The organism is Roseobacter fucihabitans (assembly GCF_014337925.2).
GTDB lineage: Bacteria > Pseudomonadota > Alphaproteobacteria > Rhodobacterales > Rhodobacteraceae > Roseobacter > Roseobacter fucihabitans.
On the sequence record NZ_CP143423.1, the window covers coordinates 3,128,116 to 3,242,132 of the forward strand.

The window sequence follows — 114,017 nt, forward strand, 5'->3', positions numbered from 1 at the left end:
TCTGCATCCCCGTCCCCTTCTATCACTGCTTCGGCATGGTCATGGGCACCCTGGGCTGCGTCACCAAAGGGGCCACCATCGTGGTGCCCGGCGAGGGTTTTGATCCCCGCGACACCCTCAAAGCCGTCTCAGAGGAGGCCTGCACCGCGCTCTTCGGCGTGCCCACGATGTTCGTCAACGAACTGGCCCTGCCAGATTTCCCCGATTACGACCTCTCCACCCTGCGCACCGGGGTCATGGCCGGTGCGCCTTGCCCGATCGAGGTCATGAAACAGGTGCAATCCAAAATGCACATGCGCGATGTCACCATCTGCTATGGCATGACCGAAACCTCGCCCGTGTCCTTCCAAAGCAATATGGATGATCCACTGGAGCAACGCGTCGCCTCGGTCGGGCGCATCCATCCCCATGTCGAAGTACGCATCGTTGACGCGGACGGAAACACCTTGCCCATCGGCGCTCAGGGCGAATTACACACGCGCGGCTACTCTGTGATGAAAGGTTACTGGGATGAACCCGAACAAACCGCCGCCTGCATCGATGCGCGGGGGTGGATGCACACCGGCGATCTTGGCACTTTGGACGCCAATGGGTATTGCGCCATCACCGGACGCCTCAAGGATATGATCCTGCGCGGCGGTGAAAACATCTATCCGCGCGAAATAGAGGAGTTTCTCTACACCCACCCCGATATCGCACAGGCGCAGGTCTTCGGTATTCCCGATGCGGCCCTGGGTGAAATCGTCTGTGCGTGGATCGTGCCCCGTGACCGCGCGACCCCAACGCCCGAAACAATCCGACAATTTTGCAAAGACAACATCGCGCATTTCAAAGTACCCGCACATATCGTCTTCAAAACCAACCTGCCCATGACCGTCACGGGCAAGCCGCAGAAATTCATCATGCGCGAACAGATGATCGCTGAACTCGCGTCCGCACCAACACCGGCTCAATCCTGAAAGGATTGAGCCGGGACATGTCGTGTGGCGTAGCCACCCATTTGGATCAGACGGCGCCGCTATACTCACCGCGCGCGGGATACTCGTTGGCAATCGCGAAATCCAACGCGCCGACCAGTTCCGAGAAATGCGGCCGCACAAATGGCATCGTCTGCACCGACCCATAATACAGCGTCTGTTGCGGTGTCACCATGAACAATCCCGGCTCTGAAAACAGCGCGGGCTCCTCGATACCGATGGATGTCTTGCCGCGCGACGTGGAAACATAAAGCCCCCATGCGCGCGCCTTGCTCAGGCTCAGATCATAGCCAAAGCGTAAGGATTTCGCCGCGATCTTATCGGCCATCGCCTGCGTGCGCTCTTGACCATCCGAACTGATCGCAATCGTTTTAACGCCGCGCGGCGCAAAATCCGCAGTGCGCTTTTCCAGTTCCGCCAGATAGGTCGCGCAAAGCGGGCAGTGCAATCCCCGGTAAAAGCAGACGACCGTGCCTTTTTCCGAACCGTGCTTCGACAAATCGAAAGTCCCGCCACCCAACAGTGGCAACTGAAGGTCCGGTGTTTTTTCGCGCGGCATTAGCATGATTGAATCCCTTTCATGGCTCCACCGCGCTCGTCGCATGAAAAAACCAACGAGACCAGAGCCGCCGCTTCACGTATCCTTGTGATTTCTTTATACCCCCTGGGGCTGCCAGCGGATTATGCTTTCGCGCCGGGCTTGGTTGTTCAATACCCTACGCAGGTTCCTACACTCACCTGGTGCGGCGCATAGGCAGGCGCGCCCCGTCCTCATCAAACACGCCATCCGACCAAAACGTCCAAGGAACGAAATAATAGATATCACGACTGACCCCTGCGATCCGCCCCCTGGTTCTCTCTGGCATTCGACGCTCTTACAAAGCACCAAGGCATCATGCTCCTTCGTGTTGATCAGAGCGCGCTGTTCCCGTCGGACAGATCGCCGAGACGCCGTCTGAAACGCGCCCATCAACAGGCGCGCTCGGCTTTGCACCTTTTCGTTTGTGCCATCGTTGCGCCTTGATGCTGGAACGCGATGGCTCGTTTGGATCACCCCTGGCCCGATGATCGACGCCCGCCTGCGCTTTACCAAACCTGCATTATTCTTGCACAGGCCCTGACCTGCTGCGCGACCGCCCTTTGGACGCGGGTGCATCAGCGAGATATTTCACTTCTGCACAAACTGGAGAGTTCCTCTCTCAACCCAAGGGCCGCAACGCCCCCCTAAACCGAAGCCATGCCAAAGATCTCGGCACGCGGCGACAGATCGATTTCCATCATACTAGGCTTTCACGCCTGTGCTCTCGCGCGTTGGTTCAAAGCCAACTCGAAACCTCCAAAGCCGTGAGAGAGCCCCTTGCCCCGCGCCGTGTCACAAGGCTATAGCGGGGTCATCCAATCACCCCAACCAAGGCGTTTCCCATGTCCTTTGACCGTACCCTTAAAATCGCCCCCTCTATCCTCGCGGCGGATTTCGCCAATTTCGGCTCGGAATGCGAAGCTATCGAAGCACAGGGTGCCGATTGGGTCCACGTCGATGTGATGGATGGGCATTTCGTACCCAACATCACCTTCGGCCCCGCGACCTGTGCCGCGATCCGCCCGCATATCAAGGGCGTGATGGACGTGCATCTGATGATCTCCCCCGTCGATCCCTATATCGATGCCTTCGCACAGGCCGGTGCCGATGTGATCACCGCCCATATCGAGGCGGGTCCGCACATCCACCGGACCCTTCAAGCGATCCGTGGTGCGGGTGCCAAGGCAGGTCTGGCGCTTAATCCCGTCACCCCGGCCAATACGGTGGAACACCTACTCGACATGGTCGATCTAATCTGCGTGATGACCGTAAATCCCGGTTTTGGCGGCCAGAAATTCATCCACTCCCAGATCGACAAGGTGCGCCAACTGCGCGCGATGATTGGCGATCGCCCCGTACATATCGAGATTGACGGCGGCGTTGATCCTTCCACGGCACCCTTGGTCGCAAATGCCGGCGCGGATGTTCTGGTCGCCGGTTCCGCCGTGTTCAAGGGCGGCTCGGTATCCGACCCCGCACCTTACGGCGCAAACATCCGCGCCATCCGCGACGCTGCAAATGGTACCTACGTCTGAGGGCTCACAGACCGATAGGGTGCGCGTGTAAGGTGGGCTTCAGGCCACCTTGGCCCCAGCGCAGATTTTCACGAAACCCGTTTGAACACACCAGACGCCTTGGCGATCAAAACACCTGCTTCACCCCGCACCTCCGCCTCCGCATGGACGATCTTGCGCCCCCCACCTGAAACATGGCCGGTGGCCACGACCTTTCCGGCGGTCACGGCGGCGACGAATTGCGTGTTCAACGTCACCGTCACCACGCGCGACAACACCTCCCCACCAAAGCTGAAAGAGGCGGCAAAACCCGCGGCGGAACCCAGCATCATCGCTAGTATCCCCCCATGCAGCGTGCCGTTACGGTTCAGATGTTGCGACGCGATCTCAAGGCTCACCTCAGCCCGCCCCGATACCGGGTCCAGATCGACCTATAGCCGATCAACCAAGGCCTGGTACGCACGAAGTGGGTTAAGACCGGCAAGGTTTCAGAGTTTGGTTTGAGCTGTTGGCAACGAGTATTGTTTCGCAAATATATTCCGATATTGATTTGAATTGGAATATGCATGCAACAGATTTGGTCGGATTAGGAGTTGCGGGCGCACTGGATCGTAAGTGATGCGGAGCTTGGTCTATTGAAGGGCATGTCTGAGCCGCGACGTCTGACGCTTTGCTATTACCTCAAGTATTTTCAACTCCACGCGCAGTTTCCCAGATCGTTGGATTTTGTCTCTCCACAGGTTCTTAAGTTTTTGGCGTCGCAGATTGGTAGCGCCGATGGTGATGGGCTTCCCGTCGTTCCGAAGAGAACAGATTGTTTTTATCGACGCCAGATTATCGCGTTTGTTGGTATCAGGCACTTTGACAAGAAGGCCCGCGCGGTTTTCCTGGATTGGTTGGTCGAGCCCGTTTTGCCGAGCGCCCCAAATGAAGCGACATCGGACGCAGCCATTACAGAATGGTTCTTGTCCATGCGAATGATCCGCCCCAAGGCCAAAGCCCTGCGATCCTGGCAAAGGCAGAGCGCCGGTTTGAGCGCATTCTGTTTGCCAGGATCGCAGGGCGGCTTCCCGATGACCATCGGGCGCGCCTTGATGCCTGCTCGAGACGGCGGCTGGCCTTTCTCCCTTTGCCGGAGTGTCGCGCAGTTCCGGTGCAGCCAGCGTCGAAAATCTGCTCAGAACGGTTTCACGCCTGGAAACCGTTTGTGCAGTCGGCTTGGATCAGACGATCCTGGCGGATGTGCATCCTGATATTATTGAACGGTTTTGGTTGCGGGCGGGCACAGAGGATGCGTGGGACATCCGGATGAGACGCGATATGCTTTGCTATGCTGTTTTCTTATTCCCCGCGCAGCAGAGTTGAGCGACGCACGCGGTGATCTTCTGATCAGCATCACCCACAAGATATCTGCCCGTGCGGAAACCAAGGTCATCAAGGAGCTTGTGACCGAGTTTCGCAAGGTCGAGGGCAAGACGACGCATCTGTTCAAGATGGCGCTCGCGGCAGAAGCTGAACCGACCGGTCGAGTGTGCGATGTGATTTTCCCTGTGGTCAGTCAGACGACGATAAGTGGTCTGGCCAATGAATATCGTACCGAGAACCCGTCATTTTCATACCGCGTGCATCGTAAGATACGCCGATCTTACGCGCAGCATTACCGGCGCATTCTTCCGGTGATCCTCAAGACGCTCACCTTTCGGTCAAACAATCAGAGCTGGCGCCCGCTTCTGGATGCCCTTGAAGTTTTGATCACAGACACAAGCAGGAAACCGCAATACTTTTCTCTCGATGAGGTGCCGCTGGACGGTGTTGTCAGACCCAAGGGGCGAGATATTGTCATTGAACCCGGACCCGGCGGGCAACCCCGCCTCAACCGCCTCGACTATGAGATTTATGTCCTTCAAAGCCTGGGGGAGCGTCTGCGCACCAAGGCAGTATGGATTGAAGGCGCGACCAGGTGCTGCAATCCGGATCAGGATTTGCCACAGGATTTTGACGATAGAAAAGAGCAGTATTTCCAGGATATTGGACAGCCATTGGAAGCGGATCTTTTCGTCGAACGCCTCAAGGGTGATCTCATCACCGCCCTGGACGTTTTCGACCGCGATCTGCCCTCCAACAAAGACGTGGTGCTGAAATCGCGGAGCGGCAAAACCCGGATATCGCTCAAACCACCGGAGGCTCAGGATGATCTGGCCATGCTGGATGCACTGAAGGAGGAATTGACCCGCCGATGGCCCATGACCCGCCTGTTGGATGTGCTCGGGGAAGTCGATCTGCGCATCGGCCTCACCAAATCCTTCCCCACGGCAGGCGCGCGACAAACCCTGTCCGGTGATGAGGTATCCCGCAGGCTTCTACTGGCGCTCCATGGGATCGGTACCACTATCGGGCTAAAGGCTGTCGCGGCCGGACCGTATAATGTGACCTACAAAGAGCTGCTCTATATTCGGCAACGGTTCATACACAAAAATGCATTGCGCGCCGCAACCCGTGCCATTGCCGATGCCACGAACCGCATTCGCGCCACAGACATCCGGGGCGATGGCAGCAGCAGTTATGCGTCAGATTCTACCCAATTTGCATCCTGGGATCAGAACCTGATGACCGAGTTGCATCAGCGTTATGGCGGGCGGGGTGTCATGATCTACTGGCACGTCGATGCGAAGGCGACCTGCATCCATTCGCAGCTGAAACAGGTATCTTCCTCAGAAGTGGCGTCGATGATCGAGGGCGTTTTACATCACGGTACCGATTTGGAGATTGATCGCCAGTTTGTTGACACCCACAGCCAGAGCGTTGTCGGCTTTGCCTTTTGTTATTTGCCGGGGTTTGAGCTCATGCCCCGGTTTAAAGGAATAGCACGTCAAAAGCTGGTGCGGGCTCTTCCAAAACCCGAACGCACCCATCCAAATCCTGATCCGCTGTTTGCACCCAAGCCGATCAATTGGGACCTGATCACTCGGCACTATGATGCAATGATCAAACTGGCGGCGGCCCTGAAACAACGCACCGCGGAACAAGAGGCCATTCTACGCCGTTTCATCCGCGGCCAACCGGCCAAAGTCACCCGGTGTTTGCGGCTCTTTTGGAACTCGGCAAAGCAGCCAGGACGATCTTCCTGTGCCAATACCTCAGTGACAAAGGTTTGCGCCGCGAGATCAATTCTGGCCTAAACGTGATTGAACGCTGGAACGGGGTGAACGACTTCATCTTCTACGGCAACGGTAATGAGCTGGTGTCCAACCGGCGCGACGACCAGGAGATCCCGGTTCTGTCATGGCATCTATTGCAGGCCAGCATGGTCTATGTGAACACACTCATGATCCAGGATGTCCTCGCGGATCAGGTGTGGCGCACGAAAATGACCGCCCGCGATATGGCGGCACTGAACCCGCTGCCATACAGCCATATCAACCCATACGGTGTCTTTGACCTCGATATGACCACGCGCCTGCCCCTGAACGATATACTGGTGGCGGCATGACCTGTTCCAAAACTCATAATAAACGGAACGATATTTTGTGCGTTCAAAACCAGCGCCTTACAGAATCCGCAATTCCGTTCCGTATCAGCGCATCAAAACAGGCGCAAAACCATGCTGATCGGCTATGCGCGCGTTTCCATGACAGGACAGAACCTTGAAGCACAAATAGAGCCCCTTCAGGCCAAGGGCTGTGACAAGATATTCCAGGAGAAACTGACTGGGTTTGATCGCCGCCGCCCGCAACTGGAAAAAATGCTGAGCGCCCTTCACCCAAATGATATGCTCATCGTCACCAGCCTTGACCGGTTGGCGCGATCTACGCATGATCTCTTTGTGATAAACCGAAAAGTGGAAGTCGCAGAGGCAACGTTCCGATCACTCCGAGAGCCCTGGGCGGACACTACAAGTTCGATGGGAAAGTTCTGACTTACTGTTTTTGAAGGACTTTCCGAGCTGGAACGAAATCACATCAATGAACGGACAAATGACGGAAGCGCCTCCGCACAAAAACGCGGTGTGAAATTTGGCAGAAAGTTCAAACTCGCAATGCATCAACAAGACCAGGTCAGAACCATGCTTCACAAAGGGCAACCACTCCACGCCATCGCCCGCCACTCGTTTGGGCGACGACAATCGACAGGATAAAACGGGTAACGCAGCTCAGCTGAAAATCTTGCCGTTTTTACCCCCCTTCTTGCGTACTGGGCCAAGCCCTTGCGCGCCACTCACGGCAACCTCAGGCGGAGAGGGCAATGAACCGCTCCAGATGATGATCACAATCGCCAAACCTGTGATCGGCCATCACAATGCACTTGGCCAGATGCGCTAATTCGTATTCCTGCGTCATGGCGATGCCTCCGTGCATCTGGATCGTCTCTTCCGCAACCAGCCGCCCCACACGCCCCATCATATTTTTTGCCGCCGCCACATAACGCTCACGCGTAACCCTGTCGCTCGCAACATGCCCCGCCGCATTGATCACAGCAGAGCGCGCCTGCTCTACCTCGATCAACATATCCGACATCCGATGCGCCAAAGCCTAAAAACTGCCAATCGGGCAACCGAACTGTTTGCGCGTCATCAAATACTCCTGCGTCAGCGCCACCGCCGTCTCCATCGTCCCCAGCGTCTGCGCGCATTGCGCCACGCTTGCTGCCGCGACCCGTGCCTCAATAGCCTCAAACATCTGCCCCGCCCGACCAAGACGCGCGCTTTCCCGTAGGCGCACATCCTCCAAGAGGACCTCACCCGCACGGCCGCCCGCCACCAGCCCATAGCCCTGAACGATCACGCCCGCTGTCTCGCGCGGCACGACAAACAACGAAATCCCCACCTGATCATACACCGCACCGCTCTCGCGCGCCGACACGATCAACATATCCGCAGCTTCGGCATTGACCACCACGGCCTTGCGCCCACTCAACACAATCTGGCCGCTCTGCGCTTTGGCCGTCGTTTCCACCCGGTTGAGGTCATAGCGGCTTGCCGGCTCACCATGGGCAAAGGCCAGATGCATCCGCCCCGCGATCACATCCGCGATCATTGCCTTCTGCGCCGCATCCCCCACATCCGCGATCAACCCACCGGCCAGCACGCCTGTATCCAGAAATGGCTCAACGACGCCCACGCGGCCCAATTCTTCGAACACCACGGCCAGATCGAACCCACCGCCGCCAAAGCCACCGATGCTGTCGTCAAACAACGCACCGATCACGCCCAAATCCGCCAGCTCCTGCCAAATCTGCGGCGACATCCCCGCATCGCCGGCCAAAATCTCATTGCGCACGCCTGTGCCGTATCGTTCTCGCAGAAACCGGCGCAAGCTGTCCTGCAACATCTGCCGCTCCTGGGTCAAATCAAAGTTCATTTCGCCCCTCTCAACCTCGCCTTGGCGATGATTTCGCGCTGGATTTCATTGGATCCGCCAAAGATCGACAGCTTGCGGTTGTTGAAATACTGCTTTGCCACCGGCCCCGCCTGCAGCGGATCGGGCGGCGCATCATTGGAGCCTTCAACCGCCTCGGAGGCAAAGGGCATGGCGTAAATCCCCGCCGCACGGCGCGCCAGATCGTTGATTTCCTGCCGGATCACCGTGCCTTTGGCCTTGAGCATGGAGCTTTCCACGCCCGATGCCTGCCCCGCCGCCGCCTTTGAGATCATCCGCAAATTAGTGGTGGACATCGCCATCAAATCAATCTCCACCTGCGCCAGCCGCGCGGCGAAATGGGGGTTCTCGATCAACAGCCTACCGCCCGCCATCTCGGCGCGCGCGATGCGTTTGACCGCCGTCAGCCCGGACTGCGAAAACCCGATACCCGCAATATTCGTGCGCTCATGTGTCAGTAGATATTTGGCATAAGTCCAGCCCTTGTTCTCCTCCCCCACAAGGTTTTCCACCGGCACGCGCACATCGCTGAACCACACCTCATTGACCTCCGCACTACCATCCAGCAGCACGATGGGGCGTACTTCGATGCCGGGCGTTTCCATGTCGATGAGCAGGAACGAAATCCCCTCCTGTGGCTTGGCTGCTTTGTCCGTGCGCACCAGGCAGAATATCATGTTGGCGTGCTGGCCCAGCGTCGTCCATGTCTTCTGCCCGTTGACCACGTAATGATCCCCGTCGCGTATGGCTGCACAGCGCAGTGAGGCCAGATCGGACCCCGCCCCCGGCTCGGAATAGCCCTGACACCACCAGTCTTCCCCACTCAGAATGCGCGGCAACCAGTGATCCTGCTGCGTCTTGGAACCGAACTTCTGCAACACCGGGCCCAGCATAGACAACCCGAACGGCACGATGCGCGGCGCATGAGCCAGCGCGCATTCCTCTTCGAAAATATGGCGCTTCACCGCGTCCCATGCGGCCCCGCCAAAGGCCACCGGCCAGTTCGGCGCGAGCCAACCCCTGGCGTTCAGAATGCCATGCCAACGCTCATGATCCGCTTTGCCCAACACCGCCCCCCGGCGCACTTTCTCGGATAAATCAACGGGCAAGGAACGCGCCAAAAACGCGCGCACCTGCGCGCGAAAGGCCAGTTCCGCTTCGCTATATCTCAGATCCACATCCGCCCCTCTTTCCTATCCGCTCATCCGGCCTTGTTCAGGTCATCGAAATTGCGCCCCTCACTCACCAATTGCTGCAACAGCGGTGCGGGCTCCCAGAAAAACACATCTTCCTGCGCGAACCTTTCGACATCCGCCAGAAGCGCGGGCAACCCCAACAGATCGGCCCATTTCAGCGGCCCGCCCCAGAAACGCGGAAACCCGTAGCCAAAGAGCAGCACCATATCCACATCCAGCGGACGGCGTGCAATGCCCTCGCCCACGACCCGCGCCGCCTCATTCGCCATCGCCGCCATATAGCGGCGGGTAATTTCCGCATCTGTAAAGTCGCGCGGTGTGATGCCCCGCGCGGCCCGTTCCGCCTCGATCAAACTCATGACGTCAGGGTTCGGCGTGCCGACCCGCTGGCCTTGTTCATAGGTGTAAAACCCCGCACCCGTCTTCTGCCCGAAATGCCCCGCTTCACAAAGCCGATCCGCATATTTCCCAACCCGCGCGCGCGAATCAAGGTGGGGCGCGCGCCGCTTGCGCATGGCCCAGGCGATGTCGAGCCCGGCCAGATCGGCCATCGCAAATGGCCCCATGGCGAAACCGAAATCCGCCAGCGCCGCGTCGATCTGAAACGGGCTGGCACCGTCAAGCACCATATGATCGGCGGCGCTGCGGTAGGTATTGAGGATCCGGTTGCCGATGAACCCGTCGCAAACGCCCGCGCGCACCGCGACCTTCCCCAGCCGCTTGCCCAGCGCAAACCCGGTTGCCACCACATCGGGCGTGGTCTGATCCGTCACCACCACTTCGAGCAGCTTCATCACATGGGCAGGAGAAAAGAAATGCAGCCCGATCACATCACCGGCGCGCGACGTGCCGGCGGCGATCTCATTCACATCCAGATAGGAGGTATTGGTGGCCAGCACGGCACCGGGCTTGCAGACCTTATCCAATTGCTTAAACACGGTTTTCTTGGTCGCCATCTCCTCGAAAACCGCCTCGATCACCAGATCGGCGTCTTTCAACGCGGCGTAATCCGTGGCCAGAACCAGCGCATGATCCAGCATCGCATCCTGCTGTTCCTGGCTGATCTTTCCGCGCTTCAAGGCCCCCGCAAGGTTCGCGCTGATCCGACCCCTGGCGGCCTCCGCCACCGCTGTGTCGCGCTCAATCAGACACACGCGCAGGCCCGACAACAGCGCGGCCGTAGCGATACCGGCGCCCATTGTGCCGCCCCCGATGACCCCGACTCCGGTGAGGGCGCGCGGGGCGATGCCCTCAAGGCCGGGCAAATTGCTGACCGCGCGCTCGGCGAAAAATGCGTGGATCATGCCCTGGCGTTGGTCGGTTTCCATCAACTCGCGAAACATCGCCCGCTCCGCCTTGAGCCCCGCGTCAAAGGGCATCTCGACGCTGGCCTGCACCGCCCGTACCGCCTGTGCGGGGGAGATCTGACCGCGCCCCTTGCGCAAAACCGCTGCATAACGCGCATCCCAGTCCACCGGCGCGGGCGCGGGCATCTCGCTGACTGGGCGCCGCGCGGCCTCCTCATACAGCAACGCCTTGGCATAGGCCAGACCAATGGCTTCCGGATCACCGGCCTCAATCTGGTCGATCACCCCCATCGCCAACGCTTCGGGGGCCATCACGTGTCGCCCCGTGGTGATCATATCGAGGGCCGCCTCCACCCCGGCGACGCGGGGCAAACGCTGCGTGCCCCCCGCACCTGGTATCAGGCCCAGATGTACCTCCGGCAGGCCAAGGCGCGCATCCGGCTGCGCAATCCGGTAATGCGCCGATAGTGCAACCTCCAGCCCCCCGCCCAGGCTCACCCCATGCATTGAGGCCACAACCAGAAGCGGCGAGGCCTCGATCCGGTTGCAGACATCCGGCAAATGCGGCTCCAAGGGCGTCTTGCCGAACTCCTTGATATCCGCACCCGCGATGAACGCCCGCCCCGCGCCCACCAGCAGAACCGCGCGCACGCCTGTGTCCGCTTCGGCGCGGTCCATCCCCGCCATCAGCCCCCCGCGCACCGCATGGCTCAGCGCGTTTACCGGCGGGTTTTCCAGACGCAGAACAGCCACATTCCCGTGGCGCGCATAGGCAATCTTATCATTCATCTTTGTTCTCCCTCACCGATCGTGGCACCATACGGCCATGATACCACGCCACGCGCAAGGGTCACCGCCCGCTCAGCGTTGATAGATAAAACAGCGCCCCGGCACCGCAGCCTCCGGCAAATCAATCTCCTTCAGGTCATCAAAATACATCCGGTCGCTGGAAACCATCAACCCGTCGGGTGCCAGCAAAGGTGCGATCATGGGCGAAACCCGCCGCGCAAACGCATCGTTTTTGGCCGCATCATGCCCGCCCAGATCCGCATGGATCAACCGCGCAACCGCCCCGAACCGCTCCAACGCTGCGGGCAAAGTTTCGAACACATCGCCCAGCAAGACGCGATCCTCGGGCGGGGTGCTGTCCGGGTGCGAGGCCACGGCGCGCTCAAACACATAGATATCGCGCGGCGGCAGGATTTGGCACATATGGTGATAGGTGCGCCCGTTCCCGAGCCCCAATTCGAACACCGGCCCCGAAAGCTTCGCCGTGAGCGTGGCCGCGTGGTCGAGACAGGCGCGTTGGGACACCATACGGTCGATGAAGAGGTCGAGACGGCTCATGCTGGTTCCTTTTGCAAAATACTGATCCTCCCCCATGCCTGTTTTGTTCAAAAAAGTGTAGCGGAAAGCCACTCACTCATCTGTGCGCTGGACGTTGGGCGCGAAATCAAGTTGACTGATCCTGCCGGGGAGCGGCCATTTGGATCGAATGAGCAAGGAAGAGACAGTAAACGTGGGGACCCCGCTGCTTGAGGTAGAGGATCTGAGCATTGGCTTTGGCGCGGGCGATGCGGTCGTGCAGCGTGTGTGCTTTAAAGTCATGCCCGGAGAGACCCTCGCGCTGGTCGGCGAAAGCGGCTCGGGGAAGACGATCACCTGCCGCTCCGTGCTGCGCATCCTGCCCGCCGCCGCGCAGATCCGCAGCGGCAGCATTAATTTCAACGGCAAGGGCGGGGTAATGAACCTGCTCGCGCTCAAGGAACGCGCCATGCGCGACATCCGGGGCGATCAGATCTCCATGATCTTTCAGGAACCGATGCATTCGCTCTCGCCCCTGCACCGACTCGGCGATCAGGTCAGCGAAGTGCTCTATCTGCACAGCGACATGAGCGCATCCGAGGCCAAAAAGACCGTTCTGGACACGTTTGATCGCGTCGGCTTTCCAGATCCCGAACGGGTCTGGCGCTCCTACCCTTTCGAGATGTCGGGCGGCATGCGCCAGCGCGCGATGATCGCCATGGCCATGGTTGCCAAACCCGACCTTCTGATCGCGGATGAACCCACGACGGCGCTGGATGTGACCACGCAGGCACAGGTGCTCGGCCTGATCAAGGATTTGCAAAAAGACATCGGCATGGCGGTGATCCTTGTCACCCATGACCTTGGCGTGGTGGCAAATATGGCCGAAACCGTGGTGGTTATGAACAAGGGTCGTGTGATGGAAAGCGGCCCGGCCCCGGCGGTTCTGGGCGCGCCTGCGCATGGCTATACGCAAAAACTCTTTGCCGCCGCCCCGATGATCCCGCAGGTCGCAGCCCCCGCGCGTCCCGCCACGCAGGACGATCCCATCCTCGAGATGCGCGGTGTTTGCAAGACCTATACCATGCGCGCGGGCGGCTGGAGCAAACCCGTCGCCATCACGGCATGTCACGAAATCAACCTGTCGCTGGGGCGCGGCAAAACGCTGGCCGTGGTCGGCGAGAGCGGCTCGGGCAAGACGACCTGTGCGCGGCTCGCCTTGGGCGCGGAACTGCCCGATGAGGGCGGCGAGGTCCTGTTTCGCGCCACACCCGACGCACCCGCCGTGCAGATCAACGCGATGTCGCGCACCGAGCGCGTCTCCTTTCAGCGCCAGGCCCAGATGGTGTTCCAGGACCCCTACTCCTCGCTCTCCCCGCGCATGCGCGTGCAGCAAGCCCTGACGGAACCGATGGAAATCCACAACCTCGGCACCAAATCGGACCGCTATGACAAGGCGGCGGAAATGCTGCGTTGGGTTGGGCTGGAGCCCTCCATGCTCAGCCGCTATCCGCATGCCTTTTCGGGGGGCCAGCGCCAGCGCCTGTCGATCGCGCGCGCCCTGACCCTGGACCCGGTCTTGCTGGTCTGTGACGAGCCGACTTCGGCGCTGGATGTATCGGTGCAGGAACAGATCCTCACCCTGCTCGAAGACATACGTGACCGTATGGGTCTGAGTTACCTGTTCATCAGCCACGACCTCGCCGTTGTCGCACGTATTGCCGATGAGGTCGCCGTCATGCGCCAGGGCGTGGTGGTTGAACAGGCCGCACCTGACACGCTGTTTTATAACCCCCGCCATCCCTACACTCAGGCGTTGATTGCCGCGCAACCCGAACCGGATGTGAACCGACCCATCGATCTGGCCCTTGTCGCCAAGGGGGCCGGTGCCCCGTCAAGCTGGCCCGAGGCGTTCCGTTTTGATGGTCAGCAAGCCCCCGCCCTGCGCGAGTTGGACCCCGGACATAAGGTACGCTGTCATGCTTAAACCCCTTGCCCTCCTTCTCTTGATGTTGGCCCTTCCCCTCAGCGCGCAGGCACAAATACAGGTGGCGCGCAGTGAAGCCCCCGTCGCGCAGCCCAAGAGCACCGCGCCTAAAATGCAGACCGCCACATCTGAACTCCTGGCTGCGCCGCCTCAGGAAAGCAGCTTTTGGCAAAAGGAAGTCGCCAATGGCAACCTGCCCCCCGTCACCGCGCGCATGCCCCGCGAGCCGCTGGTGGTTGACCTGCCCGCCAAGGGGCGCAGCTTCGGCGAGCAGGGCGGCACGCTGCGCACCCTCGTGTCGCGCTCCAAGGACGTGCGCCAGATGGTGGTTTACGGCTATGCCCGCCTTGTGGGCTATGATCAGGATTACAACCTTTATGCGGATATCCTGCGCGACATAGAAGTGGTGGAGGGGCGTAAATTCACCCTGCATCTGCGCAAGGGGCACCGTTGGTCGGATGGGCATCCCTTTACCTCGGCCGATTTCGAATACTGGTGGAAACATGTCGCCCAGAACATCGAAATCAGCCCCGCAGGCCCGCCCCAGCATATGATCATGGACGGTGTGCTGGCCGAAATGACCTTCCCGGATGCGCATACCGTGGTCATCGAATGGCCGACCCCGCACCCGCAATTCCTGCAACTGCTGGCGCAGGCCAGCCCGTTTTTCATCTACCGTCCGGCGCATTACCTCAAGCAGTTCCACGCTGAATTTACCGATGCCAAAACGTTGAAACGCGCGGTCAAAAAGGCGCGATTGCGCTCCTGGGCTCCGCTGCATAACGACCGCGACAACATGTATAAGTTCGATAATCCCGAACTGCCGACATTGCAGCCGTGGATGAATGCGACCGGCACGAAATCCAGCCGCCACCTGTTTGTGCGCAACCCCTATTATCACCGCATGGACGCGCGCGGCGTGCAATTGCCCTATATCGACATTGTGGAAATGACCATCGTGGGCGGCGGTCTGATCGCGGCCAAGGCAAATGCGGGCGAGGTCGATTTGCAAGCGCGGGGCCTCGATTTTCCCGATATTTCGATCCTCAAGAAGGGCGAAACCGATGGCGCGGGCTATCGCACGCTGCTCTGGGCCAATGGCGCGGCCAATCAGATCACGATTTATCCCAACCTCAATTTCGCCGATCCGGTCTGGCGCGATGTGATCCGCGATGTGCGCTTCCGCCGCGCGCTCTCGCTTGGCATCGACCGGCGCATGATCAACCGCGCACTTTACTTTGGGCTGGCCAAGGAAGGCGGTATGACCGCGCTCGCCCAGAGCCCGTTTTTTGACCCGGCGAACCTCTTTTCATGGTCGATCTATTATCCGGCCAAGGCCAATGCGCTGTTGAATGAAATGGGGCTGGTGGAACGCACCGCCGATGGCATCCGCAAATTGCCCGACGGGCGGCCCATGGAATTCGTGATCGAAACCGCCGGTGAACGCCAGGAGGTCGAAAACGCGCTGGCCATCATCACCGATACCTGGCGCGAGATCGGGATCAAACTGATCATGCGTCCGCTGGACCGCGACATCCTGCGCAACCGCGTCTATTCGGGCCTGTCGATGTCCGCGGTCTGGTTTGGCTGGGACAACGGTCTGCCCCAACCCTATACGCCTCCGGAATACCTCGCACCGACGCATCAGGAGTTCTTTGCCTGGCCCAAATGGGGGCAATATTACCAGACCGGCGGCGAGGTCGGCGAAGCGCCTGACATGCCCGCCGCCAAGCGTCTGATGCAATTGAGCTGGGATTGGGACCACACCACCGACATCGAGAAACGCGCCGCGATCTGGCGCGAGATGCTGGCCATCCACGCGGATGAACAATTCGGCATCGGCATCCTGGCGGAGGCCCCGCAACCCGTCGTGGTATCGGACCGCCTGCGCAATGTGCCCGAGGTGGCTAAATGGGCCTGGGATCCGGGCGCGCATTTCGGCATCCACCGGATCGACGAATTCTATTACGATGACCCGTTCCAGCAGTTGACCAAATCCCAATGATGTTTCTGCGCTACGCTATTTTTCGGTTCATCACCATGCTGCTCACGCTCTGGGCGGTGTCGCTGTTGATCTTCATCATCATCAACCTGCCTCCCGGTGATTACCTCTCCAACCAGATCGCCGAATTGCGCGCCACCGGACAGGCCGAAGGTGTGGCCAAGGCGGAATTCCTGCGTACCGAATATGCGCTCGACCGCCCCATCTGGGAACAATATCTGATCTGGGTCGGCATGGCGCCGGGTCCGCAAGGCTGGTACGGCCTCATTCAGGGCAATTTCGGCTGGTCCTTCGAATTTGACCGCCCCGTGTCCGAGGTTGTGGGCGATGCGCTCTGGCTCACCGTTCTGGTCAATCTGGCGGCTGTGCTCTTTGTCTATCTGGTCGCCCTGCCGCTGGGGGTGATCGCGGCGGCGAAATCCGAAACATGGGTGGATTACACGGCGGCATTTGTCGGGTATCTGGGTCTGGCCACACCGAACTTCCTGCTGGCGTTGATGCTTTTCTACTATGGAAACAAATACTTCGACCTGCCCATCGGCGGATTGATGGACCCTGTCTATGAGGGCGAGCCGATGTCTTTTGACAAGGTCAAATCCATCCTCATCCACTTGATCGTACCCACCTTCGTGATCGGCACCTCCGGCGCGGCCGCGATGATGCAACGCCTGCGCGCCAATATGCTGGACGAACTCTCCAAACCCTACGTGGAAACCGCCAAGGCCAAAGGGCTGGCACCGGCGAAACTTCTCGCCAAATACCCGCTGCGCATGGCCTTCAACCCCTTCGTCGCGGACATCGGCAACCTGCTGCCCGCGATGGTCTCGGGCTCGGTGCTGGTCTCTGTCGTGCTGGGCCTGCAAACCATCGGGCCTTCTCTGCTCACAGCCCTGAAATCACAGGATCAATTCCTTGCGGGCTTCGTTTTGATGTTCGTGGCGCTGCTGACCCTGATCGGGACGATGATCTCTGATCTGTTGCTGGTTTTGCTGGATCCACGCATCCGTTATGGGGCGCGCGGCTCATGAGCAAACTCCCCGATGGTCGCTATGTGGACGATGCCCCCTATTATGACAATATCGACCTCTCAGCACTGGAACGTTCGGACATGGATGCGCCCAACTGGGTGCTGGTCTGGCGCAAATTCAAACGCCACAGGCTGGGGCTGATATCGGGGCTTTTCCTGCTCTTCAGCTACCTGATGCTCCCCGTTGCAGGCTTTATCGCGCCCTATACGCCCAATGAACGCAGCGCTGATTACCTCTATGCGCCGCCGCAATCCATCAACCTCTGGCATGACGGCACATTCATCGGACCATTTGTGTATCCCACCACGGCCACCGCCGATCTTGTCAACTATCGCTGGACCTACGAGACCGATACGACGCGCCCGATGCCGCTGCAATTCTTCTGTGACGGCGATCAATATAGGCTCTTCGGCCTGATCCGCTCCAACACGCATCTGTTCTGCGCACCCGAAGGGGCCACCGTGTTCCTCTGGGGCTCGGACCGCCTGGGGCGCGACGTGTTCAGCCGCATCCTTTACGGCGCGCAACTGTCGCTCACGGTCGGGCTGATCGGGATCACCGTGTCCTTTGTGCTGGGTATCTTCTTTGGCTCCATCGCGGGCTATTTCGGCGGCAAGACCGACTGGATCATCAACCGCGTGATCGAGGTGCTGCGCTCGCTGCCCGAACTGCCGCTCTGGCTGGCGCTCTCCGCTGCCGTACCGTCAAACTGGAGTCCGGTGTCGGTATTCTTCGTGATTTCGATCATTCTGGGCATCCTGGACTGGCCCGGCCTCGCGCGGGCCGTGCGCTCCAAATTCCTGTCCCTGCGCGAAGAAGAATACGTGCGCGCGGCTGAAATGATGGGGGCCAAACCGGGCCGCGTGATCCGACGGCATTTGTTACCGAATTTCATGTCGCACCTGATTGCCTCTGCCACCCTGTCGATCCCGGCGATGATCCTGGGCGAAACCGCGCTCAGCTTCCTCGGCCTCGGTCTGCGCGCCCCCGCCGTCAGTTGGGGCGTGATGCTGAATGACGCCCAGAACCTGGCGAGTATCGAAATATACCCCTGGACGGCGATCCCGATGTTGCCGATCATCTTTGTGGTGCTGGCCTTCAACTTCCTCGGCGACGGGCTGCGTGCCTCGCTTGACCCCTACAAGAGCTAAGCCCCGAATGGCTCAGAAGAAGATGGACTCCTCGACTTGATCAATCAGCGACTGCGCCTTGGTTTCGCAATCCTGCGGGCTGTCGATAATACAGGTTCTGGCATAGCCACGATAGATAACGCTGGTCTGAGTATAGGTCCCGGCTTGCCCTTCAACGGTGCGCTCGCGGATTTCGTAAACCTGTCCGGCATTGAAACCCTTCTCCAACACTGCAGTCCTGCGCGTCTCATCCGTGACCGTCGCGCAAGCCGCGAGCAGAGCGGTGATCGCCAGTGCATTCAATGTCCAAAGTCTCACGATGCCGCTTTCCCTTACTACAGTCTTAAACCTAAACTACCAGGCCGCGCGGGCCAATCCCTTTCGCGGGCTAGGGACAAGGCGACCCCGCCCCATTTTAGACGAACGGCTGATTTTGACAGTTCCCGTGGTGTCACCAATCAGTCTTCGGTGGGGGCGATAAATTGGGGAGTCTCCCGAACATACGACCAACCTTGTTTTGCCACCACCTTGGCGTGGGTTGGTTGCCCGAAACCAAACGCATTTCTTGCAAGAAGCTCCACCATTGCGCTGGTAGCGCGACAAAGTCGCTATGAAGCAATGTTGTCTCATCGCCCTCAGACCTTACGAGCATCAATCCTGGCGGAACGTCCTCATCTCCTTCGTCCCACCTCAATTCTAGTAAACCGTCCGTCCATCGGTCTACCTTGTGCGCGCCATGTTTGGTTGTGTTTGCAACATCTACACACAGCCCATGCATCGGTATTTTTTGCGATAACCTTTTTAAAAATTCTTTTTCATCTGACTTGCGATCTTCGGTCCGTTCATTCTTTTTCCATGCCTGCATGGCCCACTTTTCTAGCGACCATGCGGAAATACACGCATTGAGCGCGGAATAAACCAGCGGTTGGCTTTCATCAGGATATGATCGTTGAAAATCCGAGAAAATATCAATGTCCCAATACATCTTCTCCCATGCTTGATTAACGTCACCAATTTGAATCGTGTGACGGGTTGGGGGTTGCTGAGATTGCCTACGACACCCATAGCCACCTTCTTAATCTTAGACTTCACGCTATTTAGCAGATTATTAGTTACCATACAAAAACCGTCAATGAAGGTTCACAACGAACGACCTCTCACTATTGACCATCATTCACCAACTATTAACCTCTTGCTCCCGCTCGCTCTGTTTCTGCCCTGCCCCCCCCCCAAACTTCCCTCAGTTTGATGTAGAGTTTGTTCAGCCTTTGAAGGAGCAGACAAATGCGACAGAGTTGTTTTACCGAGGCCCGGATTATCGGGATGATCAAAGAACAGGAAGCTGGGATGCCGACAGCAGAGGTGTGTCGCAGACATGGTCTGAGCCCTGCGTCGTTCTGCAAATTCAAAGCAAAATACGGCGGCATGCGTTGCACGGCAGGGTATCGCGCAGCGATGTCCCGAGGGTGAACGTTTCTGACACCCACCGCCTCAAATCGCTGGAGGACAAGAGCGCCAAGCTGAAGCGTCTTCTGGCGGACACGATGCTCAACAACGTCATGTTGAAAGATTTGCTGGGAAAGAACTGACGGTGAGCCATTGATGCGCCATTGGTTCGAGCACGATGGCGAACGCATGTGCGACGGGCTGCGGCACGCAAGGCGATGGGAGATCATGATATCTCGCAACGTCGGGCGTGCAGGCTTGTCCCTCTCACACATGCAAGCATGTGTTGCCCGCCAACGGGTGTCGGCCCCAAGACCATCCGGCGCGACAAACCGCCCACTGCCCGGCAGTCGATACGCAGTATCGATGAGAGGGGCCGGATCGGCGTGCTGTTGGAACGCAAAGGCATGATTATGATACTGTCACCCGGCAGTGCATGTTTACATGCATGAGAGGGCACAAGAAGCTGTATCGTCTCTACACCGAGGAAAAGCTGGGCGTCAGGCGGCGCCGAGGCCGCAAACGAGCGCGAGGATCAGGAATACCGATGCCTGTTGCGTTACGTCCTGGTGAACGCTGATCGCTGGACTTTGTGTCTGACACGTTTGGTGCGTCCATTGCCCGGCAATGCATGTTTACATGCATGAGAGGGGCGCAAGTTCCGTATGTTAGCCATGAACAACGACTGCTGCCGCGAGAACCTGTGCCTCCTCCCGGCAGGTTTGGCTTTGCCAAATCGCCTGCCGGGCAACGGATGGCTGATACCAGTATCACTGGTGCGAGGGTGGCACGCGAGCTTGATGCGCTTGTGCGCGTCTATGGAAAGCCCGCCTGTATCGTCAGTGATAACGGCACGGAATTTACCAGTCGTGCGATCCTGAAACGGGCCGGTGATAACGACGTGGATTGGCATTACATCGACCCGGGCAAGCCGACGCAGAATGCCTTCATCGAAAGCTTCAATGGGAGCCTGCGAGACGAACTGCTGAATGAGGAGATCTTCGACACCTTGGATGATGCCCGTCGAAAGCTGGCCCTCTGGCGATACGATTATAATAACGTCAGACCGCATTCATCGCTGGAGAACCAAACGCCGGCAGAAGCGCGCCGGGCGCTTGAGCAATTTGAGGGCTCCGCGCACGACGCGCTTGCCCAAACCGACGACGACGAGTACGACCGCAAACTCTCGTTATGAATGAGGGAGCCTCGGGGGAAAGGTCATTAACCCCGCCAGGGACCCGCATTTACACACCGCGCGTGGTACAGCTTTTGTACGGGGGTCACAGCACGGTCTGGCCTTATGACACAGGAGTTAAAGGCGCTGTTCTACCAAAGGGCGGATCACAGCGCTCGACACCTGCACCTGGTATTGCGGCCACGTCTCACTAACGGTCGTCCCCACCCGCCGCTTCGCCATCCGGCAGATCGTCCTCGATGGAGGCCTGCGCCGCCGCCGTGACCGCCTTCTTGTCGTCCTCAGACAGATCGTCGACCTTGCCGTCCTTCAATCGCACCGTGACCTCCTTATGCGCAAAATGGATGCCTTCACGCTCGAAAAGGATGCGTATTTCCTCATAGACGCGCTTGCGCACGAGCCATTGATCGCCCGGTTTGGTCATGAACTTCACCCGGATGATCATCGCCGAATCCTGCATCTCGATCACGCCCTGCGACTTCAGCGGCTGAATGAAGTTCTCCCCGATCACCGGATCATCCAGCAGCGCCACGCCGAGGTTCTTGATCAGCTTGCGCACCTTTTCCACATCGGTGTCATAGGTCACCCGGAGGGGCAGTTTCATGATCACCCAGTCGCGCGAATAATTGGTCATGACCTGTATTTCACCAAACGGAATAGTGTGCAGCGCGCCCAGGTGGTGGCGCAGCTGAAAGGAGCGCACGGAGATTTTCTCCACGGTGCCCTTTACCCCGCCGATGTCGAGGTATTCGCCCTTGCGAAACGCATCATCAAAGAGGAAGAACCCGCCTGAAAATATGTCCCGCACCAGCGCCTGAGAGCCAAACCCCACGGCCACACCCACCACACCTGCACCGGCAAAAAGAGGGCCGACATTAACCCCGATTTCCAGCAGCACAATCAGCGTGATCGTGACCAAAACCACAATCAGGATGAAGTTGCGAAACAGCGGCAGAAGGGTCGCCAGACGGCTCGCACCCGTTCCACCGCCGTCGCCACCCACGTCCTCTTCGATCATGTCGCCCTGTTCTTCAGCGATCTTGTTATCAATCCAGATCCGGAACGTGTGATAGACGATATAGCCAAGGAAACAGATCACCATGATGTCGAGAAGTTGGGTCGTCACGCCCTCGACCATCTGCGTCGAATTTTCATCCCAAATGTAGAAAAACGCATATGTCCCCGCCACAAAGGCAAGGATCGCAGCCACCCGACGCGCCAGCGCCTCGAAGGTATTGAGCGCATGACGCGGGCGCAGGGCCGCTATTTCCTGCGGCGTGATCTCCTCCTGTGTCATCGCCTCATCCGGGACCTGTCCCAGGTTCAGATCACGCAGGGCGCGGGCGCGCTGAAAGCTGCGTTCAATGGTGAAATTGATGACGCCATAAACCACGATGATCGACATCACGATGCTATAGGCGCCGGCGATGAGCGGGATCGAGGAAGGGTGCCCCAACACCAAATCATAGGTCAATTCCATCCAGGCAAAGATCACATAACCAATCACCAGAGGGGCCCAGATCATGGTCACAAACTTCAATGCCCAACTGACCTCGCCCGCTGGCTTTCCATTGCGCATCGCACTGGAAATCGCGGCTCGGTTCACCAGCACCATGACGATATTGAGCAGCACAACGATCGCGGACATCAGCGAATAAAGAAAAGCATACACATCGTAGTTCAACCCTAATTCGCCGATCCAGACACCAAACAGAATGGCGCAGATATCGACCGTCCCGAGGGTCCAGAGCCATGTGTGCAACCGCGTGGCGTCGCGCGTGGACATCACCGGAATGCGGTATTGTTCAAGGTAGGGTGAGAGCACCATGCGCCACAGGTTCGCCACCAATCGACACGCGAAATAGGCGGTATTGATGACGCTGACCGTGAATTGCATGCCCTTGTCTTCCAAGGGACCGAAGATCAGCGCGCCCAGGATGTAAGCGACGAGCATGGATATGAGAATCCCGATCAGCCCCATAAAGAAGCGGAGCACCAGAAAGGGCATCTTTTCGCCGTATCCCACCGGGTTTTGCCGGATCCGGGAGACGACGAAATTCTTCGCGATGCGTTTGCCATAGATCTGCGTTTCAAACACCATGCCAACGGCGAAAAGCAAAAGCGATATGATCAGGGCATAGGCGAAGGCCCAGATCGTGCCATCCGGGCTTGTGGCGCGCAGGATATAGATCACTTCGTTGAAAGCATTGGGTAAATCTAGCATCCTTTCGATCAGGACCGTCCGAAAGCGCACCACCGAATCCTGCGCCTTCATCAGGCTGGAGCCTTCCATGCTTTCAGCGGGGGGTTGCGGCGGGGCAGGCTCGCTCAGCACCGTCCCCTGGCTGTCGATGACGATCACCCCGACACCGTTTTCGGCAGCCTGCTGCATGATTTCGGGGATCCGGTCGGTCTCCTGCGCACTCTCGGGCGCGGCGGGTGCAAAAAGCGACCCAATCGATTGCGCGCCCGCAGGGGATTGAAATCCCATGTAAAACAGCGTCGAAAAGCAGATGATAAAAACTGATAAAAAGGCGCGCATTGGATAAATTCCGCTCGGCTGGCAATTGGGATTTGACGGTAGGGGAGCGTTTGCGCCATTGCAATGACACATCCTTACAAGGTTTTGGGAGAACAGGTGTTTTGCACATGGTTCACAATTGTGCCAAACAGGCAGTGAAAACGGGGCAGCGGCTCCTTTCAAAGATCCAAGGACTGGCCGATGTGCCCAATGATTTTACTTAGCGCAGCGGCCGATATGCATCAGACATCTCTCTTTGTGACGAACAGCCCTTGCCGCAGGAAACCGCGCGGGGTGTTTCAATGAACGTGTTTCGCGACACATATGACACACGCGAACCAAGCGTCACGCGGGACCCCAAGCGCGCTTTGCGGGTGATGCTTTACAGCCATGATACCTTTGGACTTGGGCACTTGCGCCGCTCGCGCGCGCTTGCATCGGCGCTGACGGCAGCGGATCCCAATGCCTCGGCGATCATCCTGACGGGCTCGCCCGTCGCCGGTCGCTTCACTTTTCCCGAGCGGGTCGATCACATGCGCCTGCCCGGTGTCACGAAATTGCCGGATGGCTCCTACGTCAGCCAGACGCTGGGTCTGGACATCGACAAGACCACCAACCTGCGCTCCGGCCTGATCCAGACGGCGGTTGAGCAATACGAGCCCGATCTGTTGATTGTGGATAAAGAGCCCACCGGGTTTCGCGGAGAATTGCTGCCGACGCTGGAATGGCTCGAAAAGCGTGGCACGACGCGCTGTGTGCTGGGTCTGCGGGATGTGCTCGATGAACCTGCGGTGCTGGCCGCCGAATGGGATCGCAAGGGCGCGATCCAGGCGACAGAGCGGTTTTATGACCAGATCTGGGTCTATGGTCCGCGCACGGTCTATGACCCGACGCAGGGGTTGCGCCTGTCGGATGCGACGCGGGCGCGCATCTATTGGACGGGCTATCTGCGCCGCGAAGTGACGGATGCCGCCGAAGTCCCCGATACGCCTTATGTGCTGATCACGCCAGGGGGCGGCGGGGATGGGCAAGCCATGGTCGATCTGGCCATTGAGGCCTATGAAACCGACCCGACGCTCAAGCCCAATGCGGTTCTGGTCTATGGGCCCTTCCTGTCGGGCGAAGTGCGCGAGGCCTTTGATGCGCGTGTGGCGCGGCTGGATGGTCGCGTGACAGCCCTGGGGTTTGATTCCAAGATCGAGGCGCTTTTTGCCGGGGCCGAAGGTGTTGTGTGCATGGGCGGATACAATACCTTTTGCGAGGTGCTGTCCTTTGACAAACGCGCGGTCATCGTGCCGCGCACCGTACCGCGCATGGAACAATGGATCCGCGCCGCGCGCGCCGAAGAGCTTGGCCTTGTGCGTATGCTGGATGAGACCCGCGACGGGCTCACGGCACAGACAATGATCGACTTCATTCGCAATCTGCCCTCACAGAAGAAGCCCTCCCATGCCGGGGCCAATGGCTTGCTGGATGGATTGGACGTTGTTGTCGCGCGCGCAACAAGCCTTATGGCGGACAGATGAGCGCAGACACGGCGCGTCTGGCGGTGATCGTCAAGGGCTGGCCGCGTCTTTCGGAGACCTTCATCGCACAGGAGCTGGTCGCGCTCGAAGAGGCCGGCGTCGAATTCGAAATCTGGTCCCTGCGCCACCCGACGGACACGAAAACCCATCCGCTGCATGCGCGGTTGCGCGCGCCGGTGCATTACCTGCCGGAATATCTGAAGGATGAACCCCTGCGTGTTCTGCGCGGGTTTTTGCATGCGCTGATGCGTCCGGGGTTCGCCGATACCTGGCGTATCCTGCGCGCCGATTATGCCCGCGACCGCACCCCCAACCGGTTGCGCCGGTTCGGACAGGCCTGCGTGCTGGCGCGCGAATTACCGCCCCAAACCAGAGGGCTCTACGCGCATTTTCTGCACACGCCCGCCTCCGTGGCGCGATACGGTGCGATCCTGCGCGCCCTGCCCTGGTCCTTCTCCGCCCATGCCAAGGACATCTGGACCTCACCGGAGTGGGAGTTGCGCGAAAAACTCTCAGCCAATAGTTTCGGCGCGGATTTCGGCGCGACCTGCACCCGGTTTGGCGCGGCGCATCTGCGCACGCTGGCCGATCGGGAGGACCGCATTGATCTGGTCTATCACGGCCTTGATCTGACGCGGTTTCCGCCACCCCCCGCGCGCGCAAGGCGCCAACCCGATGATCCGATCGCCCTGATGTCGGTCGGCCGGCTTGTCGAAAAGAAGGGGTTTGATCGGTTGATCGAAGCCTTTGCATTGTTGCCAGATACGCTTGACTGGCATTGGACGCATATCGGTGGTGGTGCCATGCGCGACGCATTGCAGGCGCTGGCGCAGCACCATGGCGTGGCACACCGCATCACCTGGCGCGGCGCAAGCGACCAGCCCGAAGTCATCGAGGCCATGCGCAAGGCCGACCTCTTCGTGCTGCCCAGCCGGGTGGCCTCGGATGGGGACCGTGATGGCTTGCCCAATGTCCTGATGGAGGCCGCCAGCCAGAAGCTCGCCATTCTGTCCACACCCGTTTCCGCCATTCCCGAATTCATCGACACCGGTGTACACGGCGTTCTGAGCGATGATGCCCCCGCCAGTATTGCGCGCGAAATAGAGACCATTGCGCGCAACCCTGATGTGGCGCGCAAAATGGCGGATGCGGCCTATACCAGGCTGGTGATGCAATTCCAGATGCCGCCGGGTATTGCCCTGCTCAAAGAGCGCCTGACGCGGATGCTGCGAGGTGCGCCATGACACGCGTCGCCTTTTATGCGCCGATGAAACCGCCAACACATCCGGTGCCATCCGGGGATCGCGCGATGGGGCGCGCGATCCTGCAAGCCCTTGAACATGGGAATATGGACGCGGAACTGGTCTCGACCCTGCAAACCGTGGACAAGCAAGGCTGTCGCGATATCCAAACCCGCCTCCTGGCGCAGGCAGAGCGTGAAGCGACACGGCTGATCACCCTCGGGCAGCACTCCAATTGGCAAGTTTGGATCACCTATCACAGCTATTATAAGGCACCCGATCTGGTGGGTCCCGTGGTCGCCGCCGCGTTGAAGCTGCCCTATTTCCAGATCGAAGCGACCCGTGCGCGCAAGCGCCTCACCGGGCCCTGGGCCGCGTTTGCTCAGGCCGCAGAAGCCGCCAGTGACGCGGCGGATGTGATATTCCATCTGACCCAAAGAGACGCGCTGGCCCTGCGCGCCTATCAGGCACCGCATCAGAAAATCATCCATCTGCCGCCATTTTTACCGCGCGTGAACCTGCCGCCGCAGAGCCTTTGCGAAGGTGCAATGCTAAGCGTTGGGATGCTGCGCCATGGCGATAAAATCGCCTCCTATGAGCTTATTGCCGATACATTGAAACGGCTCAAAACGCCGGACTGGCGGCTCGTGATTGCGGGGGACGGGCCCGCCCTCAACGCCGTGGCCTCGATCATGGGGCCCTTTGGAGCACGCGTCGAAATGCGCGGCTCGCTGGATGCAGAGGCACTGGAAAAGGAATACTCAAACGCCAGCCTGCTGTTCTGGCCCGGTGTCAACGAAGCCTTCGGCGTGACCTATCTGGAGGCGCAGGCCGCCGGGCTGCCAGTCGTTGCGCAAGATCGCCCCGGCGTCATCGATGTGCTGGCACCGGGACAATATCCGCGCCCGGAACAGGGTCCCGAGGCGCTTGCACAGGAATTGGATGCTCTATTGCGCCATCCCGACGAACGCGCGGGGCGCGGGCGCGCGGCGCGCGATCATATCGCGGCCCATCACCTGATATCCGGGGCCAGCACGATCCTGTGCACTGCAATTAGCGAGGTGCTGGCGTGATACGGCTTGCGCTGCTGCGCCATGGTCATACGGCCTGGAACCGGCAAGGCCGCATTCAGGGGCGCAGCGACATCCCCCTTGATGAGGACGCCAAAGCGCATCTGGCAAGGCTTGCTCTGCCGCCGGAGTGGCAAGACTGCGACCTCTGGTCGAGCCCCTTGCAGCGCGCCGTTGAAACCGCGCAGATCATCACAGGCCACCCCCCGAAAACCGACCTCGCCTTGGGCGAGATGAACTGGGGCGATTGGGAAGGTCAGGAAGGCATCAAGCTGCGCGCCGATCCGCAGTCGGGATATCGCGACATCGAGGATTGGGGCTGGAATTACCGCCCCCCCAAGGGCGAGAGCCCCGCCGATCTCAGCGCAAGGCTGCGCCCTTGGGTAGAGACCCTGCGCCGGGATGCGTTCGCCGTCTGTCATATCGGCATCATGCGGGTGCTGATGGCGCAGGCCACAGGATGGGATTTCACCGGACCGCCCCCGTTTCAGATCAAGCGCAACCGCCTCTTTGTGATCACGATCCGGGACGGTAAATGGTCCGCAAATGACGCGCCGATCCGCCTGCCCGAGCGCGCATCATGAAGGTCATGATCGTGGTCACGCATCTGCTAGGCACGGGGCATTTGTCACGCGCTCTGACCCTTGCGCGTGCCTTTGACGCGGGCGGGCATGCCTGCACCGTGGTCTCCGGGGGCATGCCCGCGGCGCATCTTGACGTTACGGGCGTGACGTTTCGCCAATTGCCGCCCCTGCGCTCGGATGGGGTGAATTTCCGCCGGCTCCTTGACGAGAGCGGCGTGGATGCCAGGCCCCAGCTGTTGAAATCGCGGGCGCAGAGGCTGGAACAGCTGCTGCGCGAGATATCCCCTGACGTGCTGATCACCGAGCTTTTCCCTTTCGGGCGACGGGTTTTGAGCGCGGAATTCACCCATCTGCTCTCCTGCGCGCGCCAACTGCCAGCGCCTCCGCTGATCTGCGCCTCGGTGCGCGATATTCTCGCCCCGCCCTCCAAACCCGCCAAGGCACAAGCCGCGCAAGCCTTGATCACCACCTACTATGACGCGGTGCTGGTGCATTCGGATCCGGACATCACGCCGCTCGATATCAGTTGGCCCGTCTCAAATGCGCTGGCCCCCTATCTGCAATACACCGGCTTCGTGGCCCCGCCCGCCCCGCAAGCGATCCGTGAAAAACCACGCGGCATCCTGGTCAGTGCTGGCGGGGGTGACGTCGGGGCGGCGGTTTTCAAAGCGGCCCTTGACGCCGCGCACCTTGATCACACGCGACAGTGGCACATGTTGGTTGGGGGTGGCTCCGCGCAGGAACGAATCGCTGAAATGACGAGACAAGCGTGCGAAAACACGCGTATTGAAGCGGCCCGACCCGATTTTCGGGGCCTGCTGCAACGCGCCGAAGCATCCGTTTCCATGGCCGGATACAACACAGCACTCGATATCCTGCAAACCGGTACACCGGCAGTCTTGATCCCCTTCGATGCCGGGGGCGAGGTTGAACAGACGTTGCGCGCCACCGCCCTGAGCAAGCTGGCGGGCATATCTCTTCTGCCAAATGCGGATTTGACCGGGGCCGCGTTGCTGTCGCATCTGGACAGGTTGCGCAATGCACCGCCCAGAAAGCCCCAAACACAGGCCATGGACGGTGCGCGCAATTCGGTCAGGATCACGCAAGCAATGTATCATGCGCGTTGATTGGTCGCCGCTGCGCCGCGAACTTGCCCTCTGGCGGGGACAAGGTTTGACGCTGCCCCTGTGGTGGCGCGATGATGACGCGGTTGCGAGGACACCGTCCTTGGATCAGCTTGCCCGAATGGCGCGGAAATGTGACTTGCCCGTGCACCTCGCCGTGATCCCGGCACGATTAGAGCCCTCTTTGATCGATTATATCTCTGTAGGATCGCCTTTTCTGCCGGTCGTACACGGCTGGGCGCATCACAACACCGCGCCAGCCGGGCTCAAAAAGGCAGAATTCGGCCATGAACGTGAAGGTGCGGCGCAGGAGCTGGCGCAGGCATTGATGACCCTGCATACGGCTTTCGCCACCACCCTGGTCCGCGCGTTTGTAGCCCCCTGGAACCGTTTGCACGCTTCTTACATGCCGACCCTTGCGGCGTTGGGTTATGAGGTCGTTTCGACCTTTTCACCGCGCAATGCGCCCTATGCTGCCCCTGGGTTGCGCATCGTCAATACGCATATCGACCCGATCGACTGGCGCGGCACACGTGGCTTGCGCGACCCCGAACAGATCATCGCGGCGACCCTGCGCCATCTTGTGGACCGCCGTGAAGGGCGTATCGACAACGACGAGCCTTTTGGCTATTTGACCCATCACCTTGTGCATACGCCCGACATCTGGACGTTTTCAGAAGCGTTTGTCGGCGAACTTCTGGCGGGTGGCGCGCAACCCTCCCCCTTGATCACACCTCCAGAGGAGAAAATATGAGCCGTTTGGACTCCATGCGACGTCGGCTTTCGGCCCAGATCGACGGGCTGAACTGGGCGGCACGGCTGACGGACGCGATGCCCGGCGATGTGCTTGAACTGGGACTTGGCAATGGGCGCACCTATGATCATCTGCGCGAACAATTGCCGGATCGCCGCATTTGGGTGATCGACAGGGTCTTGCAACCTCATCCGTCCTGCGTGCCGCCCGCCGAAAATTTCCTGCTCGGTGAGGCCGATGCGATGTTGGCGGAACTGGCCTTGCGCCACGTAAAAGTGGCGCTCGCCCACTATGATTTTGGCTTTGGTGTCAAAGAGTTGGATGTCGAGGAAGGCGCGCGTCTGTCGCCTTTGATTGCGCCGTTGATGCATCCGGGCGGTCTGGTTGTCAGCCAACAACCCTTGATTGGCTTCACCAGGATCGATGGGCCGGATACGATCGACCCCGAGCGCTATTTGTTTTACCGCGCAACCGGATGATGCAGGTCGAGAGAAGCGCATGACATCCCTGTCCTACCGGTTTCAGATCACGAGGCACCGGAGTGAATGGCCGGATTTTCCGCGTCTATGGCCTTGGGACGCAGAGATTTTCAACCTCTCTTTTTATTCGGGCCTGTACGGATGTTCTGGACTGAACCGAAGATCAACAGAATGGGTATTTTCAAACGCCCGTCGCAAAGATTGGGATCGTTGCAACCCAAAAAGCTGAACATGCCGATATTGCCGACTCCGATGGTATTTGGCTTGGCGGCGTGCTGTGGATTGGTTTCATCCGCCATCACTGCCAGCATATCACCGATCTGGATTTGGTCGGATTGGACGTGATTGGCCAAATCATTCAAGCGATAGAGATGTTTCTTGAGGGTCTGAAAGTCGCGTTCGATGAACCGGCAAAGCCAATTTTCTGTTGTCGTCGTGGGAAGCCCTCGAAACTACCTTGATGAAACCCACATGAGTGATGCGGAGGAGGCAGAACTCTCCAGCCCCTTTGGCAAGCCATGCTCAGCGTCGTTGCGCTAGAGCCTGTGGACAATCACCATGACGCAATGCGCGCGGCGGCTGGACTTGACGCCTTCTTTAGGGCGGTGCGCCGATCTCATTTATTATCGCCTTTATGACGCGTCACGACCGAAAGGACATCGGATTTATCGAGGGGATTTAAATACTTGCCCTTTCAAACTCCATGATCATTCGCAACCCGGATGATGCGTGCACAAAACACTGACCACACACATAAATGAATGCGGGCCGATGAAGTTCTGGATTTAATGCAGCAGCCCTTTCCGGAGCGTGTGGGCGCAACCTCAGCAGCCGCTTTCTTCAGGTATTGAAAAGGAAATGCAGGACATCGCCATCCTTGACGATGTATGACTTTCCTTCGGCACGCATTTTCCCGGCCTCCTTTGCGCCGGCTTCACCCCCCAGAGATACAAAATCATGGAATGAAATCGTCTCCGCCCGGATGAAACCTTTCTCAAAATCGCCGTGAATGACGCCCGCCGCCTTGGGCGCGGTGGTGCCCCCCGGAACCGTCCAGGCGCGCGCTTCCTTAGGGCCGACAGTGAAATAGGTCTCAAGGTGCAAAAGCTCATAGCCCGCACGGATCAGCCGATCAAGTCCCGCCTCGGCAAGGCCCATCTCTTCCAGAAACATCACCGCCTCATCGCGCTCCAGCTGGCTGATTTCCTCTTCGATCTGGGCAGAGATAATCACATGAGAATTGCCCTGAGCGGCCGCCATCTCGGCCACCTTAGCGGAATGGGCATTGCCCTCGGCCGCCTCTGCCTCGCCGACGTTGCAGACAAACAGCACGGGTTTGCTGGTCAGAAGTTGCAGTAGCTTCCACGCCTTGAGGTCATCTTCATCGACATCCACGACACGTGCGGGCTTGCCGTCCTCCAGGACGGCTTTGGCGGCTTCCATCAGGCGCTGCTGTTGCACTGCTTCCTTGTCGCCCCCACGCACCTTGCGCACGTTATTCTGCAAACGTTTTTCGAGGCTTTCGAGGTCGGCCAACATCAGCTCGGTTTCAATCGTCTCGGCGTCGGACACCGGATCCACGCGTCCCTCGACATGGGTCACATCGCCGTCTTCAAAACACCTCAGCACATGCGCGATCGCATCGACTTCGCGAATATTCGCCAGAAACTGATTGCCAAGCCCCTCGCCTTTGGAGGCCCCTTTTACCAGCCCCGCAATATCGACAAAGGTCATACGCGTCGGGATGATCTGTTTGGATTGCGCAATACCGGCCAATTGATCCAGCCGCGCATCCGGGACCGCGACCTCTCCTACGTTCGGCTCGATCGTACAAAACGGGAAATTTGCGGCCTGTGCAGCCGCCGTCCGCGTCAGCGCGTTGAAGAGGGTGGATTTGCCTACGTTTGGCAGACCCACGATACCCATTTTGAAACCCATATCCACGTCCTTTTAGCTGGCGCATGTCCTATGGTGTCTGGGCGATCAAGACAAGTCCCCGCGCTCCTGTCCTGCGCAAAGGTCCTAAAAGCGTTCCCGCCTGTCCTCGCGGGCATGGAAAATCAAAAACCACGCCAGCAGGATAAACATCGGGTGCGTCAGCCCGCCCGAAAACACCAAAGCCGGAATCCAGATCAGAAAAACCAGAACGGCAATGATCGGTCGTCCCGTCAAAAGGATAGAGAGGGGCGGTAAAAGAATGGCGAGCAAATAATTCATACCCCGATTTTAGAGGCCCTGTCAGAAATCGAAAGGGGAAAAGAAAAAATCTGTCCCCCTTCAAGAAGCTGCTATCAACACCGCGAAATGGTGCCTTTTGGTCCATTGATTTCCGCGCGGGTTTTAGGCATTGCGGGACCAACATAAGAAAGGCGCGTGCCATGACCCGTATTGATGCTAAATTTGCAGAACTCTCAAAGGCCGGAAAGAAGGCATTTGTATCCTATGTGATGGCCGGTGATCCGGATTTCGACACCTCTCTCGAAATCGTGCGGGGCCTTCCCGGTGCGGGTGTCGATATCATCGAACTGGGCCTGCCTTTTACCGATCCGATGGCGGATGGCCCGACGATCCAACTGGCCGGTCAACGCGCCCTTGAAACAGGTATGACCTTGCAACGCACCCTCGATCTGGCGCGCGCTTTCCGCGAGGGTGACCAGACAACACCAATTGTGTTGATGGGGTATTACAATCCGATCTACAGCCGCGGCGTCGATGACTTTCTGCGCGCCGCAAAAGAGGCGGGCATTGACGGGTTGATCGTTGTGGATCTGCCCCCGGAAGAGGACAGTGAATTATGCCTGCCCGCACAGGCGGCAGGGTTGAATTTTATTCGCCTCGCCACCCCGACGACGGATGACAAGCGCCTGCCACGCGTGCTGCAAAACACATCCGGGTTCGTCTATTACGTCTCGATTACCGGCATTACCGGCGCGGCCGAAGCGGATGCGGTCGATGTTGCCCCGGAAGTTGCGCGGATCAAGAAACAGGGCGGATTGCCTGTGGTCGTTGGTTTTGGCGTGAACACGCCGGAAAAATCGCGCGCCATCGCAAGCGTTGCAGATGGTGTTGTCGTTGGCTCCGCAATTGTCGGAAAAATCGCAGCAGGCGACAGTGTCGCCGATGTTCTGGCCTTCGTGAAAACCCTTTCCGATGGTGCCCATTCGGTCTGAAAACCGTCGCAGGTCGCGGGTTTCTATCGGCGATTCCCTGTGGTTCGTTGTGCGCCTGCGTTATCTACGATCTGGGAAAGATCGACGTTGCGCCCCTATGCAACCCGTTTTGATGCATCATGACAGCGGTCGTAACCGACACCCGCATCAACTTACCCAATTGATCTTTCCCGGCCGGATTGGTAATGAAAACTGACCAATACCGGGGGTGCCATGCCAATTATTACCACAATCCAGGATCTCAAGGATCTGCACCGCCGCCGCACACCCCGGATGTTTTATGATTACGCCGAATCGGGAAGCTGGACCGAACAGACCTTCCGCGAAAACACGACTGATTTTGAAAAGATCAGACTACGCCAGCGGGTGGCGGTTGATATGACCGGGCGCTCCACCGCCAGCCAGATGATCGGGCAGGATGTGTCCATGCCGGTCGCGCTGGCCCCTGTCGGCTCCACCGGGATGCAGCATGCGGATGGTGAAATTCTGGCTGCGAAGGCCGCAGAAAAATTTGGTGTGCCGTTTACGCTCTCGACCATGTCGATCTGTTCGATCGAGGATGTGGCGGAAAACACCACCAAACCCTTCTGGTTTCAGCTTTATGCCATGCGCGACAAGACCTTCATCAAGAACATTATCCAACGGGCGAAGGACGCGAAATGTTCGGCGCTTGTGGTCACGCTGGATCTGCAAATCCTCGGACAACGCCACAAGGACATCAAAAACGGGCTCAGCATTCCGATCCGGCCCACCCTGCCCAACCTGATTGATCTGGCAACCAAATGGCGCTGGATCGCGGGGATGGCCAAGACCAAACGACACGCATTCGGCAATATCGTCGGCCATATCGATGGGATCAGCGATCTGTCCTCGCTGTCTGTCTGGGCCGCGGAGAGCTTTGATCCGCAGCTGAATTGGGAAGAGGTCAAGGAGATCAAGAAGATGTGGGGCGGCCCGCTGATCCTGAAGGGGATATTGGATGCAGAAGACGCCAAAATGGCGCTGCAAGTGGGCGCGGATGCAATTATCGTGTCCAACCACGGCGGGCGTCAATTGGACGGCGCGCTCTCTTCCATTCGTGCGTTGCCCGCGATCATGGACGCGGTCGGTGACAAAATCGAAGTGCATCTCGACAGCGGTATCCGTTCGGGTCAGGATGTGCTCAAGGCGCTCGCGATGGGGGCAAAAGGCACCTACATCGGGCGCGCGTTTGTGCATGGGTTGGGTGCGATGGGCGAGGCCGGTGTGACCAAGGCGCTGGAGGTCATCCACAAGGAGCTGGACGTGACCATGGCGCTATGCGGTGAGACACAGGTGCGCGATCTGGGGCGTCATGATCTGCTGATACCAGAGGATTTCGAAGGCCGCTGGCAGGCCTGATCAAAGACCTTTCAGGCCGATTGTGCGCGTTGCCGCACGCCCCGTGCGAGCAGCGGAACAATGGTCACGCAAGCGATGATCATGATGCCTGCAACGACGAAAAACGCCGCGCGCAGGCCAAAAACTTCGGAGGTAAATCCCATCAAAGGGGGCCCGAGGAAAAACGCGCCATACCCCAGCACGGAAGCCCGGCTGATCGCGGCCAGCCGCGCCTTGGGCGGCACAATCCGACCCACCAGGGCAAGGGTCAGCGGGGCGAGGACGGAAATGCCAAGGCCCCCGAAACCGAAACCGATATAGGCCACCCAAAGCGTTGGTGCCGCGCCCGCCACCGCCAGTCCAAAGGCCGACAGCAGGCAGGCCGACACCATCATCACCGTATCGGAAAGGCGATGCGCAATCCAATGCCCGGCCAGACGCCCGATGCCCATGGTCAGACCCAGAATAGCCGGTCCCAGCGCACCCTCAGCCGCCCCACCCCCGAGGGTGCGTTCCAGATGCAGCGCCGACCAGCCCTCAGCCGAGGCCTCCGACAGAAAAGCCACCATCACCAGCAAACCGGCCAGCCACACCAGCCCATGCGGCATGTTGACCCCCGACGGCACATCGGTTTCCAATTCGGGCGGCGTGCGGGCGTCCAGTGACATCCAGGCCAGCACCGCAATGACGCAAGCCAGCACGGTAAAGACCTGCAGTGGCGTCCAGCCTGCCTCGCGCAGCGCCCCTGTTGCGAGCGCGGCGCCTGCGTAGATAAAGGAGTAGAGCGCGTGGTTCAGGTTCATCAGGGCGCGGCCCGAGCTCGCCTCGATCTCCGAAACACGCACGTTGATCAACACATCCACGACGCCCGAACCGATCGCTGCCAGCAACATCCCGAACGTAAAGGCGACAACCGCCGATGCCGCACCCGCCAGCAGCATGCCCACCCCCACCAGACAGGCAAAAACAGGAAGCGCCCACCGCCCGGCCAGCCGGTCCGCCAACGGGGCAAGCCACATCGCCGCAATCGCGCCCATAGATGAGAACAGGATCGCCGTCCCGAGCACCGCATCGGATGCGCCGATCCCGGCCTTGATCGCGGGCATCTGCGCAAAACAAGTGGCCCAGGCACAGCCGATCACCAGAAAGCCCGCCAGTGGTTTGCGCGAGAGTTTTATGTCGTTTATCAGACCCATCCCGGATGCGTGCCACGGGGCCGCGCCCCCCGCAAGACAGGCTGCGCGAAAAACACCTTTCCACGGCGCATAAACCGGTCTATATGCGCGACTTCACGCGGGGCTACAGCCTTGGAGGAGCCCCGCCCTAAACATATTGGAGATTAAAGATGGCTGGAGAAGTTCCAGATCTTGAAGCCCAGGAACGGACGGGGACAGGCAAGGGCGCCGCTCGTCAGGCACGCCGCGATGGCATGGTTCCTGGGATTGTATTTGGGGGCGACGTCGATCCGCTGCCGATCAACATTCCGTTCAACGTGCTGATCAAGAAGCTGCGCGAAGGTCGGTTCAAATCGACCCTGTTCAACATGAAGGTAGAGGGCCACGACGATGTGCGCGTGATCTGCCGCGATGTTCAGCGCCACGTTGTCAAGGATTTGCCGACGCATATCGATTTCATGCGCCTGAAACGCACCACACAGATCAACCTGTTTATCGCGGTTGAGGTCGAGGGCGAGGAGGTCGCACCCGGATTGAAAAAGGGTGGTGTTCTGACCCTGATCCGTCCGGAGGTCGAATTGATCGTGACCGCGGGCGATATTCCCGATCACATCACCATCGATATTTCCGAGATGGAAATTGGCGACAATATCACCATTTCGTCGGTCAACCTGCCCGAGGGCGCGAAACCGACAATCGACCGTGATTTTGTGATCGCGCAACTCTCAGCACCTGCGGGCTTGTTGTCGTCAGATGACGAAGACGGCGATGGTGAGAGCGAAGACGCGCCAGAAGCGGATGCGGAAGCGACCGAAGAATAAGGCGCTGTTTTAAGACAAGCGTTGCAATACGGGGCCCCTTGCGGCCCCGTATTTCGTTTGGGGTGCGGCTTTGCTATGCTGCGCCGCAACATCAAGGAGCATTGCGATGAAATTGATCGTTGGGTTGGGAAATCCGGGGCCCAAATATGCCGGGCATCGGCATAATATCGGCTTCATGGCGCTGGACCGCATGGCGCAGGATCACGGTTTTGGGCCGTGGAAAGGCAAGCATCAGGGCAGCATCAGCGAAGGGCGGTTCGGGTCGGATCGCGCCGTGTTGCTGAAGCCCGAAACCTTCATGAATAATTCCGGCCAATCCGTGCAGGCCGCGATGCGGTTTTACAAGCTGGACCCCTCGGATGTGGTAGTGTTGCACGACGAAATTGATCTCGCACCCGGCAAGGTCAAACATAAGATCGGCGGGGGGCATGCCGGTCACAACGGGTTGCGCTCCATTCATGCGCATATTGGTCCGGAATACGGGCGCGTGCGGCTTGGTGTTGGCCATCCCGGTCATAAGGACCGTGTGCCTTCCTATGTGCTGCATGATTTCGCCAAAGCCGATGAGGCATGGCTCGATGACGTGCTGCGCGGGGTGAGTGACGGAGCCCCCTGGCTGGCGGTCGGGGATGGCGCAAAGTTCATGAATGCCGTCGGGATGCGCGTCTCACCACCGCGCTCCGGCACGGGGCAAAAATCCCGAAACACTGCGGTATCAAACACACCCCCTGCGAAAGCCGCGCCTGAGGCACCCGAAAAGTCACCCCTGCAAAAGCTGATGGACCGCTTCCGGTGAGCCTTGCAGAAGCCTTTGCCCAACAAGCCGCCAGTTGTGAAAAACTGGGCTCGCCCTTCATGGGGCAATTGTTGCGGCTGCTGGCGGTTCACTGGCCGATGGGCACGCGGCTTGATGCAAGGCTGGCGCAGTTTGACGGTGATATCGGTCCGGCCGGTGCCTCCTTGCCGCTGCGCATCGCAGGCGGGCTGCATGCGCTTGTCCTCTCAAACCGCGCCGCGCGGTTGCAAGCCGTGTATCCGCCACAAAAGGTTTCCGATGCCACCCTCTTGCAAGCTGTGCTCGAGGCGCTCGCGGCCTCTGAAGACTTCATGCTGGACTGGGTAGAGAGCCCTCCCCAAACCAATGAGGTCCGCCGCTCCGCAGCACTCCTGAGCGGGGCCTGCGTCGCGGCTGAGCATTTCGATCTGCCTTTTATCCTCTCCGAATTGGGGGCCAGCGGCGGTCTCAATCTCATGTGGGATGACTATGCCGTGGCGCTACCAGCTCTGACGCTTGGCGCGCAGGACCCTGTTTTGACGCTTGCCCCGGAGTGGACGGGCGCGCCGCCGCCGCGCAAAATGCCCGTGGTTGCGGGCCGTGCGGGTGTGGATCTCAACCCGCTGGATCCGTCCGACCCTGATGATGTGTTGCGGCTAACAGCATACCTTTGGCCCGACCAACCGCATCGTCTGGCGCTGACCCATGCGGCGGCGCGCAATATGACCGCACCAATAGCACGCGGGGACGCCATCGACTGGTTGGCGACACGGCTTGCCACGGCACCGGAAGGGCATGTGCATTTGATCCAACACACGGTCGCCTGGCAGTATTTCCCGCCCGATGCCCAAAACCGGGGCACCGCTCTGATTGAAGCCGCCGGGCGTAAGGCCACCGCCGCCAAACCGCTTGCCTGGCTTGCCATGGAGAGCGATGGTGATCGCTCCGGTGCCATCGGTGCCGCACTGACGTTGCGCTTATGGCCGGGTGATATCGCTTATGATCTGGCGCGGGTCGATTTTCATGGCCGTTGGGTAAAATGGACCGGCGCGCGGGGGCGGAGTTAAGCAAAGATGCGCATCGCTTTGAAATGGATCCTGCGGGGCTTTGGCGCTTTGGTGCTCGCATTGCTCGTGCTGGGCATCTGGAAGCGCGAGGAACTGACGCGGGTGCTGGCCGTCAACAGCCTGTTTTTGCCCGACCGGATTGTCGCCAATTTCAGCCATATGGACCGCGCTTTTCTGAATACACCTATCCCGACGGGCGAGACCCCCGCATCGCTTCTGCCACCGGGCGCGCGCATGATGCCGCCCGCCGGATTCGATCGCTTCGTTGCCGCGCGCAACATCACTTCGATTGTGGTGCTGAAAGACGGTGCGCTGGTCTTTGAGGGCTATTACCAAGGCACCACAGCAGAGGATTTGCGCATCAGCTGGTCCATCGCCAAAAGCTACCTCTCCGCGCTGATGGGGATTATTCTGGAACGCGGTGACATCGCAAGCCTGGATGATCCGGTCATCGATTATGTCCCGCTTCTGCGGAGTGGTGCCTATGACGGCGTCACGATCCGCCACGTGTTGAACATGACCACCGGCGTGACATTCGACGAGGACTACCTCGACAAAAGTTCCGACATCAACCGCATGGGCCGCGTGCTGGCGCTTGGCGGCAAGATGGATGCTTTTGCAGCCGGGCTGACGGAAACCTTCACCGACCCCGGCACCGATTGGCAATATGTGTCGATTGATATGCATGTTCTGGGCATGGTCATTCGCGGGGCCACGGGGCGCTCGATCATCGATCTGATGGGCGAGGAAATTATCGCACCGCTTGGGGTCGAGCGCGCGCCCTATTACCTGACCGATGGCACGGGCGTTGCCTTTGTGTTGGGTGGGCTGAACGCGACTACGCGCGATTATGCGCGTTTCGGGCAGATGTTCCTGCAACATGGCGCATGGAATGGGCAACAGATCGTGCCGCGCGACTGGGTGATCGCCTCCACCACGCCATCCGCCCCAACGGGTGCCGATCAATATGGCTATGGCTATCAATGGTGGATGCCCCGCGATGCGCGCCCGCGCGAATACATGGGACGTGGCATTTACGGACAATACCTCTACATCAATGAGGTGCAGGGGGTCGTGATCGCCCTGACGGCAGTGGATGGGGAGTTTCGAGACGCAGAGGTCCAGCGTCAGAACATCGCGCTATTTCGCGAAATGACCGACGGTTTGCAGGGAGATGCGAATGGAGAAAGATGACAGCATCAACGTATTGGGCGGCGCACTTGCGATCTGCGGCACCGATCCGGTCACCGGATTTTTCCGCGACGGCCATTGCAACACCTGTGCCGCCGATCAGGGTAGCCATACGGTCTGTGCAGTGATGACGGCGGAGTTCCTCGCCTATTCGAAATACGTCGGCAATGATCTGAGCACGCCGCGACCGGAATTTGGTTTCGCAGGCCTGAAACCGGGGAATCCGTGGTGCCTTTGTGCGGGGCGGTTCCTGCAAGCCCATGATGAGGGCTGCGCGCCCAAGGTGAACCTTGCCGCGACGCATAAACGCGCGCTGGAAATCGTGCCGTTGGAAGTATTGAAAGAGCATCGCCACGTTGATTGAGATCCCTGGCGCAATTGCGGACAAACCGCAGCGGACATCTTGCACCGGCGCGCGCCATTTCGGGTGACCCACCTTTGATGCGATCACTTTCACCGTGACCCCGAAAGCAATGACCTCAATATGATCGCCTACATCGTCCTGTTTGGGTCTGCCTTTGCCGCAGCAACCATTTTGCCGATGCAATCCGAAGCCGTTCTGGTCGCGCTTTTGCTGTCCGGTGCGCATTCAGCCTCCGGCCTGGTCATTATTGCGACCGTCGGCAATGTGCTGGGCAGCGTTGTAAACTGGTATCTTGGACGATATCTGCTCCATTTCAGGCATAGGAATTGGTTTCCAGCCTCTGAAGCACGGCTCGAGCAAGCTCAAAACTGGTATCGCCGCTATGGGCGATGGTCCCTGTTGGGCAGTTGGGTGCCTGTGATCGGTGACCCGCTCACATTGGTTGCGGGCGTGATGCGCGAACCATTGCCAACGTTCCTGCTCTTCGTCACGATCGCCAAAGGCACGCGTTACCTTGTGCTGGCCGCGCTGACGCTGGCCTGGCTCTGAGGCGCGCAACAGCTTAGAGCGCGCCTATCTGCACATCACAACCGGGCCGCCTCAGGCAAACGCGCCCATCTCGAACCCCAGCGCCTTGGCGACGGTAAAAATGTCCTTGTCGCCGCGCCCGCACATGTTCATGCAGATGATGTGATCCTTTGGCAGCTCGGACGCGATCTTCATGACATGGGCCAACGCATGGCTGGGCTCCAGCGCCGGGATGATGCCTTCGAGTTCGCAGCAAAGCTGAAACGCCTCAAGCGCCTCAACATCCGTGATCGACACGTATTTTGCGCGCCCAATTTCATGCAGCCAAGCGTGTTCGGGACCGATGCCCGGATAATCAAGCCCTGCGGAGATTGAGAACCCTTCGAGGATTTGTCCATCGTCGTCCTGTAACAGATAGGTCCGGTTGCCGTGCAGCACACCGGGACGCCCGCCGGTCAGCGAGGCGCAATGCTCCATCTTGGCATTCACGCCCTTGCCGCCAGCCTCGACGCCGATGATCCCGACTTCCTTGTCGTCCAGGAACGGGTAAAACAGGCCCATCGCGTTCGAACCGCCCCCAATCGCCGCAATCAGCGTATCGGGAAAACGCCCCTCGGCGGCGGTCATCTGCTCGCGCACTTCCTTGCCGATGATGGCCTGAAAATCACGCACCATCGCCGGATAGGGGTGTGGGCCGGCCACCGTTCCGATGCAATAAAACGTGTCACGCACATTGGTGACCCAGTCGCGCAGCGCATCGTTCATCGCGTCCTTGAGCGTGCCACGTCCGGAGGTCACAGGCACCACCTCGGCCCCCAGAAGCCGCATGCGGAACACATTCGGGGCCTGACGTTCGACGTCATGCGCGCCCATGTAAACGATACATTTCAAACCGAATTTCGCACAGACCGTCGCCGTGGCCACGCCGTGCTGGCCCGCGCCGGTTTCCGCGATGATCCGCGTCTTGCCCATGCGGCGCGCCAGAATGATCTGGCCCAGCACATTGTTGATCTTATGCGCGCCGGTGTGGTTCAACTCGTCGCGCTTCATATAGACCTTGGCGCCACCGAGGTGATCGGTCAGGCGTTCGGCGAAATAGAGCGGGCTGGGGCGGCCAACGTAATGGGTCCACAGGTCGTTCATTTCCGCCCAGAAACTCTCATCCGTCTTGGCGTTTTCATATTGCTCTTCCAGCTCAAGAATGAGCGGCATCAGCGTCTCGGAGACAAAGCGTCCGCCGAAATCACCAAAACGGCCATTCTCATCCGGGCCGGTCATGAAGGAATTGAAAAGATCGTTCACGGCAGAGTCTCCCATATCAGACCGTTGAGCGTTTAAAGCCAAAATGGGAGGGCGTAAAGCCAAGGCCTTCGTAGAAGCGCGCGGTATCGGTGCGACTTTTGTGCATCGTGAGCTGGATCAGGCTGCATCCGCCGGTCCGGGCGCGCGCAACCGCGTCCTCGATCATCAATTGGCCGATCCCCTGCCCGCGCAGCTCACTTGCAACGCGCACAGATTCGATTTGGGCCCGCCGCGACGCCCGCAAACTGAGACCCGTGATCAATGTCAGCTGGTAGGTCGCAACGACGCGGGTGTCGGAAACACCAACAATCAGTTGGTTGCCATTTTCCTGCATCATCACATCATAGGCCGCAAAATACGGCACCATATTATCGCCCTCGCGCGCGGCCCCCAGCGCATCGTCTTGCAGCAAAGCAACGATCGCAGGCACCTCGCACCGCTCCGCGGGGCGAAAGACAACGCTCACGCTGTGGCCCCGCTCACAAAGGCCTCGATGAGAGCGGGGTCCTTCACGCCCGGCGCGCTTTCCACGCCCGAGGACACATCGACCTGCTTTGCACCGGTCATTTTGATCGCTTCAGCCACATTATCCGGCGTCAGCCCCCCGGCCAGCATCCAGGGGATCGGCCAGCGTCGCCCCGCGATCAGCCGCCAGTCAAAGGCCAACCCATTGCCACCGGGCAAATCGGCGTCTTTGGGCGGTTTGGCATCGACCAGGATCTGATCGGCGGTTTTGAAATAACTCTCCAACACGGGCAGGTCCGAGGCATCCGCAACCCCCACGGCCTTCATCACCGGCAAGCCATAGCGCGCCTTGATCAGCGCCACGCGTTCGGGCGTTTCCGACCCGTGCAGTTGCAGCATATCCAGCGGTACCTGTTGTGTGAGCGCATCCAGAAACCCGTCATCCGCATTGACCACCAAAGCCACCTTGGCCAGCCCAACAGGCGCTCTCAATGCCAGGTTGCGCGCGAGTTCCAGCGATACATTACGCGGGGATTTGGCAAAGAACACAAAACCACAATAGGCCGCGCCCGTGCCCGCAACCACACCAACGTCCCGCGTGCTGCGCAGACCGCATATCTTTACGGAGATCTCATTTTTCATGCCGGAGTTTGATCACGGTCCTTGCGGCGGCACAAGAAGGCGCGCCTAGCTGGCTTCATCCAGAAGGGCCAAGACCTCGTCTTTGCCCTGGTGTTTCTCGCCTTTGAGCTTTGCAATCTCGCGCTCCATGCGGCGCATTTCACGCGCTTGACGGGCTGCTTCGGCACGCTGGTTGTGCTCGCGCACCCATTCCCAGACAAAACCCACAAAGAGGCCGACGATAATGCTGCCAAAGATCACAATGAACAGCGGCAGATCAATACCGGGGTTCATATGAAACCAGCCTGCCACCTCAGAGGGGATCAATTGCAGCGACGTCATCTGGCGGTTCGCAACCGCCACAGAAATCAGCGCCACCGCAAAAGTAGCAATACAAGCGTATCGGATATAGCGCATCAGGATTTCCCGTTCAAACGATCACGCAACAGCTTGCCGGTCTTGAAAAATGGCACGTGTTTTTCATCAACATGCACCGTTTCGCCTGTGCGCGGGTTACGACCCACACGCGAGTCTCGCTTTTTCACCGAAAAGGCACCAAAACCGCGCAATTCAACGCGATCCCCGCGCGACATCGCACCGGTCACTTCCTCGAAGATCGTATTCACGATACGCTCAACGTCCCGCTGATAAAGATGTGGATTTTCGTCTGCAATCTTCTGGATCAGCTCGGAACGGATCATGGCAACACCCTCGTTGATTTTGAGACGCTTCGAATACGTCCATTGCGTGAACTATAGAAACAATGATGGCTTTGGGAAAGTAAACCATGGCCCGGCTTTGACAATTTTTTCAATAGAAGACCCTGTATTTGTGCAGTTTTTCCAACAGGCCCTACATTTGGAGAGAAATTGAGCGAGACCGGTAGCGTTTCTGCGTCGCAGCAGTGGCGAATGATTCGCATCAGATTATGACCCCGGCACGGCCCGCAACCGACCCGATGTGCGATCACATTGATCCCCACGCCTTGTTGCGAAAGCCCAAGAGCGCGCGGCGCCGTGACCGCGCCACAGCCCCGTGCGCGACATAAGAGACTTCATGCCAACCATGGCCCTTTGTGCACAACAATCAGACAGCACGTCCAAAATGGAGGCACAAAGCCTCGATACGCAATCACTCGCATTGCGTGCAAAACGGAGTTCTGTTCTATCTGAGATCAGCTCACCCGCCAGACTTAGGTCAAAAAAACGGGCAAAGAGAGTTGGACGAAAACAGGGGACGTCAGGGATGAAACGGAACAATGTGATACGCGATGTCTGCGTGGTCGGCTCGGGACCGGCGGGGCTTCAGGCTGGCTATTATTTCCAGAAGAAGGGTATGGATTTCACCATCCTTGAACGCGGCGCGCAGGTTTGCAGCTTCTTTCGCACCTTTCCGCGACACCGCCAGTTCATCTCGATCAACAAGGTGCATACCGGGCTGTCCAATCCCGAAACGCGGCTGCGCTATGACTGGAATTCGCTGCTGAATGACGAGGGGCTTTTGTTCAAGGACTGGAGCCGGAAATATTTCCCCTCCGCCGAGGATTTCGTCGATTACGCCGAGGCCTTCGCCGCGCAGATGAAAGATCACATCCGATGTAACAGCGATGTGGTCGAGGTCTCCAAAACCGATGGGGTTTTCAACCTGCGCTGCGCCGATGGCAGGACGCATCATGCGCGCAATGTGATCGTCGCCACAGGCGTATCCCAGCCCTGGGATCCGGGCATTGAGGGGTTTGATCAGGTTGATAACTACTTCGATTTCGATCCCACGCCGGAACAATTTGAAAACGAACGCGTCCTGATATTGGGCAAGGGCAATTCCGCCTTTGAAACCGCCGATTCACTGGTGGAACATGCCGCCGCCATCCATGTCATGAGCCCCAATCCCGTGCGCTTTGCCTGGCAGACCCATTTTGTCGGTCACCTGCGCGCCGTGAACAATAATTTCCTCGATACCTATCAGTTGAAGTCGCAAAATGCGGTGATCGACGCCAAGGCGGTGAAGATCGAACGCAAGGACGGTGTCTATACGGTCACGGCCGAAATGCGCGCGGCGGAGGGTCACGAGATCGTCCTGACCTATGACCGGGTGATCGCCTGCACCGGTTTTCGGTTCGACGCCGACATCTTTGCCGATGATATCCGGCCCGAATTGCGTCATTTCGCCAAATTCCCGGCGATGACCGCCGAGTGGGAAAGCGAAAACGTGCCGGGGCTGTTTTTTGCCGGAACGATTATGCAGTCTCGCGATTATCGCAAGACGATGTCCGGATTCGTGCACGGGTTCCGCCATAACGTGAAATGCCTGGCGGAGTTCATCGCCGGGCGCGTGCAAGGGAGCGATTATCCCAGCACGCAGACGCCGCTTGACCCCGAGAGCCTGACGCGCGCGATTATTGAGCGGATCAGCACCTGTTCGGGGGTGTTTCTGCAGCCCGGTTTCCTATGCGATATCATCATGCTGGAACCCGGTGGTTCGGGTCAAAGCTATCACGATGTGCCTGTAGCCTGGGCGCAGGCGCAAGACCGGATCGCACAGGGCGAATATATAATGGTCACGCTGGAATATGGTGATTTTGGCGAAGATTCGATGCATGTCAAACGCGCTCATGAGGTTTTCGGCGATACGCCAGACGCCTTCATCCATCCCGTGCTCCGGCATTTTCGCGACGGCGTTCAGATCGGCGAGGTCCATCTGGCCGATCATCTGGACGCAGATTGGCGGCCTCGTTCCGAACGGGATGAAAACGCAAGCACTGTGATGTGCATGACCTTTAAAGATGCCGGGGAAACATTGCCGCCTTCGGTCGTGGCGGACCGCCAGATTCGAGCTTTTCTGGATCGACAGCGCATTGCAGGCACATACGCCGCGCGAACCGCAGCTGAATAAGCCCGCAGACACCGCCGAAAAACCCCGGCGATCTGCGCGCCGGGGCGTCGATTCGCCGAACCGCGCGATGGGGAACGGATATGCGAGGGTCGGCAAAGGCGCGACATGGCTCCGCAGATCGGCAAAAATGCATCACAACCCATGTTGTGGTGTCATACCCGCGATCGGATGGGTGATACGCTTCCAAAGGCACCTGCGCTCTTAAGCCTTGATAGATCTGCATTTAGATTTGGCCCCCGCCCCTTTCGTGCCGATGCGGGGCATGTTCTGCACGCAGGGGTCGAATGGGCGCGCGAGATATCTGTTGTGACACTGAAGTTTCGTCTCTAGATGAACCTCATCGAGCGTCGTCCTCTCAGGAGACCCCGAGCAGGCAAGCCAATTTCCTTACGAAAACCGGAACGAAACAACGCCCGCATACGTTTGTCGTATGTGACCCGTTGCAGTTTCGATTTGTCCGTCGGGCAGAGCGGCAACGTGAATGTCTATCAACTCTAGCAAAATTGGAACAAAAGAATGCTCAGAATTACAGCAACTGCGATTCTACTCACCTCGGTGGCAAGCTTTGCCTATGCCGGTGACATCACCCCCACGCCCGCAGCGCCCGTTATCGCAGCGCCGATCTCCTCTGCTCCCTTCTGGGCAGGTGCATATGTCGGTGCGCAACTTGGCTACTCCTATGGCGACTTTGATCTCGACCTCGGCTCCCGCCCCGGCGATTTCGACAATGACAGCGTGATCGGAGGTATTACCGCTGGTTATCTTTGGGATATCGGCAACGGCTGGTATGTCGGTCCGGAATTTCAATATGATTTCGCCGATATCACGGTCACCGATGCAACCTCCGGCGACACCGCGTCCTTTGACGAAATCGCCCGCCTGAAATTCATTGCCGGCTACGAGCTTGGAAATGGTCTGCTCTATGGTAGTGCGGGTGTGGCTTATTCGAGCTTTGACAACGCGGGTGCCGTGTTCGACGGGCTTGACGGCAGCGACACCAGCTATGTTCTGGGGTTTGGTTATGACCACCGCATCGCCGAAGATTGGACGCTGGGGGGCGAATATATGTACCACAGCTTCAGCAACGCTGGTGCTGCTGGTGGCGATGTGGACGTGAACACCGTGCACATCAAAGCGACGTACCGCTTCTAATTAGGAACAATTTAACAAGTAGAAAGGCCCCGCAGATCTCTCTGCGGGGCCTTTTTTTAGCGGTATCTGTTAAACTCAGTCTTTGTCTTTGAGCGCTGCGCCCAAGATATCACCAAGCGATGCACCGGAGTCCGAGGAACCATACTGCTGCACGGCTTCTTTCTCTTCGGCAATTTCGCGCGCCTTGATGGACACACCCAGACGACGGGATTTCGCGTCCACATTGGTGATGCGCACGTCAACCTTGTCCCCAACCGAGAAACGCTCTGGGCGCTGCTCAGCACGGTCACGCGACAAATCGGAGCGGCGGATGAAGGATTTCATGCCCTCATATTCCACTTCGATGCCACCGTCCTCGATGGCCGTCACATTCACCGTTACAATCGAGCCGCGCTTCACGCCGCCAACCGCTTCTGCGAACTTGTCACCGCCAACGCCTTTGATCGAGAGGCTGATGCGCTCTTTCTCAACGTCGACTTCGGACACAACCGCCTGCACCACATCGTTTTTGTGATAGCTTTGGATCGCGTCTTCGCCGCGCTCGTCCCATGACAGGTCGGAGAGGTGAACCATGCCGTCGATGTCGCCCTCGAGACCAACAAACAGACCGAATTCGGTGATGTTCTTGACTTCGCCTTCGACTTCCGTGCCCTCAGGGTGTGTTTCTGCAAACACTTCCCATGGGTTGCGCATAGTCTGCTTGAGACCAAGGGAAACGCGGCGCTTGGCACCATCGATTTCCAGAACCATGACTTCGACTTCTTGCGACGTAGACACGATTTTGCCCGGATGGACGTTTTTCTTGGTCCAGGACATTTCGGACACGTGCACGAGGCCTTCGACACCGGCTTCGAGCTCAACAAAGGCACCGTAATCAGTGATGTTGGTCACGCGACCTGTGTGTGATGATTCCAGCGGATATTTCGCGGCAACCAGATCCCATGGATCTTCCTGCAACTGCTTCATGCCGAGAGAGATACGATGTGTCTCTTTGTTGATCTTGATGACCTGCACCTTAATCGTCTCGCCAATCGCCAGAATTTCGGACGGGTGGTTCACGCGGCGCCATGCCATATCGGTTACGTGCAACAGACCGTCCACGCCGCCTAGATCGACGAACGCACCGTATTCGGTGATGTTCTTGACCACACCGTCAACGGTTTGGCCCTCGGTGAGGTTGCCGATGACTTCGGCGCGCTGTTCGGCACGGGATTCTTCGAGGATCGCACGACGCGACACCACGATGTTGCCCCGGCGACGGTCCATTTTCAGAACCTGGAACGGCTGCTTGAGACCCATCAGAGGGCCTGCATCGCGCACGGGGCGCACATCAACCTGCGAACCAGGCAGGAACGCCACGGCACCACCAAGATCGACCGTAAAGCCGCCTTTGACACGGCCAAAGATTGCGCCTTCGACGCGCTCTTCGTCGGCATAGGCTTTTTCCAGACGGTCCCAGGCTTCTTCGCGACGTGCCATTTCACGGGAAATGACCGCTTCGCCACGGGTGTTTTCAACCTGACGCAGGAATACCTCGACCACGTCACCCACTTCGATTTTGGGGGATTCACCGGGGTCTGCGAATTCTTTGAGATCAACGCGGCCTTCCATTTTGTAGCCGACGTCGATGATGGCCTGGCCCGCTTCGATTGCGATCACCTTGCCTTTGACAACAGACCCTTCTTCGGGTGTGTCCATTTCGAAGCTTTCTTCCAAAAGGGCTTCGAAGTCTTCCATAGTTGCGTTTTGCGCCATGTAGCGTGTGTTCCTTTGTACGTTTGTTTCTGGCCGTGCGGTTGTCTCCGCCGGTCTTTGGATTTGATTTGCTCTTGGGCGTATCGCCTTTACGCAAAACAAACGAAGGGCCGGCACTCACCGACCCTGCTCATTTGCTCTGCCGCAAAGGCTGTTCCCGCCCCGTCAACGTCCGCGCGTATAGAGGGGTTTTCAGCTGGGATCAACCCATCAAGGGAATTGTGGAGCCACGCTCTGGAATATCAGGTGTCTTATAAGGGCCGCGTTTCTTGAGTATGCCCTCATTAGCTTGTTCATAAAAGGCAGTGGTGTCTGCAATCTCCCATGGCGCATCGACCAGACCAGCGACTGCGGCCAGCGGCTTATCAGTATAGATGGCCTATGATAAACGCGCGCATCCAGCACTCCCTGACAACAATCAAGCGGTAGCGTGCATTTGATCCATTACCCCTAAAACAGGCCCAAATGATCAGGCGCTTAGAGGCCTCTAAGGCCACCTGACCCATCCCTGATGCGCCAAATGGGCTTGGCACTTTGGGTCGCGCCGCGAGGTCGCCTGGGTATCTTTGTCCTAGCGCTCAGCCAAGCGTCCTGCGCCTCGCAAATCCTACTGCGCGCGCAGGATAGCTTTCGATCCCCCAGCGAACACATCGGCGGCAATTTCACCCGGTTGCTCAGAACCGCTTCAAAGCGCCTGACCTTTACGCAGATCCTCCAAGAGGTCTTGGTAAATACCGTTGCTGTCTCCTCCGCCAAAAACCTGCGCGCCCCCCGAATAGCTCTGCCCATAGGTGCGCGTAACGTTCACGATCTGGGCGACAGCCGACAAAAACTGATCCTGTTCAAGCGATGACAGGGGGTGGATGAAAACGCCCCACACCCGGCCCTTGGCCACAGCATAGCGCGCGTCCAGGGCGGAATCGAAATTGGCCTGCATCATGCGCAGCAGATCCGCCTGTTCCAAATCTTCGGCCGATCTGATCGGCACCATCGCCCGCATCCGATCCGCACGCGGATCAGCGATCACAACGATGGGGATATCCTGAACGGTAAATTCGATGGCCGCGCCCTGCGCTCTGGCATCCGCATCGATGACCCGGATGATATCAGCCAGCCGCTGGAGGGTCATAGGAGGTTCGCCCTGCGGCAAAATGTCGGGTGCATCACCCTCCTGGGCCAGACTGAGCGTTGCAAAACCGACAAGGACAAGCGTCAAAATAAAACGGGTCATGGCAATACCTTTCGCAATTGAATTGCCACAAGGCTAGACAGGGTTCGGCTCAAACGCCACGCACCCTTTGGTGATCGCTTTGCAACATTACGCGGTGCACATCGGTTGTTTCCGGGCGGCGGCCCCTTGCGCGCAACGCTTGCTTGCCAAAGATCAGCGCCGCGACCTGACGGCGGCAATTGCGGCATGGATCGCCTCTTTTATGCTCATATCAGAGGTATCTATCACCATGGCATCCGGCGCCGGTTTCAAGGGGGATTCCGCGCGGTTCTGATCGCGCGCATCACGTTCCCTGACATCGGCAAGCACCTGTTCAGGGCTTGTCATAGAGCCGGAGGCTACCAATTCGCTGAACCGGCGCTGCGCACGAACCTCAGCACGCGCGGTGATAAACAGCTTGGCCTCCGCTTGCGGGCAAATCACGGTCCCAATGTCGCGCCCGTCCAGAACGGCCCCCCCGGCGCGGCGCGCAAAACTGCGCTGGAAATCCAGCAAGGCCGCCCGCACCTCGGAGACCACCGCGACTTTGCTGGCGGCCTGTGCAACCTCAGGACCGCGCAGGTTTGAGCCCTCAATATCGCCAGCCGTCAGCGCCCTTGCCGCCGCTGCCGGGTCCATACCCAACAGGTATTTTGCACCAACAGCGCGGTACAACAAGCCGGTATCAAGGTGCGCAAAGCCGAAATGTTCCGCAACGGCCTTGGAGATCGTCCCCTTGCCCGCCGCCGCGGGGCCGTCAACCGCGATGGTGAAGGGTTCGGTCATATTCATTCAACGCTCCAGCTGCGCGCCCAGAGCCGTCATGAGGGGCTCAAAGATCGGGAACGACGTGGCAATCGGCCCGCCGTCATCCACGCTGACCGGGTTTTGCGCGGCCATCCCGAGGATCAGAAAGGACATGGCAATGCGGTGATCGAGATGGCTGGCGCAGGTCGCCCCGCCGGGGACATTGCCATGTCCAAGCCCCGTAACCGTCCACCAATCCGGCCCATCCTCGACAGTGATCCCATTGGCGCGCAGCCCCGTGGCCATTGCATCAATCCGGTCGCTTTCCTTGACGCGCAACTCCTTGACGCCGCGCATCACGGTTTGCCCCTTGGCAAAAGCGGCGACAACCGAAAGCACCGGGTATTCGTCGATCATGCTGGCGGCGCGGGCGGGCGGCACTTCGATGCCCTTGAGGTTCGGGGAGAAGCGCGCGCGCAGATCGGCAACCGGCTCGCCCCCCTCGGTCCGCTCGTTTTCATAGGTGAGGTCTGCGCCCATCTCGCGCAGCGTGGTGTAAAGCCCCGCCCGCGTCGGATTGAGTCCGATGCCCGGCACCAGCACGTCCGAGCCCGGCACGATCAGCGCCGCACAGACCGGAAAAGCCGCAGAGGAAGGATCCCGCGGCACATCAATCTTCTGCGGTTTAAGCTCGGGTTGTCCGGTCAGGGTGATAACCCGCCCCGCCTCGGTTTGCTCAACGGTGATCTCCGCGCCAAAGCCTGCGAGCATGCGTTCGGTGTGATCGCGCGTCGCCTCAGCCTCGATCACGACGGTTTTACCTGGTGCGTTCAGACCGGCCAGCAAGACGGCTGATTTGACCTGCGCAGAGGGCACCGGTACGGTATATTCGACCGGCACCGGCTCCGCCGCGCCGACAATCGTCATAGGCAAACGCCCTCCTGCCCGGCCATGGGATTGCGTGCCAAAAAGCGCCAATGGGTCCGTGACCCGCGCCATCGGGCGGCCATTGAGCGAGGCATCGCCCGTGAAGGTCGCAGAGATCGGGGAGGTCGCCATCGCGCCCATGATCAGGCGCACGCCGGTGCCTGAGTTGCCACAATCGATCACGTTCTCAGGCTCGGCAAAGCCGCCGACGCCGACGCCGTGCACGGACCAATTGCCGTTCCCGTGATCCGTGACCTCGGCCCCGAAAGCGCGCATGGCTTTGGCGGTATCGAGCACATCCTGCCCTTCGAGCAGGCCGCTGATTTCGGTTTTCCCGACGCTTAATGCGCCCAGAATCAAGGAGCGGTGCGAAATGGATTTATCGCCCGGCACCTCGGCAGTGCCGGACAATGCGCCACATGGGCTTGAGGTCATCGGGATAGGCGCGCCGTGGCTGGACATGTGGTTCCTCGACTGGATCAAATACAGCGCGAGGCTTAGCGGCTAGGCTCCCAAGGGTCCAGCCCCTAAGCGGCAGGCTCAGGTCTTGGCGAAGGTCAGGTAATGGGGCCTGCGCCCTTCGCGCAGCGCCTTTTGCTCATAGCGCGTGGAAATCCAGTCATCCCAGGGGTCGCGCCAGTCCTGCGCGCGCTCAGCCAGCCATTCAAAGCCATGCTTTGGCACCTCTACGAGCGTCTGGCGTACATAATCCTCAATATCCGTGGCCACGCGGAAAATCGCACCGGTTTTCAACTTCTGGGCCAAGGGTTCAAGGTGCTCCGCAGTCACAAACCGACGACGATGGTGCCGCGTTTTGGGCCAGGGGTCGGGGTAAAGCAAAAACGCGCGGTCGATGGAATTCTCCGGCAGCACGTCAAAAAGATCGCGCGCATCACCGGGGTACACCGCGAGGTTAGTAACATCCGCACGCCTGATTTTGCCCAAGAGCATCGCCACACCGTTGATATAGGGTTCCGCGCCGATGATCCCGACTTGCGGATTGGCCGCTGCCTGATGCACCAGATGCTCGCCGCCACCAAAACCGATCTCAAGCCAGACCGGCTTGCCATCAAAAAGCCCGCTCAGATCCAGCGGGGCGCGATCGGGGTTGTCACCCCAATCCACCGCACCGGGCGAGAGCGCCGCGAGATCTTCTTCGATATAGCCTTTTTGGGACTGCTTGAGGGTTTTTCCCTTCAAGCGGCCATAGAAATTGCGATGTGGGCGTTGTGGCTGTGACATATCGGGCGTTTAACCCGGTCTTGCAGGGGCTGCAACGCCGCGCAGTGGCATTTTTGACGCAAATGCCACCGGCCGGAGTGCACGGGACCTAATCCCTGTAGGCAGGCACCACAGAAGCACCGGCTGAAAGCCAACACGCCGCATACGAACGCCTTGAGGCCGTCGGCGTCAAAGCCCTTAGACGGCGCCTTTGAGCGCCTCGACCAAATCGGTTTTTTCCCAGCTGAAACCGCCATCCGCTTCGGGCGCCCGGCCGAAATGGCCATAAGCAGCGGTGCGCGCATAGATCGGCTTGTTGAGGTGCAGATGTTCGCGAATACCGCGCGGCGTCAGGTCAATAATCTTGCCGATTGCGACCTCAATAGCGCCGTCATCCACTTCGCCCGTCCCGAAGGTATCGCAATAAATCGACAGGGGCTTGCTGACGCCAATCGCGTAACTCAGCTGGATCGTGCATTTCTCAGCCATGCCCGAGGCCACCACATTTTTTGCCAGATACCGCGCGACATAGGCCGCGGAACGGTCCACCTTGGTCGGATCTTTGCCCGAAAACGCGCCCCCGCCGTGGGGTGCGGCACCGCCATAGGTGTCCACAATGATCTTGCGCCCGGTCAGCCCTGCATCCCCATCCGGCCCGCCAATCACAAAAGTCCCGGTCGGGTTCACCCACCATTCGGTGTCCGCGCTGATCCAGCCTTCAGGCAGAACTTCGCGGATATAGGGCTCCACGATGTCCCGGATGTCCTGTGAGGTCTGGCTTTCATCCGCATGCTGTGTGGACAGCACGATCGAGGACACACCCACCGGCTTGCCGTCCTCATAGCGCACGGAAAGCTGGCTCTTGGCATCCGGGCGCAGGGTCGGTTCGGTGCCATCCTTGCGCACTTCGGCCAGACGGCGCAGCATCGCATGGGCGTAATGGATCGGTGCGGGCATCAATTCCGGCGTTTCGCGGGTGGCAAAACCGAACATGATCCCCTGATCGCCCGCGCCCTCATCCTTGTTACCGCTGGCATCGACGCCCTGGGCGATATGGGCAGATTGCTCGTGCAACAGATTCGTGATCTCGCAGGTCGCGTGGTGAAATTTATCCTGCTCATAGCCGATATCCTTGATGCAGTCCCGCGCGATTTCTTCGATACGGCCCATGTAATCCTTGAGCGTGTCCTTGTCAGAAAGCCCGACTTCGCCACCGATCACGACCCGGTTGGTCGTGGCAAAGGTCTCCGCGGCAACCCGCGCTTCGGGTTCTTCGGCGAGAAAGGCATCCAGCACAGCGTCCGAAATGCGGTCACAGACTTTATCCGGGTGCCCCTCAGAAACGGATTCCGAGGTGAAAGTGTAGTTCTTACGAGACATGAAACGCTCCAGTGAAAAAGACATGCCACGTCAGGAAGCCGTTGTGGCAGATTCGAGCTTGCATACGTCCCATGTGGTTAACTTACAATTAATTTTTTTGGCGATGTCGCGTTACTGCGGCAGCCACGATCCCCAGGAACAGCAAAATAAAGACCGGGATATCCCCGAACCTGCTATAGGGCGTTGGTGGAGCTGCCACAGGTAACGGCGCATCCAGAAACCCGGCCCTGTCCATGGGCAGGCTGGCAAGGATGCGCCCCTGCGGGTCAATCATTGCAGAAATGCCCGTATTTGCCGCCCGCATGAACGGCAGACCTTGTTCAATGGCACGCATCCGGGCTTGCGCCAGGTGCTGCTGCGGGCCTGCGTTCTGCCCGAACCAGGCGTCATTGGTAATTTGCAGCAGAAAGTCGGGGCGGGTGTCGGTGCCCGCCACGCCATGTGCAAAAACCGCCTCATAGCAGATCAGGGGCAGCCCCTTGCCCAAAGGTCCGAAGTCGAGCAGACGTGGGCCCTGCCCGCTGGCGAACCCGATGGCTGATGTCTGGGCCAGTCCGGTGATCCCGAAACGGCCAAGCAGGCGGCCAAAGGGAATGTATTCGCCAAAAGGCACGAGGTGATGCTTGTCATAGATCTGCGCGGGGTTGCCCACAGCGTCCAGCACCGCGAGCGCGTTAAACAAGCCCTCATCCGCGCGCCGCAAGAGGCCCAGAACGACGGGCTGGCCCTGCGCCACGGCGGCGATCTGCGCGAGGGCGGGTTCGGCCTGATCCAATGTCCAGGGAATGGCCGTTTCGGGCCAGATCGTGAGGACCGGCGCAGGCGTGCCCGCCTTGATCGGGGCTGCGGTGAAGTCCAATTGCCGCTCAAAAAAGGTCAGTGCGAAATCCGGCTGCCATTTCAAATGCTGCGCCGCGTTTGGCTGAACCAGCCGGACCCAATGCGCCGTGAGCGTTGCCGCAGGTGCCAAAGGCGGCAGATAAAGCAGGATCGCTGCAGTACAGAAAAGCACGACCTTACCGGTCAAAACCAGACCGTGCCGCCAGCGTCCCGCGACACTGGAGAGCGCCCAGCACAGTGACATCAGCCACAGGGTCATGCCATGCGGCCCCACCAACGCCAGCCCCTGACCGGCGGTACCGGACACCAGCGCCTGGGCCGGGCTGGCCCATGGAAACCCGGTGAATAGATAAGCGCGCAACACCTCGGCGGCGGTCCATGTCAGTATGAGAGGCCAGGTGTCGCGCGACAACAGGCGCGCCAACCAGAACGCACCACCCCAGAAAAGCGCCATGCCCGCGCTCATCAGGATCAGCGCAAAAGGGGCCATCCAGGCATGCCTGTCAGGATCAATCTGAAACGGCTCCATGATCCAGAACAGCGCGACACCGAAATACCCCACGCCAAGCGCGCCCCCCATCAGCGCCGCATCGCGTCCTCGCGTCTCGCCCCGCAACACAATAAACGCGAGCGAAAAACCCACCACCATGAAGATCGGTTGATCAAACGGGGCCTGGCCCAGGGATGCAAAGGCCCCGAGCAAAGCCGCCACACCGAGGCGGTTCAGGCGCGACAGGCCCGCATACCCCTGTGCGGGCCCTCTGTGGCCTGACGCGCGTTTGCGCATTAGGGGAGCGGAGCGGCAGTACGCACACGCAGCCTCTTGATGCTACGGGGGTCAGCATCGAGCACTTCGAACTCGGGACCGTCGGGATGCACGACCACCTCGCCGCGCGCCGGCACCCGGCCCGACAGCATGAAAACGAGACCACCCAGCGTGTCGATTTCTTCTTCATCGACCTCATCATGATCCGTCAGCGATTGCCCGATTTCAGCCTCGAAGGCATCCAGCGGCGTTTTGGCCAATGCGACGTAACAGCCCGGTTTTTCTTCGGTCCAATAGAGCCCCTCATCGACGTCATGTTCGTCTTCGATCTCACCGATGACCTGTTCGATCAGGTCCTCAATGGTCACAAGCCCGTCCACGCCGCCATATTCGTCAATGACCAGCGCCATATGGCGCCGCTCCGCCTGCATTTTGGTGAGCAGGATGCCAATCGTCATGGAGGGCGGCACGAACAGTAGCGGGCGCAGCATGGCGCGCATGTCAAATTCGTGGGTGTCCCCGTTGAACCCATGGGTCAGCGCAAGGTCTTTCAGGTGCAAGAACCCGATGGGCGTATCCAGCGTGCCGTCATAGGCGGGCAATCTGGTCAGACCGCTCTCCTTGAAAATTGCGACGACTTCATCCAGAGGCGCCGTCGCCGCAACCGCTGTGATATCCGCCTTGGGAATCGAGACATCCTCGACACGCATACGGCGCAGGTTGATCATGCCATGCGTGCTGGGTCGCGCCTGAGGCGTCGTGAGGACGAGGTCCGATGTATCCGCATCCGATGGGCTCAGCGCCCCGATGACCCTACTGAAAAATCCGCCCGGCCTTGAGGGTTCCGGGTCTGGTGTTGTGTCTGCCTCCACATGCGCGCGCTGCGCTGCGTCAGACTGTCCGTCATTGTCGCCCATTGAGTCCTGTTCTAGAATGGCTCGGCGAGATCACCGATCAAACCCTATATGGATCATCCAGACCCATTTTGCCAAGTATTTCGATTTCCAATGCCTGCATCAGCGTGGCATCGCAGTCACGGACGTGGTCATAGCCCAAAAGATGTAACGTTCCGTGAACAATCAGATGGGTAAAATGCGCCTCCAGCGTTCTTCCCAGTTCCACCGCTTCGCGCGCACAGGTTTCATAGGCGATGGCAATATCGCCCAACTCATAGAACCCCTCGACATCAGGTTCGGGACGATGGGGCGGCTGACCTTCGTGCTCACAGGACAGTTCCGTCGCGGGCCAGCTGAGCACGTTCGTGGCACTCTGCTTGCCGCGAAAATCCGCATTCAGCACCGCGATACGCGCATCATCACAAGCGAGCAGCGATATTTCCGTGTCCTCAAAGGGTAAATCCAAATACGCGAGGGTATGCATCACCGCTTGCGCGGCGAGCGCCTCAACCGCCACCTCACGCCAGCCCGGCGCTTTAATCAGGACATCTAACATGCGCGCATCGCCACATCAGCCCGGGGGCGTTTCCGCCTCATAGGCCTCGATGATCGCCGCCACCAGCGGATGACGCACCACGTCCTTGGAGGTGAAATAGTTGAAACTGATCTTCGGGATCGTCTTGAGCAGTCGTTCAGCATCGGCAAGCCCCGAGGACACCCCGCGCGGCAGATCCACCTGTGTGCGGTCCCCGGTAATGACCATGCGCGAACCCTCCCCGAGCCGGGTCAGGAACATCTTCATCTGCATGGAAGTCGCGTTCTGCGCCTCATCGAGCACGACAAAGGCATTGGACAGGGTGCGCCCCCGCATAAACGCCAGCGGGGCGATTTCGATCTGCTTTTCCTCGAACAATCGCGCCAATTGCTTGCCCGGCAGGAAATCGCCCAAAGCATCATAAAGCGGCTGCATGTAGGGATCGACCTTGTCTTTCATGTCACCGGGTAAAAAGCCCAGACGCTCGCCCGCCTCCACCGCCGGGCGCGACAGGATGATCTTATCGACCTGCCCCGTCAGAAACATTGACACGCCGACGGCCACGGCCAGATAGGTTTTGCCCGTCCCGGCAGGACCGATGCCAAAGGCCAGCTCGTTCTGGAACAACGATTGCACATAGGCTTTTTGCGCATCCGTGCGCGGCTCCACGCTCTTTTTGCGGGTCTGGATTTCGATCCGGGAACCGATGGGCATTTCAAGCTGGTCGCCGTCCTGCGGTCCGGTGGTCTCTTCAAACGGACCCATGCGCAATTCGCGGTCCACATCCGCTGATTCGACCACCCGCCCACCTTCGAGCCGCGCATAAAGCGCATGCAGAACGCGCATGGCATCGGTCTGGGCATGAGGCTCGCCCATCACAACCAATTGGTTGCCCCGCCGCACGATCTGCACCTCCAACGCCTTTTCGATCTGCGCGAGGTTGGCGTCATAGGCACCACATAGGTCGATCAACAACCTGTTGTCGGGAAATTCAACCGTGCCGCCCGGTGCGGCGGTCAATGTGTCTGTCGGGCTTTGATCGCTGGGGGCCAATCACTGTTCCTTAAGCATCAGGGGTTGAGGGACGGTGCCAATTCCGACAGGCCAGCGCAAGCACAACAACGCGAAAATCACATAACTGAAACAATATTAGGCGGGAAAGGGCCAAGCCTGCACAAAACCCTGACCCGGTCGCCCGTTTACTCTGGCCGATCCGATCGAGACTGACGCGCCGCCTAGCTCCGTTTCACAGCCGAAAGCGAGTTGCGCTTGGCCTCTGTCGCCTTGACCCGCACGATATCACCGATGGCCGCATCGGAATTTTCGATATGAACCGCGTGGAGGTATTCGGATTTGCCGACCATCTGTCCTGGTTTGCGCCCGATTTTTTCGACCAGAACGCGCAGATCCCGACCGACCATGGCGTTTTGGATCGCCTGCTGCTGGCGGGTGATCAGCGCCTGAATGCGCTGCAAGCGCTCATCCGCTTCATCGCCTGCAACCTGCGCCCGTTCAGCGGCAGGTGTTCCGGGGCGGGTGGAATACTTAAACGAATAGGCATAGCCGTAATTCACCGCTTCGATCAGATCGAGCGTGGCTTGAAAATCGGCTTCGGTCTCTTCGGGGAAGCCGACGATGAAATCTCCCGACATCACGATATCCGGGCGCGCCGCTCTGATACGTTCGATGACCCGCAAATAGCTTTCGGCAGTATGGCTGCGGTTCATGCGTTTAAGAATACGGTCCGAGCCCGATTGCACGGGTAAATGCAGATAGGGCATCAGTTTTTCGCAAGTGCCATGCGCCTCGATCAGATCATCGGACATGTCATTGGGGTGGGAGGTGGTGAAACGGATACGTTCCAGACCGTCGATGTCGTTCAAGGCCCATATCAACTGCGCCAGGCTCTGATCGGATCCATCCAGACCCGCGCCGTGATAGGCGTTGACGTTCTGCCCCAGCAGCGTGATTTCGCGCACGCCGCGCTCCACCAGCTGGCGGGCTTCCTCCAGCACGCGTGCCACAGGGCGGCTTGCTTCCGCACCGCGCGTGTATGGCACAACACAAAAGGCGCAGAATTTATCGCACCCCTCTTGCACCGTCAAAAAAGCCGACGGCGCGCGCGCAGGGCCCTTGCGCCCCTTGAGCGCCTCGAATTTATCCTCTGCCGGGAAATCCGTATCCAGCGCTGTGTGCCCGGCACGCACACGCGCCTCCATCTGCGGCAGGCGGTGATAGGATTGCGGCCCCACGACCAGATCGACGGCGGGCTGACGGCGCATGATCTCTGCGCCTTCCGCCTGCGCCACGCATCCCGTGACCCCGATTTTGAGCTCCGGATTATGCGTTTTGAACCCCTTGAGTCGCCCAAGTTCGGAGTAGACCTTCTCGGCGGCCTTTTCGCGAATATGGCAGGTGTTGAGCAGGATCATATCCGCCTCTTCGGCGTTGCTGGTCTCGACATACCCCTGCCCGCCCAGCGATTCCGCCATGCGTTCGCTGTCATAAACGTTCATCTGGCAGCCATAGGTCTTGATGAATAGTTTCTTGGGCGTGGTCATGGGACATCCGCATCAGTGAGGTTGGCGCGTTGCTTACCAGCCCTGGTGAGCTGTTGCAATCAACGCCGCATTGACCCGGCACGGTTTATCCCTGAGCGCGGCGAACCTGATCCGGCACCAAAAACCTGAAAAGATCTGGTGATGAAACACCGCGTGAAAATGCGAAAGGCTCCGTGGCGATTGTGCTTATCGAAGACGGTGCAAATTTGTCTCGACGCTGCGCCATCGCCACCCCCTCGGGTATGCCACTGTCTGCGCCTTCATGCGCCAGTTTTCGACCTGCCCGACGATCTCGCATCGCACCCTTATGTGGTATCCCTGAAACATGCGCATCTGGATCAGACGGAACATCCTGCGCGCGCGAAGGCGAGGCGCGTGAATTTTGTCTAAAAACCGCCAACTCGACCCCTTTGGGCACCTGCGATGGCGGTTTGAGAAGCAGGTTCTTTATGGGGCATGAAAATGAACCGTATCGCCCATTCTCATGGCAAACGCCGCGTAACCCTTCAGGCAGACCATCGTTTTTCGTAACAGGAATGTAACATTTTCGCCTGCCCATGATCTCACAACATCACCGCGGATCTATGTCTTTTCGCAGCGCCAAAGGCCTTGCGGTCTTCTCCTTGTAGCGCAGGGACGATAGTGACCGTCCGCTTGCCCAATTGCGTGCCTTTCAAACGGCAGGCGCGCCTGATCGCACCGGCACAGTGGTTTTGACGCTGTGTTACAAGCGCGCGCCCTGCCTTCAATTGACAGAGCTCAGCCCACCCAAAGCCAGCGGGCTTCGCGCCATACCGACCGGTCAGTGGTAAACTACGCACCGAGAAAAAGGTCAGGGCGTCAATCGGACCACTCTACTTGATAGAACGCAACGCACGCATGAGGCGCCGTAAGGTGGACTTCAGTCCACCATCCCTCAGGTCTTGCGACGCAAACGGATGACAACATCCACAGAGGCGATTTCGGCACCTTCCGGCGCATCCGGGATTCGCGCAATGACCAATTGATCTGAGGGGGCGTCCGTCAGCTTCGCTTCATCTTCCCAAAAGAAATGCGGGTGATCATGGGTGTTCGTATCAAAGTAGCTCTTTGATCCATCCACCGTCACCTCCTGCATCAAGCCAGCCTCGCAAAACGCCCTCAAGGTGTTATAGACCGTCGCCAAGGACACAGTCTCGCCCTGCTTTTTAGCCGAAGCGAACAGGCTTTCCGCTGTCACATGGCGATCCTGCCCATCACCGATCAGCAAAGTCGCAAGGGTCAACCGCTGGCGAGTAGGCCGCAGCCCGGCCGTGGCGAGCCAGGAGGCCCCGATATCTTGTTGCGCGCGTGTCATGACGTCCTCTTAAACATCTTAGCTCTCTATATAGGGCCTATTGCGAGTCGTTTTCAATTATTTATGGAGAATTAGTTCGATCGCCCGGTCACGCTCTTATATGGCTGGCGCGCGTTGCCTGAAACCTCACCACTCTTGCAGAGCCTGTAAACCCGATGTTAGAGGGGTTCAGCAACAAAGACAGCCGAGCAGGAGACGTGCCGCCATGGCCAATTACCCGACCAGTTTCGACAAGGAAGACCTGCTGAAATGTGCCCGCGGGGAGCTTTTCGGCCCTGGCAATGCGCAGCTGCCCGAGCCTCCAATGCTGATGATGGACCGGATTACGGATATTTCCGAAGACCGCGGCCTGCATGAAAAAGGCCACGTCGTTGCGGAATTCGATATCCAGCCGGATCTGTGGTTTTTTGACTGCCACTTTCCGGGCAATCCGATTATGCCCGGCTGTCTTGGCCTTGATGGCCTCTGGCAGCTCACCGGCTTCAACCTGGGGTGGCGCGGCTGGCAGGGGCGCGGATATGCGCTTGGGGTGGGTGAGGTGAAGCTCACCGGCATGGTGCGCCCGGATCGCAAAATGCTCACCTATTACGTGGATTTTACCAAGGCCATCCAGACCCGGCGCTTGACAATGGGTGTCGCCAATGGCCGGGTGGAGGCGGATGGCGAAACCATCTATCAGGTCACGGATATGAAGGTCGCCCTGTCGGAAAATTGATACCGATCGGGATCAGGAAGAATGAAGGAGAGCGCCATGCGCCGTGTTGTCGTGACGGGATTGGGAATCGTCTCATCCATCGGGAATAACGCTGAGGACGTTCTGGCGTCTCTGAAGGCCGGAACAAGCGGCATCGTTGCCAGCCCGGAAATGGCAGAGCATGGCTTTCGCAGTCGCGTCGCCGGTACGCTCAAGATTGACGTCTCCGAACATATCGACAAACGCACCCTGCGTTTCATGGGGCCCGGTGCCGCCTATGCGCATATCGCCATGGGTCAGGCTATTGCCGATGCCGGGCTGGATGAAGCGATGATTTCAAACCCGCGCACCGGGCTGGTGGCAGGCTCCGGTGGCCCCTCCACAAGTGCGATGCTCACCGCGCATGATGTCGTGAAAAACACTGGCGCAACCAAACGCATCGGCCCCTTTGCCGTGCCCAAATGTATGTCCTCGACGGTCAGCGCAAACCTCAGTACGGCCTATAAAATCAAGGGCATCAATTATTCGATCACCTCGGCCTGTTCGACCTCGCTGCACTGCATCGGCAATGCCGCAGAACAGATCATGATGGGCAAACAGGACGTGATGTTCGCAGGCGGTGGCGAGGAATTGGACTGGACGCTGTCCTGTCTGTTTGACGCCATGGGCGCGATGAGCAGCAAATATAACGACGCTCCGGAAACCGCGAGCCGCGCTTTTGACGCGAACCGGGACGGGTTTGTTATATCGGGCGGCGGCGGGATTGTGGTGCTGGAAGACCTCGACCATGCTTTGGCGCGCGGAGCCAGGATATACGCCGAAGTCACCGGCTATGCGGCCACATCAGACGGGCATGACATGGTCGCCCCCTCTGGCGAAGGGGGCGAGCGTGCCATGCGATTGGCGCTTTCCACGCTGCCCGAGGGGCGCAAAGTCGGCTATATCAACGCCCATGGCACATCGACGCCGGTGGGCGATGTTGGCGAGATCGAAGCGGTCCGCCGTGTGTTTGGCAAAGGCGCGACACCACCCGTCAGCTCGACCAAATCCATGACCGGTCACGCGCAGGGTGCTGCCGGTGCCTTGGAGGCCATTTTCAGCCTGCTGATGCTGGACAATGATTTCATCACCAAATCGATCAATGTGACGGAATTAGACCCCGCGCTGGATGCGAGCGAGATCGCGCTGGAGCGGGTTGACAATGCCGGGCTCGATTCTGTCATGACGAATTCATTTGGGTTCGGGGGCACAAACGGGTCCATGATCCTGTCGAAATATCTGAAATAAGAGGGCAGGCATGACGGGATTACTCGACGGGAAACGCGGGCTGATCATGGGCGTGGCCAATGAACGCTCCATCGCCTGGGGGATCGCCAAAGCGATGGCAGAGGCCGGAGCCGAGCTGGCATTTACCTATCAGGGCGAGGCTTTTGGGTCGCGCCTTGCCCCGCTTGCGGCATCGGTCGGCTCGGACTTCATGGTCGATGTGGATGTAACCGATGATGCCTCTCTGGACGCGGCTTTCGAGCAATTGAACGCGCGGTGGGAGACGCTTGATTTTGTCGTGCACGCCATTGCATTTTCGGACAAGAATGAGTTGACAGGGCGGTTCCTGAACACCAGCCGGGCGAACTTTAAACAAACCATGGACATCAGCGCCTATTCCTTTGTCGAAGTTGCGCGCCGTGCGCATCCGATGATGGTGGAGAAGGGCGGAACCTTGATGACGCTGACCTATCAGGGCAGCAATACGGTGGTGCCGAATTACAACGTCATGGGCGTGGCCAAGGCCGCCCTCGAAAGTGCGACGCGGTATCTTGCCAATGATCTTGGACCGGAGGGTATTCGCGTCAACGCGATTTCACCCGGCCCCATGAAGACACTGGCGGGCGCGGCCATTGGGGGCGCCCGCAAGACCTATAAGCACACGGATCAGAACGCACCGTTACGTTCCAACGCCACGTTGGCGGCGGTGGGGGGGACAGCTGTTTATCTGGCCTCGGACGCCGGGGCCTGCACGACGGGCGAGATCATCCGTGTGGACGGCGGCTATCATGTTTTGGGCATGCCGCAGGGCGAGAACATATAACCAAAGGTGGCCTGAAAGCCCACCTTACGGCGTAATTTCGCCATGGTTTCGCCACAATCGCGTTGCAGCATCGGGTCATGGAGTATTTTGCTGATCCCCGGAGCCTGCGTCAAATGCGGTATCGCCAGCGCGCCAAGCTTGCGCGCTCAGCCGGGCGCGTGCTGATGTTTTTGACCGCAATGCTGATGTCCGCCGCCCTTTGGTCAGACCCGGCCCTCCAGCCGAGACTTTCCCAAGCCCTGAAGGCTGCGCCAGCGGCAGTTGCAAACGCCGCGCAGCAGCGCGCCACTGGCCAAAGCGCTAGAGCGCATCCCGGTGCCAATCTAGTAGCAGCGGCCGCCTTTGATATTGAAAACGCGCAATTATTCGCTTCAACACCGTCATTCTCGGCCACCGACATAGACAGATAACGAACCGGCCCCGCCTGGCTCAGGCAATCGACATCAATTCGATATCAAAGATCAGATCCTGCCCGGCCAGGGCGTGATTGGCATCAATCGTGACCGTCGCCTCATCCAGCGCAACGACCATCACCTGCATGGCCTGACCATCCGGGGTCTGCACGTTCAATGATGTGCCTATATCCAGCGGCACTTCCGCCGGGATGCCTTCGCGCGGGACGGCCTGGCGCATTTCGGGATTGATCGGGCCATAGGCCTGATCGCAAGGCACCTGCACGGTCTTTTTGTCACCAACCTTCATGCCCGGTAACGCGACCTCCAATCCGGGGATGATATGCCCCGCGCCCACTTCGAATTCCAGCGGATCACGCCCTTCGGAGCTGTCGAATTTGGTGCCATCCAGCAGGGTTCCGGTATAGTGAATGCCAACGGTATCGCCCGATTTCACTTCGGTCATTGAAACTCCGATCATGTCTTGAAAATGGATGTGGGAGGCCACGGTCCTGCGCGGGTTCTCCTGAGATGGCCCCATCGTGCCTGCGCTGCCTGCGTGAGTAAAGCCAAAAACCACGCATTTGGCCCTTTTCGCGCGCGCTGTGGCGTGACAGTCTCGCCCTTGATCTGGATAGCGGAGCACCCCCATGCCCATCACCACCTGTGTCTTTGACGCCTACGGCACCCTGTTCGATGTAGCAGCCGCCGCGCGTCAGGCCGCCTCGGAGCCGGATTTCCCCGATCTCGCCGGTACATGGCCCCTGCTTGCCGAACATTGGCGTCAAAAACAGTTGCAATACACCTGGCTGCGCGCCGTTACCCATGCCCATGGCGATTTCTGGGATGTGACGCAAGAAGGTCTCGACTGGGCGCTGGAAAAAACCGGGCTGGATGGGGATGCGGCGCTGCGCGAACGCCTGCTCGCACTTTATTGGGAATTGCAAAGCTACGCGGAGGTGCCCGATATGCTCAGGCGTCTCAAAGCGGGCGGCATGGCGACGGCGATACTCTCAAATGGATCGCCCGATATGTTGGGCGGTGCCGTCTCATCGGCAGGCATTCAGGACCTGCTGGAGGACACGCTCTCAGTGGAAAGCGTGGGCGTGTTCAAACCCGATGCGCGGGTCTATGACCTGGTGAGCAAGCGGTTTGGCTGCGCAAAAAGCGAGGTCCTGTTTGTGTCCTCAAATGGTTGGGATGCGGCCTGTGCGACAGGCTATGGCTTCACCTCGGCCTGGGTCAACCGCGCAGGCGATCCGGTGGACCGTTTACCCTGGCGGCCTGCGCATATTCTGCCCGACCTGACGGGCATACCAGAACTGGCGGGGCTTTGATGGCGCATTTCACCACCTCCGACGGGCTGAACCTGCATTATACGCAAAGCGGCGACGGCGTCCCGGTGCTCTGCCTTGCGGGCCTGACCCGAACCACCGCGGATTTCGATTACATGACACCGTTTTTGCCCGATGTCCGTCTGATCAAGATGGATTATCGCGGGCGTGGGGCCTCGGATTGGGACCCAACGTGGCAGAATTACGCCCTGCCCGTGGAATGTCGCGATGTGATCGAACTGCTTGACCACCTTGGCCTTGGACAGGTCGCCATCATCGGCACCTCGCGCGGGGGGCTGAATGCGATGGGTCTGGCGGCGGGCGCAAAGGACCGCCTGCTCGGGGTCGCGCTGAATGACATCGGGCCGCTGATTGATCCCGAAGGGTTGTCCTTCATTGCGGGCTATCTGGGGCGTAATCCGGCGGCAAAAACCCATGCCGATGCCGCGCTTGCCATGCAACGGGCCTATGGCGGGTTTGTGGGCGTGCCGATGTCGCGCTGGATGGAAGAAGCGCAAAAGCATTTTCGCGCAACACCAAGCGGGTTGGAGATCACCTATGACCCCAAACTGCGCGATGCCATTGAGGCCCTGGGTGCACAGGCGGCACCGGATCTGTGGCCCTATTTCGATGCGCTTGAGGGGTTGCCGCTGGCCTGTATTCGGGGGGAGAACTCTGATCTGCTGAGTGCTCAGACGCTGGCCGAAATGGAACGCCGCAGACCAGATATGATCAGCGTCACCGTCCCCAATCGCGGCCACATCCCGTTTCTGGATGAACCTGAAGCCGTTGCGGCATTGCAAACATGGGTTAAAAAGCTGTCATGAATATTGAAATGATCCGCGCCGCCGCTCTGCGCTTGCAAGGTCACGCCAGGCGCACGCCCCTACTCTCTTCGCCGTTTCTGGATGACATCGCAGGCCGTCGGGTCTGGATCAAACCGGAATGTCTGCAACATACCGGCAGCTTCAAATTTCGCGGCGCGTGGTCGGCAGTTTCCGCTCTGCCTAAGGATGCCCTTGCGCGCGGTGTCATCGCCTTTTCCAGCGGCAATCACGCACAGGGCGTGGCGCTGGCCGCCCGGAAACATAGCACTTCCGCCGTAATCATCATGCCGCAAGACGCGCCAAAGGTGAAAATCGACAACACCCGCAGCCTCGGCGCAGAGGTCGTGCTTTATGATCGCGCGGCGGGCGAAGACCGCGATGCCATCGGAGCGCAAATTGTCGCCGAACGCGGTCTGACCTTGATCAAACCCTTTGATGATCCGCAAGTCATAGCAGGACAAGGCACCACGGGTCTTGAAATCGCCGCACAGGCGGCTGAGGTCGGCGTGCGCCAAGCCGATGTCATCGTGTGTTGTGGCGGCGGTGGGTTCTCCTCTGGTATCGCGCTGGCACTGGAAGCCGACGCGCCGGGCCTGCGCATGCGCCCGGCTGAACCCGAAGGCTTTGACGATGTGGCACGCTCGCTCAGATCGGGCAAGATCGAGCGCAACGCCAGCCTGTCGGGCAGCCTGTGTGACGCGATCATCACGCCGCAACCGGGGGATTTGACCTTTCCGATCCTCAAACGGCTGGCGGGTCCGGGAATGGTCGTAAGCGAAAATGAGGCGCTTATGGCGGTCGCACAGGCCTTCAACCGGTTGAAACTTGTGGCGGAACCCGGCGGGGCCGTTGCCCTTGCCGCCGCGCTTTTCCATTGTGCGGATATCAAGGGCGAAGACGTTATCGTCACGATATCGGGTGGCAATGTTGACGCCGCTGTGTTCCATCAAGCCTTGAAATCCACCGACCCGGCAACCCAACAAGGAGACGTCGCGTGAAACTGCTCGATCTCGGAGACGTCAGGCTGCATTACCGCGTGGACGGGCCGGATGATGGTGCACCCGTGGTCTTCGCCAATTCGCTGGGCACCGACCTGCGCCTGTGGGACCCGATCATGCCCCATCTGCCCGAGGGGCTGCGCCTTATCCGCTTTGACAAACGCGGGCACGGGCTGTCGACCTGCCCGCCGAGCCCCTATTCCATGGGCGCGTTGGTGACGGATACCGAGGCGCTTTTGGATCATCTTGGCGTCAAGGACTGCGTTTTCGTTGGGCTCTCCATTGGGGGCATGATCGCACAGGGCCTCGCTGTCAAACGGCTCGATATGATCCGCGCGATGGTGCTCTCCAACACCGCCGCCAAGATCGGCACGCCCGAGATCTGGCAGGATCGCATTGCGGGCGTGCAAAGCGGTGGTATCGAGAGCCTTGCCGATGCGGTCATGGAACGCTGGTTTTCCAAAGGGTTCCGCGCCACGCCGGAACTGGAACTGTGGCGCAATATGCTGACCCGACAGGAGGATCAGGGCTATATGGGCTGTTCGGCGGCGATTTCCGGCACGGATTTCTATGCCACCACGGCCAGCCTGCGCCTGCCCACGCTTGGCATCGCCGGTGCCGAGGACGGCTCCACCCCGCCCGATCTGGTGCGCGAAACCATCGATTTAATCCCCGGCAGCCAGTTTCACGTGATCCGCAAGGCCGGGCATTTGCCCTGCGTCGAACAGCCCGAAGAATACGCCGATATCCTGACGCGGTTCCTCAGGGAGGTCGGTCATGTCTAAGCCCCTGCGCACAGCCGGAGCGCTCTGATCCATGGCCGCCAGCGTTTTTGACAGCCCGCTTTACGCGCGCCTTTTCGACACGGGCGAGACGGGACGCTTGTTTTCGGATACTGCCGCCCTGCGCGCGATGCTGTTGGTGGAAGGCGCGCTCGCCAAGGCACAGGGCAAACACGGCGTCATCCCCGAGATCAGCGCCGCCGCCATTCACCGCGCCACCCTTGAAATCCAGATCGATCCCGGTGCGCTGGCCAAAGCAACCGGCGAAAACGGGGTGTGCATTCCGGGGCTGGTCGCGGCGTTTCGCGCGGAAATGAACGCGCCCGAACATGCGCAATATGTGCATTGGGGCGCGACGTCACAGGACATCATCGACACCGGTCTGATGCTGCGCCTGCGCCAGGCACTGGCTCTGGCCGAAGCCGATCTACGCACCATCCTCACCGCATTGGCCGATCAGGCCGAAAAACATGCCGACCTGCCCATGCCCGCACGCACCTACGGCCAACAGGCCACACCCACCAGTTGGGGCGCGGTTCTGGCAAGCTGGGGGGCGGCGCTGCTGGACGCGGTGGACGCATTGCCGGGGCTCCGAGAGCAGGCCTTGTGGGTGTCGCTGTCCGGCGCATCCGGCACCTCGGCGGCCCTTGGCCCCAAGGCGGCGCAGATCAGGGCCGACCTGGCACAAGGCCTCGGCCTTCGCGATCCCCATCGTTCCTGGCACATAGATCGCGGGCCCATCCTGCGCATCATCGCATGGATGGCGCAGGTCTGCGCAACATTGGCCGCCATCGGGCAGACGGTGATTGGCCTCAGCGCCAGCGAGGTACAGGAAGTGAGCCTTGGCGCAGCGGGTGCATCATCGACCATGCCACAAAAGCAAAACCCGGTACGCGCCAGCACGCTTGTGGCCCTGTCCACCCAAATCAGCGGGTTGCAGAGCACCTTGCAGATCGCCGCCACCCATCAGCATCAACGCGACGGGGCGGCCTGGTTCGCCGAATGGATGATCGTTCCACAAATCGCGCTGAGTACGGCTTGCGCCTTGCAACATGGCGTGGCGCTGGCACGGGACATACGCCCCAACCCCACGCGAATGGCGCAGGCCTTTGAACGGGGTCTCGATCTGGCGCATAGCGAGGCGCTCAGTTTTGCCCTGAGCCAGAGCATGTCCCGACCTAAAGCGCAGGCCGCCGTCAAAACCCTCTGCCAGGAAGCCCTGCGCTCCGGCACATCCCTGTCCAATTTGGCCCGCGCCCAATACCCCGATCTGCCTGCATCCCTGTTCGATCCACAAGCCCAACTCGGTGAAGCCCCCGCAGATACACGCGCTTTCGTGGCACGCGTCCGGGCGCTCTGAGGGAATGCGCCCGGCAGTCGTTTTCATCATGCTCACGGTCATGCTCGACGCGATGGGCATCGGGTTGATCATCCCGGTCATGCCCGATCTGATACAGGAAATTCAAGGCACGGGCCTGAGCAACGCGGCCCTCTGGGGCGGCGTTCTATCGACCACTTTCGCGGTGATGCAATTCATCTTTGGCCCTATCATCGGCGGGCTGTCGGACCGTTTCGGGCGCCGGCCCATCTTGCTGACCTCGCTGGTAGTCATGGCGCTGGATTACCTCCTCATGGCGGTGGCGGGCAGCATCGCCCTGCTGCTCATTGGCCGCATCGTCGGGGGCATTACGGCGGCTACGCAATCCACCGCCAACGCCTATATGGCCGATATTTCACGCCCCGAGGACCGCGCCGCAAATTTCGGGCTGGTCGGTGCCGCCTTTGGTCTGGGGTTTGTGCTTGGCCCCTTGCTGGGTGGTTTTCTCGCGGAATACGGGACGCGCGCGCCGTTTTACGCCGCCGCCGCATTAGCCGCCCTCAATGCCCTGTTCGGCTATTTCGTCTTGCGCGAAACCGTCACAAAAGACACGCAACGCCCCTTCCGCTGGGCGCGCGCCAACCCCCTGGGCAGCATCCGCCAATTGGGCCGTTTGCCCGGTGTCGGCGCGCTGCTGATCGTCTTTTTCCTCTATCAGGTGGCCTTTATGGTCTATCCTGCGATCTGGGCGTTTTTTGGCAAGGAACGATTCGGCTGGGACCCCGCCACCATAGGGCTCAGCCTTGCTCTTTTCGGCATCATGCTGGCCATTGTTCAGGGCGGCCTGATCCGCCCCGTGCTGCGGCTGCTGGGGGAACGCGGCACGGTGATCTATGGCCACTTCTTTGATATCGTCGCCTTTCTGGCGCTGGCCTTCGTGACCAACGGAACGCTGGCGCTCATCCTGACACCGCTGGCGGGACTGGCCGCGGTCATTACCCCCGCATTGCAAGGGATCATGTCCAAAGCCGTGGCCGCGGATGCGCAGGGCGAATTGCAAGGTGCGCTGACCTCTGCAAGCGCGCTGGCCATGATCCTCTCTCCCATGGTGATGACCAGCGTTTTCGCAAGTTTCACCAGCCCGGAGGCGACGGTATACCTGCCCGGCGCCCCGTTTATCCTATCCGCTGTGCTGATTGCTGCGGGGCTTGCGGTCTTCATCGCCTTCCCGCCCCGCCAATCGCCAAATCCAAAAGAGGTGCTTTAACGACACCTGATGTCGGATTGCGCCTTGCGCGTGCGATTGCGGCGCGGCACCTTCTGCAAAACGACACAAAACAGAAAGCCCGCGCCCCTATGCAAACCATCAAAGCCGCCGTTTGCCATAGCTTTGGCACGCCCCTCCAGATCGAAGACATCCAGTTGCGCGCCCCTGAAATGGGCGAGGTCGAAGTGACACTGGACGCTGTTGCGATTTGTCATTCCGATATTTCCTACGCCGAGGGGGCCTGGGGCGGGTCCCTGCCCGCGGTCTATGGGCATGAAGCAGCGGGGATCATCACCACCCTCGGTCCGGGTGTGCGGGGCTTGTCGCACGGCGATAGCGTCGTCGTCACCCTGATCCGCGCCTGTGGGACCTGCGGCAGTTGCGCGGGGGGTAAACCCACGCTGTGCGAAACGCCCTATGACGGCGATCATGGCCCGATCAAAACCGCAACGGGTGGCAAATTGCATCAGGCCATGGCCACCGGTGCCTTTGCGCAAAAGGTGGTGGTGGACCAAAAACAGGTGGTGCGGATCAGCCCCGATATCCCCAAGGACGCCGCCAGCCTGATTGCCTGCGGTGTTATCACCGGTGTGGGCGCCGTCGTGAACGCCGCCAACCTGCGCCCCGGCCAGGACGTCGTTGTGATCGGCGCGGGGGGTGTCGGCCTCAATGCGATCCAGGGTGCACGCATCAGCGGTGCGCGCCGCATCATCGCTGTCGACATGAGCGCGGATAAGCTGGCCACGGCCAAGGAGTTCGGCGCAACCCACGGGGTGCTGGCCACGGATGAAAAGCCTTGGAAACAAGCGATGAAGGCCTTGGGCGGGCGCGGCGCGGATGCCGTGATCGTGACCGTCGGGGCCATTCCCGCCTATGATCAGGCCCCGCGTTATCTGGCACAGGGGGGCAAGGTCGTCATGGTGGGCATGCCCCATTCGGACGCGTATTCCAGCTATGAGCCCGTTGTTCTGGCGGCTTTGGGTCAGGGGATGGTGGGCTCCAAGATGGGCGATGTCGTGATCCAGCGCGATATTCCCTGGATGGTCGATCTTTATGCGCAGGGACGCTTGAAACTGGATGAGCTGATCTCGGGCCGCTGGTCGCTCGATCAAATCAACGAGGCGATTGCCGATACCAAATCAGGCGGAGCCCGCCGCAATGTCATCATTTTCGATAGGTAACGCGTGCGACACCACGCCGTAAGGTGGGCTTTCAGGCCACCTTTGCGCCGCAAAAGGATCCCTCGATGAAACTCACCGACCTCGACATCATCATCACCGCCCCCCCGGCACCGGGGTGGGGCGGGCGCTATTGGATCCTGGTCAAACTCACCACGGATAACGGGATCGTCGGCTGGGGCGAATGCTACGCAGCCTCGGTCGGCCCTGACGCCATGTGCGCGGTCATCGAGGATGTATTCAACCGCCACATGGCCCATGAAAACCCCGAAAACATCGAATTGATGTTCCGTCGCGCCTATTCCTCGGGCTTCACACAACGCCCCGATCTGACGGTGATGGGCGCGTTTTCCGGCCTTGAAATCGCCTGTTGGGACATCTTGGGCAAAGCGCGCGACCGCCCTGTCTGGGCGCTGCTGGGGGGGCAAATGAATGATCGCATCCGCGCCTATACCTACCTCTACCCTGAGGCCGGACATGACATGGCCGCCTTCTGGACCTCCCCCGACATGGCCGCACAAAGCGCCGCCGCGATGGTGGCAAAAGGCTATACGGCGGTCAAATTTGACCCTGCTGGCCCCTATACCATGCGCGGTGGCCATATGCCGGGCATGCGCGATATCTCTCAATCCGTCGCCTTTTGCAAAGCCATCCGGGAGGCTGTGGGCGACCGGGCCGACCTGCTCTTTGGCACCCATGGTCAATTCAGCACGGCAGGCGCAATCCGGCTGGGCCAAGCGCTGGAGCCCTTCTCACCCCTCTGGTATGAGGAGCCGATCCCGCCAGATGCCGTCGAGGAAATGGCCAAAGTCGCGCGGGCCGTGCGCATCCCCGTGGCCACCGGCGAACGCCTGACAACCAAGGCGGAATTTGCGTCCATCCTACGCGCCGGGGCCGCCCATATCCTGCAACCCGCTCTGGGGCGCGCGGGCGGCATCTGGGAGGCGAAAAAAATCGCCATCCTCGCCGAAACCCATAACGCACAAATGGCCCCGCATCTTTATGCCGGTCCCGTTGAATGGGCGGCGAACATCCACTTGGCCGCCTCCATCCCCAATCTGCTGATGGCCGAAACCATAGAGACGCCCTTTCACGCCGCGCTGATCAGGAACACGATCCGGGTCGAGAACGGGTTCGTCACCCCGCCCGAAGCGCCCGGGCTGGGCATTGAGGTCGACGAAGACCTCGCCCGCGCGCATCCCTATACGGGCACCGGGCTGCATCTGGAGATGCGCGACGCACCGTGTGATTATGTGAACGGAAACGCTTTTGAGGGCGGTGCACCCGCCCCCAAGACATGATCAGGTACGCGACGCCTCAAAAGCCGCCCAAACCGCTTCGAACTGCGCGAAATCAATCTCTTTGCCCTTAACCGCGTCAAACACGATCTTTTCGGATTTGAACAGCTGCGCAATCGCATCGCTCAGACGCGGCACCACATCCGTTGGAATCACAACAGCCCCGTGCCGATCCGCATGCACCAACGCCCCCGGCGTAACCTTCATGCCGAAAATCTCCACCGGTTGATCATAATCGATCACATGCACGAACCCGTGGCTCGGACCAACCGAGCCAGCCACCACTGCAAACCCCTCCGGCAAATCGCCAAGGTCACGCATGACGCCATCCGTCAAAGCCCCCGATAAGCCAAACGCCTTGTGGATATTGGTGTTCACCTCACCCCAATAGGCACCGATCGCGTTTGGCACATCCATGTCCTGCACCACGGCCACGCCCGGACGCGGACCTTCGGCCATGTATTTATAATACCCCATACGGCGCGCCCGGATCACGTCGGGTGGCTCTTCGGGCGGGTTCACCGCCTGAATACGTGCCGTGCGGGCATAGCCGACCATCGCCGGGGCCGCAGGGTCCGAGGCGCGCATCGTGCCACGGGTGAAATCATCAAAACCCCGCTTGCCCTGCGCCACCTCAATCGCGTTGCAGACCGTCGGCGTATCCACCCGGCGCAGCAGGTCAAACAGCGGATCGGACATCACCGCGACCCCGCAAGTTTTGCCCCTTCCGAGAGGGCCTCCAGCTTGGCAAAGGCAATCTCGGGATCCACCGCACCGAACCCCGCAAAGGTCCCAAAGCCGCAATCCGATCCGGCGATCACCCGCTCGGCCCCCACGATCCCTGTGAAACGTTCAATCCGTTGAGCCACCAATTCGGGGTGTTCGACGAAATTGGTCGTGGTATCCACCACACCGGGCACCAATACCTTGGTGTCCGGAATATCGGCTTTGCGGTCGCGAAACACCGTCCATTCATGCGCGTGGCGCGGGTTGGAGGTTTCAAACAGCACATAGCGCGCCTTGGCCGACATCAGCGTGTCGAACACCTTATCCATGCCGATGTCACAGACATGCGGACCCTCGTAATTGCCCCAGCAAATGTGAATGCGGATGCACTCTTCGGGCACATCCTGCAAAGCATGGTTCAGCGCTTCGACATGCGCCCCGGCGATTTTCAGGAATTCCGCATCGCTCAGATCATTGAACAGCATGTGCCGCGACAACGCCAGATCGGGACAATCCAGTTGCACATCCAGCCCGGCGGCCACGATGGTCTGATATTCCTCGCGCATGGCATCCGCTAGGGCGGCCAGATAGGCCTCGCGGGTCTTGTAGAAGTCGTTTTGCAAAAACAGCGAAATCACACCGGGGCTGGCCGCATTCATGAACCCGCGTGTCGCACCGTGCTCGGCCATACCTGCCTTGAGGTTATCAATATCCTTTTGCAACTCGCCCTGCCCTTTGGATTTCACCGCGCCGGTACACATCGGGCGCGCATATTTCGGCGTACCACCATCATCGGCCAGGCGTTTGAGAAAGCTGGGGAATTTCTTGAGATCGGCCGGGGCGTTGCGCGGGCTATCTCCGGAAAAACCCGTATAGCGATCTTTGACATAGGTGGCATAGGAGATCTTGGACGTCTCCCCATCGCTGACGATGTCGATACCCGCCGCGACCTGTTTGGCGACCGTGTCGGATACTGCCACCGTCATCGCCGCATCGAATGCCGCCGGGTTATAGGGTTCCTCGCGCTCCCGCGCAAAAATGAAATCCACGGTTTCTTGTGTGCGGGGAAGGCTGCCGACGTGGGTGGTTGAGATACTCATGTGCCGCTCCATGTTGGGCCTGCCGGATCATCCGTGGCCAGAATATGAAAAAGGGATGCCTCGCCGGTCATGGACGGCACAGCCGTGTGCATCAACCCCGCCGGAACCGAGGCCGTGTCGCCCGGATTTAACGTCGCCTGCCCGCCTTCCCATATCAGTTTCCAATGCCCTTTCATCGGCATCAAAACGGAGGGTCGGTCATGCTGGTGCATCTCCTTGCTCGAGGACGCGCGGGTCAGAAAACCCACCTCGAACCCCGGTTTGTCCTGGATGATTCCTGTTTCGCCAATCACACAGCAAGGCGTTTTCTGCGCCATCGCCACCATGTCGTTGTAGCGGCGCACGCCAAATCCGACGACATCCATGGGGGAGAGTTCGGGATAATTCTGCAACTCTGCATCGCTCAAAACCGGCATGGGCTGCACACCTTCGGGTAGGGTCGCGCCCTTTTTGCTGTCATAAAGCTTGCCGTTTTGCCCCAGGATCAAGCCGTGATCTTTGGCGTCCTCGATCACCTGCGGTGCCCAGAGCACGCCGCCGCCCGCATCATCCCCGCCAAGAATGGCCATGATCATCCCATAATCCGTACCGATATTCTCAAAGCCGCGGAAAATGCCCGTGGGTATGTTGATGATATCGCCCTCTTCGAGGATTACCTCGCCCGCATCCCCCCACCGGCCCCAAAAAAACCGCCAACGCCCCTTGAGCACGAAAAACACCTCGGCTGTGCGGTGGCTGTGCAGCGAATTGCGGCATTTGGGCGGTTGCCCGGCGGCACCGATGTTGAACCCATGTGGGATGCCAATATGAACGTGCTGGTCGGGGCTTTCGGACACCCCGCCGCCGATGATCGTGAAGTTCTCCTTCTGATCGCTTCCGGGCGTATGCGCATCGATAAAGGCGGTTTTGCAGGGCATCAGATCGCCGTATCGCACGATCCGTTTTTCCATTTCGGCAGGTGTCATGTCGTCTCTCTTTCCAGTCTCTTCGCGCGCCAGCAGTGTTGCGAACGCGCGCTCATCCCGTGTGCAGCAAGATCTGTTTCCAGATCGTGGTTTCATCAAAAATCACATATTCCCGGCGCAGGCCCCAGGGCCCGAATTCCGCGTGACAGATGCCAAGCAGATAGATATCGGTCCCCGTGGGCGCACCGAACCGGCCCCACCCGCTGTGTTTGCCCGTGAGCGACCAGCGCAGCGCCGCACGCGGCGGCATCAAGGGATCATCGCGCCCGATCTGGTGGTCGATCTGAAATGTGGCATCGGGAAAAGACGCGCGCAGACCCATCCAGAATTGATCGACATCGCCGTGGCTGTGCCCGGTCATCCCGCCGGGGTATTCCACCTGCACCGCGCGGTCATATTCCAACGGGATCGCCGCCATATCCGCGCCCATGATACGGGTGATGATATCGGCGTATTTGGCACCCCATGCGTTGTCATTGCCGCGCCCTTTATAGGGTCCGGGCTGGTCCGTCGCGGGGTTTAGGGGCTGCGCGCAAGCCTCCGGGCCGCCTTCGCGCTCGATCAGGTCGGCGGCATAGGCCTTGGGCTCCCAGCCCAGTTGCCGCACAATCGCGCCCTGATCACGGATCAGCCATTCATCGTTGATCTGATTGTTGATCGCATGGCAATCCGCCATGATCCGATAGGTCAACCGTTTGCCCGTCGCCTGACCGTACACGCCGTCATGCATATGGGTCGCGGTGCTGAGCAGACGGTGGGAGGATAACATCCCCTCCTCCGGCGTGCCGGACCAGATCACATCCTCGCCCATGAGCGTGCGGTCGGGGAATTCGGCAAGCGTGGCCATGGTCGCGCCGATGACGTTTTGATTGCCGATGACGACCGAGGCCGGGGAACGCACCACGATATCGTCAGAATAATACTGGTGCAGGGTCGCGATACCGCGATCTTCCCAGATCTCGCGTGTGATCCCGATGATGTAATCGGGGAAATCCTTGAATTTCGGATCGAAGCCTTGCATGGCGGGCTACCTTTTTGGTTTGCGGGCAGAGCTGCGGATAATCAACGGACCATCAAGCGTGATCCGGCGGGGGGCGGCATCCTCATCGGACAAGCGCGCCAGAAGAGCGGCGACGGTGGCGGCCACCATTTGGTTTGCGGGCTGTCGAACGGTCGTCAGATCATAGCTGGGCCAATGGGACAGCGTCACGTCATCATACCCGACAACCGACACATCCTGCGGCACGCGCAAACCCAACTCATAACGCAACACATCCATCACGGCGAAGGCCATGTGGTCATTGGCCACGAATACCGCATCGGGGCGTTCCGGGGCGACGAACATTTCGCGGGCGGCGTTCTTCGCGGTCTCAAAATTGAAATTGCCGACACCGCGCGCAAACAGCCTGTGACCGGCTGCCTTTAGCCCGGCCATAAAACCGGCCTCGCGGTCAATCTGGGTCGAGGCCCCTTCCCAGCCCGCGATATGGGCGATGCGTTCATGCCCGCCCGCAATCAGGAAGTCCGCCAGCTTGCGCCCGCCCGCGACATTGTCCGATGTGACACTTGTCAGCCGTTCGTCATATTGGTGCCGGTTGAACAAGACGATGGGGATGCCGAGCCCCTCGCAGCGTTTCGTCAGATCATTGGACAGGCCCACCGAGGCCGCAATGATCGCGTCCACCTGATAATCGAGCAATTCGTCGATCACTGTCTGGGTCGCCGCGTGATCATTGGAGGCCATGAAGACCAGCACGTGATACCCTTCGGCTTGCAAGGCCTTGGAGAGGCGTTCAATGGCTTCGGGGTAGAACTGGTTCTCCAGATAGGCGACCACAAGGCCGATGATCCGGCTGCGCCCGGTGATCAGCGAGCGCGCCAGCACGTTGGGGCGATACCCCAGCGCCGCCGCCGCCTTGCGCACCTTGGCGGCCGTGGTTTTACTGACCGAGGCACCGGGGGTGAACACGCGGCTGACTGCCGAGCGGCTGACGCCTGCTTTTTCGGCCACGTCCAGTGAGGTCACCTTGCCCATCATCCCGCTGTCCAGCCGCCGTCGATCTTCAGCGATGTTCCGGTGATCATCCCCGAGGCATCCGAGGCCAGAAACAGCGCCGCCCCCATGATGTCCTCGACCTCGCCGACACGCGGCAATTTGATCTTCTCCATGATCCAGGCCAGCCGCTCAGGGTTGTTGAAAGTCACCGCAGACAATGGCGTGCGAATGAACGTCGGGCAGATGGTATTGATGCGGATGCCGGATTTGCCCCACTCGATGGCCATTGATTTGATCATACCTTCAAGCGCGTGTTTGGAGGCGCAATAGACCGCGCGATCAATGCCGCCGACATGGCCCATCTGGCTGGAAATGTGAATGATCGAGCCGGATTTTCCCGCCGCCATCAAGGCTTTGGCCGCATGGGCCGACAGGAAATAGGCCCCGCGCAGATTGACACCCATCACCGCATCGAAGTCTTCTGGCGTGGTCTCGATGGCGGGCGCATGGCGGGCGAGACCGGCCGAGTTGATGACGATATCAAACGGCTGCTCGAAGGCGGCGGGCAAGGCACCAGGATCCGCCTGATCCAGCGGCATCGCCTCCGCGGACCAGCCTTGAGCGGTCATTGCGCTCACGGAGGCCTCTAAAACATCCACGCGGCGCGCCGCACAAACCACATGCGCGCCCGCCTCGGCCAGCGCCACCGCACAGCCCAGACCGATGCCCGAGGACGCCCCCGTCACCAAGGCACGTTTGCCCTTCAGATCGAAAGTCGGTGTTCTTGGCAAATCCATTACAGAACCCTCCCCGTTTCGGGATCAAACCCAGCGCGGGCCTTGTTGAACTCGCGCAGACGCGCGAACACATCCACCCCGATCTGATCATACATGTGCAACAGGTCCACCAGCACCCAGTTTTCGCGGATCAGCCCGTTTTCGAGGCGCCAGAAATCCAAGGAGCGCATGGCGATCTTCTTGCCAGTCGGTGCGATGCCAAGCCACCCGCCGTGGGTTATGGATTGATACATGTCCGGCCAACCGGTGACGGCGGCGTAATTATGATCACCAAAGAAGTGGTATTCGATCTCATCCACACATTGCCCCCGATCCGGCATCCCGTTGAGAAACGGGATCTGGTGCCATTTACGAAACCCTTCGATGCCGCGCCCGGTACCAATGCCCGACGGTCCATACCAGCTCATGCGCGGATGCCAGAAGCGCTCCATCTCCATGACCTCCGCGCCACCTTGCGAGGGGTGGCGTTTGAGATGTTCCAGCATATCGATGATGTGCTCGCAAGTGGCGCGCCCTGCGGCATCGTCATAAGGCGCGGTAATGATACCGTCACAGGTGGCCGGTCCGGGGATATGCCATTCGCGCCCCAGGCTTGGGGTCATGGGCCAGGCGCGCGCCTGCATCATCACCTCGGGGATGTCCCAGAGCGCCTGCATCTCGACGAGCTTGCCGTCTTCGATCCGGTAAAACTCGTGAAACCGCATATGCGCGGCGTGACCGGTCGGGGGGATGTCGAGCCACGGTCCGGTGAATGTTCCAAGGTAAAACCCGCCGCATCCCACCCAATTCGCCCCTTCAGGCGTGGGTCCGGCCATGACGATGTGATCACGCCGTTCCAGATCTGGAAAGGCGCGTTCCAGCGGCGCGTAGACCCGGTCGACATAGGCATCCACTCCTTTGATGGTCTCAAAGGGAAAGGCGAGGTGAAACACCACCTCGGGGGCGCAAATATCATGCAGAACCACGCGTAGCTTGGCGAGGTCGAAGTCATACATCGCCGCCCGCAACGGCGCGATGCGCTCTTTCAGGTTTGAATAATGGTCCATGTCTTCTTTTGGCTCAAATACTCCGGGGGAGATGCCCTCCGGGCATCGGGGGCAGCGCCCCTACTCCGCTGCTTCTTGTGCCGGCGCGCCTGTCCCATAGGGGACGTTGATCCCGCCATAGCGTCTGACCCGCAGGTTGCATTGTTCCGCGTGGCCAACGAAGCCTTCGAGCATGCAAAGCCGCGAGCCATAGGCCCCGATTTCCGCCGCCGCCTCATCGGTCAGAATTTTCTGATAGCTGTGGGTTTTGAGGAATTTCCCGACCCAAAGCCCGCCGGTATAGCGCCCGGCCTTCTTGGTGGGGAGCGTGTGGTTCGTGCCGATCACCTTGTCACCATTCGCCACATTGGTGCGCGCCCCAAGAAACAGCGCGCCGTAACAGGTCATCTTCTCCAGAAACCAGTCATCGCGGTCGGTCATGACCTGCACGTGCTCAGAGGCGATGTCATCGGCAACAGTCAGCATCTCGTCATAGGTGTCACAGAGGATCACCTCTCCGTAATCTTCCCAGCTGACCTTCGCGGTATCCGCCGTCGGCAGGATTTCGAGGATACGGTCGATTTCCGTGAGCGTCGTATCCGCCAATTTGCGCGAGTTGGTGAGCAAGACAGCCGGGGAATTATACCCATGCTCCGCCTGCCCTAACAGGTCGGTGGCACAGATTTCAGCGTCCACCGTGTCATCCGCGATCACCATGGTTTCTGTCGGGCCCGCAAACAGATCAATGCCCACGCGCCCGAACAATTGCCGCTTGGCCTCAGCGACATAGGCGTTGCCCGGCCCTACGATCATATGCACCGGCTCGATTGTATCCGTGCCGATGGCCATCGCGCCAACGGCCTGAATACCGCCCATGACGTAGATCTCATGCGCGCCCCCCAGATGCATCGCGGCGATCACGGCTGGGTTCGGCTTGCCCTTGAAGGGCGGCGTGCAAGCGATGATGCGCGGCACTTTGGCGACGCTGGCGGTGGCCACTGACATATGTGCGCTGGCCACCATCGGGAATTTGCCGCCTGGCACATAACAGCCGACCGATTGCACCGGAATATTTTTATGTCCGAGGATCACGCCGGGCATGGTTTCGACCTCGATGTCGAGCATGCTGTCGCGTTGGGCCTGAGCGAAATTACGCACCTGTTCCTGCGCAAAGCGAATGTCCGCCATCTCGCGCGGGGTTAGCTGTGCCATCAGCTCATCGATCTCTGCCGCGCTGAGCTTGAAAGAGGGCGGGGAATAGGCGTCGAATTTCTCTGACAATTCCCGCACAGCCGCATCCCCGCGCGCCTCAATATCCGCCAGTATCGCTTCGACCGAAGCACGCGTCTTGGCATCATCATCGGCGCGTTCAGACGCAGGTTTGCCGGTTTTCAAATACTCAATGGTCACTTTGCAAACTCCTTATTGCTCAGGGCGTGGTGGCGTTTTTTCGCCCCGGTCAAAGGCCTCCCAGCCCTCCCCCTGAAAGACATCGCGACCCAGTTGGGCCAATACATGCGGGAAATCGACCATCACCCAATTGTCGGTAATGCGTCCTTCCTCGACCTTCCAGAAATCCATATAAAGGATTTCGATACGTTTGCCGGTGGGGGCGATCCCCATGAATTCACCGGCATGGGTCGCCTCCTGCCGTCCGAAAGCCGCCGCCCATTCGCCCATGTAAAGGCGTGCTTCATCAACACAAACCTTGTCCGAAAACGCCGCCTGAAACGGGCGTTGCCAGTTGTCTTGGAACTCTTGCACGCCGGTTTTGCGGCCACAGCCCTGGTTGCCCATCCAGCGGAAGCTTTCGGCAAAAAACGCGCCAATGTCGTCGATACGGTGATCGTTCAACCCATCCACCATGCCCTCGATGACAGCACGGGTTTGATCGGTCTTGCTCATATCCGTGTCGCGGGTCAGGGTGGCTTGCTCGGGGCGGGATCCCTTCATGATGGTATCACTCCAAAAGTGCATATTTGAGGAACAATGAAGAACAGGTCATCCTTTGACTGCGCCTGCCGTTAGTCCGGAGACGATCTGGCGTTGGAACACCATGACCAGGAGGAACAGGGGAGCGGTGATCGAGACCGCCGCGGCCACCGCTTCGACCTGATCCGTGGTGGTAGTTTCGCGGTTGAAATACCCCGCAATGGCCGGGACCATCGTCTGGTTTTGCGCATCCAGCAGCAGAGAGGTGACGAGGAAATCATTGTAGCCCAGAAGGAAGCTGAACAGACCCGTGGTGATGACGCCCGGCCACATCACCGGCATGATCACCCGGCGAAAGGCCTGGAAATGGCTACATCCATCCACGCGGGCGGCCTCATCAAGTTCGGCGGGGATGTTCTGAAAAAACGAGCGCAGCATCCAGATGGTGAAGGGCTGGTTGATCGAGACCAACACCGCGATGACGGCCCAGGGTTGACCGTAGAGCGTTGGGGCACCGTCGCCAAAGAAGGGGCGCAGGATTTCCGAAGAGTTGATGAAAACCGGCAGGTATCCGGCCACAAGAACGGAGTGTGGCAAGGCGCGGAACACAAGCGCGAGGATCAGCAGCCAGAACGCCAGGTCAGAGCCGGAGCGGGCCAGACCGTAGCCCGCCAATGTCCCGACGGTCAGGGAGATAGTAACAACGCCCGCCGTGACCAGCATGGAATTCAGGAAGTTGCGGTAGAATTCGTTTTCGCCCCAGACCGCCACGTAATGTTGCGTTGTCAGCCCCAGCACGGGGGTCCCCAGCGGGCCAAGGAGGCTGTTCAGCGCACCAAGGATCAGCGGCAGAAGGCCAAAGAAGATCAAGACAAAAGCGACCGCATAGAGTACCGCACCAAAGACCCATCCGAGGATTATCAGGCTCGGCGGGCTGAATTTTTGCACAAGTGCTGGTAATTTGGTGAAGGTCCAGCGGATGGCGAAGAATATCACCATAAGACCGAGGGCAATGTCGATCACCGACAACCCATCGCCTCCGGCGCGCGTGGCGGGGCCAAAGATCACATCCCAAGGGCTCGCGGCGAATGCGTCCACGGGGGATTTAAAGCTCATCACCGCGATCCAGAAGATCGGGAAGGCCGCGAGTACACACCAGAAGGCGAGAAAGGCACCCGAGGAAAGACGCAGTGCGAGCGATTGCTGCATGGCTTTGGAGGTGGACATCAGTGTGCGCTCCCTTTGTGGTCACGCCAGGTGCGGCGCAGTGGCAGGATCAGCAAAAATACGATCCCGATCATCGTTAGCATAGCCGAGGCCGAAGCGCGGCTGATCGCGCGGTTGCCTGCATCATCCGGTGTCATGAAATCATAGGTCAGCCATTGCAGCGAGATCACATGCGCCTGACTGCGGAAGCCGACGATCTCCTCGAACACGCGGTAACAATCCATCAGGTGGATCAGCGCGATGAATACAATGAGCGGCATCAGATGCGGTATGATGACATGGCGCAGGCGCTCCCAGCGGCTGGCCCCATCGATCACCGCGGATTCCAGCGTGTCCATATTCACGGTTTGCAAACCCGCGTAGAAGATCACAAAAGCAAAAGGAGCGACGTGCCAGACCCGGTAGAAATACATCAGTAGTTCGATGGTCCAGGCCTGGGCGAACATGGAGATATTCGTGCCCGTCCAACGCTCCATCATGGCGGTCAGGATACCGTCACCCACAAACAGCCAGTAGATTGAGAGCGACCCGATCACCGGCGTGATAATGAAGGGCAGCAGCGACACGAAAATGACGGGACCGCGGATCGTGCGGCTGGCATTGTTGACGGCCAGCGCGATCGCCAGCCCCACACCGATCACCAGCGGCAAGGTCAGCAGCGTAAAAGAGAGCGTGAATCGCAGGGCCTTCCAGAAATCGATCTGCATGATGTCATTCCAGCTGCCGTTACCCACGGCCTCCCAGAATTTATCCATTTGCAAAACGTTGCGATAGCTTTGCAAACCCACCCAGGCCGTTTGGGTCATGGTTTTGCCATTGTCATCCAGCACCGGGATGGTTTTGGTCTCGGTCGTGCAGGTCTGTGTGAGGAATCCGGGCGTGCAGGTTTCAACCTCCACCCGTTCCAGAATGGGCTGCGTGACCTGAAAACTCTGGATGAAAACACTGACCAAGGGGGCCGCGATGAACAGCAACATCATAAAGACTGACGGGCCGACGAAGGCTGCGAATGTCTTGAACTTCATGGGGCGCTCCTCGCGGCAAACCGCATTGGGATGGGTCCGGAATGGCTTTGCAAACTGTGCATTTACAGGTTTTGCAAAGCCTTCAAAGGGGCACCGGCCGGGATGTTTACCCCGGCCAGCGCGGTTGTTATTTCAAGACACCCGCTTCCTTGGCGGAGGTCGTATAGGCTTCCTCAATGGCCACCAATGTCGCCTCTGCGTCACGATCTCCGGTCAAAAAGGCAGGTAGTTCGTTGCCAAGCGCCGTGTGCATCAGACCCATCTGCGTGGTCGAGGGATAGGCCGGTGGCGCGGGTGTTGCCATCGCTGTGGCAATCGCACCTGCGGCGATGTCCGTGGGCTCGTAGCCCTGCACCAGCCAGATCGCCGCTTCATTTGCGCCCTGCACGGTCTCCGCGTCCAGCCCTTCCATGGCCAAGCGGAAAGCCGCGTCGGCCTCTTCATCTGAGATGTTCTTGGCGATCACGATACCGTCCCACCAGAGCGTCGTCGCGGGCGCGCCGCCCGCAACGGCCGTGGGTGCTGCGGCCATGGCGACCTTGCCGACAACCTGGCTTTCAGCGGCATCATCCATCGCACCGGCACGGCTTGCCCAGAGGTTCGCCATGGCGATCTTGCCTTGTTGAAACTGCTGCTGCACATAGGTGGAGTCGCTTACCAGCACTTCGGGATCGGTAAAGGCGAGCGCCTTCTGCATTGTCGCCAGCGCCTGCAAACCCGCCTCGGAATTCACCGCCGCCGTATTGTCATCGTTGAAGAACTTCCCGCCAAAACCCGGATACATGTTCACGAATTCCTGGGCGATATTCCACCCGGATTTCATCGTTGCCCCCAGCGGGTAATCGACCACGCCTGCCGCCTGGATCTTTTCCGCCGCGGCATATACCTCGTCCCAACTTGTCGGCACCTCAATGCCAAGATCGGCCAGAATGTCAGAGCGGTACATCAAATGCTGCGTATTCACCATCATGGCGACGGCCATGATCTCGCCGTTAATGCGGATCAATTGGTTCGGCGTCAGGTTCTGGCCATATTTGGCGACCAGATCGTCAAGCGGACGGATTGTTCCGGCATTGATCAGCGGCGTGATCGTCCCGTTTGAGACACCTCCGATTTGATAAAGCGATGGGTTCGCCTCAAAGGCGGCAGGCTGTTTCGTACGAAATTCCTGATCCAGTTCGGCCTGGAAATTTCCACATTCGGCCATAGCATCCGTGACGGCCTTCCAGGCTTCAAAGCCTGCCGACAGCGATTTGATCGGCACGGTATTCTCATATGAACAGGCTGCAAATGCAGCCCCGCCCATGAGCGAAAACGCCCCCGCCAGTGCGATTTTCTTCAAAAACATATGCAAACTCCCTCTTGCGTATTACTTGGGTGCATCTTGCAAGGCTGCACCCTCTTGTTGGCCCCGCTTTGGGGGGTCACTTTTCAGGTCGCGTCGATGCGCGTCCCACTCTCCTTGTCGAACAAATGACAGATCGCGACCGGCACGTTGAACGAGATCATATCCCCGATTTTGGCGCGAAACTCCTTATGTGCTTTGACCGACACCAACTGCCCGCCGGCGCGCACCGTGAGCATCGTCGCATCGCCCAGAAGCTCGATGGTGTAGATTGGTGCCATGATCTGACCCGCGCTGCCTTCGGCCAGGGTCGCATCTTCGGCCCGAAACCCAAGCGTCACTGGGCCGTCTGCGCCCGGCAACCCCGCAATCGACACCTTGTCGCCGCTGAATGTCCCTCCGCTCAGCGTGCCATCCATCAGGTTCATCGCCGGGCTGCCGATAAAGCTGGCCACAAATGTATTTGCCGGGTGATCGTAAATATCTGTCGGCGTGCCGACCTGCTGCACCTTGCCCTGCTTCATCACGACAACCCGGTCGGCCAGCGTCATGGCTTCGATCTGGTCATGGGTCACATAAACGGTGGTCACTTTGAGCTCGTGACTGAGGTTCTTGATCTGCGCGCGTGTGGAGACGCGCAGCTTTGCGTCAAGGTTCGAAAGCGGCTCATCCATCAGGAACACATTGGGCTCACGCACAATCGCCCGCGCAAGGGCCACTCGCTGGCGTTGGCCTCCAGAAAGTTCTGCCGGTTTGCGGTGCAGGAATTCGTCAAGCTCCACCATGGCGGAGGCCCGGCGGACCCGCTCGTCATGTTCGTTTTCCGGTACTTTCCGGACCTTCAGCGGAAAACGAATATTGTCGTAAACATTCATGTTCGGGTAAAGGCCATAGGATTGGAACACCATAGCGACATCGCGGTCCTTTGGGTCCAGATCGTTGACCACCTTACCATCAATGATGATCTCACCCTCTGTGGCGTCCTCAAGACCCGCAATCATCCGCATCGTCGTCGTCTTGCCGCATCCCGAAGGACCGAGCAGCACGAGGAATTCCTGGTCTGCAATCGTGAGGTCGAAATTGTCCACCCCGACAAAGCTACCCCACCGCTTGTTGATGTTTCGCAGTTGAATTTCGGCCATGATGTCCCCGCTGTCGCAGGCCTGCCTGGTGCAGGCTTTCGTTAACGCTAGTCAATCACGATATCGTTTGGCAAGGCTTTTTTGCACACGTGTGCAAAGCAATCTTCGGACTGTTGGAGTTTTGCGCAGTGGCTCGCATCACACACCCAAACCGCGTTTTTGAAGCATGTCTCCGCCAGGGAGCCATGGATGATTTTAGATCACAGAGTTACGGTAAAATACTGTTTTTAAATTGTTTAAGTGAAACACTTCTTTTACCTCTACGCCGTGAGGCGGTGGCATAAGCTCTGGTGGGCTTCCCGCCGTATGTGTGATTTTACGGCGATTTCAGCCATTTTAATTGGATGTGTATGGCATTCTGTGCGGCATGCTCTTGTCACGACAAATCGCTCCTCGCCACAGGGCACAGCGTAACCTAAAGGCGAATCGTTTGAGTTACGCAGGCCTGCAGACGCGTTGGTCAGACAAAAAGAGCTTTGGCGGCGGCAACGATCCCATCCCGCGACGGCAGAGTGGCGGCATAGGCCGGGCCAGTTGCGATAAAACTATCCGCGCCGGTCAGGCGGGCGGCGTTTTTGATATCATTTTCGAGCATCAACGCCATGAGGGCTTCGGCCTGACCTCCGGTGCGGCGACATTCATCCACGATCAGAACCCGCGCGCATCCGCTTATTGCCTCCAGCAGCGCCGCCTCGGGCAGCGGGGCCAGCCATCGCAGATCAACCACCCGCGTCTTGATGTTATCGGCATCCAACAGCGCCTGGGCCTGACGCGACAGATAGTGACCATTCCCGTAGGTCACGATCGCGAGGTCGCTGCCGCGCCCATGAACGCCCACGGACCCCAGCGGCAAGCGCGCATCAGGGGCCGGATATTGCGTCATCCACCCCCCATCCCCGTCTTTGTGCAGATCCCGCATGGGATAAAGCGCAATCGGCTCGACAAAGACGCAAACACGCTGCTCTTCGCGCGCCAGCCGGTGACATTCGCGCAGCATCTGCGCCGCCTCCGCCCCGCTGGACGGGCAGGCGATGATCAACCCCGGAATATCGCGCAGCACGGCCAGCGAGTTGTCATTGTGAAAATGCCCGCCGAACCCTTTTTGATACCCCAGCCCTGCAATACGCAGCACCATCGGATTGCTCCACTGGCCATTGGAGAAAAACGGCAGGGTCGCCGCTTCGCCGCGCAGCTGATCCTCGGCGTTATGCAAATAGGCGAGGAACTGGATTTCCGGCATCGGAATGAACCCGTTATGCGCCATGCCGATGGCCAGCCCCAGAATGGATTGTTCATCCAGAAGCGTGTCGATCACTCGGTCCGGGCCAAAGCGCGCCTGCAGCTTTTGCGTCACGCCGTAAACGCCGCCCTTGCGGCCAACGTCTTCGCCCATCACCAATGTCTCGGAGTGTTCCAGCATCAGATCGTGCAGCGCCCAGTTGATGAGGCGCGACATCGGTTGGGGTGTTTCCATCTGGGCGATATCCGCACCAAGGATGTCGCGGCGCGCCTTGGGGTCGGGACCGTTGGTGGGCGCACAAACGCGGGGGGTCGGGACAATGCTGGACATCACGTCTTGCGCAGATTTCAGATGGGGGCGTTTCGCAACGCCGCGGGCCTCGGCCTGGACCGCCGCCAATGTGTCCTGATATATTTGCAACAAGGTTTCGGGCTTGGCGGCCTGCATCGCGACAAGCAATCGCGCCGTGTGCAGCAGCGGGTCATTGGCCTCATCCGCTTCCACTTCGGCGCGCGGCAGATAACTGGTGGCGACATCAGCCCCCGCATGCCCATAAAGCCGCACCATGCGCAGGTGCAAAAACGCAGGCTTTCGCTTGGTTCTGACAAACTCTGCGGCCTCGGTTGTCACAGCGTAGGTGTCGCAAATGTCCAGACCATCGGCTTCGAAATACCGGATACCGGGGCGGTGCTGCGTGGAGGATTTGATCCAACCCGTCGGCGTCTTTGTTGAAATGCCGATCCCGTTATCTTCACAGACCATCAACAGCGGCAACGGCACACCCTGCACCGATGTCCAGCCCGCCGCATTGATCATCCCCTGCGCGGTCGAGTGATTGGCCGAGGCATCGCCAAAGGACACCATCGCAAGACCGTCGCGCGGCAAGATTTGATGCTCTGGCGCGCGGCGACGTGCAAGACCTATGCTGTAGGCCGCACCAAGGGCTTTGGGCAGATGGCTGGCGATGGTGGAGGTCTGCGGCGGGATCATCAGCGCGCGGCTGCCCAGCACCTTATGCCGCCCGCCGCTTGTGGGGTCCTCAGACGAACAGGCGAAACTCAACAGCATGTCGCGCATCATTCCCGCCTGCCCCGCCTGCGCCGCCCGTGCGATCTGAAACGCGGCGTCGCGGTAGTGCAGGAACGCGATATCATCGGGGCGCAGAGCCTGCGCCACCCCGGCCATGCCTTCATGACCCGAAGAGCCGATGGTGTAAAACCCCTGCCCCGCCCGCTGCATCGCACGGCTTTCGATGTCCAGCGCCCGGCTGAGCACCTGCGATTGATAGAGACTGCGCGCAACGTCATCGTCCAGTCCGCCTGTCGGCGCACGCCCTTCGGGAAAATCCTGTGCCGCGATACGGCGCAGGAAATTGTCATGAACGATCTGAACGCGGTCCATCAGGTACTCACTCTTGCCGTAAAACTCTTACGCGCCCGTCGTTCTTAGAAAAACGCCTGAATGCCGGTTTGCGCACGCCCCAGGATCAGCGCATGCACATCATGCGTGCCCTCATAGGTGTTCACCGTTTCAAGGTTCATCATATGACGCATCACCTGGAATTCACCGCTGATGCCGTTGCCTCCATGCATGTCACGTGACATCCGCGCGATGTCCAACGCCTTGCCGCAGTTGTTGCGCTTGATGATGCTGACCATCTCCGGCGCGGCATTCGCCTGATCCATCAGACGCCCCACCTGGAGCGAGGCTTGCAGCCCGAGAGAGATTTCCGTCATCATATCCGCCAGTTTCTTCTGGAATAACTGCGTGCCGGCCAGCGGCTTGCCGAATTGATGCCGGTCCAGCCCATATTGCCGCGCCGCATGCCAGCAGAATTCCGCAGCCCCCATCACGCCCCAGCTGATGCCGTAGCGCGCCCGGTTCAGACAGCCAAACGGCCCCTTGAGCCCTTGGACGTTGGGCAAAAGCGCCTCTTCGCTGACCTCAACACCGTCCATCACGATTTCACCGGTGATCGAGGCGCGTAAGGACAGTTTATTGCCGACCTTCGGCGCACTCAGACCCTTCATGCCTTTTTCAAGCACGAAGCCACGGATTTTGCCGCCATGCTCTTCGGACTTGGCCCAGACCACAAAAACATCCGCAATCGGTGAATTGGAAATCCACATCTTGGAGCCGGTCAGCTTATACCCGGTCGCCGTTTTCACAGCGCGGGTTTTCATACCCGCCGGGTCCGAGCCCGCATCCGGTTCGGTCAACCCGAAACAGCCGATCCATTCGCCCGAGCAGAGTTTGGGCAGGTATTTCTTGCGCTGCGCCTCTGAGCCATATGCGTAAATCGGATAGATCACGAGGCTCGATTGCACCGACATCATCGAGCGATACCCCGAATCGACGCGTTCGACCTCACGCGCCACGAGCCCGTAGGACACATAGGAGCCGCCAAGCCCGCCGTATTCTTCGGGGCAGGTCACCCCAAGCAAGCCCATGTCGCCCATTTCACGGAAAATCGACGCGTCAGTGGTTTCATTGGCAAAGGCATCAATGATGCGCGGTTGCAGCTTTTCCTGCGCATAAGCACGCGCGGAATCCTCGATCATGCGCTCGTCTTCTTCTAGTTGTTCTGACAAACGCAGCGGGTCAGACCACTCAAATGCCCCCAGATCGGGCGCGTCCTTGGCTTTCAAAATCGGGCTCTCGGCGTTCATTTTCGATCCTCTCGATAGATGGGGCCAACGTCGGCGTTGCTGTATTATTGCAAACCGGAAGGCAAAAGACTAACGATGCTTTATCCTGCAATTCATGAGAAAAAATCATATGACCGTGCCGCGTCGCTATTTGCCCTCCATCTCGGCGCTTGTCGCCTTCGAGGCCGTCGCGCGCCTTGGCAGCGCCACGCTGGCCGCCCGGGAACTCTCACTGACGCAGAGTGCGATCAGCCGACAACTCAAGGCACTCGAGGACCAGATCGGTGTCACTCTCCTGCTGCGTCAGGGTCGCGGGTTTGCGCTCACGCCAAAAGGACATGACTACCTGCGCGATGTTCGCAACGTTCTGCAACGCTTGGGGCAGGCCACAATTTCGGCGCAAAGCGATACCGAAAGCGGCATGCTGAACCTCGCGATCCTGCCCGCTTTCGGGATGCATTGGCTGGCACCGCGACTGCGCGATTTCGCGCGCCGTCATCCCGAAGTGACGGTGAATCTCTCGACGCGATTGGCACCCTTTGATTTTCACGCCACCTCCTTTGACGCAGCGATCCATTTCGGACGCAGGGATTGGCCAAAGGTCAGCTATCTGCCGCTACTGCCCGAAACGGTGGTCCCGGTCTGCGCGCCCGCCCTGATCGCCACACCGCTGAGCGACCCACATGATATCCTGCAATACGATCTGTTGCACCTTGACACACGCCCCCAGGGCTGGGTCCGCTGGATGCGCGCCTTGGGCCTGGAGGCCAACCTGCCGCCGGGGATGGTCTTTGATCAGTTCTCGACCATGGCGCAGGCGGCCATCCATGGGCTGGGCATCGCGCTTTTGCCGACCTTCGTCGCCGAACCTTACCTTTCCAGCGGGCAATTGGCCCTGGCGTCCCAGCGTACATCCGAGAGCATCGGAAGCTATTATCTGGTCTGGCCAAAGGACCGGCAGGACGCAAAGGCATTGACGTCTTTTCGCGACTGGTTGGCGGGCGCGCCAGACAGCCCCGCGGACCGCCCGGATCCATCTGGCCGCGACTGAGGGCATCAAGACGTCAAAGGCGGGGGATCAGCAGGCATCGCTCTGCGCCACCAATGGCACGATCAAGGCAGATCCGGCGGCACGATTCGAGTTCACCGCTCGATCCACGCGATGCATTTTCAAGCCCCCCTCATCCGTCGCCCGCATCAGCCTGGCAGCACCATGCCCGGCTTCGCCCAGCCACAGCGGCCAATCTTCTGGCTGTACGATCACCGGCATGCGGTGGTGGATTTTGGCCATGTCCCGATTCGCCGCCGTTGTGACCAGCGCACAACTGCGCAGGGCCTCCCCTTCGGGGTTTTGCCATTCCTGCCAGATCGCCGCCATCACCAGCACATCGCCTTGGGCTGGTGACATATACCAGGGGTTGCGTTGCCCGTCAGGAGACTTCGTCCACTCATAAAACCCACTGGCGATCACCAAAGCCCGGCGCCTGCGCGCGGCTTGCGAAAAGGCGGGCTTTTCGGCGATGGTTTCAGCCCGCGCATTGATCAGCAACGGGCCATCGTTGAGCGTCTTGTACCAATGCGGCACGAAGCCCCAGCGCATGGAGGTCAAACGGCGTGGCCCGTCCAAGGCACCACAGACCACATGGATTTGATCGGTCGGGCAGATATTGTAATTGGGCACCGATGGCAGGTCATTGCCCGGTTGCGCGCCAAACATTTGCGCCATCGCATCGCTGGGCAGGGTCAGGGCAAGCCGTCCGCACATGATTGAAACCTCGCCAGTTCGCGTGCTCTTGTTCACAGCTCCGATAAGTCAAAAAACGCGCCCAAAACAGATGTGGGCGCGCCGCAGTGGTCAAATCGCCCCTGTTATTTTTCCGTAATGCGCCCGTCGGTGTAGGGCGTGTAGGGTCCCTTGGCGGCCAGGAATTCCGCCGTCACATCCGCCAGATCCGGTCCGAAATCATATGCGTTTTCGGCCGTCTTGAACATATCATACCCATCCCCACCGTTGCGGACATAGTCATTGGACACAACGGAATAGACCTTGGCCGGATCGATCGGCGCACCGCCAACCATCACATCGCTGATCCGGCTGCCCGCGGGTTGGGACACATCAAAGGCAAAGCTCATGCCCGCCACTTGCGGGAAGCGTCCGGCCCCCTCTTCATGCTCGCTGACACCGTTTTCCAGGGCCGCGATGATCGTTTCACCGGTGACGTCGAATGTGCTCAACGTGTTCTGAAACGGCAAAACCGTCAGGACTTCGCCCATGGTCACCTTGCCGGCATCAATGCTCGCACGGATTCCGCCACTGTTCTGAAACGCGATTTGGACGCCCTGATCCTTGACCCGCGCCAGCATGGCATCGGCAATCAGATTGCCCATGGCACATTCGCGCGCGCGGCAATCCTCGCGCACACCCACGATTTCAGCCGCGGTTTCCGCGACGACCTGATTGCGGATCTTTTCGAGCGGTTCGGCGGCCTGTGCGATACGGGCCTGCGTATCGGCATCAGGTGTGATCGTGGCATCCATGATGATCGGCTCGCCCACGGCCTGCGTGATGTTGCCAGCCTCATCAAAGGTAACGTTCAATTCACCCAGAAACTTGCCATAGGCATAGGCCTGCACAATGGCCGTTTCGCCCACCATCGTCGGATAGGGACCCGCCGCGCGGTCATTGGTGTTGGACAGCAGAGAATTGGAATGCCCGCCCACGATCACATCCACACCCGTCGTCTCAGCCGCCACGCGCTGATCCGTGCGATAGCCCGAATGGCTCAGCACGATGATCTTGTTGATGCCCTCAGTCGTGAGCCGATCAACCTCGCCCTGTACCGCCGCAACCGGATCGGAGAAGGTGATGTTATCGCCCGGAGAGGCCAGTTCGTCCGTATCCTCGGGGGTCAGCCCGATCAGGCCGATCTTTTCGCCGCCCCGTTCGATCACCGTCGATTTCGCCAGCTTATCGGCCAAAAGCGGTTCGCGCGACACATCCGCGTTGGACATCAGCACCGGGAAGTTCACCGCATCCATGAACCCGCGCAGCACTTCGGGGCCATCATCGAACTCGTGATTACCCACGGTCATGCCGTCATAGCCAAGCTTGTTCATCATCTCGGCGGCCAAGGCCCCCTTGTAATAGGTGTAAAACAGCGTGCCCTGGAACTGATCGCCCCCATCCACGAGGATGGCATTGTCCGAACGCGCACGTGCCTCGGCAATGGCCGTCACAAGCCGCGCCGAGCCGCCGAAACATTCGCCCGCCACGTCATCCTCGGATGAACAGCCGCTGTCATATTTGCTGATCGGTTCAAAGCGTGCGTGGAAATCATTCGTGTGCAGGATCGTCAGCTTGTATTCTGCAGCTGCCATCCCGCTGGTGAGCGCAAGTGCGGCCGTGGCCGTCAGGAATCGTTTCATGTTTTTCCCCTGGTTTGAATTCTGCGGATATGGTGGCGTTTGAGGGTGCCGGTGTCAAAGCCTCTATGCGGTGTGACCCAGCGTCAGGGTGCGGCGATTAAGCTTTGAGCGCGCCCTTGACCGCGCCGGGTGTGCAGGGCATCACAAATCCCATGATGATATACAAGATTTTCCGCGCCGGTGAATGGGCCGCCCTGCGTGACAACGGGCAAACTGCCGGTGCTCCGATTGATATTGCCGATGGCTATGTGCATTTTTCGACCGCTGCGCAGGCGGCTCAAACGGCGGCGAAACATTTTGCCGGTGAGAAAGATTTGATGCTTCTGGCCGTCGAGACAGAGCGGCTGGCGGATGATCTGAAATGGGAAAAATCGCGGGGCGATCAATTGTTCCCCCATCTCTATCGTGCGTTGCAGATGGGGGATGTTTCATGGGCGCAACCGTTGCCGCTCAAGGGTGGGATGCACCAATTCCCGGCAGGCCTTGAAGATGCCAGCACATGAAACAGGTTCTGGAACAGATCGGCCTGCGCGCCCTGCGCCGGATGGACCCGGAGGACGCTCATGGTTGGGCGATCAAGGCCTTGCAAAACCGGCTCGCGCCTGCACCCGGACCCTTGACGTCGGATCGTTTGAAAACGCGTGTGGCCGGGATCGATATGCCCAACCCGATTGGTCTGGCCGCAGGGTTTGACAAGAACGCAGAGGCCGTCACGCCCTTGTCGAAGGCGGGTTTCGGGTTTCTGGAGGTCGGTGCGGCCACACCGCAACCGCAACCGGGCAATGAAAAACCGCGGCTGTTTCGTCTGGGCGCGGACGGCGCGGCGATCAACCGCTTCGGCTTCAACAACGACGGTATGGAGACCATCGGCGCGCGGCTGAAATCTGCGTGCGCGGCGGTGCCCGTGGGCATCAATCTGGGTGCAAATAAAACCAGCGCGGACCGCGCGGCGGATTTTGCCACAGTCATGGCACATCTGGGCGCAGATGTGGATTTCGCCACGGTGAACGTCTCCTCGCCCAACACTGAAAAACTGCGTGACTTGCAGGGGCCCGCAGCCCTTGCAGCACTACTTGATGGCGTCATGCAGGTGCGCGGTACCACACCGGTGTTTTTGAAAATCGCGCCCGACCTCAGCGAGAGCGAGATCGCCGATATTGCCGTCGTGGCGCGCGATGCAAGGGTCGATGCGATCATCGCGACCAATACGACGCTGTCGCGCGAGGGTCTGCGCAGTGAGCATGCACCCCAGGCCGGGGGGCTGTCTGGACAGCCGCTGTTTATCCGCTCTACGCGTGTGCTGGCGCAGCTGTCCGCGCAAACCGATATCCCGCTGATCGGGGTTGGTGGTGTGGGCTCAGCCCAGCAGGCCTATGCCAAGATCTGCGCAGGGGCGAGCGCCGTGCAGCTTTACACCGCACTGGTTTATGGCGGGTTGTCGTTGGTTGGCGATATCGTCACCGGTCTGGATCGCCTTTTGGCGCGCGATGGGTTTGCTTCGGTTCAAGACGCTGTGGGCAGCCGCCGCGCGGATTGGCTCTGAGCGCTACCGCGCTTGTGCCGACGCCTCCAAAGCCGGATATCGCAGCCCCAATGTGACCCCGCGCGCGACAAAGGAAATCAACAGCGCCATCCACAGACCGTGATTGCCAAAAAGCGGCAACAGCATGAAAATCGCCGCCCAATAGATGACAAAGCTGAGCGCCATCATGTTGCGCATGTCCTTGCTGCGCGTGGCCCCGATGAAGATACCATCCAGCATCCAGGCCGCGCAGCCCGCAAGGGGGGCCGCGACCATATAGGGCAGGAATTGACGGGCCGATGCCTGAACCTCGGGGTCTTTGGCCATCACATCGATCAGCCAGCCGCCCGCGAGCGCAAAACCGACGGCCATCAGAACGCAGATCGCCAGGCCCCACATCGACGTCAAAAGCGCACTGCGCCTGACATAGGCCGGGTCCCCGCGACCAATCGCACGCGCAATCAGGGTTTCGGCAGCAAAGGCAAAACCATCCATCGCATAGGCTGTGATATACATGAATTGCACCAGTACCGCATTGCCCGCGAGGGTCACGTCGCCAAATTTTGCACCGAGGAAGTTGATCGACAGAAAAATGATCATCAGCATCGCCGAGCGCAGCAGGATGTCGGTGTTCAGCACGGCCATGCGGATCAATTTCACCCGGTCCAGAACACGCGGCCAGTCACGCCAGTCGGGCCTTTGAAAGGCGCTGCGGCAGAACCACAGCCCCAAGGCGGCGCCGGTCAATTCCGCAATGACGGTGGCAATGGCGACGCCCGGCACACCCCACTCAAACACCAGCACAAACAGCAGATCGAGCAGGATGTTGGTGCCGTTCATCACCAGTTGCACCCAGAACACGCCCGCCGTGCGTTCCATCGCCACCAGCCAGCCGGTCAGCGCATAGACGGCGATGGCAGCGGGGGCCGTCCAGATGCGAATGGTCAAATACGTCCAGGCGAGGCTTTCCACCTCTTCACTGGCAGGTGCCAGGCGCAAAGCCCCCCAGAAAATCAGGGGTTGCAAGATGATCAGCATGAAACCGCCCGCCAATGCAACCAGCAGGGCGCGGGTCAGCCAGGCGGAAACCTCCGCTTTGTCCCCCGCCCCCTCGGCCTGCCCGACAAGGCCAACCGTCCCCATGCGCAGGAAACCGAATATCCAATAGATGGTGGTCAGGATGATCGCACCCAGGGCAACGGCCCCGATGGGCGCGGCCTCGCCCAATTGCCCGACCACGCCCACATCAACCGCCCCAAGGATCGGCACCGTCGCATTGGACAAGACGATGGGCAGGGCAATTTTCAAAACCCGCCGATGGGTAATGGCCATGGGCGGGTTTGTCGCGCTGTCAGTCACGACGTTGAGGCATCAGAAAGTGACCCGTCGCCTGGGCGAACAGGCGATTGCGATTATCCTGCCACGCCTCGACATGAACCGAAGCGTAACGCCGCCCAGACCGGTTGATCCGCGCCCGCGCATAGGCGTCGCGCGGCAATCCCGATCGAAGGTAATCCGTTGAAAAGTCGATTGTTTTCGGTAGCCGTGGCAGACCACCTGATTTGAGCGTATCGGTATCGATCGCGCCGGACTCGACGTCCTCCCACAGATAGGTCCAGCTCAGCGTGATAATTGAGGTGACTTCCAGAAAGGCCGCCGTGACGCCGCCGTGGATCGCCGGCAGCATCGGATTTCCAATCAACTTTTGGTCAAACGGCAAAACGCCGGTCAATTCATCGCCTTTACGCTCAAATTGCATGCCCAGATATTGAATATAGGGCACCCCCTCAACGAGCGCGCGCAGCGTCGCATCGCGGCGTTGCTTGATCACCTGAACCGGTTCGGGCGGGCGTCGCGGCGCTTTCATCGGGTGCCCTCCACGGTGAAGGCGCCGGTGGCGGCTGCGACCGGATTGCCAGTATCCGCATCCGTCGCCGTGGCACGCACAAAGGCCACGGTGCGGGTCACATGATAACAAGTTGCACGAGCCGTGATCGCCTGTCCGGGGGTCGCCGCACGCATGTAATCGATGCGTAAATCGATGGTGGCCGTGCCGCCGGGGCTTGCCGGGTGGCTCATCACCGCCGCGCCACAACAGGTATCCATCAGCGCCGATACCGCACCGCCGTGGATCACACCCGTTTCCGGATCCCCAACCAGCTTGTCATCATAGGGCATTTCGATCTCGGCAGTGCCTTCCCCCATATCGGTCAAGCGCATCCCCAAGGCCTTGCTATGCGGGATCGCCTCAATGAACTGTCTTGCGATGTCGGTTTTAGTTGCCATGGTCTGTGCTCCGATCAGGCTGGTCCCGGATGTTGCTGCGCCCCTTATCGTCCCAGACTGGCATGGAGAGCAAGAGTGACGGTTGCGCTCGACAAGATAGCGTCCTAGCCTGCGCATAGGGAGACAGATCGCATGACAGAGCCGCGCCTGACATTCAAGGAAATGTGCGCCAAGTTTGAGGTGACCCCGCGGACTTTGCGTTACTACGAATACATCGAATTGCTGCAACCCGAACGGGACGGCCGTGCGCGGTACTACGGTCCCCGAGAGAGCGCACGCATGAAGCTTATCCTGCGGGGACGAAAATTCGGATTTCAGCTCGAAGATATCCGGCAGTGGCTGCTGATCTATGAAAATGAAGGCACGGCGGCGCAGATGTCGGCCTGGGTCGATCTGGCCGATGGTCAGCTCAGAGAACTGGCGGAGCAACGCGCGCAATTGGACGAAGCCATGCAGGAGTTGCGCGATCTGCGCGAAGAGGTCGCGGGCGAAATAAACAAGACCTGACACCTTCGGGCTTACTGTTTACCCTCCTATTGATAACGACATCAGCGCCGCGATTGAGTGCAAACAGAGTGTTTTGAATCGCCATTATCTCATTTTCTCCTAGTCACGGCCAAAGTGACGTGACGTTCGGGTTACGTAAACGTCAGCGAATATTGTAGCCCAGAGTGCAGACCCTATCTGTGCCGCGACCCGATAGTGAAGTGAGAGTAAAGATGACCGAAGAATTTATGACCATCCGCCAGATGTGTGACGCCTTCGAGGTAACCCCGCGGACGTTGCGCTTTTACGAATCCAAGGAATTGCTGTTTCCGATCCGCGAAGGCCAGAAGCGGCTGTTCACACGGCGCGATCGCGCGCGCCTGAAGCTGATCCTGCGTGGCAAACGTTTCGGCATCAGCCTCGAAGAACTGCGCCAGCTGCTGGATCTTTATGATCTGGGCGATCAACAGCAGACCCAGGTCCAGGCCTCCTATGACGTAGGGTGCAAACGCCTTGCCGAACTGGAAAGCCAGCGCGATGCGTTGAACGACGCAATTGAAGATTTGAAAAAACAGCTCGAATGGGGTGCCGAGATGATCGCCTCCATGCAAGCCCCGCGCAGCGCCGCCGAATAACGCCAACCCATTTCGATTTCAGGGAGATAAACCAGATGCCCCGTTACACCGCCCCGACCAAAGACATGCAATTCGTTCTCCATGATGTGCTCAAAGTCGCAGAGCAAAACATCCCGGGTTACGAGGATCTGGAGGCCGATTTCACCGCCGCCATTCTGGAAGAGGCCGGAAGGCTGACCTCAGAAGTGGTCGCGCCGTTGAACCGCATCGGTGATACCGAAGGCTGCACTCTGGAAAACGGTATCGTGCGCACGCCCACCGGGTTCAAGGACGCCTTCGCAAAGGTCAAAGAGGGCGGCTGGCCCGGTCTGGACATGCCCGAAGAATACGGCGGGCAAAACATGCCGATCGTCATCGGCACGGCTGTGGGCGAGATGTTCTCCTCCGCCAATATGGCCTTCACCATGTATCAGGGCCTGACGCACGGCGCGGCCTCGGCGATCCTGGCGCATGGCAGTGACGCACAGAAAGACACTTACCTGCCCAATATGGTGTCCTGTGACTGGACCGGCACGATGAACCTAACCGAACCGCATTGCGGCACCGATCTCGGCCTGATGCGCACCAAGGCCGAACCCCAAGAGGACGGCAGCTATAAAATCACCGGACAGAAAATCTTCATCTCCGCGGGTGAACATGACATGGCCGATAACATCATCCACCTGGTGCTCGCCAAAATCACCGGTGCCCCCGATGGCATCAAGGGCGTCTCCCTCTTCATTGTTCCAAAAATATGCGTGAACGACGATGGCTCCCTCGGCGCACGTAATGCTGTCGCGGTCGGCAACATCGAAGAAAAAATGGGCATCCACGGCAATTCCACCTGCGTGATGAACTACGACGGGGCTACCGGATATCTGCTGGGCGAAGAGCACAAAGGCATGCGCGCCATGTTCACCATGATGAACGAAGCCCGTCTCGGTGTCGGCATGCAAGGCATGTCCCAGGCCGAAGCCGCCTATCAGAACGCGCTGGATTACGCCAAGGACCGGCTTCAGGGCCGCGACGTGACGGGCGAGAAAAACCCCGACGGGCCCGCCGATCCGCTGATCGTGCATCCCGACATCCGCCGGTCGCTGATGGATCAAAAGAGCTTTGCCGAGGGCGCGCGCGCCTTTATCCTCTGGGGCTCGACGCTGCTGGATGCCTCACACCGCGCTGATGATGCGGCCGCCGAAGGGCTGGTGTCGCTACTGACACCCGTGATCAAGGGTTTCCTGACCGACCAGGGATATGACATGACCATCAAGGCCCAGCAGGTTTACGGCGGACATGGTTACATCGAGGAATGGGGTATGTCGCAATTCACCCGCGATAGCCGCATCGCCATGATCTATGAGGGAGCAAACGGCGTGCAGGCGCTGGACCTTGTGGGCCGCAAACTGGCGCAGGACGGGGGCAAACATGTCATGGCTTTCTTTGATCTGGTCAAAACCTTCATCAAGGAAAACGCCGGACAGGACGCGGATTTCGACGCGCAGTTCCTCGAACCGCTCAAGACCGCGAGCAAAGATTTGCAAGCGGCGGGGATGTATTTCATGCAAAACGGTATGAAGAACCCTAATAATGCACTCTCGGGCTCCTATGATTTCATGCATATGTTCGGGCATGTTTGTCTTGGTCTGATGTGGGCGAGGATGGGCAAGGCCGCGATGGTGGCGCTTGAAGGCGGCGCATCCGACGTCGCGTTCTATGAGACAAAGCTGCATACCGGGCGCTATTACATGGCACGTCAATTGCCTGCGACGGCCCTGCATCTGAGCCGGATCCAGAGCGGTGCCGAAACCGTCATGGCGCTGGAAGCGGCGCATTTTTGAACGACGGAACTATGCCTACCCGTTGATCACGCGGGACGCGCCCATGACGCCTCTAGTTGAGAGGTCTGGAGGTGCAAAGGCCAGCATCACGACACTCATTGGCTGGCGCGCAAGCCGCGCCGGCGCAGATAAAGACGACACACACGGGGGGGGTAGCGGATGCACGACGGTTCACATGGCACTTCCGGCTGGATGACCGAAGAACACAGCATGATTGCGCAGATGACCGCGCAATTCATCACCAATGAATGGGCTCCCAAATTCGACAAATGGCGCAAGCAGGGCCAGATGGACCGGGACACCTGGGCACAGGCCGGTGAGTTGGGCCTTCTATGTCCGTCCGTGCCCGAAGAATACGGCGGACCGGGGGGCGATTTCGGCCATGAAGCCGCAATCCTGATCGAGGCCTCGCGCGCCAATCTGGCCAGTTGGGGGCACGGCATCCATTCGGGCATCGTGGCACATTATGTGCTGGCCTATGGCACGGAAGATCAGAAAAAACGCTGGTTGCCCAAAATGATATCGGGCGAGTTGGTCGGCGCGCTGGCCATGACCGAACCCTCGACCGGCTCGGATGTGCAGCGCATCAAGACCCGCGCGATCCGCGATGGCAATGCCTACCGTCTGTCGGGGCAAAAGACCTTCATCACCAACGGGCAACACGCCAATCTGATCATCGTCGCCGCCAAAACAGACCCCGCCGAGGGCTCCAAGGGCGTGTCGCTGGTGATCGTTGAAACCGACGAAGCGCAGGGCTTCGCGCGGGGGCGCAACCTCGAAAAAATCGGCCTGCATGCCGCCGATACCTCTGAGCTGTTTTTCGATGACGTCGAAATCCCACCCGAAAACATCCTTGGCGGCGAGGAAGGCCAGGGCTTTTATCAGATGATGCGGCAACTCCCCCAGGAGCGGTTGATCATCGGGTGCGGCGCGGTCGGTGCCATGGAAGGGGCCGTTGCGCGCACCATCGCCTATTGCAAGGAGCGCGAAGCTTTTGGCGGGCCGTTGACACAATTCCAGAACACCCGGTTCAAACTGGCGGAATGCAAAACCCGCACCACCGTGGCGCGTGCTTTCCTTGATCAATGCATCCAAGAGCATCTGCGCGGTGAATTGAGCGTCGAAAAGGCCGCCATGAGCAAATATTGGCTCACCGATACGCAATGCGAAGTGCTGGATGAATGCGTGCAGTTGCACGGCGGCTATGGTTTCATGCAGGAATATGCGGTGGCAGAAATGTGGGCCGACGCGCGCGTGCAGCGGATTTACGGCGGGACGAATGAAATCATGAAAGAACTGATTGCGAGGACCCTATGACGATCAAACTCTATTGCTTTGGTGAAAGCGGCAACGCCTATAAGGCGGCGCTGGCGCTTGAATTGTCGGGTCTCGACTGGAACGCGATCAAGGTCGATTTCTTTGGCGGGGAATCCCGCACGCCCGAGTACCGCGCAGAGATCAACAGCATGGGCGAAGTCCCGGTGATGGTGGATGGCGATATCCGTTTGACACAATCGGGTGTTATTCAGGATTACGTGGCCGAGAAGTCGGGCAAGTTCGGCGGCAAGGACGCGCAGGAACGGCGGGAAATTCTGCGCTGGGTGCTGTGGGACAATCACAAGCTCAGTTCGGTCATTGGGCCGACCCGCTTTCTGATGCACTTCCTGCCCGAGGACAAGCGCCCGCAGGAGGTCATCACCTTTAATCAGGGTCGTCTGAAGGCCGCTTACGCCGTTCTCAACGACCACCTTGAGGGGCGTGACTGGATCGTGGGTAACGGGATCACCAACGCGGATCTCAGCTGCTGCGGCTATCTCTATTACCCGGAACACTTCGGGTTTGAGCGCGCCGACTGGCCCCATATTGATGCCTGGCTGACGCGACTTTCCGATACGCCGGGCTGGAAACACCCCTATGATCTGATGCCCGGCAGCCCTGCTGATAGGAAATAGAAAGATGTCATTGGTTTACTGCTGCGAACGCTCACATCTCTCAATTCGAGTCCTTTGCTTGGACCCGGGTAATCTAAGACAGCGGCTGCCGCTTGCATGGGAAGCAGGGCATTGCGCCATTTCCGAAAATGAACTGCCGGAGACCGCATTGCAAGGGCGCAAAAACATCCCGTCTTTGCGCCAATTCTTTACCCAAAAACAGTCCTCGATTTTCGGATCAGCCCGTGCCAGCGTGCGCAGGAAACACGAAACAACTTTGATCCAAGTTGCACAACAAATGCTCCAACCCGACACAATTATCCGTGACGCGTTTGATAGCCAGTTACAGGAAGAAACGTTATGACCGAAGCCTATATCTATGACGCCCTGCGCACCCCCCGCGGCAAGGGTCGCAAGGACGGCAGCCTGCATGAGGTGACATCGTTGCGCCTCTCCGCGCTGACGTTGAACGCATTGAAAACGCGCAACAATCTGGAAGGACACGCCGTAGAAGACGTGATCTGGGGCAATGTCACGCAGGTCATGGAACAGGGCGGGTGCCTGGCGCGTTCTGCCGTGCTGGCCTCCGATCTGGACGAACGCATCCCCGGTCTGGCGATCAACCGGTTTTGCGCGTCGGGCATGGAGGCCGTCAATCTGGCCGCCAATCAGGTGCGCGGCGGTGCCGGTGACGCCTATATCGCAGGCGGCGTCGAGATGATGGGTCGCGTGGCGATGGGGGCGGACGGCGCGGCGATTGCCGTGGACCCGACGCTGGCGATGGAAAAATACTTCGTCCCGCAAGGCATCAGCGCGGATATCATCGCGACGGAATACGGGTTCAGCCGGGATGATGCGGACCAATTGGCCGTGGAATCGCAACGCCGCGCCAAAGCCGCCTGGGACGACAAACGGTTCGCTAAATCCGTGATCGCCATTCACGACCAAAACGGCCTGCCCATTCTGGATCACGACGAATACATGCGCCCGCAGACCGACATGCAAAGCCTCGGCGCTTTGAATCCCGCGTTTCAGGCCATGGGCGAGGTCATGCCCGGTTTCGACAAGGTCGCGCTGATGAAATATCCCCACCTTGAGAAGATCAACCACATCCACCACGCAGGCAATTCATCCGGCATCGTGGACGGTGCCGCGGCCATTTTGATCGGGTCCAAAGCCTTTGGCGAGAAATACGGCCTTAAACCGCGCGCGCGCATACGTGCCACAGCAAAAATCGGCACCGATCCGACGATCATGTTGACCGGACCGGTGCCAGTGACGGAAAAAATCCTCGCTGACAACGGCATGAGCATCAAGGACATCGACCTGTTTGAGGTCAATGAGGCCTTTGCCGCGGTCGTCTTGCGCTTCATGCAGGCCTTTGATGTCGAAAGCGAAAAGGTGAACGTCAATGGGGGGTCGATTGCAATGGGCCACCCGCTGGGGGCAACTGGTGCAATGATCATCGGCACATTGCTGGATGAAATGGAACGCGCGGATAAGGCAGTGGGGCTGGCCACGCTTTGTATCGCATCGGGGATGGGAGCCGCGACAATTATTGAGCGGGTCTGAACCATGACCGGGGACGATGCCAAAGCTATCTATCAGGAAACGCTGGATGTTTTGTCGGGCGCCGTCATGTGTGGCGATACGGATATGGCGCTGGCACGGATCAAGCTGCCGCATTTGTTGCGCACGCTCAGCAGTGAAACAATCGTTGAGACAAAAGACGATCTGATCACAGAGTTGGCGACCTTTGTCGCGGCCCTCAAAGGGCAAGGCACGACCAATCTGGTACGCTTGGTGGTTGATGCGGAGTTTCTGAGTGACAACTATATCGCCGGACATCACATGACCCATACGTTGCGCGATGCCACCCCCGTGATGGCAAGTTATGCCAGCCGGATGGTGCTCGCGCGCGACAAGAACGTTTGGAAAGTCCTGGAGGTCGACAGCATGTTGAACAACCTCCACTGGCCGATCTATATTCCGCGCGTCAGGCAGGATGCAGCGAATAAAACCCCTCCACCGCGACCCCAAAACGACATACGCAGCCAGGGCATTGACCCTTTGACGTTTTATCAGAGGTTCATAGACGCGCTTTCTTTGGCCAATAATCAGAATGACTTCGAGCTTTATTGCAGCCATCTGATGTTTCCTCATTCCTCCCACACGGAAGCGTCAGACACGATTATTTCTTGTCCCGAAGACGTGAGGCCGTTCTTTGATATGCTTCAGGAAACGCTCCGGGCTAAGGGTTGCGATCGCCTCGAGCGGCGCGGCGAAAGTGCAGAATTCATCTCAAACGATCTGATCTGTGGCTATCACAGCACGGAAATGATGGCGGGTGACGTGCTGCGGTTTGGGCCGGTCAGATCCCGCATGGTGTTGCAGCGCATCGCCGGCCGTTGGCATCTGAAATCTGTGACCTATTCCCTGCAAAATTCGACATTCCCCTATAACGAGCCGGTGCCATCTGATGCGCTGGTGACCCTTAGAACAATTCAGGAAAGGACCCGGCTATGACCGAGTTTACCATGACAACCGACGGCGACGGCATTGCCACCATCACCTGGGACGTGCCCGGCAAATCCATGAATGTGATGTCCTTTGAAGGGCTGGCGCAGATCGAGGATCTGATGGACCAGGCCATCGGGGATGAGGCAGTGAAGGGCATCATTCTGACCTCCGGCAAGGAGGGTTCTTTTGCCGGTGGCATGGACCTCAACCTGATCGCGAAAATGCGCGATGAAGCCGGTGACAACCCGGCCAAGGGTCTTTTTGAAGGTACGATGAAAATGCACGCCCTGCTGCGCAAAATCGAACGCGCAGGCATGGACCCCAAGACGCTCAAAGGCGGCAAGCCGATTGCAACAGTCCTGCCGGGTACGGCTCTGGGCATTGGTTTGGAACTGCCACTTTCGACGCATCGCATTTTTGCGGCCACCAACCCCAAGGCCAAGATCGGGTTGCCCGAAATCATGGTCGGGATTTTCCCCGGAGCGGGCGGGACGACCCGTCTGGTGCGTAAACTGGGGGCCATGGGAGCCTCGCCCTTCCTGCTGGAGGGCAAGCTGGTGGCCCCAACCGCAGCCAAGGCCGCAGGTCTGATCGACGCCGTGTCCGATGATCCGATGGCGGATGCGCGCGCATGGGTGTTGAACGCCAAGGACGCCGATCTGGTCAAACCCTGGGATGCCAAGGGCTATAAAATGCCCGGCGGTGCGCCCTATCACCCGGCGGGTTTCATGACCTTTGTCGGTGCCTCCGCCATGGTGAACGGCAAGACGCAAGGGGTTTACCCGGCGGCCAAGGCGCTGCTCTCTGCGGTCTATGAGGGGGCGATGGTTCCGTTTGATACCGCGCTCAAGATCGAGGCGCGTTGGTTCACCTCTGTTCTGCTCAACCCCTCTTCCGAGGCGATGATCCGTTCGCTTTTTATCAACAAGGAAGCGTTGGAAAAAGGTGCAGTCCGCCCTGCGGATGTGGCGGATCAGCGCGTCAGGAAACTGGGTGTTCTGGGCGCGGGCATGATGGGGGCGGGCATCACATTGGTGTCGGTTCAGGCTGGCATCGAAGTGGTGCTGATCGACCAGAACCAGGAAGCTGCTGAGCGTGGCAAGGCCTATACGGCGAATTTTGCCGACAAAGGCATCGCGCGCAGGAAGACCACGCCGGAAAAGAAAGAGCAGTTGCTTAATCTGATCACCGCGACCACGGATCTTAATGCGCTCAAAGGATGCGATCTGATCATCGAGGCGGTGTTTGAGGACCCCAAGGTCAAGGCCGAGATGACCCAAAAAGTCGAAGCGGTGATCCCAGAGGATTGCATCTTTGCCTCCAACACCTCCACCCTGCCGATCACCGAATTGGCCAAGGCCTCCAGCCGCCCCGAGCAATTCATCGGCATCCATTTTTTCTCCCCTGTTGAAAAAATGCTGCTGGTCGAAATCATCAAGGGTAAGGGCACCGGGGACCGCGCCGTCGCCAAGGCCCTCGATTATGTGCGCCAGATCCGCAAGACGCCGATTGTCGTCAATGACGCGCGGTTCTTTTATGCCAACCGCTGCATCATCCCCTATATCAACGAGGGCATTCGCATGGTGGCCGAGGGCGTGGCCCCCGCGCTCATCGAAAACGCCGCGCGTCTGGTGGGCATGCCGCTGGGGCCGTTGCAACTGGTCGATGAAACCTCGATTGATCTGGGAGCAAAAATCGCCCGCGCCACCAAGGCCGCGATGGGCGATGCGTATCCCGACGGGGCCGTGGATGATGTCATCTTCTGGATGGAGGGTGAAAACCGTCTGGGGCGCAAAACAGCTGCTGGGTTTTATACCTATGACGAAAAGGGCAAGCGTCAGGTTCTGTGGAGCGGGCTTGGCGAGAAGTACCCGCTCGCAGACGGGCAGCCCGATCTGATCGACGTTCAACACCGGCTGCTGTTCTCGCAGACACTTGAAGCCGTGCGCGCCTTGGAAGAAGGCGTGTTGATGGACATCCGCGAAGGCGATGTCGGCGCCATTCTGGGCTGGGGGTTTGCGCCCTGGTCCGGGGGGCCGCTGAGCTGGCTCGATATGATCGGCGCACCCTACGCCGCCGAACGGTGTGATCAGTTGAGCGCGGCACATGGGTCCCGCTTTACTTGCCCGGACCTGCTGCGCGACGTAGCGGCCAAGGGACAAAGCTTCTACGGGCGTTTTGGCAAGACATCCGTCGCAGCCTGAGCACGTCTCAAAAGGAGACACGGCCTGTTTCATTGCTACAAATACCTGATGTTTGCTGATAGGCAGACATCGGGGGTGGTGATCGCTACCGCAAAATCGCTTTCGAACAGTGGCACGATCCGCGAAGAATGCTCAATCGGATCTCGTCAGATGTCGCGTGATCCCTTACTGATACGCTTCTAAAAGGCCCGTTGTTTTAGGGAGCCTGCGTTGCCTTCAGCGCCCTGGCCCTGAGCCACTCTGATCACTAAGGGCCTGGCGTAGAAAGACACAGACCGGATGAGCTCGCCCCGTTTGGCGCGACAAGTGCCGCCGCCTCATCCCTGTCACATCTCAGGCAGCATAAAGCCTCATTCGCGAAGAAATCACTGCCTAAGCCTCCTTGCGTTATGGAAGGTCCCGGGATCAACAGGATGCATTCCCTCCTTCACGACCTCATGTCGAAAAAGTCTCCGCAATTGTATGACAATTCGCTTTTCAAATTTCCCAAATCCAATATCCTGCGTTCTGCGATGGGGTGACACGGGAAGCGAAGGGAAATCAAATGGGCTGGATGAGTGACGAAAACGGCTTGGACAAATGCGCCGCGAATTACACCCCCCTGACACCCTTGTCCCATCTGCGACGCGCATCGCATGTTTTTGCCCAGCGGCTTGCCATGGTTTACGGGGAGGAGCACCGCGTTACTTATGCGCAATATCACGAACGCTGTACGCGGCTGGCGTGCGCATTGTCCGGCAAGGGCATCGCGCCCGGCGATGTGGTTGCCACCCTGATCCCGAATGTCCCCGCGCAGATCGAGGCGCATTTTGGCGTTCCCGCCTGTGGTGGCGTGCTCAATACCATCAACACCCGGCTGGATGTGGACACGGTCGCTTATATTCTGAGGCATGGCGAAGCTAAGCTTATTCTGGTCGATAGCCAGTTTCTGCAATTGGCCGAAGCCGCTTGTGCGCAAATGGACGGTCCCAAACCGACCTTAATCGAGGTCCCCGACGTTGCAGCCGGACATCCCGCTTCGGGGCGTTTTGAAACCTATGAGGACATGTTGGCGGGCGCTGATCCGAGTTTTGAGTGGATCATGCCGCAAGACGAATGGGAAAGCCTTGCGCTGAATTATACCTCCGGGACCACCGGGCGCCCCAAGGGGGTCGTGTACCATCATCGCGGGGCTTACCTTATGACGATGGGGACGGTGGTCAGCTGGCGCATGGTGCTGCATCCGATCTATCTGACCATCGTACCGCTGTTTCACTGCAACGGTTGGAACCATAGCTGGATGATGCCGCTGATCGGCGGCACGGTCGTATGCTGCCGTGACATTACCGCACCCGCCATCTTTGATGCCATCGCCGATGAAGGCGTCACGCATCTTGGCGGTGCCCCTATTGTGTTGAATATGCTGGTGAACGCGCCGGAAACCGAGCGGCGCAAGTTCGATCATCAGGTGGAGGTGTTCACCGCCGGCGCCCCGCCCGCCCCGGCCACCTTGAGCAAGATTGAAACCCTCGGGTTTAATGTGACGCAGGTTTACGGGCTAACCGAAACCTATGGCCATGTGACCGAATGCATATGGCGCGGGGAGGACTGGGACGCGCTGGAAAAACCCGCGCGTGCGGCGATCAAAGCCCGCCAGGGTGTGGCATTCCCGATGATGGAAGACATCACCGTGATGGACGCACAGATGCGCCAGATTCCGATGGATGGGACGTGCAAGGGAGAGATCATGATCCGGGGGAATTCGGTCATGAAGGGGTATTTCAAGAACCCTGACGCCACGCGGGAGGCCTTTGAGGGGGGGTATTTTCATTCCGGTGACATCGCCGTTCAGCATGGCGATGGGTATATGCAGATTGCGGATCGCGCCAAGGACATCATCATTTCGGGAGGAGAAAATATTTCATCCGTTGAGGTTGAGGGGGTGTTGATGGAGCATGATGATGTGTTGCTGGCAGCCGTCGTGGCCAAACCGGATGACAAATGGGGCGAGGTGCCTTGCGCCTTTGTCGAGTTGAAGCCCGGAACAAGGCCGGATGCGGCGGCGCTGATTGCCTTTGCGCGTGGCAAGCTCGCCGGTTTCAAGGCGCCAAAGGCGATTGTATTTGAGGAGTTGCCCAAGACTTCCACCGGCAAGATCCAGAAATTCGAATTGCGCAAGAAGGCGCAGATGTTGGATTAGGACAAGGAAGGTGGCCTGAAGCCCACCTTACGGCGCCCCATTGTATGACCCGGTGCAAGTGGTAAGTTGTCGTCAAAGTAAAATGAGCAGTATCAGCATCCGTCATGACGGCTTTGAAGAAATACGACCGGCTTGAGGCCAGCGGTCTGTGGCGCGCGTCACCGCAGAGCCAGCGGCGTGAGGTCATCGTGTCCATCGGCGATGCCACCCTGATGATTTCTGATTTGCGGGATCGGCCAATCACCCATTGGTCATTGGCGGCGATCGAGCGGGCCAATCCAGGCAAGCGACCGGCGCTTTACCATCCCGATGGGGACCCTGGTGAGACGCTTGAGTTGGACGCAGGCGAGCATCAGATGATCGATGCCATCGAAAAGCTGCGCCGTGCGGTCGAGCGCGCCCGGCCCCGGCCCGGTCGGTTGCGCTGGTTTGGTATGACGCTTTCGATGGCGCTTGTTCTGGCAGCGGGCATTTTCTGGCTGCCGCAGGCGTTGATCACCCACACGCTGAGTGTTGTCCCCCAGGTCAAGCGCGTCGAGATCGGCAACGCGTTGCTGGCCCGTATCGAGCGCATGACCGGGCCTGCCTGTGCCAACCCCGCGGGGCTCCGAGCATTGACAACCCTGCGTGCCAGGCTTGGCACGGACCGGCTGAGTATCATGCCCGGTGCCACACAAACGAGCTTGTACCTGCCCGGCGGGCACATCCTTTTGAACCGCGCCCTGGTCGAGGATTTTGAGGAACCCGATGTGGTGGCGGGCTATGCGGTGGTAGCCCAGAGCCAGTCACGGTTGCACGATCCGTTGCGCGACCTGCTGGAAGTCAGCGGCACCTGGGCGAGTTTTCAATTGGTGACCACAGGCGCATTGCAACGCGAAACACTGGACGCCTATGCGGAATATCTGCTGACACAGGCGCGGGTCGAACCGGAGCCAGAGGTGCTTGTGGGGGTATTCTCGCAGGCGCAGGTCAGAAGCACGCCCTATGCCTATGCCCGCGACATCAGCGGGGAAAGCGTGCTGCCCCTGATCGAGGCGGACCCCTTGGCGGGCAAGCCTGCCAAGGCGCTGTTGAGTGATGCGGATTGGTTGCGACTACAAGGCATTTGCGGCGGCTGATCTGGCACAGGTGGTGGTGTTTATCGCTTAGAACAGCGTCTGGTTTTGCCCGCTTTATCTGAGTAGGTGGGATCGATACCCTACAAAGGTCGCCGGGTGTCGGGCAGAAACTGTAGGGACCATGATCACCCACGGACCTGCAAATGCGCTTTCGACGCGATGCGCGCAAAGCAGGCCCCATTCCCGGATCCAACACAAAGGCCCCGACACGCGCTGGGTCAAGACGCAGGCGAAGACCTACTTGGTCCCGAACATCCGATCACCCGCATCGCCAAGACCCGGCACTATATAGCCCACTTCATTGAGTTTTTCATCCACCGCAGCCGTGACGATCGGCACATCGGGATGCGCCTGCTGCATCCGCGCGATCCCTTCAGGGGCCGCCAGAAGGCAGAGAAAACGGATATTTGTCGCGCCCGCCTGTTTGAGCAGATCAATCGCCGCCACAGATGAATTCCCGGTCGCCAGCATCGGATCAACAGCAATGACCAGACGGTCATCCAGACCTTCGGGCACCTTGAAATAATATTGCACCGGTTGGAGCGTCTTTTCATCGCGGTAAAGCCCGACGAACCCCACGCGTGCCGATGGGATCAACTCCAGAACACCGTCCAGCAACCCATTCCCCGCCCGCAGGATCGAAATCAACGCCAGTTTCTTGCCGTCCAATGTCGGAGCATGCATCTTCTGCATCGGCGTTTCGATTTCCTTGGTGGTCATCGGCAGACCGCGCGTGACCTCATAGGCAAGCAACTGGCTGATCTCGCGCAGCAATTGCCGGAAAACCGCGGTCGGCGTGTCCTTGTCGCGCATGATGGTGAGTTTGTGCTGCACCAACGGGTGATCAACAACGGTGACGTGGTCGGTCATAACAAGCCTCTTTTTAATTCTGGTCCGGTTTAGACCTGAAAACGATTGCGCTGCAACCCGCAGATGTCATCTGCGCACCGATGCGCTTTCGGGAACCGCAACGCCGAGGTGGCGTGCGACAATGCCAGCAACATCACTGAAACCGATATGCCCCAATGCCTTACACCCCGCCCCCGCGATCAGCACCGGCACCCGTTCACGCGTATGATCGGTCCCGACCCAAGTCGGATCATTGCCGTGATCCGCCGTCAGCACCATAATGTCACCGGGGCGCAACCGCGGGATCAATTTGCCGATTTCTGCGTCAAACCACTCGAGCGCACGCGCATAGCCAGACACGTCACGTCGATGGCCATAAAGGCTGTCAAACTCCACGAAATTGGCGAATGTCAGGCTCCCCTCCTCGGCGGTATCAACCAGATTGCCAAGGTGTTTCATCAACATCTCATCATTGCCTTTACGCACTGCATCAATGCCCTGCATGGAGAAAATATCGCCGATTTTGCCGACAGCATACACCTTTTGCCCCGCATCCTGGACCCAGTTGGTCAGAATGGGCTTAGGCGGCGACATGGCAAAATCGCGTCGGTTGCCCGTGCGCGCAAACCCGATGTCGGCATCCCCCAGAAACGGGCGGGCGATCACCCGTCCAACCCGCATGTCATGCAAGGTGGGGGCCAGCGCCGCACAGAGGTCCATGAGGCGATCTAAGCCAAAGGTCTCCTCATGTGCGGCGATCTGAAACACCGAATCCGCTGATGTGTAACAGATCGGATGACCGCTGCGCATGTGCTCTGCGCCATGCTGATCCACAATCACCGTCCCGGAGGCGTGGCAATTGCCCAGAATGCCGCTGACGCCCGCCTGCGCGCATATTTGATCCACAATCTCTGCGGGGAATGCGCGCTCCTGGTCAGGGAAGTAATGCCACTCCCAAGGCACCGGAACACCGGCCAGTTCCCAATGTCCGGAGGGTGTATCCTTGCCCTGGGACACTTCGGTGGCCACACCCCAGACGCCTTCAGGCTCGCGCCCCAGTCCAAGGGCGAAGGTATCGCTGGCCAGTTGCACGGCGCGCCCCAGTCCCAGCCGATCCAGAGTGGGCAAGCGCAAAGGCCCCACGCGCCCCGTTGCTGCCTGCCCCTGCGCACAGGCGCGCGCGATATGGGCGAGCGTGTTGGCCCCCTCATCCGGAACGGAGCCGTTGAAAAAGCAATGCGCATCCGGCGCACCGCCAATGCCGACCGAATCCATCACCACCAGAAACGCGCGTACCATCAGATGATCCTTTCCCGGATCAGTTCCGGTGTTTTGGGCGGTGGTGTATCCGCCAGTTCGATTGCCGCCTGCACCTGCGCCACCGCTCTGTCGGCCGCATCCGGGCGTGCTGCGTGGATTAATGCAAGCGGCTGGCCCCGCGCGATCCTGTCGCCCAGACGCACGACCTGCGCAATGCCGACGGCGGGATCGATCAAATCGCTTTCTACGGTACGCCCACCGCCCAGGGTGACCACGGCCATGCCCAGAGCTTCGCCGTTGATGGCGTGCACATACCCCGAACCGCGCGCGTGCACGGCGCGGATCACCGTGGCCTCGGGCAGGAACCGCGCCCAGTTTTCCACAAAACGCACGGGGCCGCCCATGGCGGCGATCATTTTCCCGAAACGCTGCGCCGCGCGGCCATCGCGTAATGTGGCATCTATGGCCTCCTCCCCGGCTTTGATATTTGCGGCCAGACCCGCGTTCGCGAGCAAAGCCCCGCCAAGCGCCACTGAAATCTCGACCAGCGGGCCGATGGCCTCCCCGCTCAGCACGCGCATCACCTCGGCCACTTCAAGCGCATTGCCAAGGCAGGGTGCCAGCGGCTGGTTCATATCGCTGATCATGGCCATGGTTTTGCACCCCGCCGCATTGGCTGTCTGCACGAGTGAGCCCGCCAAATCACGGGCAGCCTCCATGTCTTTCATGAACGCTCCGCTGCCGACCTTCACATCCAATATCAAACCGTCCAGCCCTCCAGCCAGTTTTTTGGACAGGATGGAGGCCGTGATCAGATCGAGGCTATCGACCGTAGAGGTCACATCGCGCACCGCATAAAGCCGCTTATCCGCTGGCGCGATGTCTGCGCTGGCACCCACAATCGCGCATCCCGCCTGCGCGACCACAGCCCGAAACCGCGCCTCGTCCAGTTGCGTGCTGACACCGGGGATCGCGTCAAGTTTATCCAGCGTGCCGCCGGTATGGCCCAACCCGCGCCCCGAAATCATCGGCACATAAGCCC

General features: G+C 59.4%; 107 protein-coding genes, 2 pseudogenes and 1 riboswitch (2 of these 110 only partly in view). Of the genes and pseudogenes, 54 read left to right on the top strand and 55 right to left on the bottom strand.

Annotation, left to right across the window (positions count from 1 at the left end; genetic code table 11):
- Positions 1 to 959: the 3' portion of an AMP-binding protein gene (locus ROLI_RS15390; protein WP_187432227.1), read on the top strand. 736 nt of this gene lie to the left of the window's left edge; 959 of the gene's 1,695 nt are visible here — the last part of the coding sequence; its start codon lies beyond the left edge, outside the window; it ends in the stop codon at positions 957 to 959.
- A 46-nt stretch (positions 960 to 1,005) separates the two neighbouring features.
- On the opposite strand, the gene ROLI_RS15395 is transcribed toward ROLI_RS15390, so the two are convergent.
- A complete protein-coding gene (locus tag ROLI_RS15395) occupies positions 1,006 to 1,542 on the bottom strand; it encodes a peroxiredoxin-like family protein (RefSeq protein WP_187432228.1) in 537 nt (178 codons plus the stop codon).
- A gap of 169 nt (positions 1,543 to 1,711) precedes the next feature.
- Positions 1,712 to 1,843 (bottom strand): hypothetical protein, encoded by a 132-nt coding sequence (locus ROLI_RS15400; protein WP_338469193.1) that lies wholly within the window; start codon positions 1,841 to 1,843, stop codon positions 1,712 to 1,714.
- Positions 1,844 to 2,399: 556 nt separating this feature from the next.
- Here ROLI_RS15400 and rpe point away from each other — a divergent pair.
- The gene (rpe, locus tag ROLI_RS15405; protein ID WP_187432229.1) at positions 2,400 to 3,092 is read left to right on the top strand and encodes a ribulose-phosphate 3-epimerase; all 693 of its coding nucleotides are present in this window, start codon (positions 2,400 to 2,402) and stop codon (positions 3,090 to 3,092) included.
- Positions 3,093 to 3,160: 68 nt separating this feature from the next.
- On the opposite strand, the gene ROLI_RS15410 is transcribed toward rpe, so the two are convergent.
- Entirely contained in the window at positions 3,161 to 3,469 is a 309-nt protein-coding gene (locus tag ROLI_RS15410; RefSeq protein ID WP_187432230.1) for a PaaI family thioesterase, read from the bottom strand.
- A gap of 195 nt (positions 3,470 to 3,664) precedes the next feature.
- Between ROLI_RS15410 and ROLI_RS23845 the strand changes: the two genes are divergently transcribed.
- The 5 genes from ROLI_RS23845 (at position 3,665) to ROLI_RS23855 (ending at position 7,206) form a co-directional block, all read left to right on the top strand.
- Positions 3,665 to 4,324, top strand: a complete 660-nt coding sequence (locus ROLI_RS23845) for a DUF4158 domain-containing protein (RefSeq protein WP_187432231.1) — start codon at positions 3,665 to 3,667, stop codon at positions 4,322 to 4,324.
- A 42-nt stretch (positions 4,325 to 4,366) separates the two neighbouring features.
- Complete coding sequence (locus ROLI_RS15415) at positions 4,367 to 6,250, top strand: Tn3 family transposase (protein WP_338469194.1); 1,884 nt, start codon at positions 4,367 to 4,369, stop codon at positions 6,248 to 6,250.
- Positions 6,148 to 6,561 (top strand): Tn3 family transposase, encoded by a 414-nt coding sequence (locus ROLI_RS15420; RefSeq protein WP_316247445.1) that lies wholly within the window; start codon positions 6,148 to 6,150, stop codon positions 6,559 to 6,561. Before ROLI_RS15415 ends, ROLI_RS15420 begins: the two co-directional genes overlap by 103 nt.
- 138 nt (positions 6,562 to 6,699) lie before the next feature.
- Entirely contained in the window at positions 6,700 to 6,987 is a 288-nt protein-coding gene (locus tag ROLI_RS23850; protein ID WP_350340419.1) for a recombinase family protein, read from the top strand.
- 90 nt (positions 6,988 to 7,077) lie between these two features.
- Positions 7,078 to 7,206, top strand: coding sequence for a helix-turn-helix domain-containing protein (locus ROLI_RS23855; protein ID WP_187432241.1), 129 nt, complete (start codon positions 7,078 to 7,080; stop codon positions 7,204 to 7,206).
- 91 nt (positions 7,207 to 7,297) lie between these two features.
- Here ROLI_RS23855 and ROLI_RS15430 read toward each other — a convergent pair.
- The 4 genes and pseudogenes from ROLI_RS15430 to ROLI_RS15445 all read right to left on the bottom strand — a co-directional run bounded on the left by ROLI_RS15430 (position 7,298) and on the right by ROLI_RS15445 (position 12,296).
- A pseudogene (locus tag ROLI_RS15430) lies at positions 7,298 to 8,428 on the bottom strand (acyl-CoA dehydrogenase family protein).
- Positions 8,425 to 9,624, bottom strand: coding sequence for an acyl-CoA dehydrogenase family protein (locus tag ROLI_RS15435; RefSeq protein WP_187432240.1), 1,200 nt, complete (start codon positions 9,622 to 9,624; stop codon positions 8,425 to 8,427). The pseudogene ROLI_RS15430 and the gene ROLI_RS15435 overlap by 4 nt, the downstream one beginning before the upstream one ends.
- A gap of 23 nt (positions 9,625 to 9,647) precedes the next feature.
- Complete coding sequence (locus ROLI_RS15440) at positions 9,648 to 11,738, bottom strand: FAD-dependent oxidoreductase (protein WP_187432239.1); 2,091 nt, start codon at positions 11,736 to 11,738, stop codon at positions 9,648 to 9,650.
- Positions 11,739 to 11,810: 72 nt separating this feature from the next.
- Positions 11,811 to 12,296, bottom strand: a complete 486-nt coding sequence (locus ROLI_RS15445) for a class I SAM-dependent methyltransferase (protein WP_187432238.1) — start codon at positions 12,294 to 12,296, stop codon at positions 11,811 to 11,813.
- A 148-nt stretch (positions 12,297 to 12,444) separates the two neighbouring features.
- Between ROLI_RS15445 and ROLI_RS15450 the strand changes: the two genes are divergently transcribed.
- From ROLI_RS15450 to ROLI_RS15465, 4 genes are all read left to right on the top strand, one after another.
- Entirely contained in the window at positions 12,445 to 14,241 is a 1,797-nt protein-coding gene (locus ROLI_RS15450) for an ABC transporter ATP-binding protein (protein ID WP_187432244.1), read from the top strand.
- 112 nt (positions 14,242 to 14,353) lie between these two features.
- Positions 14,354 to 16,246 carry an ABC transporter substrate-binding protein gene (locus tag ROLI_RS15455; RefSeq protein WP_187432243.1) on the top strand — a complete coding sequence of 631 codons (1,893 nt, stop codon included), beginning with the start codon at positions 14,354 to 14,356 and terminating at the stop codon, positions 16,244 to 16,246.
- The gene (locus ROLI_RS15460; RefSeq protein ID WP_187432237.1) at positions 16,243 to 17,271 is read left to right on the top strand and encodes an ABC transporter permease; all 1,029 of its coding nucleotides are present in this window, start codon (positions 16,243 to 16,245) and stop codon (positions 17,269 to 17,271) included. The genes ROLI_RS15455 and ROLI_RS15460 overlap by 4 nt, the downstream gene beginning before the upstream one ends.
- On the top strand, positions 17,268 to 18,422 hold the full coding sequence (locus ROLI_RS15465) for an ABC transporter permease (RefSeq protein WP_187432236.1): 1,155 nt from the start codon (positions 17,268 to 17,270) through the stop codon (positions 18,420 to 18,422). The genes ROLI_RS15460 and ROLI_RS15465 overlap by 4 nt, the downstream gene beginning before the upstream one ends.
- A gap of 12 nt (positions 18,423 to 18,434) precedes the next feature.
- Here ROLI_RS15465 and ROLI_RS15470 read toward each other — a convergent pair whose 3' ends face one another.
- Together ROLI_RS15470 and ROLI_RS15475 are read right to left on the bottom strand one after the other, a co-directional pair.
- Positions 18,435 to 18,719, bottom strand: coding sequence for a hypothetical protein (locus tag ROLI_RS15470; RefSeq protein ID WP_187432235.1), 285 nt, complete (start codon positions 18,717 to 18,719; stop codon positions 18,435 to 18,437).
- A gap of 133 nt (positions 18,720 to 18,852) precedes the next feature.
- Complete coding sequence (locus ROLI_RS15475) at positions 18,853 to 19,386, bottom strand: hypothetical protein (RefSeq protein WP_187432234.1); 534 nt, start codon at positions 19,384 to 19,386, stop codon at positions 18,853 to 18,855.
- A 299-nt stretch (positions 19,387 to 19,685) separates the two neighbouring features.
- Between ROLI_RS15475 and ROLI_RS15480 the strand changes: the two are divergent.
- Positions 19,686 to 21,042 (top strand): annotated as a pseudogene (locus ROLI_RS15480) (integrase core domain-containing protein).
- Between the two features lie 190 nt (positions 21,043 to 21,232).
- Here ROLI_RS15480 and ROLI_RS15485 read toward each other — a convergent pair.
- The gene (locus tag ROLI_RS15485; RefSeq protein ID WP_187429390.1) at positions 21,233 to 23,584 is read right to left on the bottom strand and encodes a mechanosensitive ion channel family protein; all 2,352 of its coding nucleotides are present in this window, start codon (positions 23,582 to 23,584) and stop codon (positions 21,233 to 21,235) included.
- A 281-nt stretch (positions 23,585 to 23,865) separates the two neighbouring features.
- Between ROLI_RS15485 and ROLI_RS15490 the strand changes: the two genes are divergently transcribed.
- The 7 genes from ROLI_RS15490 to ROLI_RS15520 are packed head-to-tail and all read left to right on the top strand — an operon-like array spanning position 23,866 to position 30,341.
- On the top strand, positions 23,866 to 25,089 hold the full coding sequence (locus ROLI_RS15490) for a glycosyltransferase family protein (protein ID WP_405048972.1): 1,224 nt from the start codon (positions 23,866 to 23,868) through the stop codon (positions 25,087 to 25,089).
- Positions 25,086 to 26,333: a glycosyltransferase family 4 protein gene (locus ROLI_RS15495; protein WP_187429391.1), complete on the top strand. Its 1,248-nt coding sequence runs from the start codon at positions 25,086 to 25,088 to the stop codon at positions 26,331 to 26,333. The genes ROLI_RS15490 and ROLI_RS15495 overlap by 4 nt, the downstream gene beginning before the upstream one ends.
- Complete coding sequence (locus ROLI_RS15500) at positions 26,330 to 27,403, top strand: glycosyltransferase family 4 protein (protein WP_262386444.1); 1,074 nt, start codon at positions 26,330 to 26,332, stop codon at positions 27,401 to 27,403. Before ROLI_RS15495 ends, ROLI_RS15500 begins: the two co-directional genes overlap by 4 nt.
- A complete protein-coding gene (locus ROLI_RS15505) occupies positions 27,400 to 27,984 on the top strand; it encodes a histidine phosphatase family protein (protein ID WP_187429392.1) in 585 nt (194 codons plus the stop codon). Before ROLI_RS15500 ends, ROLI_RS15505 begins: the two co-directional genes overlap by 4 nt.
- Positions 27,981 to 29,111, top strand: coding sequence for a glycosyltransferase family protein (locus ROLI_RS15510; protein WP_187429393.1), 1,131 nt, complete (start codon positions 27,981 to 27,983; stop codon positions 29,109 to 29,111). Before ROLI_RS15505 ends, ROLI_RS15510 begins: the two co-directional genes overlap by 4 nt.
- On the top strand, positions 29,101 to 29,862 hold the full coding sequence (locus ROLI_RS15515) for a polysaccharide deacetylase (protein ID WP_187429394.1): 762 nt from the start codon (positions 29,101 to 29,103) through the stop codon (positions 29,860 to 29,862). The genes ROLI_RS15510 and ROLI_RS15515 overlap by 11 nt, the downstream gene beginning before the upstream one ends.
- Positions 29,859 to 30,341, top strand: coding sequence for a class I SAM-dependent methyltransferase (locus ROLI_RS15520; RefSeq protein ID WP_187429395.1), 483 nt, complete (start codon positions 29,859 to 29,861; stop codon positions 30,339 to 30,341). Before ROLI_RS15515 ends, ROLI_RS15520 begins: the two co-directional genes overlap by 4 nt.
- 110 nt (positions 30,342 to 30,451) lie before the next feature.
- Here ROLI_RS15520 and ROLI_RS15525 read toward each other — a convergent pair whose 3' ends face one another.
- The 3 genes from ROLI_RS15525 to ROLI_RS15535 all read right to left on the bottom strand — a co-directional run bounded on the left by ROLI_RS15525 (position 30,452) and on the right by ROLI_RS15535 (position 32,558).
- Entirely contained in the window at positions 30,452 to 30,703 is a 252-nt protein-coding gene (locus tag ROLI_RS15525) for a hypothetical protein (protein WP_187429396.1), read from the bottom strand.
- Between the two features lie 478 nt (positions 30,704 to 31,181).
- Complete coding sequence (ychF, locus tag ROLI_RS15530) at positions 31,182 to 32,279, bottom strand: redox-regulated ATPase YchF (protein WP_187429397.1); 1,098 nt, start codon at positions 32,277 to 32,279, stop codon at positions 31,182 to 31,184.
- A gap of 84 nt (positions 32,280 to 32,363) precedes the next feature.
- Positions 32,364 to 32,558: a hypothetical protein gene (locus tag ROLI_RS15535; protein ID WP_187429398.1), complete on the bottom strand. Its 195-nt coding sequence runs from the start codon at positions 32,556 to 32,558 to the stop codon at positions 32,364 to 32,366.
- Between the two features lie 161 nt (positions 32,559 to 32,719).
- Here ROLI_RS15535 and trpA point away from each other — a divergent pair, with 161 nt between their 5' ends.
- Positions 32,720 to 33,511 (top strand): tryptophan synthase subunit alpha, encoded by a 792-nt coding sequence (trpA, locus tag ROLI_RS15540; protein ID WP_187429399.1) that lies wholly within the window; start codon positions 32,720 to 32,722, stop codon positions 33,509 to 33,511.
- 213 nt (positions 33,512 to 33,724) lie between these two features.
- Positions 33,725 to 34,891 (top strand): alpha-hydroxy acid oxidase, encoded by a 1,167-nt coding sequence (locus tag ROLI_RS15545; protein WP_187429400.1) that lies wholly within the window; start codon positions 33,725 to 33,727, stop codon positions 34,889 to 34,891.
- An 11-nt stretch (positions 34,892 to 34,902) separates the two neighbouring features.
- Here the strand turns inward: ROLI_RS15545 and ROLI_RS15550 are convergent, their stop codons facing one another.
- The gene (locus tag ROLI_RS15550) at positions 34,903 to 36,066 is read right to left on the bottom strand and encodes an MFS transporter (protein WP_187429401.1); all 1,164 of its coding nucleotides are present in this window, start codon (positions 36,064 to 36,066) and stop codon (positions 34,903 to 34,905) included.
- A 149-nt stretch (positions 36,067 to 36,215) separates the two neighbouring features.
- Here ROLI_RS15550 and ROLI_RS15555 point away from each other — a divergent pair, with 149 nt between their 5' ends.
- The 6 genes from ROLI_RS15555 to ROLI_RS15580 all read left to right on the top strand — a co-directional run bounded on the left by ROLI_RS15555 (position 36,216) and on the right by ROLI_RS15580 (position 40,812).
- Complete coding sequence (locus tag ROLI_RS15555; RefSeq protein WP_187429402.1) at positions 36,216 to 36,866, top strand: 50S ribosomal protein L25/general stress protein Ctc; 651 nt, start codon at positions 36,216 to 36,218, stop codon at positions 36,864 to 36,866.
- A gap of 106 nt (positions 36,867 to 36,972) precedes the next feature.
- Entirely contained in the window at positions 36,973 to 37,662 is a 690-nt protein-coding gene (gene pth / locus ROLI_RS15560) for an aminoacyl-tRNA hydrolase (protein ID WP_187429403.1), read from the top strand.
- Positions 37,659 to 38,708, top strand: coding sequence for a DUF2332 domain-containing protein (locus ROLI_RS15565; protein WP_187429404.1), 1,050 nt, complete (start codon positions 37,659 to 37,661; stop codon positions 38,706 to 38,708). Before pth ends, ROLI_RS15565 begins: the two co-directional genes overlap by 4 nt.
- A gap of 6 nt (positions 38,709 to 38,714) precedes the next feature.
- The gene (locus ROLI_RS15570) at positions 38,715 to 39,902 is read left to right on the top strand and encodes a serine hydrolase (RefSeq protein WP_187429405.1); all 1,188 of its coding nucleotides are present in this window, start codon (positions 38,715 to 38,717) and stop codon (positions 39,900 to 39,902) included.
- Positions 39,889 to 40,263: a DUF2237 family protein gene (locus tag ROLI_RS15575; protein WP_187429406.1), complete on the top strand. Its 375-nt coding sequence runs from the start codon at positions 39,889 to 39,891 to the stop codon at positions 40,261 to 40,263. The genes ROLI_RS15570 and ROLI_RS15575 overlap by 14 nt, the downstream gene beginning before the upstream one ends.
- A 120-nt stretch (positions 40,264 to 40,383) precedes the next feature.
- Positions 40,384 to 40,812, top strand: coding sequence for a YqaA family protein (locus ROLI_RS15580; RefSeq protein ID WP_187429407.1), 429 nt, complete (start codon positions 40,384 to 40,386; stop codon positions 40,810 to 40,812).
- Between the two features lie 51 nt (positions 40,813 to 40,863).
- On the opposite strand, the gene trpB is transcribed toward ROLI_RS15580, so the two are convergent.
- Genes trpB through ihfB form a run of 5 tightly spaced genes read right to left on the bottom strand, consistent with a single transcriptional unit; the run spans position 40,864 to position 43,880 of the window.
- Complete coding sequence (trpB, locus tag ROLI_RS15585; protein WP_262386447.1) at positions 40,864 to 42,069, bottom strand: tryptophan synthase subunit beta; 1,206 nt, start codon at positions 42,067 to 42,069, stop codon at positions 40,864 to 40,866.
- A 40-nt stretch (positions 42,070 to 42,109) separates the two neighbouring features.
- Entirely contained in the window at positions 42,110 to 42,559 is a 450-nt protein-coding gene (locus ROLI_RS15590; protein ID WP_187429409.1) for a GNAT family N-acetyltransferase, read from the bottom strand.
- A complete protein-coding gene (locus ROLI_RS15595; protein WP_187429410.1) occupies positions 42,556 to 43,200 on the bottom strand; it encodes a phosphoribosylanthranilate isomerase in 645 nt (214 codons plus the stop codon). The genes ROLI_RS15590 and ROLI_RS15595 overlap by 4 nt, the downstream gene beginning before the upstream one ends.
- Positions 43,201 to 43,245: 45 nt before the next feature.
- A complete protein-coding gene (locus ROLI_RS15600; protein ID WP_187429411.1) occupies positions 43,246 to 43,596 on the bottom strand; it encodes a lipopolysaccharide assembly protein LapA domain-containing protein in 351 nt (116 codons plus the stop codon).
- Positions 43,596 to 43,880: an integration host factor subunit beta gene (ihfB, locus tag ROLI_RS15605; protein WP_187429412.1), complete on the bottom strand. Its 285-nt coding sequence runs from the start codon at positions 43,878 to 43,880 to the stop codon at positions 43,596 to 43,598. Before ihfB ends, ROLI_RS15600 begins: the two co-directional genes overlap by 1 nt.
- A 544-nt stretch (positions 43,881 to 44,424) precedes the next feature.
- Here ihfB and ROLI_RS15610 point away from each other — a divergent pair.
- A complete protein-coding gene (locus tag ROLI_RS15610; protein ID WP_187429413.1) occupies positions 44,425 to 46,071 on the top strand; it encodes an NAD(P)-binding domain-containing protein in 1,647 nt (548 codons plus the stop codon).
- Between the two features lie 516 nt (positions 46,072 to 46,587).
- Positions 46,588 to 47,223: an outer membrane protein gene (locus ROLI_RS15615; protein WP_187429414.1), complete on the top strand. Its 636-nt coding sequence runs from the start codon at positions 46,588 to 46,590 to the stop codon at positions 47,221 to 47,223.
- A gap of 75 nt (positions 47,224 to 47,298) precedes the next feature.
- Here the strand turns inward: ROLI_RS15615 and rpsA are convergent, their stop codons facing one another.
- The 12 genes from rpsA to irr all read right to left on the bottom strand — a co-directional run bounded on the left by rpsA (position 47,299) and on the right by irr (position 61,397).
- Positions 47,299 to 49,095 carry a 30S ribosomal protein S1 gene (gene rpsA, locus ROLI_RS15620; protein WP_316247422.1) on the bottom strand — a complete coding sequence of 599 codons (1,797 nt, stop codon included), beginning with the start codon at positions 49,093 to 49,095 and terminating at the stop codon, positions 47,299 to 47,301.
- A gap of 568 nt (positions 49,096 to 49,663) precedes the next feature.
- A complete protein-coding gene (locus tag ROLI_RS15625; protein ID WP_187429416.1) occupies positions 49,664 to 50,209 on the bottom strand; it encodes a hypothetical protein in 546 nt (181 codons plus the stop codon).
- Between the two features lie 153 nt (positions 50,210 to 50,362).
- Positions 50,363 to 50,974, bottom strand: a complete 612-nt coding sequence (locus tag ROLI_RS15630; RefSeq protein WP_187429482.1) for a d(CMP) kinase — start codon at positions 50,972 to 50,974, stop codon at positions 50,363 to 50,365.
- Positions 50,975 to 50,980: 6 nt separating this feature from the next.
- Positions 50,981 to 52,324, bottom strand: coding sequence for a 3-phosphoshikimate 1-carboxyvinyltransferase (gene aroA / locus ROLI_RS15635; protein ID WP_187429417.1), 1,344 nt, complete (start codon positions 52,322 to 52,324; stop codon positions 50,981 to 50,983).
- A gap of 78 nt (positions 52,325 to 52,402) precedes the next feature.
- Positions 52,403 to 53,104, bottom strand: coding sequence for a tRNA (guanosine(46)-N7)-methyltransferase TrmB (trmB, locus tag ROLI_RS15640; RefSeq protein WP_187429418.1), 702 nt, complete (start codon positions 53,102 to 53,104; stop codon positions 52,403 to 52,405).
- A 177-nt stretch (positions 53,105 to 53,281) separates the two neighbouring features.
- Complete coding sequence (gene metK, locus ROLI_RS15645) at positions 53,282 to 54,463, bottom strand: methionine adenosyltransferase (RefSeq protein ID WP_187429483.1); 1,182 nt, start codon at positions 54,461 to 54,463, stop codon at positions 53,282 to 53,284.
- Positions 54,464 to 54,467: 4 nt separating this feature from the next.
- Positions 54,468 to 54,516: riboswitch (SAM-SAH riboswitch) on the bottom strand.
- A 35-nt stretch (positions 54,517 to 54,551) separates the two neighbouring features.
- On the bottom strand, positions 54,552 to 56,090 hold the full coding sequence (gene lnt / locus ROLI_RS15650) for an apolipoprotein N-acyltransferase (RefSeq protein ID WP_187429419.1): 1,539 nt from the start codon (positions 56,088 to 56,090) through the stop codon (positions 54,552 to 54,554).
- A complete protein-coding gene (locus ROLI_RS15655) occupies positions 56,090 to 56,986 on the bottom strand; it encodes a CBS domain-containing protein (RefSeq protein ID WP_187429420.1) in 897 nt (298 codons plus the stop codon). The genes lnt and ROLI_RS15655 overlap by 1 nt, the downstream gene beginning before the upstream one ends.
- 37 nt (positions 56,987 to 57,023) lie before the next feature.
- Positions 57,024 to 57,521: an rRNA maturation RNase YbeY gene (gene ybeY, locus ROLI_RS15660; RefSeq protein WP_187429421.1), complete on the bottom strand. Its 498-nt coding sequence runs from the start codon at positions 57,519 to 57,521 to the stop codon at positions 57,024 to 57,026.
- A 15-nt stretch (positions 57,522 to 57,536) separates the two neighbouring features.
- Positions 57,537 to 58,553, bottom strand: coding sequence for a PhoH family protein (locus tag ROLI_RS15665; protein WP_187429422.1), 1,017 nt, complete (start codon positions 58,551 to 58,553; stop codon positions 57,537 to 57,539).
- A gap of 182 nt (positions 58,554 to 58,735) precedes the next feature.
- Entirely contained in the window at positions 58,736 to 60,061 is a 1,326-nt protein-coding gene (miaB, locus tag ROLI_RS15670) for a tRNA (N6-isopentenyl adenosine(37)-C2)-methylthiotransferase MiaB (protein WP_187429423.1), read from the bottom strand.
- Positions 60,062 to 60,977: 916 nt separating this feature from the next.
- The gene (gene irr, locus ROLI_RS15675; protein WP_187429424.1) at positions 60,978 to 61,397 is read right to left on the bottom strand and encodes a Fur family transcriptional regulator Irr; all 420 of its coding nucleotides are present in this window, start codon (positions 61,395 to 61,397) and stop codon (positions 60,978 to 60,980) included.
- A 205-nt stretch (positions 61,398 to 61,602) separates the two neighbouring features.
- Between irr and fabA the strand changes: the two genes are divergently transcribed.
- From fabA to ROLI_RS15690, 3 genes are read left to right on the top strand one after another with little or no spacing between them, the layout of a single operon-like run.
- The gene (fabA, locus tag ROLI_RS15680) at positions 61,603 to 62,112 is read left to right on the top strand and encodes a bifunctional 3-hydroxydecanoyl-ACP dehydratase/trans-2-decenoyl-ACP isomerase (protein WP_187429425.1); all 510 of its coding nucleotides are present in this window, start codon (positions 61,603 to 61,605) and stop codon (positions 62,110 to 62,112) included.
- 36 nt (positions 62,113 to 62,148) lie between these two features.
- The gene (gene fabB / locus ROLI_RS15685; protein WP_187429426.1) at positions 62,149 to 63,378 is read left to right on the top strand and encodes a beta-ketoacyl-ACP synthase I; all 1,230 of its coding nucleotides are present in this window, start codon (positions 62,149 to 62,151) and stop codon (positions 63,376 to 63,378) included.
- Positions 63,379 to 63,388: 10 nt separating this feature from the next.
- A complete protein-coding gene (locus ROLI_RS15690) occupies positions 63,389 to 64,180 on the top strand; it encodes an enoyl-ACP reductase (protein ID WP_187429427.1) in 792 nt (263 codons plus the stop codon).
- 429 nt (positions 64,181 to 64,609) lie between these two features.
- Here the strand turns inward: ROLI_RS15690 and ROLI_RS15695 are convergent, their stop codons facing one another.
- A complete protein-coding gene (locus ROLI_RS15695) occupies positions 64,610 to 65,038 on the bottom strand; it encodes a peptidylprolyl isomerase (RefSeq protein ID WP_187429429.1) in 429 nt (142 codons plus the stop codon).
- A gap of 184 nt (positions 65,039 to 65,222) precedes the next feature.
- On the opposite strand from ROLI_RS15695, the gene ROLI_RS15700 reads away from it, so the two are divergent.
- The 8 genes from ROLI_RS15700 to ROLI_RS15735 all read left to right on the top strand — a co-directional run bounded on the left by ROLI_RS15700 (position 65,223) and on the right by ROLI_RS15735 (position 73,577).
- On the top strand, positions 65,223 to 65,909 hold the full coding sequence (locus tag ROLI_RS15700) for a haloacid dehalogenase type II (RefSeq protein ID WP_187429430.1): 687 nt from the start codon (positions 65,223 to 65,225) through the stop codon (positions 65,907 to 65,909).
- Positions 65,909 to 66,733: an alpha/beta fold hydrolase gene (locus ROLI_RS15705; RefSeq protein WP_187429431.1), complete on the top strand. Its 825-nt coding sequence runs from the start codon at positions 65,909 to 65,911 to the stop codon at positions 66,731 to 66,733. Before ROLI_RS15700 ends, ROLI_RS15705 begins: the two co-directional genes overlap by 1 nt.
- Positions 66,730 to 67,731 (top strand): threonine/serine dehydratase, encoded by a 1,002-nt coding sequence (locus ROLI_RS15710; RefSeq protein WP_187429432.1) that lies wholly within the window; start codon positions 66,730 to 66,732, stop codon positions 67,729 to 67,731. The genes ROLI_RS15705 and ROLI_RS15710 overlap by 4 nt, the downstream gene beginning before the upstream one ends.
- Complete coding sequence (pcaD, locus tag ROLI_RS15715; protein WP_187429433.1) at positions 67,728 to 68,516, top strand: 3-oxoadipate enol-lactonase; 789 nt, start codon at positions 67,728 to 67,730, stop codon at positions 68,514 to 68,516. Before ROLI_RS15710 ends, pcaD begins: the two co-directional genes overlap by 4 nt.
- A gap of 31 nt (positions 68,517 to 68,547) precedes the next feature.
- On the top strand, positions 68,548 to 69,873 hold the full coding sequence (locus ROLI_RS15720) for a lyase family protein (protein WP_187429434.1): 1,326 nt from the start codon (positions 68,548 to 68,550) through the stop codon (positions 69,871 to 69,873).
- Positions 69,874 to 69,877: 4 nt separating this feature from the next.
- Entirely contained in the window at positions 69,878 to 71,098 is a 1,221-nt protein-coding gene (locus ROLI_RS15725; protein WP_187429435.1) for a TCR/Tet family MFS transporter, read from the top strand.
- Between the two features lie 89 nt (positions 71,099 to 71,187).
- Positions 71,188 to 72,279: a zinc-binding dehydrogenase gene (locus ROLI_RS15730; protein WP_187429436.1), complete on the top strand. Its 1,092-nt coding sequence runs from the start codon at positions 71,188 to 71,190 to the stop codon at positions 72,277 to 72,279.
- Between the two features lie 65 nt (positions 72,280 to 72,344).
- A complete protein-coding gene (locus tag ROLI_RS15735; protein ID WP_187429437.1) occupies positions 72,345 to 73,577 on the top strand; it encodes a mandelate racemase/muconate lactonizing enzyme family protein in 1,233 nt (410 codons plus the stop codon).
- Here the strand turns inward: ROLI_RS15735 and ROLI_RS15740 are convergent, their stop codons facing one another.
- The 15 genes from ROLI_RS15740 to ROLI_RS15810 all read right to left on the bottom strand — a co-directional run bounded on the left by ROLI_RS15740 (position 73,578) and on the right by ROLI_RS15810 (position 90,763).
- Positions 73,578 to 74,273 carry an RraA family protein gene (locus tag ROLI_RS15740; protein ID WP_187429438.1) on the bottom strand — a complete coding sequence of 232 codons (696 nt, stop codon included), beginning with the start codon at positions 74,271 to 74,273 and terminating at the stop codon, positions 73,578 to 73,580.
- Positions 74,273 to 75,400 carry a cobalamin-independent methionine synthase II family protein gene (locus ROLI_RS15745; RefSeq protein ID WP_187429439.1) on the bottom strand — a complete coding sequence of 376 codons (1,128 nt, stop codon included), beginning with the start codon at positions 75,398 to 75,400 and terminating at the stop codon, positions 74,273 to 74,275. The genes ROLI_RS15740 and ROLI_RS15745 overlap by 1 nt, the downstream gene beginning before the upstream one ends.
- The gene (locus ROLI_RS15750) at positions 75,397 to 76,365 is read right to left on the bottom strand and encodes a cupin domain-containing protein (RefSeq protein ID WP_187429440.1); all 969 of its coding nucleotides are present in this window, start codon (positions 76,363 to 76,365) and stop codon (positions 75,397 to 75,399) included. Before ROLI_RS15750 ends, ROLI_RS15745 begins: the two co-directional genes overlap by 4 nt.
- Before the next feature lie 52 nt (positions 76,366 to 76,417).
- Complete coding sequence (locus ROLI_RS15755; protein ID WP_187429441.1) at positions 76,418 to 77,386, bottom strand: ester cyclase; 969 nt, start codon at positions 77,384 to 77,386, stop codon at positions 76,418 to 76,420.
- Between the two features lie 6 nt (positions 77,387 to 77,392).
- The gene (locus ROLI_RS15760) at positions 77,393 to 78,400 is read right to left on the bottom strand and encodes a LacI family DNA-binding transcriptional regulator (RefSeq protein ID WP_187429484.1); all 1,008 of its coding nucleotides are present in this window, start codon (positions 78,398 to 78,400) and stop codon (positions 77,393 to 77,395) included.
- Positions 78,400 to 79,158, bottom strand: coding sequence for an SDR family NAD(P)-dependent oxidoreductase (locus tag ROLI_RS15765; protein WP_187429442.1), 759 nt, complete (start codon positions 79,156 to 79,158; stop codon positions 78,400 to 78,402). Before ROLI_RS15765 ends, ROLI_RS15760 begins: the two co-directional genes overlap by 1 nt.
- On the bottom strand, positions 79,158 to 80,204 hold the full coding sequence (locus tag ROLI_RS15770) for an ester cyclase (protein WP_222869451.1): 1,047 nt from the start codon (positions 80,202 to 80,204) through the stop codon (positions 79,158 to 79,160). The genes ROLI_RS15765 and ROLI_RS15770 overlap by 1 nt, the downstream gene beginning before the upstream one ends.
- A 60-nt stretch (positions 80,205 to 80,264) precedes the next feature.
- Positions 80,265 to 81,593 (bottom strand): histidinol dehydrogenase, encoded by a 1,329-nt coding sequence (gene hisD, locus ROLI_RS15775; RefSeq protein WP_187429443.1) that lies wholly within the window; start codon positions 81,591 to 81,593, stop codon positions 80,265 to 80,267.
- Positions 81,594 to 81,605: 12 nt separating this feature from the next.
- Entirely contained in the window at positions 81,606 to 82,136 is a 531-nt protein-coding gene (locus ROLI_RS15780; protein ID WP_187429444.1) for an ester cyclase, read from the bottom strand.
- Between the two features lie 48 nt (positions 82,137 to 82,184).
- Positions 82,185 to 83,342 carry a carbohydrate ABC transporter permease gene (locus ROLI_RS15785; RefSeq protein ID WP_187429445.1) on the bottom strand — a complete coding sequence of 386 codons (1,158 nt, stop codon included), beginning with the start codon at positions 83,340 to 83,342 and terminating at the stop codon, positions 82,185 to 82,187.
- Positions 83,342 to 84,367: a carbohydrate ABC transporter permease gene (locus tag ROLI_RS15790; protein ID WP_187429446.1), complete on the bottom strand. Its 1,026-nt coding sequence runs from the start codon at positions 84,365 to 84,367 to the stop codon at positions 83,342 to 83,344. Before ROLI_RS15790 ends, ROLI_RS15785 begins: the two co-directional genes overlap by 1 nt.
- A 127-nt stretch (positions 84,368 to 84,494) precedes the next feature.
- A complete protein-coding gene (locus ROLI_RS15795; protein WP_187429447.1) occupies positions 84,495 to 85,715 on the bottom strand; it encodes an ABC transporter substrate-binding protein in 1,221 nt (406 codons plus the stop codon).
- Positions 85,716 to 85,798: 83 nt separating this feature from the next.
- A complete protein-coding gene (locus ROLI_RS15800) occupies positions 85,799 to 86,854 on the bottom strand; it encodes an ABC transporter ATP-binding protein (protein WP_187429448.1) in 1,056 nt (351 codons plus the stop codon).
- Positions 86,855 to 87,314: 460 nt separating this feature from the next.
- Complete coding sequence (locus tag ROLI_RS15805) at positions 87,315 to 89,495, bottom strand: thiamine pyrophosphate-dependent enzyme (RefSeq protein ID WP_187429449.1); 2,181 nt, start codon at positions 89,493 to 89,495, stop codon at positions 87,315 to 87,317.
- A gap of 44 nt (positions 89,496 to 89,539) precedes the next feature.
- A complete protein-coding gene (locus tag ROLI_RS15810) occupies positions 89,540 to 90,763 on the bottom strand; it encodes an acyl-CoA dehydrogenase (protein WP_187429450.1) in 1,224 nt (407 codons plus the stop codon).
- A gap of 109 nt (positions 90,764 to 90,872) precedes the next feature.
- On the opposite strand from ROLI_RS15810, the gene ROLI_RS15815 reads away from it, so the two are divergent.
- Positions 90,873 to 91,793, top strand: a complete 921-nt coding sequence (locus ROLI_RS15815) for a LysR substrate-binding domain-containing protein (protein WP_187429486.1) — start codon at positions 90,873 to 90,875, stop codon at positions 91,791 to 91,793.
- Between the two features lie 27 nt (positions 91,794 to 91,820).
- On the opposite strand, the gene ROLI_RS15820 is transcribed toward ROLI_RS15815, so the two are convergent.
- Positions 91,821 to 92,507 (bottom strand): SOS response-associated peptidase, encoded by a 687-nt coding sequence (locus ROLI_RS15820; protein ID WP_187429451.1) that lies wholly within the window; start codon positions 92,505 to 92,507, stop codon positions 91,821 to 91,823.
- A 104-nt stretch (positions 92,508 to 92,611) separates the two neighbouring features.
- Positions 92,612 to 94,168 carry a bifunctional UDP-sugar hydrolase/5'-nucleotidase gene (locus tag ROLI_RS15825; RefSeq protein ID WP_187429452.1) on the bottom strand — a complete coding sequence of 519 codons (1,557 nt, stop codon included), beginning with the start codon at positions 94,166 to 94,168 and terminating at the stop codon, positions 92,612 to 92,614.
- 152 nt (positions 94,169 to 94,320) lie between these two features.
- Here ROLI_RS15825 and ROLI_RS15830 point away from each other — a divergent pair, with 152 nt between their 5' ends.
- Positions 94,321 to 94,671 (top strand): DUF952 domain-containing protein, encoded by a 351-nt coding sequence (locus ROLI_RS15830; RefSeq protein ID WP_187429453.1) that lies wholly within the window; start codon positions 94,321 to 94,323, stop codon positions 94,669 to 94,671.
- Positions 94,668 to 95,711, top strand: coding sequence for a quinone-dependent dihydroorotate dehydrogenase (locus tag ROLI_RS15835; RefSeq protein WP_187429454.1), 1,044 nt, complete (start codon positions 94,668 to 94,670; stop codon positions 95,709 to 95,711). The genes ROLI_RS15830 and ROLI_RS15835 overlap by 4 nt, the downstream gene beginning before the upstream one ends.
- Positions 95,712 to 95,714: 3 nt before the next feature.
- Here ROLI_RS15835 and ROLI_RS15840 read toward each other — a convergent pair whose 3' ends face one another.
- From ROLI_RS15840 to ROLI_RS15850, 3 genes are read right to left on the bottom strand one after another with little or no spacing between them, the layout of a single operon-like run.
- Positions 95,715 to 97,022 (bottom strand): MATE family efflux transporter, encoded by a 1,308-nt coding sequence (locus ROLI_RS15840; protein WP_187429455.1) that lies wholly within the window; start codon positions 97,020 to 97,022, stop codon positions 95,715 to 95,717.
- Positions 97,023 to 97,041: 19 nt separating this feature from the next.
- Positions 97,042 to 97,557 (bottom strand): PaaI family thioesterase, encoded by a 516-nt coding sequence (locus ROLI_RS15845; protein ID WP_187429456.1) that lies wholly within the window; start codon positions 97,555 to 97,557, stop codon positions 97,042 to 97,044.
- Complete coding sequence (locus ROLI_RS15850; protein WP_187429457.1) at positions 97,554 to 97,976, bottom strand: PaaI family thioesterase; 423 nt, start codon at positions 97,974 to 97,976, stop codon at positions 97,554 to 97,556. Before ROLI_RS15850 ends, ROLI_RS15845 begins: the two co-directional genes overlap by 4 nt.
- A gap of 132 nt (positions 97,977 to 98,108) precedes the next feature.
- Here ROLI_RS15850 and ROLI_RS15855 point away from each other — a divergent pair, with 132 nt between their 5' ends.
- The 11 genes from ROLI_RS15855 to ROLI_RS15905 all read left to right on the top strand — a co-directional run bounded on the left by ROLI_RS15855 (position 98,109) and on the right by ROLI_RS15905 (position 110,866).
- A complete protein-coding gene (locus ROLI_RS15855; protein ID WP_187429458.1) occupies positions 98,109 to 98,483 on the top strand; it encodes a MerR family DNA-binding transcriptional regulator in 375 nt (124 codons plus the stop codon).
- 212 nt (positions 98,484 to 98,695) lie between these two features.
- Positions 98,696 to 99,097 (top strand): MerR family DNA-binding transcriptional regulator, encoded by a 402-nt coding sequence (locus ROLI_RS15860; RefSeq protein WP_187429459.1) that lies wholly within the window; start codon positions 98,696 to 98,698, stop codon positions 99,095 to 99,097.
- A 35-nt stretch (positions 99,098 to 99,132) separates the two neighbouring features.
- On the top strand, positions 99,133 to 100,914 hold the full coding sequence (locus tag ROLI_RS15865) for an acyl-CoA dehydrogenase C-terminal domain-containing protein (protein ID WP_187429460.1): 1,782 nt from the start codon (positions 99,133 to 99,135) through the stop codon (positions 100,912 to 100,914).
- Positions 100,915 to 101,073: 159 nt separating this feature from the next.
- Positions 101,074 to 102,231, top strand: coding sequence for an acyl-CoA dehydrogenase family protein (locus ROLI_RS15870; RefSeq protein WP_262386445.1), 1,158 nt, complete (start codon positions 101,074 to 101,076; stop codon positions 102,229 to 102,231).
- Positions 102,228 to 102,866, top strand: a complete 639-nt coding sequence (locus ROLI_RS15875; protein ID WP_187429461.1) for a glutathione S-transferase family protein — start codon at positions 102,228 to 102,230, stop codon at positions 102,864 to 102,866. Before ROLI_RS15870 ends, ROLI_RS15875 begins: the two co-directional genes overlap by 4 nt.
- Positions 102,867 to 102,870: 4 nt before the next feature.
- A complete protein-coding gene (locus ROLI_RS15880; protein ID WP_187429462.1) occupies positions 102,871 to 103,209 on the top strand; it encodes a hypothetical protein in 339 nt (112 codons plus the stop codon).
- Positions 103,206 to 104,417 carry an acetyl-CoA C-acetyltransferase gene (locus ROLI_RS15885; RefSeq protein WP_187429463.1) on the top strand — a complete coding sequence of 404 codons (1,212 nt, stop codon included), beginning with the start codon at positions 103,206 to 103,208 and terminating at the stop codon, positions 104,415 to 104,417. The genes ROLI_RS15880 and ROLI_RS15885 overlap by 4 nt, the downstream gene beginning before the upstream one ends.
- Positions 104,418 to 104,420: 3 nt before the next feature.
- Positions 104,421 to 105,371, top strand: coding sequence for a hypothetical protein (locus ROLI_RS15890; RefSeq protein WP_187429464.1), 951 nt, complete (start codon positions 104,421 to 104,423; stop codon positions 105,369 to 105,371).
- The gene (locus tag ROLI_RS15895; protein ID WP_187429465.1) at positions 105,368 to 107,569 is read left to right on the top strand and encodes a 3-hydroxyacyl-CoA dehydrogenase NAD-binding domain-containing protein; all 2,202 of its coding nucleotides are present in this window, start codon (positions 105,368 to 105,370) and stop codon (positions 107,567 to 107,569) included. The genes ROLI_RS15890 and ROLI_RS15895 overlap by 4 nt, the downstream gene beginning before the upstream one ends.
- Positions 107,570 to 108,113: 544 nt before the next feature.
- Positions 108,114 to 109,748, top strand: coding sequence for an AMP-binding protein (locus ROLI_RS15900; protein ID WP_187429488.1), 1,635 nt, complete (start codon positions 108,114 to 108,116; stop codon positions 109,746 to 109,748).
- 104 nt (positions 109,749 to 109,852) lie between these two features.
- Entirely contained in the window at positions 109,853 to 110,866 is a 1,014-nt protein-coding gene (locus tag ROLI_RS15905) for a hypothetical protein (RefSeq protein WP_187429466.1), read from the top strand.
- A gap of 237 nt (positions 110,867 to 111,103) precedes the next feature.
- Here the strand turns inward: ROLI_RS15905 and upp are convergent, their stop codons facing one another.
- The 3 genes from upp to ROLI_RS15920 all read right to left on the bottom strand — a co-directional run.
- On the bottom strand, positions 111,104 to 111,736 hold the full coding sequence (gene upp / locus ROLI_RS15910) for a uracil phosphoribosyltransferase (protein ID WP_187429467.1): 633 nt from the start codon (positions 111,734 to 111,736) through the stop codon (positions 111,104 to 111,106).
- Positions 111,737 to 111,802: 66 nt separating this feature from the next.
- On the bottom strand, positions 111,803 to 113,014 hold the full coding sequence (locus ROLI_RS15915; protein ID WP_187429468.1) for a phosphopentomutase: 1,212 nt from the start codon (positions 113,012 to 113,014) through the stop codon (positions 111,803 to 111,805).
- Positions 113,014 to 114,017: the 3' portion of a thymidine phosphorylase gene (locus ROLI_RS15920; RefSeq protein ID WP_187429489.1), read on the bottom strand. 304 nt of this gene lie beyond the right edge of the window; 1,004 of the gene's 1,308 nt are visible here — the last part of the coding sequence; the start codon falls outside the window, past its right edge; it ends in the stop codon at positions 113,014 to 113,016. Before ROLI_RS15920 ends, ROLI_RS15915 begins: the two co-directional genes overlap by 1 nt.

What these genes read in the sequence shown, in the direction of transcription:
- ROLI_RS15395 (WP_187432228.1), bottom strand. Translation starts at nt 1,542, where the DNA reads ATGCTAATGCCGCGCGAAAAAACACCGGACCTTCAGTTGCCACTGTTG.
- ROLI_RS15400 (WP_338469193.1), bottom strand. Translation starts at nt 1,843, where the DNA reads ATGCCAGAGAGAACCAGGGGGCGGATCGCAGGGGTCAGTCGTGATATC.
- rpe (WP_187432229.1), top strand. Translation starts at nt 2,400, where the DNA reads ATGTCCTTTGACCGTACCCTTAAAATCGCCCCCTCTATCCTCGCGGCG.
- ROLI_RS23850 (WP_350340419.1), top strand. Translation starts at nt 6,700, where the DNA reads ATGACAGGACAGAACCTTGAAGCACAAATAGAGCCCCTTCAGGCCAAG.
- ROLI_RS15440 (WP_187432239.1), bottom strand. Translation starts at nt 11,738, where the DNA reads ATGAATGATAAGATTGCCTATGCGCGCCACGGGAATGTGGCTGTTCTG.
- ROLI_RS15445 (WP_187432238.1), bottom strand. Translation starts at nt 12,296, where the DNA reads ATGAGCCGTCTCGACCTCTTCATCGACCGTATGGTGTCCCAACGCGCC.
- ROLI_RS15450 (WP_187432244.1), top strand. Translation starts at nt 12,445, where the DNA reads ATGAGCAAGGAAGAGACAGTAAACGTGGGGACCCCGCTGCTTGAGGTA.
- ROLI_RS15455 (WP_187432243.1), top strand. Translation starts at nt 14,354, where the DNA reads ATGCAGACCGCCACATCTGAACTCCTGGCTGCGCCGCCTCAGGAAAGC.
- ROLI_RS15460 (WP_187432237.1), top strand. Translation starts at nt 16,243, where the DNA reads ATGATGTTTCTGCGCTACGCTATTTTTCGGTTCATCACCATGCTGCTC.
- ROLI_RS15465 (WP_187432236.1), top strand. Translation starts at nt 17,268, where the DNA reads ATGAGCAAACTCCCCGATGGTCGCTATGTGGACGATGCCCCCTATTAT.
- ROLI_RS15475 (WP_187432234.1), bottom strand. Translation starts at nt 19,386, where the DNA reads ATGTATTGGGACATTGATATTTTCTCGGATTTTCAACGATCATATCCT.
- ROLI_RS15485 (WP_187429390.1), bottom strand. Translation starts at nt 23,584, where the DNA reads ATGCGCGCCTTTTTATCAGTTTTTATCATCTGCTTTTCGACGCTGTTT.
- ROLI_RS15490 (WP_405048972.1), top strand. Translation starts at nt 23,866, where the DNA reads ATGAACGTGTTTCGCGACACATATGACACACGCGAACCAAGCGTCACG.
- ROLI_RS15495 (WP_187429391.1), top strand. Translation starts at nt 25,086, where the DNA reads ATGAGCGCAGACACGGCGCGTCTGGCGGTGATCGTCAAGGGCTGGCCG.
- ROLI_RS15500 (WP_262386444.1), top strand. Translation starts at nt 26,330, where the DNA reads ATGACACGCGTCGCCTTTTATGCGCCGATGAAACCGCCAACACATCCG.
- ROLI_RS15510 (WP_187429393.1), top strand. Translation starts at nt 27,981, where the DNA reads ATGAAGGTCATGATCGTGGTCACGCATCTGCTAGGCACGGGGCATTTG.
- ROLI_RS15515 (WP_187429394.1), top strand. Translation starts at nt 29,101, where the DNA reads ATGCGCGTTGATTGGTCGCCGCTGCGCCGCGAACTTGCCCTCTGGCGG.
- ROLI_RS15520 (WP_187429395.1), top strand. Translation starts at nt 29,859, where the DNA reads ATGAGCCGTTTGGACTCCATGCGACGTCGGCTTTCGGCCCAGATCGAC.
- ychF (WP_187429397.1), bottom strand. Translation starts at nt 32,279, where the DNA reads ATGGGTTTCAAAATGGGTATCGTGGGTCTGCCAAACGTAGGCAAATCC.
- ROLI_RS15535 (WP_187429398.1), bottom strand. Translation starts at nt 32,558, where the DNA reads ATGAATTATTTGCTCGCCATTCTTTTACCGCCCCTCTCTATCCTTTTG.
- trpA (WP_187429399.1), top strand. Translation starts at nt 32,720, where the DNA reads ATGACCCGTATTGATGCTAAATTTGCAGAACTCTCAAAGGCCGGAAAG.
- ROLI_RS15545 (WP_187429400.1), top strand. Translation starts at nt 33,725, where the DNA reads ATGCCAATTATTACCACAATCCAGGATCTCAAGGATCTGCACCGCCGC.
- ROLI_RS15550 (WP_187429401.1), bottom strand. Translation starts at nt 36,066, where the DNA reads ATGGGTCTGATAAACGACATAAAACTCTCGCGCAAACCACTGGCGGGC.
- ROLI_RS15555 (WP_187429402.1), top strand. Translation starts at nt 36,216, where the DNA reads ATGGCTGGAGAAGTTCCAGATCTTGAAGCCCAGGAACGGACGGGGACA.
- pth (WP_187429403.1), top strand. Translation starts at nt 36,973, where the DNA reads ATGAAATTGATCGTTGGGTTGGGAAATCCGGGGCCCAAATATGCCGGG.
- ROLI_RS15570 (WP_187429405.1), top strand. Translation starts at nt 38,715, where the DNA reads ATGCGCATCGCTTTGAAATGGATCCTGCGGGGCTTTGGCGCTTTGGTG.
- ROLI_RS15575 (WP_187429406.1), top strand. Translation starts at nt 39,889, where the DNA reads ATGGAGAAAGATGACAGCATCAACGTATTGGGCGGCGCACTTGCGATC.
- ROLI_RS15580 (WP_187429407.1), top strand. Translation starts at nt 40,384, where the DNA reads ATGATCGCCTACATCGTCCTGTTTGGGTCTGCCTTTGCCGCAGCAACC.
- trpB (WP_262386447.1), bottom strand. Translation starts at nt 42,069, where the DNA reads ATGACCGGCCCGGATGAGAATGGCCGTTTTGGTGATTTCGGCGGACGC.
- ROLI_RS15595 (WP_187429410.1), bottom strand. Translation starts at nt 43,200, where the DNA reads ATGAAAAATGAGATCTCCGTAAAGATATGCGGTCTGCGCAGCACGCGG.
- ROLI_RS15600 (WP_187429411.1), bottom strand. Translation starts at nt 43,596, where the DNA reads ATGCGCTATATCCGATACGCTTGTATTGCTACTTTTGCGGTGGCGCTG.
- ihfB (WP_187429412.1), bottom strand. Translation starts at nt 43,880, where the DNA reads ATGATCCGTTCCGAGCTGATCCAGAAGATTGCAGACGAAAATCCACAT.
- ROLI_RS15610 (WP_187429413.1), top strand. Translation starts at nt 44,425, where the DNA reads ATGAAACGGAACAATGTGATACGCGATGTCTGCGTGGTCGGCTCGGGA.
- ROLI_RS15615 (WP_187429414.1), top strand. Translation starts at nt 46,588, where the DNA reads ATGCTCAGAATTACAGCAACTGCGATTCTACTCACCTCGGTGGCAAGC.
- ROLI_RS15625 (WP_187429416.1), bottom strand. Translation starts at nt 50,209, where the DNA reads ATGACCCGTTTTATTTTGACGCTTGTCCTTGTCGGTTTTGCAACGCTC.
- ROLI_RS15630 (WP_187429482.1), bottom strand. Translation starts at nt 50,974, where the DNA reads ATGACCGAACCCTTCACCATCGCGGTTGACGGCCCCGCGGCGGCGGGC.
- aroA (WP_187429417.1), bottom strand. Translation starts at nt 52,324, where the DNA reads ATGTCCAGCCACGGCGCGCCTATCCCGATGACCTCAAGCCCATGTGGC.
- trmB (WP_187429418.1), bottom strand. Translation starts at nt 53,104, where the DNA reads ATGTCACAGCCACAACGCCCACATCGCAATTTCTATGGCCGCTTGAAG.
- metK (WP_187429483.1), bottom strand. Translation starts at nt 54,463, where the DNA reads ATGTCTCGTAAGAACTACACTTTCACCTCGGAATCCGTTTCTGAGGGG.
- lnt (WP_187429419.1), bottom strand. Translation starts at nt 56,090, where the DNA reads ATGCGCAAACGCGCGTCAGGCCACAGAGGGCCCGCACAGGGGTATGCG.
- ROLI_RS15655 (WP_187429420.1), bottom strand. Translation starts at nt 56,986, where the DNA reads ATGGGCGACAATGACGGACAGTCTGACGCAGCGCAGCGCGCGCATGTG.
- ybeY (WP_187429421.1), bottom strand. Translation starts at nt 57,521, where the DNA reads ATGTTAGATGTCCTGATTAAAGCGCCGGGCTGGCGTGAGGTGGCGGTT.
- miaB (WP_187429423.1), bottom strand. Translation starts at nt 60,061, where the DNA reads ATGACCACGCCCAAGAAACTATTCATCAAGACCTATGGCTGCCAGATG.
- irr (WP_187429424.1), bottom strand. Translation starts at nt 61,397, where the DNA reads ATGACACGCGCGCAACAAGATATCGGGGCCTCCTGGCTCGCCACGGCC.
- fabA (WP_187429425.1), top strand. Translation starts at nt 61,603, where the DNA reads ATGGCCAATTACCCGACCAGTTTCGACAAGGAAGACCTGCTGAAATGT.
- fabB (WP_187429426.1), top strand. Translation starts at nt 62,149, where the DNA reads ATGCGCCGTGTTGTCGTGACGGGATTGGGAATCGTCTCATCCATCGGG.
- ROLI_RS15690 (WP_187429427.1), top strand. Translation starts at nt 63,389, where the DNA reads ATGACGGGATTACTCGACGGGAAACGCGGGCTGATCATGGGCGTGGCC.
- ROLI_RS15695 (WP_187429429.1), bottom strand. Translation starts at nt 65,038, where the DNA reads ATGACCGAAGTGAAATCGGGCGATACCGTTGGCATTCACTATACCGGA.
- ROLI_RS15700 (WP_187429430.1), top strand. Translation starts at nt 65,223, where the DNA reads ATGCCCATCACCACCTGTGTCTTTGACGCCTACGGCACCCTGTTCGAT.
- ROLI_RS15705 (WP_187429431.1), top strand. Translation starts at nt 65,909, where the DNA reads ATGGCGCATTTCACCACCTCCGACGGGCTGAACCTGCATTATACGCAA.
- ROLI_RS15710 (WP_187429432.1), top strand. Translation starts at nt 66,730, where the DNA reads ATGAATATTGAAATGATCCGCGCCGCCGCTCTGCGCTTGCAAGGTCAC.
- ROLI_RS15720 (WP_187429434.1), top strand. Translation starts at nt 68,548, where the DNA reads ATGGCCGCCAGCGTTTTTGACAGCCCGCTTTACGCGCGCCTTTTCGAC.
- ROLI_RS15725 (WP_187429435.1), top strand. Translation starts at nt 69,878, where the DNA reads ATGCGCCCGGCAGTCGTTTTCATCATGCTCACGGTCATGCTCGACGCG.
- ROLI_RS15730 (WP_187429436.1), top strand. Translation starts at nt 71,188, where the DNA reads ATGCAAACCATCAAAGCCGCCGTTTGCCATAGCTTTGGCACGCCCCTC.
- ROLI_RS15735 (WP_187429437.1), top strand. Translation starts at nt 72,345, where the DNA reads ATGAAACTCACCGACCTCGACATCATCATCACCGCCCCCCCGGCACCG.
- ROLI_RS15740 (WP_187429438.1), bottom strand. Translation starts at nt 74,273, where the DNA reads ATGTCCGATCCGCTGTTTGACCTGCTGCGCCGGGTGGATACGCCGACG.
- ROLI_RS15745 (WP_187429439.1), bottom strand. Translation starts at nt 75,400, where the DNA reads ATGAGTATCTCAACCACCCACGTCGGCAGCCTTCCCCGCACACAAGAA.
- ROLI_RS15750 (WP_187429440.1), bottom strand. Translation starts at nt 76,365, where the DNA reads ATGACACCTGCCGAAATGGAAAAACGGATCGTGCGATACGGCGATCTG.
- ROLI_RS15755 (WP_187429441.1), bottom strand. Translation starts at nt 77,386, where the DNA reads ATGCAAGGCTTCGATCCGAAATTCAAGGATTTCCCCGATTACATCATC.
- ROLI_RS15760 (WP_187429484.1), bottom strand. Translation starts at nt 78,400, where the DNA reads ATGGGCAAGGTGACCTCACTGGACGTGGCCGAAAAAGCAGGCGTCAGC.
- ROLI_RS15765 (WP_187429442.1), bottom strand. Translation starts at nt 79,158, where the DNA reads ATGGATTTGCCAAGAACACCGACTTTCGATCTGAAGGGCAAACGTGCC.
- ROLI_RS15770 (WP_222869451.1), bottom strand. Translation starts at nt 80,204, where the DNA reads ATGGACCATTATTCAAACCTGAAAGAGCGCATCGCGCCGTTGCGGGCG.
- ROLI_RS15780 (WP_187429444.1), bottom strand. Translation starts at nt 82,136, where the DNA reads ATGAAGGGATCCCGCCCCGAGCAAGCCACCCTGACCCGCGACACGGAT.
- ROLI_RS15785 (WP_187429445.1), bottom strand. Translation starts at nt 83,342, where the DNA reads ATGTCCACCTCCAAAGCCATGCAGCAATCGCTCGCACTGCGTCTTTCC.
- ROLI_RS15790 (WP_187429446.1), bottom strand. Translation starts at nt 84,367, where the DNA reads ATGAAGTTCAAGACATTCGCAGCCTTCGTCGGCCCGTCAGTCTTTATG.
- ROLI_RS15795 (WP_187429447.1), bottom strand. Translation starts at nt 85,715, where the DNA reads ATGTTTTTGAAGAAAATCGCACTGGCGGGGGCGTTTTCGCTCATGGGC.
- ROLI_RS15800 (WP_187429448.1), bottom strand. Translation starts at nt 86,854, where the DNA reads ATGGCCGAAATTCAACTGCGAAACATCAACAAGCGGTGGGGTAGCTTT.
- ROLI_RS15805 (WP_187429449.1), bottom strand. Translation starts at nt 89,495, where the DNA reads ATGGACCGCGTTCAGATCGTTCATGACAATTTCCTGCGCCGTATCGCG.
- ROLI_RS15810 (WP_187429450.1), bottom strand. Translation starts at nt 90,763, where the DNA reads ATGAACGCCGAGAGCCCGATTTTGAAAGCCAAGGACGCGCCCGATCTG.
- ROLI_RS15815 (WP_187429486.1), top strand. Translation starts at nt 90,873, where the DNA reads ATGACCGTGCCGCGTCGCTATTTGCCCTCCATCTCGGCGCTTGTCGCC.
- ROLI_RS15820 (WP_187429451.1), bottom strand. Translation starts at nt 92,507, where the DNA reads ATGTGCGGACGGCTTGCCCTGACCCTGCCCAGCGATGCGATGGCGCAA.
- ROLI_RS15825 (WP_187429452.1), bottom strand. Translation starts at nt 94,168, where the DNA reads ATGAAACGATTCCTGACGGCCACGGCCGCACTTGCGCTCACCAGCGGG.
- ROLI_RS15830 (WP_187429453.1), top strand. Translation starts at nt 94,321, where the DNA reads ATGATGATATACAAGATTTTCCGCGCCGGTGAATGGGCCGCCCTGCGT.
- ROLI_RS15835 (WP_187429454.1), top strand. Translation starts at nt 94,668, where the DNA reads ATGAAACAGGTTCTGGAACAGATCGGCCTGCGCGCCCTGCGCCGGATG.
- ROLI_RS15840 (WP_187429455.1), bottom strand. Translation starts at nt 97,022, where the DNA reads ATGGCCATTACCCATCGGCGGGTTTTGAAAATTGCCCTGCCCATCGTC.
- ROLI_RS15845 (WP_187429456.1), bottom strand. Translation starts at nt 97,557, where the DNA reads ATGAAAGCGCCGCGACGCCCGCCCGAACCGGTTCAGGTGATCAAGCAA.
- ROLI_RS15850 (WP_187429457.1), bottom strand. Translation starts at nt 97,976, where the DNA reads ATGGCAACTAAAACCGACATCGCAAGACAGTTCATTGAGGCGATCCCG.
- ROLI_RS15855 (WP_187429458.1), top strand. Translation starts at nt 98,109, where the DNA reads ATGACAGAGCCGCGCCTGACATTCAAGGAAATGTGCGCCAAGTTTGAG.
- ROLI_RS15860 (WP_187429459.1), top strand. Translation starts at nt 98,696, where the DNA reads ATGACCGAAGAATTTATGACCATCCGCCAGATGTGTGACGCCTTCGAG.
- ROLI_RS15865 (WP_187429460.1), top strand. Translation starts at nt 99,133, where the DNA reads ATGCCCCGTTACACCGCCCCGACCAAAGACATGCAATTCGTTCTCCAT.
- ROLI_RS15870 (WP_262386445.1), top strand. Translation starts at nt 101,074, where the DNA reads ATGCACGACGGTTCACATGGCACTTCCGGCTGGATGACCGAAGAACAC.
- ROLI_RS15875 (WP_187429461.1), top strand. Translation starts at nt 102,228, where the DNA reads ATGACGATCAAACTCTATTGCTTTGGTGAAAGCGGCAACGCCTATAAG.
- ROLI_RS15880 (WP_187429462.1), top strand. Translation starts at nt 102,871, where the DNA reads ATGTCATTGGTTTACTGCTGCGAACGCTCACATCTCTCAATTCGAGTC.
- ROLI_RS15885 (WP_187429463.1), top strand. Translation starts at nt 103,206, where the DNA reads ATGACCGAAGCCTATATCTATGACGCCCTGCGCACCCCCCGCGGCAAG.
- ROLI_RS15890 (WP_187429464.1), top strand. Translation starts at nt 104,421, where the DNA reads ATGACCGGGGACGATGCCAAAGCTATCTATCAGGAAACGCTGGATGTT.
- ROLI_RS15895 (WP_187429465.1), top strand. Translation starts at nt 105,368, where the DNA reads ATGACCGAGTTTACCATGACAACCGACGGCGACGGCATTGCCACCATC.
- ROLI_RS15900 (WP_187429488.1), top strand. Translation starts at nt 108,114, where the DNA reads ATGGGCTGGATGAGTGACGAAAACGGCTTGGACAAATGCGCCGCGAAT.
- ROLI_RS15905 (WP_187429466.1), top strand. Translation starts at nt 109,853, where the DNA reads ATGACGGCTTTGAAGAAATACGACCGGCTTGAGGCCAGCGGTCTGTGG.
- upp (WP_187429467.1), bottom strand. Translation starts at nt 111,736, where the DNA reads ATGACCGACCACGTCACCGTTGTTGATCACCCGTTGGTGCAGCACAAA.
- ROLI_RS15915 (WP_187429468.1), bottom strand. Translation starts at nt 113,014, where the DNA reads ATGGTACGCGCGTTTCTGGTGGTGATGGATTCGGTCGGCATTGGCGGT.